At 67.9% G+C, this 114,995-nt stretch carries 101 protein-coding genes and 1 pseudogene (2 of these 102 running past the window's edge); 47 read left to right on the top strand and 55 right to left on the bottom strand.

Going from position 1 to position 114,995, the window contains the following annotated elements; translation table 11 throughout:
* Together ABD848_RS04635 and acs are read right to left on the bottom strand one after the other, a co-directional pair.
* Positions 1–386, bottom strand: the 5' portion of a protein-coding gene (locus tag ABD848_RS04635) for a phage holin family protein (protein WP_344967651.1). It extends 55 nt beyond the left edge of the window; the window shows 386 of its 441 coding nt (coding positions 1–386); the start codon lies at positions 384–386; the stop codon falls past the left edge of the window.
* Positions 387–546: 160 nt separating this feature from the next.
* Complete coding sequence (gene acs, locus ABD848_RS04630) at positions 547–2,523, bottom strand: acetate--CoA ligase (protein WP_344967649.1); 1,977 nt, start codon at positions 2,521–2,523, stop codon at positions 547–549.
* A gap of 143 nt (positions 2,524–2,666) precedes the next feature.
* On the opposite strand from acs, the gene ABD848_RS04625 reads away from it, so the two are divergent.
* The 7 genes from ABD848_RS04625 (at position 2,667) to ABD848_RS04595 (ending at position 11,817) form a co-directional block, all read left to right on the top strand.
* Positions 2,667–3,482: a Fic family protein gene (locus tag ABD848_RS04625; RefSeq protein ID WP_344967647.1), complete on the top strand. Its 816-nt coding sequence runs from the start codon at positions 2,667–2,669 to the stop codon at positions 3,480–3,482.
* Positions 3,483–5,045: 1,563 nt separating this feature from the next.
* Positions 5,046–6,179, top strand: coding sequence for a septum site-determining protein Ssd (gene ssd / locus ABD848_RS04620; RefSeq protein ID WP_344967645.1), 1,134 nt, complete (start codon positions 5,046–5,048; stop codon positions 6,177–6,179).
* A 456-nt stretch (positions 6,180–6,635) separates the two neighbouring features.
* On the top strand, positions 6,636–7,880 hold the full coding sequence (locus ABD848_RS04615) for a TadA family conjugal transfer-associated ATPase (protein WP_344967643.1): 1,245 nt from the start codon (positions 6,636–6,638) through the stop codon (positions 7,878–7,880).
* The gene (locus tag ABD848_RS04610; protein ID WP_344967641.1) at positions 7,877–8,698 is read left to right on the top strand and encodes a type II secretion system F family protein; all 822 of its coding nucleotides are present in this window, start codon (positions 7,877–7,879) and stop codon (positions 8,696–8,698) included. The genes ABD848_RS04615 and ABD848_RS04610 overlap by 4 nt, the downstream gene beginning before the upstream one ends.
* Positions 8,699–8,769: 71 nt before the next feature.
* Complete coding sequence (locus ABD848_RS04605; protein WP_344967639.1) at positions 8,770–9,534, top strand: type II secretion system F family protein; 765 nt, start codon at positions 8,770–8,772, stop codon at positions 9,532–9,534.
* Positions 9,535–9,963: 429 nt separating this feature from the next.
* Positions 9,964–10,728 carry a GAF and ANTAR domain-containing protein gene (locus ABD848_RS04600; RefSeq protein ID WP_344967637.1) on the top strand — a complete coding sequence of 255 codons (765 nt, stop codon included), beginning with the start codon at positions 9,964–9,966 and terminating at the stop codon, positions 10,726–10,728.
* A gap of 234 nt (positions 10,729–10,962) precedes the next feature.
* Positions 10,963–11,817, top strand: a complete 855-nt coding sequence (locus ABD848_RS04595; RefSeq protein WP_344967635.1) for an RNA polymerase sigma factor SigF — start codon at positions 10,963–10,965, stop codon at positions 11,815–11,817.
* A gap of 12 nt (positions 11,818–11,829) precedes the next feature.
* Here ABD848_RS04595 and ABD848_RS04590 read toward each other — a convergent pair whose 3' ends face one another.
* Positions 11,830–12,060, bottom strand: coding sequence for a hypothetical protein (locus ABD848_RS04590; RefSeq protein ID WP_344967633.1), 231 nt, complete (start codon positions 12,058–12,060; stop codon positions 11,830–11,832).
* Between the two features lie 216 nt (positions 12,061–12,276).
* Here ABD848_RS04590 and ABD848_RS04585 point away from each other — a divergent pair, with 216 nt between their 5' ends.
* Entirely contained in the window at positions 12,277–12,483 is a 207-nt protein-coding gene (locus ABD848_RS04585; protein WP_344967631.1) for a hypothetical protein, read from the top strand.
* Positions 12,484–12,833: 350 nt separating this feature from the next.
* Here the strand turns inward: ABD848_RS04585 and ABD848_RS04580 are convergent, their stop codons facing one another.
* Positions 12,834–13,472 carry a TetR/AcrR family transcriptional regulator gene (locus tag ABD848_RS04580; RefSeq protein ID WP_344967629.1) on the bottom strand — a complete coding sequence of 213 codons (639 nt, stop codon included), beginning with the start codon at positions 13,470–13,472 and terminating at the stop codon, positions 12,834–12,836.
* Between the two features lie 136 nt (positions 13,473–13,608).
* On the opposite strand from ABD848_RS04580, the gene ABD848_RS04575 reads away from it, so the two are divergent.
* Entirely contained in the window at positions 13,609–14,199 is a 591-nt protein-coding gene (locus ABD848_RS04575) for a TIGR03086 family metal-binding protein (protein WP_344967627.1), read from the top strand.
* A 328-nt stretch (positions 14,200–14,527) separates the two neighbouring features.
* A complete protein-coding gene (locus tag ABD848_RS24980; protein ID WP_425567429.1) occupies positions 14,528–14,701 on the top strand; it encodes a DarT ssDNA thymidine ADP-ribosyltransferase family protein in 174 nt (57 codons plus the stop codon).
* A 231-nt stretch (positions 14,702–14,932) separates the two neighbouring features.
* Here the strand turns inward: ABD848_RS24980 and purL are convergent, their stop codons facing one another.
* The 5 genes from purL to purS all read right to left on the bottom strand — a co-directional run bounded on the left by purL (position 14,933) and on the right by purS (position 19,583).
* Complete coding sequence (gene purL / locus ABD848_RS04570; protein ID WP_344967625.1) at positions 14,933–17,233, bottom strand: phosphoribosylformylglycinamidine synthase subunit PurL; 2,301 nt, start codon at positions 17,231–17,233, stop codon at positions 14,933–14,935.
* Between the two features lie 50 nt (positions 17,234–17,283).
* The gene (locus ABD848_RS04565) at positions 17,284–17,796 is read right to left on the bottom strand and encodes a hypothetical protein (RefSeq protein WP_344967623.1); all 513 of its coding nucleotides are present in this window, start codon (positions 17,794–17,796) and stop codon (positions 17,284–17,286) included.
* Positions 17,797–17,841: 45 nt separating this feature from the next.
* Positions 17,842–18,552 (bottom strand): phosphoribosylformylglycinamidine synthase subunit PurQ, encoded by a 711-nt coding sequence (purQ, locus tag ABD848_RS04560; RefSeq protein ID WP_344967621.1) that lies wholly within the window; start codon positions 18,550–18,552, stop codon positions 17,842–17,844.
* A 133-nt stretch (positions 18,553–18,685) separates the two neighbouring features.
* The gene (locus tag ABD848_RS04555; RefSeq protein ID WP_344967619.1) at positions 18,686–19,132 is read right to left on the bottom strand and encodes an ATP-binding protein; all 447 of its coding nucleotides are present in this window, start codon (positions 19,130–19,132) and stop codon (positions 18,686–18,688) included.
* 208 nt (positions 19,133–19,340) lie between these two features.
* Complete coding sequence (gene purS, locus ABD848_RS04550) at positions 19,341–19,583, bottom strand: phosphoribosylformylglycinamidine synthase subunit PurS (protein WP_344967617.1); 243 nt, start codon at positions 19,581–19,583, stop codon at positions 19,341–19,343.
* A gap of 463 nt (positions 19,584–20,046) precedes the next feature.
* On the opposite strand from purS, the gene ABD848_RS04545 reads away from it, so the two are divergent.
* From ABD848_RS04545 to ABD848_RS04525, 5 genes are all read left to right on the top strand, one after another.
* Entirely contained in the window at positions 20,047–20,655 is a 609-nt protein-coding gene (locus tag ABD848_RS04545; protein WP_344967615.1) for a sigma-70 family RNA polymerase sigma factor, read from the top strand.
* Positions 20,656–21,058: 403 nt separating this feature from the next.
* Complete coding sequence (gene pdhA / locus ABD848_RS04540) at positions 21,059–22,168, top strand: pyruvate dehydrogenase (acetyl-transferring) E1 component subunit alpha (RefSeq protein ID WP_344967613.1); 1,110 nt, start codon at positions 21,059–21,061, stop codon at positions 22,166–22,168.
* A gap of 2 nt (positions 22,169–22,170) precedes the next feature.
* Complete coding sequence (locus tag ABD848_RS04535; RefSeq protein ID WP_344967611.1) at positions 22,171–23,154, top strand: alpha-ketoacid dehydrogenase subunit beta; 984 nt, start codon at positions 22,171–22,173, stop codon at positions 23,152–23,154.
* Positions 23,155–23,178: 24 nt separating this feature from the next.
* The gene (locus tag ABD848_RS04530; RefSeq protein ID WP_344967609.1) at positions 23,179–24,540 is read left to right on the top strand and encodes a dihydrolipoamide acetyltransferase family protein; all 1,362 of its coding nucleotides are present in this window, start codon (positions 23,179–23,181) and stop codon (positions 24,538–24,540) included.
* A gap of 233 nt (positions 24,541–24,773) precedes the next feature.
* On the top strand, positions 24,774–26,666 hold the full coding sequence (locus ABD848_RS04525; protein ID WP_344967607.1) for an OmpA family protein: 1,893 nt from the start codon (positions 24,774–24,776) through the stop codon (positions 26,664–26,666).
* A 502-nt stretch (positions 26,667–27,168) separates the two neighbouring features.
* On the opposite strand, the gene ABD848_RS04520 is transcribed toward ABD848_RS04525, so the two are convergent.
* Entirely contained in the window at positions 27,169–27,522 is a 354-nt protein-coding gene (locus ABD848_RS04520; RefSeq protein WP_344967605.1) for a hypothetical protein, read from the bottom strand.
* Positions 27,523–28,157: 635 nt separating this feature from the next.
* Here ABD848_RS04520 and ABD848_RS04515 point away from each other — a divergent pair.
* Together ABD848_RS04515 and ABD848_RS04510 are read left to right on the top strand one after the other, a co-directional pair.
* Positions 28,158–28,802: a GntR family transcriptional regulator gene (locus ABD848_RS04515; RefSeq protein ID WP_344967603.1), complete on the top strand. Its 645-nt coding sequence runs from the start codon at positions 28,158–28,160 to the stop codon at positions 28,800–28,802.
* A complete protein-coding gene (locus tag ABD848_RS04510) occupies positions 28,799–30,094 on the top strand; it encodes an MFS transporter (RefSeq protein ID WP_344967601.1) in 1,296 nt (431 codons plus the stop codon). The genes ABD848_RS04515 and ABD848_RS04510 overlap by 4 nt, the downstream gene beginning before the upstream one ends.
* Positions 30,095–30,326: 232 nt before the next feature.
* Here the strand turns inward: ABD848_RS04510 and ABD848_RS04505 are convergent, their stop codons facing one another.
* Complete coding sequence (locus tag ABD848_RS04505; protein WP_344967599.1) at positions 30,327–30,539, bottom strand: DUF6458 family protein; 213 nt, start codon at positions 30,537–30,539, stop codon at positions 30,327–30,329.
* Positions 30,540–30,762: 223 nt separating this feature from the next.
* Positions 30,763–32,586, bottom strand: coding sequence for an acyl-CoA dehydrogenase (locus tag ABD848_RS04500; RefSeq protein WP_344967597.1), 1,824 nt, complete (start codon positions 32,584–32,586; stop codon positions 30,763–30,765).
* A 372-nt stretch (positions 32,587–32,958) separates the two neighbouring features.
* On the opposite strand from ABD848_RS04500, the gene ABD848_RS04495 reads away from it, so the two are divergent.
* Positions 32,959–33,426, top strand: coding sequence for an RDD family protein (locus tag ABD848_RS04495; RefSeq protein WP_344967595.1), 468 nt, complete (start codon positions 32,959–32,961; stop codon positions 33,424–33,426).
* 82 nt (positions 33,427–33,508) lie between these two features.
* Here ABD848_RS04495 and clpB read toward each other — a convergent pair whose 3' ends face one another.
* The 5 genes from clpB to dnaK form a co-directional block, all read right to left on the bottom strand.
* Positions 33,509–36,127 (bottom strand): ATP-dependent chaperone ClpB, encoded by a 2,619-nt coding sequence (clpB, locus tag ABD848_RS04490; protein ID WP_344967593.1) that lies wholly within the window; start codon positions 36,125–36,127, stop codon positions 33,509–33,511.
* Positions 36,128–36,226: 99 nt separating this feature from the next.
* Positions 36,227–36,640 (bottom strand): heat shock protein transcriptional repressor HspR, encoded by a 414-nt coding sequence (locus ABD848_RS04485; protein ID WP_344967591.1) that lies wholly within the window; start codon positions 36,638–36,640, stop codon positions 36,227–36,229.
* 5 nt (positions 36,641–36,645) lie between these two features.
* Positions 36,646–37,797 (bottom strand): molecular chaperone DnaJ, encoded by a 1,152-nt coding sequence (dnaJ, locus tag ABD848_RS04480; RefSeq protein WP_344967589.1) that lies wholly within the window; start codon positions 37,795–37,797, stop codon positions 36,646–36,648.
* 107 nt (positions 37,798–37,904) lie between these two features.
* The gene (gene grpE / locus ABD848_RS04475) at positions 37,905–38,642 is read right to left on the bottom strand and encodes a nucleotide exchange factor GrpE (protein ID WP_344967587.1); all 738 of its coding nucleotides are present in this window, start codon (positions 38,640–38,642) and stop codon (positions 37,905–37,907) included.
* A gap of 32 nt (positions 38,643–38,674) precedes the next feature.
* Positions 38,675–40,519, bottom strand: coding sequence for a molecular chaperone DnaK (gene dnaK / locus ABD848_RS04470; protein WP_344967585.1), 1,845 nt, complete (start codon positions 40,517–40,519; stop codon positions 38,675–38,677).
* A gap of 539 nt (positions 40,520–41,058) precedes the next feature.
* On the opposite strand from dnaK, the gene ABD848_RS04465 reads away from it, so the two are divergent.
* A complete protein-coding gene (locus ABD848_RS04465; protein WP_344967583.1) occupies positions 41,059–43,230 on the top strand; it encodes a (Fe-S)-binding protein in 2,172 nt (723 codons plus the stop codon).
* A 108-nt stretch (positions 43,231–43,338) separates the two neighbouring features.
* On the opposite strand, the gene ABD848_RS04460 is transcribed toward ABD848_RS04465, so the two are convergent.
* Both ABD848_RS04460 and ABD848_RS04455 read right to left on the bottom strand, forming a co-directional pair.
* The gene (locus ABD848_RS04460; RefSeq protein WP_344967581.1) at positions 43,339–43,575 is read right to left on the bottom strand and encodes a hypothetical protein; all 237 of its coding nucleotides are present in this window, start codon (positions 43,573–43,575) and stop codon (positions 43,339–43,341) included.
* A gap of 337 nt (positions 43,576–43,912) precedes the next feature.
* Positions 43,913–44,449, bottom strand: a complete 537-nt coding sequence (locus tag ABD848_RS04455) for a gamma carbonic anhydrase family protein (protein ID WP_344967579.1) — start codon at positions 44,447–44,449, stop codon at positions 43,913–43,915.
* Positions 44,450–44,804: 355 nt separating this feature from the next.
* Between ABD848_RS04455 and ABD848_RS04450 the strand changes: the two genes are divergently transcribed.
* The 3 genes from ABD848_RS04450 to ABD848_RS04440 all read left to right on the top strand — a co-directional run bounded on the left by ABD848_RS04450 (position 44,805) and on the right by ABD848_RS04440 (position 47,507).
* Complete coding sequence (locus ABD848_RS04450; RefSeq protein WP_344967577.1) at positions 44,805–46,100, top strand: hypothetical protein; 1,296 nt, start codon at positions 44,805–44,807, stop codon at positions 46,098–46,100.
* Between the two features lie 166 nt (positions 46,101–46,266).
* Positions 46,267–46,716, top strand: a complete 450-nt coding sequence (locus tag ABD848_RS04445) for a GNAT family N-acetyltransferase (RefSeq protein ID WP_344967575.1) — start codon at positions 46,267–46,269, stop codon at positions 46,714–46,716.
* A gap of 308 nt (positions 46,717–47,024) precedes the next feature.
* Positions 47,025–47,507 (top strand): C40 family peptidase, encoded by a 483-nt coding sequence (locus tag ABD848_RS04440; RefSeq protein WP_344967573.1) that lies wholly within the window; start codon positions 47,025–47,027, stop codon positions 47,505–47,507.
* Between the two features lie 184 nt (positions 47,508–47,691).
* Here the strand turns inward: ABD848_RS04440 and ABD848_RS04435 are convergent, their stop codons facing one another.
* A complete protein-coding gene (locus ABD848_RS04435) occupies positions 47,692–48,159 on the bottom strand; it encodes a peptidase inhibitor family I36 protein (protein WP_344967571.1) in 468 nt (155 codons plus the stop codon).
* A gap of 78 nt (positions 48,160–48,237) precedes the next feature.
* Entirely contained in the window at positions 48,238–48,951 is a 714-nt protein-coding gene (locus ABD848_RS04430; RefSeq protein ID WP_344967569.1) for a hypothetical protein, read from the bottom strand.
* A 904-nt stretch (positions 48,952–49,855) separates the two neighbouring features.
* Here ABD848_RS04430 and ABD848_RS04425 point away from each other — a divergent pair.
* Positions 49,856–50,452, top strand: a complete 597-nt coding sequence (locus ABD848_RS04425; RefSeq protein ID WP_344967567.1) for a bifunctional 4-hydroxy-2-oxoglutarate aldolase/2-dehydro-3-deoxy-phosphogluconate aldolase — start codon at positions 49,856–49,858, stop codon at positions 50,450–50,452.
* Here the strand turns inward: ABD848_RS04425 and ABD848_RS04420 are convergent.
* Positions 50,449–50,661, bottom strand: a complete 213-nt coding sequence (locus ABD848_RS04420; protein ID WP_344967566.1) for a hypothetical protein — start codon at positions 50,659–50,661, stop codon at positions 50,449–50,451. The genes ABD848_RS04425 and ABD848_RS04420 overlap by 4 nt on opposite strands.
* A gap of 238 nt (positions 50,662–50,899) precedes the next feature.
* Here ABD848_RS04420 and hemC (ABD848_RS04415) point away from each other — a divergent pair, with 238 nt between their 5' ends.
* The gene (hemC, locus tag ABD848_RS04415; RefSeq protein WP_344967564.1) at positions 50,900–51,862 is read left to right on the top strand and encodes a hydroxymethylbilane synthase; all 963 of its coding nucleotides are present in this window, start codon (positions 50,900–50,902) and stop codon (positions 51,860–51,862) included.
* A gap of 121 nt (positions 51,863–51,983) precedes the next feature.
* Here the strand turns inward: hemC (ABD848_RS04415) and ABD848_RS04410 are convergent, their stop codons facing one another.
* The 6 genes from ABD848_RS04410 to ABD848_RS04385 all read right to left on the bottom strand — a co-directional run bounded on the left by ABD848_RS04410 (position 51,984) and on the right by ABD848_RS04385 (position 60,274).
* A complete protein-coding gene (locus ABD848_RS04410) occupies positions 51,984–52,700 on the bottom strand; it encodes a superoxide dismutase family protein (RefSeq protein ID WP_344967562.1) in 717 nt (238 codons plus the stop codon).
* 280 nt (positions 52,701–52,980) lie between these two features.
* Entirely contained in the window at positions 52,981–53,670 is a 690-nt protein-coding gene (locus ABD848_RS04405) for a hypothetical protein (protein WP_344967561.1), read from the bottom strand.
* A 754-nt stretch (positions 53,671–54,424) separates the two neighbouring features.
* Complete coding sequence (locus ABD848_RS04400; RefSeq protein WP_344967559.1) at positions 54,425–54,796, bottom strand: STAS domain-containing protein; 372 nt, start codon at positions 54,794–54,796, stop codon at positions 54,425–54,427.
* A gap of 306 nt (positions 54,797–55,102) precedes the next feature.
* Positions 55,103–56,149: a methylmalonyl Co-A mutase-associated GTPase MeaB gene (gene meaB / locus ABD848_RS04395; RefSeq protein ID WP_344967557.1), complete on the bottom strand. Its 1,047-nt coding sequence runs from the start codon at positions 56,147–56,149 to the stop codon at positions 55,103–55,105.
* A gap of 28 nt (positions 56,150–56,177) precedes the next feature.
* On the bottom strand, positions 56,178–58,382 hold the full coding sequence (gene scpA, locus ABD848_RS04390; protein WP_344967555.1) for a methylmalonyl-CoA mutase: 2,205 nt from the start codon (positions 58,380–58,382) through the stop codon (positions 56,178–56,180).
* Positions 58,382–60,274, bottom strand: a complete 1,893-nt coding sequence (locus ABD848_RS04385) for a methylmalonyl-CoA mutase family protein (protein ID WP_344967553.1) — start codon at positions 60,272–60,274, stop codon at positions 58,382–58,384. Before ABD848_RS04385 ends, scpA begins: the two co-directional genes overlap by 1 nt.
* Positions 60,275–60,788: 514 nt before the next feature.
* On the opposite strand from ABD848_RS04385, the gene ABD848_RS04380 reads away from it, so the two are divergent.
* The 4 genes from ABD848_RS04380 to ABD848_RS04365 all read left to right on the top strand — a co-directional run bounded on the left by ABD848_RS04380 (position 60,789) and on the right by ABD848_RS04365 (position 63,519).
* Entirely contained in the window at positions 60,789–61,304 is a 516-nt protein-coding gene (locus tag ABD848_RS04380; protein ID WP_344967551.1) for a hypothetical protein, read from the top strand.
* A 158-nt stretch (positions 61,305–61,462) separates the two neighbouring features.
* A complete protein-coding gene (locus tag ABD848_RS04375) occupies positions 61,463–62,086 on the top strand; it encodes a hypothetical protein (protein ID WP_344967549.1) in 624 nt (207 codons plus the stop codon).
* Between the two features lie 422 nt (positions 62,087–62,508).
* A complete protein-coding gene (locus ABD848_RS04370) occupies positions 62,509–62,835 on the top strand; it encodes a hypothetical protein (protein ID WP_344967547.1) in 327 nt (108 codons plus the stop codon).
* 42 nt (positions 62,836–62,877) lie between these two features.
* Positions 62,878–63,519, top strand: a complete 642-nt coding sequence (locus tag ABD848_RS04365) for a hypothetical protein (RefSeq protein ID WP_344967545.1) — start codon at positions 62,878–62,880, stop codon at positions 63,517–63,519.
* A gap of 260 nt (positions 63,520–63,779) precedes the next feature.
* Here ABD848_RS04365 and ABD848_RS04360 read toward each other — a convergent pair whose 3' ends face one another.
* The 4 genes from ABD848_RS04360 to ABD848_RS04345 all read right to left on the bottom strand — a co-directional run bounded on the left by ABD848_RS04360 (position 63,780) and on the right by ABD848_RS04345 (position 74,347).
* Positions 63,780–68,174: an FtsK/SpoIIIE domain-containing protein gene (locus ABD848_RS04360; RefSeq protein ID WP_344967543.1), complete on the bottom strand. Its 4,395-nt coding sequence runs from the start codon at positions 68,172–68,174 to the stop codon at positions 63,780–63,782.
* A gap of 86 nt (positions 68,175–68,260) precedes the next feature.
* The gene (locus ABD848_RS04355; RefSeq protein ID WP_344967541.1) at positions 68,261–68,557 is read right to left on the bottom strand and encodes a WXG100 family type VII secretion target; all 297 of its coding nucleotides are present in this window, start codon (positions 68,555–68,557) and stop codon (positions 68,261–68,263) included.
* 346 nt (positions 68,558–68,903) lie between these two features.
* Complete coding sequence (locus ABD848_RS04350) at positions 68,904–69,335, bottom strand: hypothetical protein (protein WP_344967539.1); 432 nt, start codon at positions 69,333–69,335, stop codon at positions 68,904–68,906.
* Positions 69,332–74,347 carry a hypothetical protein gene (locus tag ABD848_RS04345; protein ID WP_344967537.1) on the bottom strand — a complete coding sequence of 1,672 codons (5,016 nt, stop codon included), beginning with the start codon at positions 74,345–74,347 and terminating at the stop codon, positions 69,332–69,334. Before ABD848_RS04345 ends, ABD848_RS04350 begins: the two co-directional genes overlap by 4 nt.
* 247 nt (positions 74,348–74,594) lie before the next feature.
* Here ABD848_RS04345 and ABD848_RS04340 point away from each other — a divergent pair, with 247 nt between their 5' ends.
* Positions 74,595–76,073 carry a hypothetical protein gene (locus ABD848_RS04340; protein ID WP_344967535.1) on the top strand — a complete coding sequence of 493 codons (1,479 nt, stop codon included), beginning with the start codon at positions 74,595–74,597 and terminating at the stop codon, positions 76,071–76,073.
* A 204-nt stretch (positions 76,074–76,277) separates the two neighbouring features.
* Here ABD848_RS04340 and ABD848_RS04335 read toward each other — a convergent pair whose 3' ends face one another.
* The 3 genes from ABD848_RS04335 to ABD848_RS04325 all read right to left on the bottom strand — a co-directional run bounded on the left by ABD848_RS04335 (position 76,278) and on the right by ABD848_RS04325 (position 78,695).
* The gene (locus tag ABD848_RS04335) at positions 76,278–76,472 is read right to left on the bottom strand and encodes a sigma factor-like helix-turn-helix DNA-binding protein (protein WP_344967533.1); all 195 of its coding nucleotides are present in this window, start codon (positions 76,470–76,472) and stop codon (positions 76,278–76,280) included.
* Between the two features lie 8 nt (positions 76,473–76,480).
* Positions 76,481–76,867 carry a sigma-70 family RNA polymerase sigma factor gene (locus tag ABD848_RS04330; RefSeq protein WP_344967532.1) on the bottom strand — a complete coding sequence of 129 codons (387 nt, stop codon included), beginning with the start codon at positions 76,865–76,867 and terminating at the stop codon, positions 76,481–76,483.
* Between the two features lie 286 nt (positions 76,868–77,153).
* A complete protein-coding gene (locus ABD848_RS04325) occupies positions 77,154–78,695 on the bottom strand; it encodes a hypothetical protein (RefSeq protein WP_344967530.1) in 1,542 nt (513 codons plus the stop codon).
* 403 nt (positions 78,696–79,098) lie between these two features.
* Here ABD848_RS04325 and ABD848_RS04320 point away from each other — a divergent pair, with 403 nt between their 5' ends.
* Both ABD848_RS04320 and ABD848_RS04315 read left to right on the top strand, forming a co-directional pair.
* A complete protein-coding gene (locus tag ABD848_RS04320) occupies positions 79,099–80,061 on the top strand; it encodes a M48 family metallopeptidase (RefSeq protein ID WP_344967528.1) in 963 nt (320 codons plus the stop codon).
* Positions 80,062–80,208: 147 nt separating this feature from the next.
* A complete protein-coding gene (locus ABD848_RS04315) occupies positions 80,209–81,372 on the top strand; it encodes an FAD-dependent oxidoreductase (protein WP_344967526.1) in 1,164 nt (387 codons plus the stop codon).
* A gap of 296 nt (positions 81,373–81,668) precedes the next feature.
* Here the strand turns inward: ABD848_RS04315 and ABD848_RS04310 are convergent, their stop codons facing one another.
* Positions 81,669–82,289 carry a TetR/AcrR family transcriptional regulator gene (locus tag ABD848_RS04310; RefSeq protein WP_344967524.1) on the bottom strand — a complete coding sequence of 207 codons (621 nt, stop codon included), beginning with the start codon at positions 82,287–82,289 and terminating at the stop codon, positions 81,669–81,671.
* Between the two features lie 410 nt (positions 82,290–82,699).
* Here ABD848_RS04310 and ABD848_RS04305 point away from each other — a divergent pair, with 410 nt between their 5' ends.
* Positions 82,700–82,963, top strand: coding sequence for a DUF6504 family protein (locus ABD848_RS04305; RefSeq protein ID WP_344967522.1), 264 nt, complete (start codon positions 82,700–82,702; stop codon positions 82,961–82,963).
* A 106-nt stretch (positions 82,964–83,069) separates the two neighbouring features.
* Here the strand turns inward: ABD848_RS04305 and ABD848_RS04300 are convergent, their stop codons facing one another.
* The gene (locus tag ABD848_RS04300) at positions 83,070–83,537 is read right to left on the bottom strand and encodes an NUDIX hydrolase (RefSeq protein ID WP_344967520.1); all 468 of its coding nucleotides are present in this window, start codon (positions 83,535–83,537) and stop codon (positions 83,070–83,072) included.
* Positions 83,538–83,645: 108 nt separating this feature from the next.
* Between ABD848_RS04300 and ABD848_RS04295 the strand changes: the two genes are divergently transcribed.
* Positions 83,646–84,287: a YigZ family protein gene (locus ABD848_RS04295; RefSeq protein ID WP_344967518.1), complete on the top strand. Its 642-nt coding sequence runs from the start codon at positions 83,646–83,648 to the stop codon at positions 84,285–84,287.
* Between the two features lie 96 nt (positions 84,288–84,383).
* On the opposite strand, the gene ABD848_RS04290 is transcribed toward ABD848_RS04295, so the two are convergent.
* The gene (locus tag ABD848_RS04290) at positions 84,384–85,241 is read right to left on the bottom strand and encodes an N-acetylmuramoyl-L-alanine amidase (RefSeq protein WP_344967516.1); all 858 of its coding nucleotides are present in this window, start codon (positions 85,239–85,241) and stop codon (positions 84,384–84,386) included.
* Positions 85,242–85,500: 259 nt separating this feature from the next.
* On the opposite strand from ABD848_RS04290, the gene ABD848_RS04285 reads away from it, so the two are divergent.
* On the top strand, positions 85,501–85,863 hold the full coding sequence (locus ABD848_RS04285) for a YkvA family protein (RefSeq protein WP_344967514.1): 363 nt from the start codon (positions 85,501–85,503) through the stop codon (positions 85,861–85,863).
* A 349-nt stretch (positions 85,864–86,212) separates the two neighbouring features.
* On the opposite strand, the gene bldC is transcribed toward ABD848_RS04285, so the two are convergent.
* Together bldC and ABD848_RS04275 are read right to left on the bottom strand one after the other, a co-directional pair.
* The gene (gene bldC, locus ABD848_RS04280) at positions 86,213–86,416 is read right to left on the bottom strand and encodes a developmental transcriptional regulator BldC (RefSeq protein ID WP_017593211.1); all 204 of its coding nucleotides are present in this window, start codon (positions 86,414–86,416) and stop codon (positions 86,213–86,215) included.
* Between the two features lie 735 nt (positions 86,417–87,151).
* Complete coding sequence (locus tag ABD848_RS04275; RefSeq protein WP_344967512.1) at positions 87,152–88,129, bottom strand: hypothetical protein; 978 nt, start codon at positions 88,127–88,129, stop codon at positions 87,152–87,154.
* Positions 88,130–88,484: 355 nt separating this feature from the next.
* Between ABD848_RS04275 and ABD848_RS04270 the strand changes: the two genes are divergently transcribed.
* Positions 88,485–88,742, top strand: coding sequence for a DUF3073 domain-containing protein (locus tag ABD848_RS04270; protein WP_344967510.1), 258 nt, complete (start codon positions 88,485–88,487; stop codon positions 88,740–88,742).
* Positions 88,743–88,918: 176 nt separating this feature from the next.
* Here ABD848_RS04270 and purM read toward each other — a convergent pair whose 3' ends face one another.
* The 3 genes from purM to ABD848_RS04255 all read right to left on the bottom strand — a co-directional run bounded on the left by purM (position 88,919) and on the right by ABD848_RS04255 (position 92,152).
* Positions 88,919–89,998: a phosphoribosylformylglycinamidine cyclo-ligase gene (purM, locus tag ABD848_RS04265; RefSeq protein ID WP_425567428.1), complete on the bottom strand. Its 1,080-nt coding sequence runs from the start codon at positions 89,996–89,998 to the stop codon at positions 88,919–88,921.
* 108 nt (positions 89,999–90,106) lie between these two features.
* The gene (gene purF, locus ABD848_RS04260; RefSeq protein ID WP_344967507.1) at positions 90,107–91,582 is read right to left on the bottom strand and encodes an amidophosphoribosyltransferase; all 1,476 of its coding nucleotides are present in this window, start codon (positions 91,580–91,582) and stop codon (positions 90,107–90,109) included.
* Between the two features lie 90 nt (positions 91,583–91,672).
* Positions 91,673–92,152, bottom strand: coding sequence for a sterol carrier family protein (locus tag ABD848_RS04255; RefSeq protein ID WP_344967505.1), 480 nt, complete (start codon positions 92,150–92,152; stop codon positions 91,673–91,675).
* A 630-nt stretch (positions 92,153–92,782) separates the two neighbouring features.
* On the opposite strand from ABD848_RS04255, the gene ABD848_RS04250 reads away from it, so the two are divergent.
* Positions 92,783–93,400: a DUF47 domain-containing protein gene (locus tag ABD848_RS04250; RefSeq protein WP_344967503.1), complete on the top strand. Its 618-nt coding sequence runs from the start codon at positions 92,783–92,785 to the stop codon at positions 93,398–93,400.
* Between the two features lie 7 nt (positions 93,401–93,407).
* Positions 93,408–94,406, top strand: a complete 999-nt coding sequence (locus ABD848_RS04245; RefSeq protein ID WP_344967501.1) for an inorganic phosphate transporter — start codon at positions 93,408–93,410, stop codon at positions 94,404–94,406.
* A 666-nt stretch (positions 94,407–95,072) separates the two neighbouring features.
* Here the strand turns inward: ABD848_RS04245 and pstB are convergent.
* From pstB to ABD848_RS04210, 7 genes are all read right to left on the bottom strand, one after another.
* Complete coding sequence (gene pstB / locus ABD848_RS04240) at positions 95,073–95,852, bottom strand: phosphate ABC transporter ATP-binding protein PstB (RefSeq protein ID WP_344967499.1); 780 nt, start codon at positions 95,850–95,852, stop codon at positions 95,073–95,075.
* A 52-nt stretch (positions 95,853–95,904) separates the two neighbouring features.
* The gene (gene pstA, locus ABD848_RS04235; protein WP_344967497.1) at positions 95,905–96,990 is read right to left on the bottom strand and encodes a phosphate ABC transporter permease PstA; all 1,086 of its coding nucleotides are present in this window, start codon (positions 96,988–96,990) and stop codon (positions 95,905–95,907) included.
* Positions 96,991–97,956, bottom strand: coding sequence for a phosphate ABC transporter permease subunit PstC (gene pstC / locus ABD848_RS04230; RefSeq protein ID WP_344967495.1), 966 nt, complete (start codon positions 97,954–97,956; stop codon positions 96,991–96,993). It lies immediately after the preceding gene.
* Between the two features lie 397 nt (positions 97,957–98,353).
* On the bottom strand, positions 98,354–99,475 hold the full coding sequence (gene pstS / locus ABD848_RS04225) for a phosphate ABC transporter substrate-binding protein PstS (protein WP_344967493.1): 1,122 nt from the start codon (positions 99,473–99,475) through the stop codon (positions 98,354–98,356).
* 286 nt (positions 99,476–99,761) lie between these two features.
* Complete coding sequence (gene mshD / locus ABD848_RS04220) at positions 99,762–100,733, bottom strand: mycothiol synthase (RefSeq protein ID WP_344967491.1); 972 nt, start codon at positions 100,731–100,733, stop codon at positions 99,762–99,764.
* Positions 100,734–100,835: 102 nt separating this feature from the next.
* Complete coding sequence (locus ABD848_RS04215) at positions 100,836–102,311, bottom strand: MSCRAMM family adhesin (protein WP_344967489.1); 1,476 nt, start codon at positions 102,309–102,311, stop codon at positions 100,836–100,838.
* 265 nt (positions 102,312–102,576) lie between these two features.
* On the bottom strand, positions 102,577–103,353 hold the full coding sequence (locus ABD848_RS04210; protein WP_344967488.1) for a winged helix-turn-helix transcriptional regulator: 777 nt from the start codon (positions 103,351–103,353) through the stop codon (positions 102,577–102,579).
* Positions 103,354–103,458: 105 nt separating this feature from the next.
* Between ABD848_RS04210 and ABD848_RS04205 the strand changes: the two genes are divergently transcribed.
* From ABD848_RS04205 to ABD848_RS04170, 8 genes are all read left to right on the top strand, one after another.
* Entirely contained in the window at positions 103,459–103,719 is a 261-nt protein-coding gene (locus tag ABD848_RS04205) for a MoaD/ThiS family protein (RefSeq protein ID WP_344967487.1), read from the top strand.
* 111 nt (positions 103,720–103,830) lie between these two features.
* A complete protein-coding gene (locus ABD848_RS04200; protein ID WP_344967486.1) occupies positions 103,831–104,085 on the top strand; it encodes a glutaredoxin family protein in 255 nt (84 codons plus the stop codon).
* A gap of 291 nt (positions 104,086–104,376) precedes the next feature.
* Positions 104,377–105,117, top strand: a complete 741-nt coding sequence (locus ABD848_RS04195) for a redox-sensing transcriptional repressor Rex (RefSeq protein WP_344967485.1) — start codon at positions 104,377–104,379, stop codon at positions 105,115–105,117.
* Positions 105,118–105,164: 47 nt separating this feature from the next.
* Complete coding sequence (locus ABD848_RS04190) at positions 105,165–106,664, top strand: glutamyl-tRNA reductase (protein ID WP_344967483.1); 1,500 nt, start codon at positions 105,165–105,167, stop codon at positions 106,662–106,664.
* A 2-nt stretch (positions 106,665–106,666) separates the two neighbouring features.
* Entirely contained in the window at positions 106,667–107,611 is a 945-nt protein-coding gene (gene hemC / locus ABD848_RS04185) for a hydroxymethylbilane synthase (RefSeq protein ID WP_344967481.1), read from the top strand.
* Positions 107,612–107,698: 87 nt separating this feature from the next.
* Complete coding sequence (locus ABD848_RS04180) at positions 107,699–109,387, top strand: bifunctional uroporphyrinogen-III C-methyltransferase/uroporphyrinogen-III synthase (protein ID WP_344967479.1); 1,689 nt, start codon at positions 107,699–107,701, stop codon at positions 109,385–109,387.
* 116 nt (positions 109,388–109,503) lie between these two features.
* Positions 109,504–110,487, top strand: a complete 984-nt coding sequence (gene hemB / locus ABD848_RS04175; protein ID WP_344967477.1) for a porphobilinogen synthase — start codon at positions 109,504–109,506, stop codon at positions 110,485–110,487.
* 107 nt (positions 110,488–110,594) lie between these two features.
* Positions 110,595–111,260 (top strand): bifunctional DNA primase/polymerase, encoded by a 666-nt coding sequence (locus tag ABD848_RS04170; RefSeq protein WP_344967475.1) that lies wholly within the window; start codon positions 110,595–110,597, stop codon positions 111,258–111,260.
* 298 nt (positions 111,261–111,558) lie between these two features.
* Here the strand turns inward: ABD848_RS04170 and ABD848_RS04165 are convergent, their stop codons facing one another.
* From ABD848_RS04165 to ABD848_RS04150, 4 genes are all read right to left on the bottom strand, one after another.
* A complete protein-coding gene (locus ABD848_RS04165; protein ID WP_344967473.1) occupies positions 111,559–111,909 on the bottom strand; it encodes a hypothetical protein in 351 nt (116 codons plus the stop codon).
* Entirely contained in the window at positions 111,906–112,058 is a 153-nt protein-coding gene (locus tag ABD848_RS04160; RefSeq protein ID WP_344967471.1) for a hypothetical protein, read from the bottom strand. Before ABD848_RS04160 ends, ABD848_RS04165 begins: the two co-directional genes overlap by 4 nt.
* 152 nt (positions 112,059–112,210) lie before the next feature.
* Complete coding sequence (locus ABD848_RS04155; RefSeq protein ID WP_344967469.1) at positions 112,211–112,642, bottom strand: hypothetical protein; 432 nt, start codon at positions 112,640–112,642, stop codon at positions 112,211–112,213.
* Complete coding sequence (locus ABD848_RS04150; RefSeq protein WP_344967467.1) at positions 112,639–113,004, bottom strand: hypothetical protein; 366 nt, start codon at positions 113,002–113,004, stop codon at positions 112,639–112,641. Before ABD848_RS04150 ends, ABD848_RS04155 begins: the two co-directional genes overlap by 4 nt.
* A 224-nt stretch (positions 113,005–113,228) precedes the next feature.
* On the opposite strand from ABD848_RS04150, the gene ABD848_RS04145 reads away from it, so the two are divergent.
* Both ABD848_RS04145 and ABD848_RS04140 read left to right on the top strand, forming a co-directional pair.
* The gene (locus tag ABD848_RS04145) at positions 113,229–114,083 is read left to right on the top strand and encodes a helix-turn-helix domain-containing protein (RefSeq protein ID WP_344967465.1); all 855 of its coding nucleotides are present in this window, start codon (positions 113,229–113,231) and stop codon (positions 114,081–114,083) included.
* A 10-nt stretch (positions 114,084–114,093) separates the two neighbouring features.
* Positions 114,094–114,291 (top strand): DUF397 domain-containing protein, encoded by a 198-nt coding sequence (locus ABD848_RS04140; RefSeq protein WP_344967463.1) that lies wholly within the window; start codon positions 114,094–114,096, stop codon positions 114,289–114,291.
* Positions 114,292–114,756: 465 nt separating this feature from the next.
* Here ABD848_RS04140 and tgmC read toward each other — a convergent pair.
* A pseudogene (gene tgmC, locus ABD848_RS04135) lies at positions 114,757–114,995 on the bottom strand (ATP-grasp peptide maturase system methyltransferase); its annotated part runs 904 nt beyond the window's last position; the annotation flags it as partial.

Here is a 114,995-nt window from a genome sequence, read left to right as displayed (position 1 = left end):
ATCGTGGCACTGGTTCGGGGCAGCCCCTGGAGGCGTTTGAGGTGACGGATTCCGATGAAGCTGAGCAGTCCCGCCACGAACAGGTAGAAAACGGTCACAATCAGGAAAGCCAGCCATGGCGCGAGTCCAACCGCCCACAAGCTCAGGCCGATGGTGATCGAGAGGAGGATGATGAACAGATGACCAAGCACCGCCGCGACCGCGAACATTCCAAGACTCTTGGCGACTTTCCGGGCGTCCTGGGCGATCTCCAGCTTGGCCAGCTCGATCTCCAGCCGCACGAGGCGAGAGATGTTCCCGCTCGTTTCGGAGACCAACTCACCCAGCGAGTGCTCGGCCGCGTTGAAGTCCCCCGCCGCTTGACCACCCGATCGGGTCTCGGGCATCAAGGTGGCTCCCTTCGTTCGGACTAACGTCTCCCGCATCCTCGCATATATCGCGTCTCGTGGCCCCGCGCCGGGCCGTGTCGACAGCGGGCGCCCCCACTCCGTCGCAGGGACGCCCGCCTATTGCGGTAAGGCCCTGAACAATAGCGGGCCATGACCGTTACTCGTCGCTGGCGGCGCTGGGAAGCTTTTCCGCGATGATGTCCATGACCGAGGAGTCGGTCAGTGTCGACACGTCGCCCAACTGGCGGTTCTCGGCCACGTCGCGCAGCAGCCGCCGCATGATCTTGCCCGACCGGGTCTTGGGCAACTCGGGCACGATCATGATCTGGCGCGGCTTGGCGATGGGCCCCAGCGACGCCGCCACATGGTCGCGTAGTTCCTTGACCAGGGCATCTCCGCCTTCACCGGCCTCGCCGCGCAAGATCACGAACGCTACGATCCCCTGGCCGGTCACCGGGTCGCTGGCACCGGTCACCGCCGCCTCGGCGACGTTGGAGTGCGACACCAGCGCCGACTCGACCTCCGTCGTGGAGATGTTGTGCCCTGAGACCAGCATGACGTCGTCGACCCGGCCCAGCAGCCAGATGTCGCCGTCCTCGTCGCGTTTGGCCCCGTCTCCCGGGAAGTACAGGCCTTCGAAGCGCGACCAGTAGGTCTTCTTGTAGCGCTCGGGGTCGCCCCAGATGCCGCGCAGCATCGACGGCCACGGCTCACGGACGACGATGAACCCACCGCCTCCGTTGGGCACCGAAACACCCTCTTCGTCGACCACGTCGGCGGCGATCCCCGGCAGCGGGCGCATGGCCGCCCCCGGCTTGCCCTCGGTGACCCCCGGCAGCGGCGAAACCATGATCGCCCCCGTCTCCGTCTGCCACCACGTGTCAACGATCGGGGTGCGGTCGCCACCGATGTTCTTGCGGTACCACGTGTAGGCCTCCGGATTGATGGGTTCACCCACCGATCCCAGGACTCGCAGGCTGGATAGGTCGAACTGGGCCGGGATATCCTCGCCCCACTTCATAAACGTGCGGATCGCCGTGGGGGCCATGTAGGCGATCGTCACGCCGTACTTCTGCACGATCTCCCAGAACCGGCCCTTGTGCGGCGTGTCGGGTGTGCCCTCGTACATGACCGATGTGGCGCCGTTGGCCAGCGGACCATAGACGATGTAGGAGTGTCCGGTGACCCAGCCGATGTCGGCGGCGGTCCAGAACACGTCCGTCTCGGGCTTGAGGTCGAAGACCGCCCAGTGCGTGTAGGCCACCTGGGTGAGGTAGCCGCCCGTGGTGTGCAGGATGCCCTTGGGCTTGGCCGTCGTACCGCTGGTGTACATGATGTACAGCGGGTGCTCGGCGTCGTGGGCCTCGGCGGTGTGCTCGGTGCTCTGCCGGTCGACGACGTCGTGCCACCAGACGTCACGACCCTCGGTCCAGTCGACCTCTTGGCCGGTGCGCCGCACCGTCAACACATGCTCCACGAAGGAGCGGTTGCGCACCGCCTCGTCCACCGCCGGCTTGAGGCTGCTCGGATTGCCTCGACGGTAGCCGCCATCAGCGGTCACCACCGCCTTAGCTTGACAGTCGTCCAGTCGGCTGCCCAACGCGTCAGCCGAGAACCCCCCGAAGACCACCATGTGCGGCGCGCCGATACGGGCACAGGCCAGCATGGTGATCACCGTTTCCGGGATCATCGGCATGTAGACGGCGACCCGGTCGCCCTTGCCCACGCCCAACTCCAGCAGCGCGTTCGCCGTCTGGCACACCATGTCCTTCAAGTCGGCATAGGTGATGGTTCGGGAGTCACCGGGCTCGCCCTCCCAGTAGTAGGCGACCCGGTCGCCGAGCCCCGCCGCCACGTGCCGGTCGACGCAGTTGACCGCAGCGTTGAGCGTGCCACCCGTGAACCACTGCGCGAAGGGCGGATTCCAGTCGAGTACGTTGTCCCATCCGCGCTCCCACTGGAGCCGGCGGGCCTTGTCCTCCCAGAACCCGAGCCGGTCGGCGGCAGCGGTGTCGTAGGCGTCGGCCTTGACATTGGCGTCGGCAGCGAGCTCCGGCGGCGGTGAGAACTTTCGGGATTCCTGTAGCAGATTGGACAGTGTTTCTTGCCCCTGATCTTGGGGGGTGTCAGCCACTGTTGCGCTCCTTACCTCTCGCAATGCCACCCACGGCCCGTGTGGTCAAAGCCACTTCATCAGGCTAGTGCTGGTCATCACAAGTAGGACAACTGTGCCCCCGCGTCGTGACAACGGGGGTTCCATGCGTAGGGTTCGTAGGCGTGAATGCCGCATCTTCCGCACCCGCCGACCCGCTCCAGCGGATCGCGGAGCTGCCCGGCGTGGGCGCGGCCGTCGAGGACACGCGCGCCATCGTCGACCGGCTGCTCGGCCACCGCGTGCTGCGCCGGCGCAGCACCGACGTGTCGATGGAGGCCCTGGTCCGCGGCGCGCGGGCCTCCGCCGTGCTGGAGGGGGCCGATGTCACGCTCCAGGACGTGCGCTCTGGTGACTGCGAGGACCCTCGTGTCAAAGGCGCCCTGCGCGTCTCGGGTGAGCTGGGGACTCTGGTGGAGACCTGGCCCAAGGCGCCGCGTCAGGTCCTGGCCCGGCTGCACGCCCTAGCAGCGGCCGACGCCATCGCTGAAGACGCCCTCGGCCGCCCCCGCGACGGCGCGTCCGGAGCCGCGGCCGAGGACCCGCTGGGCATCGGACCGCCCCCCGCCGCCGACCACGTGGTGGAGCGCATCGAGGGGCTGGACGCCTTGCTGGCCGTCCGCACCTCTGTGCCCGCCTTGGTGGTCAGCGCGATCGTGCACGCCGAACTGCTCGCTGTGCGCCCGTTCGACTGGGGAAACGGCCTGGTGGCTCGTGCCGCGGAGCGGCTCACCCTGATTGAGCGCGGCCTTGACCCCAAAGCCCTCGTTCCCGCTGAGGTGGGCCACGCTGAGCTGCGCGAGGAGTACGGGCCCGCGCTGCGCGGCTATCTGACCGGGCAGCCCGACGGGGTGGGCGCTTGGGTGCGCTACTGCGCCCGAGCCGTCGCCGCCGGCGCCCGTGACTCGCTGGCGACCTGCGAAGCTCTCAAACGGGGCTAAAGCCACTGGTACACGTCGAGCCGGTACGCGAAATGCCAGAAATGCGAAGGATATTCACTGGGCACTGTCGGTGAAGATTTGTGACGTCTGGTGCCTCAAGGGAAAAAGTCCTACACCAGACAAAGTCGACAGCAGTCGGGAAGTGGCCGGGAAGTCCTGTCACAGTTCAATGACAGATCTGGGAACTCCGCCGGAGCTCACGCGACAGTAAACGGCGCCTCGTGCGGCGATGAGCTGTGCACGAGGCGCCGCCTCAAGTGCGTCGAACCGGGCTATCAGGCGTGCATCCTATCTTGTCCGACCAGGGGAAACCTGGCCTGGACGAGCCGCTCGCGGCTTTGGCGAGGCGTGGGTACCCGGCCGCCGCACCCTGTGAGCTTCCCCACTAGGTACTTCCCTTTGTACGCCTGACCACTGCACTTGAAAAGAGTCTCAGGCGAAGCATTTTCTTCCGAACCGACAAATCAACGTGGTAACGTTAAGTATTAGCCTTATTACGTGGTCGTGACCGCGCTTATACGGTTGGAGGAAACCATTCCTAAGGCTCTTGCCGGGAATCGGCCCCCTGCCTTACCAGGTGCGGCCACCTCCGCCGGACGTCAGCCGACGCTCCGGCCAGTAGGTATGAGTGACGCCATACCCGCTGTGCCGGCGTAGGCGACTTCTTCCCCCACAGACCTCATATGGAAACGGAGCCGGCTCTACCCCCCCGGAGCCGGACCGTTGGACGGCCCCCGCTCTCCCCCCGGCGGGGGCCGTCGCCTTTTACCAACTTTTTTCCAGTTCATAGGCGTGTCTTCGTCCTCGCGTGACGCAGCGCGACGGAGGGCAAAACTCCCGCTACGGCCATGGCAGTGAGGCCGAGCAGGGGAGGGAAAACCACCCGAGCCGTTTCGACGAGCGGTGCCCCGGCCGCGACGAACGGCCGGCCAGCGGTCGCCCGCCGGTCAACGAGGAGCCCCGAAAAGTCCCGGGAGCAGGGCTGCCCCCTCCGTCGCTCTCCCCTCGTGACCTCGCGCCAATGACCGCCGGTTTCGTCCTACACGGGTCACGGCCCGGTTCCGGCACAGTGCTGACTCCGTGCCTGACAGGCGAGGATTCCCGGCCGCCCCGCGGGACCGACGGGTTCCCGCTGCGCGGCGGACGGCCACGTCGCCTTGCCCACCACCCGCCCCACGTGCCAGCGGCACCGCGCTCTGCGGCCCCAGGCGGGACAGAGGCGGAGCCGAGACCGCACCACCATCTCCCCCCTTCACCGGCAACGCCGAACCTAACGACCACCTACAACATCACCGACACAAGCGATCCCCCGCCCGGAAGAGCGGAACACTCTCGCTGAAACCTCGGTAGCGGAACAGGCAGGGACAGGGCAGCGCCGAGGCGGTTCCAGAGGATGGCTGCGTGCGGTGGGCGCCGTGTGCGTGAGTGGGGAGAACCTGGTCTCCCCCGGCGGGGAGGTTATCCACAGCCGGTGAATCGGGCTTTCCCGTCGGGAGCGGCGTCACCGAATGTGGACGGTAGCCGCTTGCGCACGATCCGTCCGCGCCTTTCAGGGAGGCTGCCGTGGTCACCGACACCGCCGTACCCTTGCCGCGTCCGCTGCTCGTCACCGACGATCCCGAGTTGCTCGACGATCTTCTCCGATTGGCCGCAGCGGCCGACGTCGAGGTCACCGTGGCCCACACCGCCGCACACGCCGCCCGGGAGTGGAGGCGGGTACCGCTCGTGGTCGTCGGCACCGACCTCGTCGCCCCCGTGGCCACGCTGGAGCCCGAGCGTCACCCCAACGTCGTGGTCGTCGCGCGTGCCCCCGCCGTCGAGATGGCGCCCCCCACCCTTGCCGATGCCGATAACAGCGACCGCGCGTGGCGGGCCGTGCTAGGGGTGGGCGCTCGCGAACTGCTGTCGCTGCCTCACGAGGAATCGCGGCTAGTCGACCTCCTCGCCGAGACCACCGCCGCCGGAGAGGCCCGCGCCCCGCTCATAGCCGTGGTCGGCGGGCGGGGTGGGGCGGGGGCGAGCCTGCTGGCGGTAGCGCTCGCCCTCGCCGGTGTGCGCGCGAAGCTGCGTACCGTCCTGGTCGACGCCGACCCCCTCGGAGGCGGACTCGATCTCCTCATCGGCGACGAGCATGTGACAGGCGCGCGCTGGCACGAATTCAGCCAGCGGCGAGGGCGGATCAACTGGGAATCGTTGCGTGAAACGCTGCCGACCACACGCGGAGTGACCCTGCTGACCTGGCCTCGCGAGGCGTCCGCCGCGTCCCCGAGCGTCCCGCCCGAAGCCATGCGGGCGGTGCTGGCCTCCGCCGTGGTGGGAACCGACATGGTCATCACCGATCTCCCGCGGGCTATCGACCCCGCCGCCGAGGAGGTGCTGCGGCGCACCGGCACGGTGCTGCTCGTGGTGCCGGCCGAGGTCCACGCCGTCATCGCCGCCAGCCGCATCGTGCCCGCTCTGCGGGAACGGGTGGCCGACCTGCGCGCTGTCGTGCGTGGCGGCTGCCCTGAAGGGGTGTCCGCCGAGGCGGTCACCCTCACGCTCGGGGTGCCCCTGGCAGGCGAACTCGTCGACGAGCCGGACCTGTCCGACACGTTGGAGAAGGGACACACCCCCGCCACCGGTTCACGTTCGCCCTTGGCACGTTTCTGCGACTCCTTCCTCGCGCGTATGACCGTGCACGGACCGGCGCCGTAGCCCTCGGCTGTTCCTGCTTAGCTTCCTCGCTACGCCGCTGTGGTTCGCTGCGGCAGCACCGGCGGCACGGTGATCGGCACGGTTTCCCACGCGCGAAGGCAGTATGCAGCCCCGGTCGCGCTGCACCACCTCCTCGTCACGCTGCCCGCGCGGTCACCCCACAGTCGGGACCGAGCCCAGGCGCACCCCCAGCGGGGCAGCCGAGCGAGCAGGCTTCGCCGGCCATGTCACTCAGCCCGATCGCCTCTCCGGGGCCATCGCACCGGAGGGCAAGGAACCGCTCCTGTCTCTTCGCCACGAGGAAACGGTCCCGATTACATCTTCCGCTCCTACCGGGGGTGCGGCTTCGGCGACGTAGCGCACCCCCGACACCGAGCCTTCAGCCAATCGGCAGTCGCCCTTTCTGGGGCCACCACCCCGTCTACTCCGATTACTTCGATCATGAGGAGACCGAATATGGCCGCCGCCGTGCCCGCATCCGCCCCGATCCCAGCCACTCCCGGGGAGCCCGACCTGCTCAGCGCCGTACGCGCCCACCTGATCCGGGAGGGCGCCGAACCCACCCCCGCCCGTGTCGCAGCCGCGCTGCGCGCCGAGGGGGGTGTGCTTGGCGACGCCGAAGTGCTCGCGATCGTGCGGCAACTGCGCGCCGACCTCACCGGAGCGGGCCCACTCGACCCGCTGCTAACCGACCCCGACATCACCGACATCCTCGTCAACGGCCCCAGCGATATCTGGGTCGATGACGGAGCCGGACCACGCCGCGCCGCCGGCGTTCGCTTCCCCGACGACGATGCCGTGCGCCGGTTGGCCCAGCGGCTGGCCGCACAGGCGGGGCGGCGACTCGACGCCGCAGCGCCGTGGATCGACGCGCGGCTGCCCTCCGGGGCACGGCTGCACGCGGTGCTCGCCCCCGTCGCCCCCGACGGCACCTGCCTGTCGCTGCGGCTGCCCCGACCAACCGCGTTCTCGCTCGCCGAACTGGTTGCCGCCGGCAGCCTGACCGAAGCCGGCGCCCGCTTTCTGCGGACGCTCGTGCGAGCCCGGTTGCCCTTCCTCATCTGCGGCGGTACCGGCACCGGTAAGACCACGCTGCTGTCGGGGCTGCTGTCCCTCGTCTGCGAAGGGGAACGACTGCTTCTCGTGGAGGACTCCGCCGAACTGCGGCCCGACCACCACCACGTGGTCCGGTTACAGGCGCGCCCTCCTAACATCGAGGGCACCGGCGGGGTCGATCTGCACCAGCTCGTGCGGCAGGCGCTACGGATGCGCCCCGACCGGCTCGTGGTGGGCGAGGTTAGAAGCTCAGAGGTGGTTGATCTCCTGATCGCGCTTAACACCGGCCACGAGGGCGGCTGCGGCACCATCCACGCCAATACCGCTGCCGACGTGCCCGCCCGCATCGAGGCGCTGGGCTGTGCGGCAGGACTGAGCCGCGAGGCCGTGCACAGCCAACTCGCCGCAACCCGCGCCGTTATCGTGCATCTGGTGCGCGACCCCGGCGGGCTGCGCAGGCTCGCCGAGGTGTGTGTGCTGCGCCGCGACTCTTCCGGGCTGGTGCGGGCTGTCCCCGCGCTGTCGTTCCCCCGCGGGGAAGGAGACGGAAACGGTGGCCTTATCGAACACGAGGGGCTGGCCGACCTGCTAGCCCGCATGGGCCAAGAGTGGCGCCACCCCGAAGGATCGGAGGTCTCCCGGTGATCCTCGCGTTCCCGCCGGCCGGCCGCTCCGCGTTCGCCCACCTGCCGTGGCTGTTCTGGCCACCCCCTGAGGTCTGGCTGTGGTTGTTCGCCGTTGCGGCAGCCTCGTTCGTGGCCGTGCACGCGCTGCCATCCCCGCCGCGGGTCCGCCTCACGGCGCTCACCCGAGCCTCGAGGGCCGGCCGGGCGCGCCGCGCGGTCCACGCTGGCCACCTGGTGTGGCGCGCGCTTCGACGCCGCGCCGACCACTCCCTGGGGCGCGGCTCCGCCCAGTGGCAGCGGGCAACGGTCGACCTGTGCCGGGGCATGGCCACCGAACTGCGCGGCGGGCGCCCGCCGCCCACGGCACTGGCCGCTGCCGTCGCGGAGCTACCGCCAGAGGTGGCCAGCCGGTTGGCCCCGGTTGTCGCGGCGGCCAACACAGGCCACGACCCCACCACGGCGTTGCGCTCGGCCGCACGCCGCCCCGGCGCGGCCGGACTGAGCTACCTGGCCGCCTGCTGGCAGGTGGCCGCGGGCACCGGTGGCGGCCTGGCCCCCGTGGTTGAGCACCTCGCCGACGGACTTGCCGAGGCCGCCGCCCGCCGGGCTGAGCTCAACGCTCAGCTTGCCGGGCCACGTACGACCGCGCTGCTGCTGGCCGGCTTGCCCCTTGTGGGGCTGGCCATGGCAGCGGCCATGGGAGCCTCCCCTGTGGTGTTCCTGCTCACCACCCCGGTCGGTCTTGGGTGCCTCACCGCCGGCATCGTTTTAGAGCTGCTCGGGTTCTGGTGGGTCCAGCGCCTCGTCCGCCGCACCCTGGCCACACTCGACCCCTAACGCGCGCGTGCCCTGGTTGCCGGGCCCGGTACGGCTGCCGCCGCCGGGGCCGGCCACGAACTGGAGGACCTATGGCGCCGGTGACCATGGCTTTTCCCCTCGCGCTGCTGCTGGTCGCGGCCAGTGTCTGGCTCGCGCTAGGCGACGGCCGGTCGGGTGCCGAGCATCGGCTGGCCGCCCTCCTCCCGCCCGCCGGCGGCGCGCAGCGGCCACGGCGGCGCGACGAGTGGCGGCCGGGCGGCCTTGTCCGGCTGGCATTGGCCGGCCTGCCGGTTTTCACGCTGAGCCTGCTGCTCGGTCTCCCCGTGGGGCCGATGGTGGGGGTGGCAGCCGGCGCGGTCGTGTGGCGTCGGCTGGGTGGCGCGGCACGGCGGCGTGTCCGGGAGCGGCAGCACCACATGACGGCCGCTCTGCCGGTCGCCGTCGACCTGCTCGTGGCCTGCCTGCGCTCCGGTGGAACCGTGCCAGCATCCCTCGAGGCCGTAGCGCGCGCGGTCGGCGGGCCGCTGGGCGGTGAACTCGGCGAGGTCGCCCAACAGTTGCGCCTGGGCGCCGAGCCCGCCGTGGCGTGGCGCGCCGCCACCGGACCGCCCGAACTCCACGCGCTGGCCCGGACCCTCACCCGCGCCAGCGCCACCGGCGCGCCAGCGGCTGACCTGCTGCAACGCCACGCCACCGACTGTCGCCGTTCGGCGCGAGCGCGGGCGCTCGCCCTCTCACAACGGCTCGGTGTCCTCGTCGTCGCACCGTTGGGCCTGTGCTTTTTGCCAGCGTTCGTCCTTATCGGCGTGGTTCCGCTCGCGGTGGGGCTGCTCCCAGAGCTGCGTCTGTCTTGAGGGCGTGGGGACCGTCGCCAAGGGCATGAACTGTGCCATCGCGCTGGTGGCCAACCGCCGCTCTTGGAGCGATAATCGGGTTTCCCGCGACAATTCACCAGCTCATCGAGGGTTTTTGGTCAAGATTTGAGAGGTGGGGTGGGGAGCGGCCACCTCTCCTGCCGTGTGACTCGCGCCGCCGCGGCGGTGGTGTTCCCAAACCGCGCTGTGGAAGGGAAAACCGTTGAACGCCCGCCGCCGCCCTCCGGCTTTGAGGAGGGCGTGGCGTGCCGGCGTTGGGTGTCCTCACCGCAGGTAGCGGGCTTTGTCGGCGCCTCGGGCAGCGTCCGAGGGGATATACGTGATCTATCCTCAAAAAGGTGGGGTAATCCCCCCACCCTCCGTTGCGCCCGACCCTGCTGTCGTGGCGCTTCAGCCCAGGAGCCTTATGTGGCGGAGATCGAAATCCAACCAGTAACTCCCGCATCCGCGCATGACCGCTACGGTGACATCATCACTGCTCTCAGTGAACTCACCCAGGTCTTGGCTATCGAGGAATCGATGGAGGAGAGCCTGCAACGCATCCTCGTGCTGGCCATGCGGTTGATCCCCGGCTGTCACGCGGCCAGTATCACTGTGCTCGACGACAGCGGCATGCCTAAGACCATCGTGGCCACCGACGACGACACGTTCCGACTCGACCAAGGCCAGTATCAGCTTGACGACGGGCCGTGCCTGGACGCGGCGCGTCGGCACACCATCAACCGCTGCGATGTGGAAGCGGCCGAACAGGTGTGGCCGAGGTTTACCGAGATCGCCAAGTCCATGGGGCTGCGCAGCTATCTCTCGGCAGGGTTGGTCGTCGAAGGCCATCCCTTGGGAGCGCTTAACCTTTCCAGCCGCGAACCGGCCGGTTTCGACGCTCTCGACGAGGCATTCATTTCGATGTTCAGCACCCCGGTCGCCTCGGCCATCGCCGGGCGCGACCGTTACCAGCGCACCTCTGAACTCGCGGTGAACCTGGAGCGGGCGATGGACTCGCGCGCCGTCATCGACCGTGCCATCGGCATCGTCATGGCCCAGGCTCGCTGCGACGCCGACGTGGCCTTCGAGCGGCTGCGCACCGCGTCGAATAACCAGAACATCAAGCTGCGCGAGATCGCGGCGCGCGTCGTCGAACAGGTTCCGCACAACGGGAACGGAAGCCGGCGGTAGCAATGCCCTGGTGCCGCAGTGGGCGGCACAGCCACCCAAAGAATCACTTAATTCTGGCAAATCAGACGTAGCACGCTAGGTGTGTTTTACCGGCCGTGGACTAAACTCGCATTAGCACCGGGGTCTAGAAGCGGGCCCTCGGGCGCGGGGCGCCCCATCCTTCCGGCGCCCTCACACAATGCGCCCCACACCGGCAATTCGGTGCTTAGCTGGTCTCTTCATCAGGAGTCAGCAATGTCCGTCACCGATGTCAGCGCCGCACCAACGAACCGCCGGTCTGAACCGGCGCCAGAACATAGCGCACCCGAACAGACATCACCGTCACAGCGCAAGCGCGACGCAGAGGTCGCTGACCTCTTTCGGCGACTCAACCAGTTGCCCGACGACGATCCCGGCTGCGCCGAGATACGTGGGCGGATCGTCGAGCACTACATCGGGCTCGCTCGCCACATCGCATCGCGCTACGCCAACCGCGGCGAACCGACCGAGGACCTCGAACAGGCGGCCCTCCTCGGTTTGGTCAAGGCTGTCAACGGTTTCGATACCGAGCGCGGTCATGACTTCATCGCCTACGCCGTGCCCATGATGACAGGAGAGGTTAAGCGGCACTTCCGCGACAAAACGTGGGCTGTGCGCGTCCCGCGACGCCATCAGGAGAAGCGCAGCGAACTGAACCGCACCATCCACAGCCTCACCCAGCGACTGGGCCGCTCGCCTCGGATGGGCGAACTCGCCCACGAGATGGAGATGTCGGTGGACGACCTGTCGGAGTTGATGGAGGCATCTACCGCCTACAGCGCTCTCTCGCTGGACTCTCCCGCCAACGACGATGAGGGCAACGGCCTCAACCTCGGCGACACGATCGGCGGCCTCGACGGAACGCTCGAAGGAGTCGTGGAGCGCGAGGCCCTGCCCTCGCTGCTGCGCTCGCTGCCCGAGCGGGAACGCCGGATCGTGCTGCTGCGGTTCTTCGGAAACAAAACTCAAAGCGAGATCGCCGCCGACATCGGTATCTCGCAGATGCACGTGTCCCGTCTGCTCTCCAACGCTCTCGCCCGCATGCGCCGTGGCATGCTCGAAGACGGCTGAGGCGGTGGGCTCTCAGCGTTCGTGGCGGATGCGTTGCCGAACCCAGTACACGTTGAGTCCCGCCGCCAGGCACCCGGCCCCAAGGACGACAGTCAACGGGGTCGAGTGTGCCCACACGGCGGCGAGGACCGCACCGGCGAAGAGCACCACGGTGCCGAACAATGCCAGGAACAACCGGGAGCGCAGGGCACTGGCCGGCCGGTCGATACTGCCAAACGGTCCACGTATCCGACCCGCGCGCATCCCCTGGCCAGCCTCTCCCTCACAGTTCGTCCCGTTCCATCCTAGAGCGTGACGGATCGACACCTAGCGGGTCGGCGACCGACCTCCAACCGTGGGGTTCGCGTTTCGCGAACGGCGGTGACCTGCGAAGACACCGGCGTTTCGCTGCTCGGTGCAGGGGTACTGCGCCGAGCCAGAACACGCCTTGGCTCTCCGGGGAGGAAAGGACACGAAACCATGGAGCGTGGCAGCGACAAGCACGGCCCCAAGCTCGACGACGAGATGGAGAGTGAGATTCAGGGGGTCCTCAAGGGGAAGCAGCCTACGCGCGCCGACGAGGCGCGGGAGCCCGAGCCCACCGTCACCGAGGAGGGCGAGTCGGCCATCGCCGATCCTGAAGCGGTGGACGAAGAGGCCGAAACTCCCGACCGGCCGACCGAGTAGCCCGAGCCCGCACACCGTTCAGGCCCCTCGGGGTGTACTCGCCGCCGTGCGTCGTCCCATCGGCGTCACAGTGAGTGGAGCTACATCGGCCGGTGCGGCTGGGCACCTGGCCGCGGCAGCTCCTCCTGGCTGCCGCGGCCAGGTGCCCAGCCGTTTCCCCCACCGCTTGCAAGAGCGGGAGCCGGACCACCGCCAGTCTCGCGTGCCGCTCAAGAGCCGCCCTGACGCAGGGGCTGCGGCACCCCATGCACATGGGCGGGACAGTCCCCATCGCACCCATGGCCACCGCGGTGAACACCACTGCTCCCGACCCCGGTCACACCCGCCCGTGCGGCGCGGGGAACCGCCGGTTACCGCAGGCCGTGGTCGATCATGTCCAGCAGGCGACCGGACAGGTCGTCGGTCTTGGGGGGTGCGAGGCCGCGCAGGGGGCCATCGACCAGTAGCGTGGCCAGCCCGTGTACCGCCGACCAGGCGAGGAACTCGGCGCCGGGGCGACGCTCAGCGGTGAGAACCCCCGCCTCGACGAGTCCGTCCAGAGCTTGGCTCAGTAGTTGCAGCGGGGTTAGCCCGGTGTTTCCCGCTCGCTCGGGGCTGGTGGCGCTTTCCTGGTCGCTGGGCACGGCGAACGCCGTGCGGAACAGTTCCGGCTCGGTTTGGGCGAAGCGCAGGTAGCCGGTGCCCACGGCGCGCAGCAGCGCCCGCGCGACAGCGGAGGGATCACCCTCGCGGACCACCGTGTCCTGCTCCTCTTCGATCACCACTGCCAGTCTCGACTGGGCTGCCGAGCACACCGCCCTGAGCAAGGCGTCGCGGTCGGCGAAGTGCCGGTAGGCCGCGTTGGGGGCCACTCCCACCCGGCGGGTGGCCTCGCGCAACACCACCGCCTCTGGCCCGCCCTCGCGGGCCAGTTCGGTTCCGGCGGCCAGGAGTGCGTTGCGCAGATCGCCGTGGCGATAGGTGCTGCGTTTGGGCGGGTTAGCCGGCATTGTTCACCCCTAATGTGGATGGCGTCCACAATGTGTGCCATTGTAGACACCGTATACAAGATCCGTCCTCCGAGCATGGCCGTGCTGCACCGCCCGTCGTACGACGGGCGGTGCAGCACGGCACAAAGGAACCCACATGATGACCGTGATCGACCTCGAACCATCGGCGCGCCGGCTCACCGACTTGCTGGGGACGTTGGCCGACTCCCAGCTTTGGGCCCCTACCCCCTGCGAGGGCTACCGGGTGCGCGATCTCCTCGCTCACCTCCTCGACGTCACCTCCGCCTTCCGCGACGCCGCCACCAAGGTTGAAGGGGCCGCCGCCGCTCCCAGCGACGCCACCGCGGCCGAACTCGACCCGCACTGGCGCGAAACGCTGCCGCGGAGCATCGAAGCGATGGTGTTCGCCTGGCGCGACCCCGCCGCATGGGAGGGCACCGCGCGAGCGGGGGGACGCCTGCTGCCCGCCCCGATCGTGGGTAGGATCGCCGCCGGCGAGCTACTGCTGCACGGTTGGGACCTCGCTCGCGCCACCGAGCAGCCTTTCTCCTGCGACTCCCGGACGGCCGAAGCCTCCCTGCACGTCATGAGCCTTTCAGCCAACGACAGCGACCAGCGGGAACGGCAGGGGCTGTTCGGCCCGCCCGTCGAGGTCTCTGCCGACGCTTCTCTACTCGACCGCACCATAGCCATGAGCGGCCGAAACCCCCAATGGGCCCCCATCTGACCTCCGTCGCCCACCATCGGCGTTGCCACCATCATGCTGGAGTTCGTCGGGGCGGCCGTCTGCCGATAATCATGCCCCTCCAGACCGATCGCTCGATCATCTCTGTTGGTTTCATTTTCCTCGGATAGCCAGCACACTCTTTGACAGGGCGCGGCGTATGGGCACGGTGCATGGTTCGATATTTGTTTAGCCTGCGCTCGGCGGAGTGGCCGCTCCGCTCGGTTGCCTCGGGCTCCTGTGAGCCCGGCAGACTCTTCGGTTGGCTTCCTTTGTAGCTAGGAGCCTCCGTCGATGGCGGACACCCTGAACCCCAGCCTGTCGGTGGAATGTGCCAACCGGGGATCAAACAGGGGCGCCGTGGACTTGCGGTCCCCTGGGGCCCAACGGGATCGTTGCGTACTGCGTCGCCTTCTATTTCGCTTCGCACTCACCAATGCTGTACCGCATTCACGGTGGTCAGGTGCGTGGCTACGAGCAAGGCCAGCGCCTCTTGTGTATCTGATGACCCGAGTCTCCCGTGTGATCGACCCCAGCGTGCACCACCTCGCTACCTGCGTTAACGATGCCGCCGACGCCGAAATGGTGGCGCGACACCTGGCGGACTGGAGCTCACGCAAACGGGCGCTGTTTCGCCTCTTTGACGTTGCCGCGGCACTAGATGGCTTGAAGCGGACAGAACTACTGACCGGGGCCTGAGAACACGCGCCGCGGCGGTTGCCGTCAGCGCGCGAGGTCAGACCGCGTCCAAGGCTGCGGGCAGCGCAGCCTCGTAGGTGGCGCGCAGTTCCGGGAGGGGAAGGTCGACGCTCCCCGCGGGGTGGGTGATGCGCACGGCCGTGCCACCGACTGTGCCGATCGCTGTCGCGGGGACACCGTGGCGATCGCACAGCTCGGTGAGCGCCGCCTCGGAACCGGGGTGCACGACCACGAGCGCTCGCGCAGCCGACTCGCTGAACAGTGCCGTGACCGCGTCGCCGGCCACCTGCACCGCACAGCCGACCCCGCCGCGCAGCGCCGACTCCGCCAGCGCCACGGCCAGCCCGCCGTCGGAAAGGTCGTGGGCAGCGGCGGCCAGCCCCGTGGCCGCGGCCTCGCCGAGCACCCGCGCCAGCGCGGCCTCAGCGGCCAGGTCCACCCGCGGCGGCTGGCCACCCAGGTGGTCGTGGATGACACTGGCCCACGCCGAGCCGCCCAGCTCCTCGCGGGTCTCACCCAGCAGTACGATGCTCGCCCCCTCGGTCGCTGCTGGAAAGGCCGAGGTCAGTCGGGTGTTGACGTCGTCGATGACCCCCAGCACGCCGATCACCGGCGTGGGGTGGATCGCGGTGGCCCCCGTCTGGTTGTAGAAGCTCACGTTGCCGCCCGTGACCGGCGTTCCCAGCTCCTGGCAGGCGTCGGCCAGACCGCGCGTGGCCTCGGCGAACTGCCACATGACCCCCGGATCTTCCGGAGAGCCGAAGTTGAGACAGTTGGTCACCGCCAGCGGACGGGCCCCCGTGGCCGCCACGTTGCGGTACGCCTCGGCGTAGGCGAGCTGCGTGCCCGCATAGGGGTCGAGCCGGGTATAGCGTCCGTTGCCGTCGGTGGCCAACGCGACCCCGCGGTCACCGGTGTCGGCGACCCGAATCACGCCGCTGTCGTGCGGGGTAGCCAGTACCGTATTGCCCAGCACGTAGCGGTCGTACTGCTCGGTGACCCACCCGGCGTCGCAGATCCCGGGCGAGCCCACTACCGTCAGTACCTGTTCCCGCAGTTCGGCGTCGCTCACCGGCCGCGCCAGCCGCGCCGGCGTATCGGTTTGGAGCGCGTCCTGATCGGCGGGTTTGTGGTAGGGCCGCTCGTAGACGGGGCCCTCGTCGGAGGCGGTGCGCGGCGGCAGGTCGACGACGGTCTCGCCGTGCCAAGTCATGACCAGACGCCCACCCCGCTGGTCCTCCTCCCCGGTGACCTCGGTGACCTCACCGATCACGGTGGCCAGGATGTCCCACTTGGCGCACGTGTCCAGGAACGCTTCGAGCTTGCCGGGCTCGACGACGGCCATCATGCGTTCTTGCGACTCGCTCATGAGGATCTCCTCAGGCGTGAGCCGCGGGTCCCGCAGCGGCACCCGATCGAGGGCGATACGCATCCCGCCAGTGCCGCCGGCGGCCAGTTCGGTCGTGGCACACGACACCCCCGCCGCGCCGAGGTCCTGGATGCCCACCACCAGATCCCGCTCGAACAGTTCCAGGCTGCACTCGATGAGCAGCTTCTCCAGGAACGGGTCGCCCACCTGCACGCTGGGCCGTTTGGCGTGACTCTCAGCATCGAAATTGGCGCTGGCCAACACTGACGCGCCGCCGATGCCGTCGGGGCCGGTCGTCGCGCCGAACAGCACCACCTTGTTACCCGGCCCCGGAGCCTGGGCCAGCTTGATGCCGTCGTGGCGCATCACCCCCACGCACAGCGCGTTGACCAACGGGTTGGCCGAATAGCCGGGGTCGAAACCGAGCTCGCCGCCGATGTTGGGCAGGCCGAGACAATTGCCGTAGAAGGAGATGCCCGAGACCACACCCGGCAGCACCCGGTGGGTGTCGGCGGCCTCGGCCGGGCCGAAGCGCAGCGCGTCCATGACCGCCACGGGCCGCGCGCCCATGGTGAGAATGTCGCGGACAATGCCACCCACGCCGGTGGCCGCGCCCTGGTGCGGCTCGACGTAGGAGGGGTGGTTGTGCGACTCGATCTTGAAGGTGACGGCGTAGCCGTCGCCCACGTCGACCACACCGGCGTTTTCCCCCATACCGACCAGCAGCGCGTCACTGTGCGGCGCCTTTGCCCCGAACTGGCGCAGGTGGGTCTTGGAGCTCTTGTAAGAGCAGTGCTCGCTCCACATCACCGAGTAGATGGCCAGCTCAGCGGAGGTAGGGCGACGCCCAAGGATGGTGCGTACGCGCGCGTACTCGTCGTCCTTCATCCCCAGTTCGGCGAAGGGCTGCGGGGTGTCCGGGCTGGTTTCGGCGCGAGAGACGGTGTCGAGCTGTGATGTTTCGGTCATGCGGCGCGGGTTTCCGTTCGATGGTGATGCGACAGCGGGTGGCTGGTGCGTCAGGATGTGGGAGCGGTACTGGGCACGTCGATCTGGGCGTGCACGATGACGAGACCGGCCGTGGAGTCCTCGGTGAAGGGTTCGGTGTTACCCCGCACCACGAAGGAGCCGTTCGTCATCGCGGAGTCGGCCAGCGCGACCTGGTCGGGGTCGGTCTCCCCCTGTGGCAGCATCCGTCCCCACCCCTGAGAGAGGAGGTGGTTGTAGACGGTTTCGATGGTCTGTTCGCCGTCGAACTCGTCGCTGCTCAACGCCACAGCCCGGTAGCATTCGGCCGCTGAGCAGCGCTCACCGAGGTCGGTGTAGCTGACGCCATCGGGTTCGTTGCCGAGGACCGACAGTTCCGGCGCGGGCGGCAGCGACTCCGAGGTCGCCGCCGGCGGGGTGGCAGAAGGCGCGGTGAGCGCGTTGATCAGCCCAAACCCCGCCGTGGTCACCAAGCCGGCCGTGGCGAGCGCGACCAGGATGTACCCGGCTTTGCGTGAGCGCAGCAGCTCCATCATGGCCATCATGAGCCGCGATCCCCCGGACGTGGTGTGGACAGTGCGGGCACGATGTCAGCGGGCGACCGCACCGGCCGCTACCGGCCGTTCGCCGGTCAGGTGGGCCAGCACCGAGGTGAAGAACCCCAGCCCGTCCACGGAGGGGCCGGTGAGCGCCGAAATGGCGTGCTCGGGGTGGGGCATGAGCCCCACGACGTTGCGGTGCTCGTTGGTGACGCCGGCGATGTCGCGCCGCGAGCCGTTGGGCGTCTGCCCGGCGTAGCGCAGCACCACACGGCCTTCGGCTTCGAGCTTGTCCAGCGTGGCGGTGTCGGCCGTGTAGTTGCCCTCGTTGCTCTTCAGCGGGATCAACAGTTCCTGCTCCGCACGGTAGGCCCCGGTCCAGGCTGTGTCCGTCGCCGTCATGCGGATGGGCTGATCGCGGCAGATGAACCGCTGCCCGGCATTGCGGGTGAGCGCACCCGGCAGCAGGTGACTTTCGCACAGCACCTGGAAACCGTTGCAGATACCCAGCACCGGCAGGTCTCCCGACTGTGCGGCGGGCACGATCTCGCTCATGATCGGCGCGAAGCGCGCGATGGCGCCACAGCGTAGGTAGTCGCCGTAGGAGAAGCCGCCGGGCAGGACCACGGCGTCAACCCCCTTAAGGTCGGCGTCGCCGTGCCACAGGGACACGGGCTCGCCGCCGGCGGTGCGCACGGCGCGAGCGGCGTCCCGGTCGTCGAGAGAACCGGGAAACGTGACGACGCCCACACGAGCAGCCATGAGGACTCTCCGTATGTCGTGAAGGTGCAACAGTGGGGGCGACGCGCGAGCGCGGCCGTCCCCGAACAGCTCATCCGCCCCCGAGGTTACCCGCTGGCTCGTCGCGCGGTGTCGTCCGGCGGTGCGGTCCTGCTCAGCACGGCACCGCGGTCCATGCGCGCTGCTGGGGTACGCGCGACAGCGGGGCGCACCGCAGGTGCTTGTCCAGGTGTACGGCCGTGCCTCCGCCGGGCAGTTGGGTGAAGGTGACCCGGTCCATGAGTTCCCGCATCAAGAGAATTCCCCTGCCCGCCTCCGATTCGGGGCCGGGGAGGGGGACCTCATCGGCGTTGAAACCGGTACCGGTATTGATCACACGAAGGGTACAAAATTCACTTCGAATTCGTGTTGATACTTCATAGTGGGGGGCAGGGGCACCGTGGTCGATGACATTCGCACACGCCTCGGAACAGGCCAGCAAAATATCGGTAAGGCAATCAGCGCATACCCCGTGAGTACGAAGTGCTCCGCCGATGAATTCGCGGGTCACGGGAACCGTGTACGCTTCCCGAGGCAGCGCGATTGAGAATCTCACGTCCATCGGTCGCCCCCACAGCCATCGATACAATACAGAGGGTTCCCCTCGCGCATTGTCCGAAACCGGGTTGAATAGCGTAACCACATGTGGCCATGTCTCGCGGCGCGTTTTTCCCGGTATCACAGGGCTTAGCGTGTCCGATGTCTCGTCGGCAGTTCTGACTCTGGCGAGAGGCCGGTGTCCCTGGGGGTGTGGAACCGAGGACCGGGGGTTATTCCACGTGCACTTCAAAGTCCTCGATGACCGGGTTGGCCAGCAGGGTCTCGGCTAGGCGGCGTACGTCAGCCAGCTTGGCGTCGTCGACTTCGCCCTCGACATCCACCTCGAACCGTTTGCCCTGTCGGACATGGGAGACCCCCGAGAAGCCCAGCCGCTGGCAGGCGCCCACGATCGCCTGCCCCTGGGGGTCCAGGATTTCGGGTTTGAGCATGACGTCCACGATGACGCGGGCCACGGGTTCCTCCACTGGTGTCGCTGGTGCGCTGCGCATCCGTGCTTGGCCGCACTGACCGGTAAGCGGGTGTGCTCCCCACGCGGGAAAGCAGCAAGAACCCTACGGCACCGCTGGGTGCCGCCGCGACGCTGGATGTGCTCGATGCGCTCGCGTGCCGCCTGGTTCATCCTCGCACCGGTGCCTTGTGGAAGCGGCTAGGCCCCTACGGCGGTTGTTGCGTATCGTTACCCATGGCGGCGGGCGGGAAAGAATGGATCGCGGCGTAGTGGGCAGCGGCACAGTGAGGTGGTCACAGGGCCGCACGAGGCACGGGAAGCCCGCTCTCGCCCGAGTTGTGGCGCTGGCTACCGGCGAGGAGAGGCAGCCAGTGACACGTGTCACTCCTGCCCCTGTCATCATGGGATGCCCTTTTCTGCGTCTATCCATATGGTAGCGATCCCACGGTCGTCCTTAGGGGGAAATTTTGACGACCATCGAACTTGACCGAGCCTCTGAGCCTGGAGAGGAGACCGGGAACACGGACTTCGTCACGGCTGTCACACCCTACGCCGACCAGCTCTACCCCATGGCGCTGCGGATGACCCGCAATTCCGCCGACGCCGAAGACCTGGTGCAGGAGACCTTCGCGAAGGCCTTCGCGAGTTTCCACCAATTCCGTGCCGGTACCAACCTGCGGGCCTGGCTTTACCGAATCCTTACCAACACCTTCATCAACGGGTACCGTAAGAAGCAGCGCGAGCCGCGCCAGGAGATGACCGACGAGATCAAGGACTGGCAGCTTGCCGCGGCCGACACCCACGCCTCTACAGGCTCCCGCTCCGCCGAGGCAGAGGTCATGGACCGGCTCCCCGACATGGCCATCCGGCGCGCCCTTGCCCGGATTCCAGAGGAGTTCCGGCTGGTCGTCTACTTGATCGACATCGAGGGGTACTCCTACAAGGAGGCCGCCTCGCTTATGGAAACCCCGCTGGGGACGGTTATGTCCCGGCTCCATCGGGCCCGTCGGCAACTACGTGAGCTGCTGGCCGACTACGCGCGTCGCCCCAGCCGCACCTCTGCCGCAGAGGTCTAGAGCGTTGCTCCGGTCCCCGTAGCGGACCGTTCCTCGTCACGTTTGGTAACCGTTGCCGAGCGTCTCATCTCGCTTCTTCGACTGGCTATGCCACCACGTTGACACCATCGGCTCCGACGACCCGCACTGCCGCGCGCCGCTGCCGTCTTCCTTGGTCGACCAACTTTTTCGTTGGATGTCCTTGTAAAAGATAGGAAGACCTGTTACTTGCGCTTTCGTTTTTCTTGGGGATGATGAAGCCAGCGGCGAATAAGGGGAGTGGGGTCTTGCGCTGCCTATGGTGAGGTCTGTCACGATGGCGCAAAGGGGCGCCCACTCAGACCCGTTACCCCGGGTGAGCGGGCGGATAGCCGCCGACCAACGACACCCCGTTACGTCGGCCCTAAAACCCGAGGAGCGACACGTGTCCGTCACTCATGAGGAACCGGAGCTTATTCAGCTTCTGACCCCGACAGGTGAGCTACGCGAGCATCCCGACTATCCGCTCGACATCGGCGATGAGGAGATGCGCGGGCTCTACCGAGACCTCGTACTGGTACGGCGCCTCGACACCGAAGCGGTTGCCCTTCAGCGCCACGGTGAATTGGGCCTATGGGCCTCGCTGTTGGGTCAGGAAGCCGCTCAGATCGGCTCCAGCCGTGCCATGCGCCCCAACGACATGGCCTTCCCCTCTTATCGGGAACACGGCGTGGCCTGGTGCCGGGGGATCGAGCCCCGCAACATACTCGCCCTGTTCCGGGGAGTGACCAACGGCGGCTGGGACCCCCACGAGCACAACTTCCACCTCTACACGATCGTCATTGGTAGCCAGACGCTGCACGCCACCGGCTATGCCATGGGCATCCAGCGTGACGGTGAACTCGGTGAGGACGGCAGCGCGGTCATCGTCTACTTCGGCGATGGCGCCACCAGCCAAGGCGACACCAATGAGGCGTTCAACTACGCGGCCATCACCAACGCCCCCGTCGTGTTCTTCTGCCAGAACAACCAGTGGGCCATCTCCGAACCCTCCGAACGCCAGACCCGCGTCCCCCTCTACCAGCGTGCCGCGGGGTTCGGTTTCCCCGGGCTGCGCATCGACGGCAACGACGTTTTCGCCTCGCTGGCCGTCACGCGAGCAGTGCTCCAGCAAGCGCGCGAGGGGCAGGGACCGACTCTGGTCGAGGCCTTCACCTACCGCATGGGTGCCCACACCACCTCCGATGACCCCACTCGTTACCGGGTCACCGCCGAGCTGGAGGAGTGGAAGCGCAAAGACCCCATCCTGCGGCTGCGCACGTTCCTGACCAACAACGGCATCGCTGACGACACGTTTTTCGCCACGGTCGACGACGAGGCCGAGAAACTGGGAGAGACGGTGCGCGCCGACTGTCACTCCCTGCCCGAGCCCAGCCCGCTGGACATCTTCCGCGATGTCTACGCCGAACCCAACATCCACATCGACCGTCAGCGAGCCGAGTTCGCCGACTATCTCGCCTCCTTCGAGGGCGCCGACGCGGAAGGGGGACAGTAAGCATGACGGGCACGCAACTGACCATCGGTAAGGCTGTCAACGAGGGGTTGCGGCGCGCCATGGAGGCCGACCCCAAGGTCCTCGTCATGGGTGAGGACATCGGCAAACTGGGCGGGGTGTTCCGGGTCACCGACGGGCTCTACAAGGACTTCGGTGCCGATCGCGTCATCGACACCCCCCTCGCCGAGTCGAGCATCCTCGGCACCGCTATCGGCTTGGCGATGCGCGGCTACCGACCGGTGTGCGAGATCCAGTTCGACGGGTTCTTCTTCCCCGCCACCAACCAGACCTTCACGCAACTCGCCAAGATGCACTACCGTTCCGCCGGCCGGTTGCCCATGCCGGTCGTGCTGCGCATCCCCTATGGCGGTGGCATCGGCGCCGTCGAGCACCACAGCGAGTCGCCCGAGGCCTACTTCGTCCACACCGCCGGGCTGCGCGTGGTATCCGTGGCCACGCCCCAAGACGCCTACTGGATGATCCAGCAGGCCATCACCTGTGAAGATCCGGTCGTCTTCTTTGAACCCAAGCGCCGCTACTGGGACAAGGCCGAGGTCGCCACCGACGCCGACCCCGGCAGTGCCACACCCATGGGTGCGGCGCGGGTGGCCCGTCCGGGCGAGGACGTCACACTCGTGGCCTACGGTGCTATGGTCACCACCGCCCTACAGGCCGCCGAGGCCGACGACGAGCGCTCCATCGAGGTCATCGACGTGCGTTCGCTGTCGCCGGTAGATTACGACACCGTTTTCGCTTCGGTGCGGCGTACCGGTCGCCTGGTGGTCGCCCACGAGGCGCCGTTGAGCAACGGCATCGGCGCAGAGATCGCGGCGCGCGTCACCGAAGCCTGCTTCTACCACCTGGAGGCCCCCGTCATCCGGATCAGCGGGTTCGACACGCCCTACCCGCCTTCCCGGCTGGAGGAGCACTACCTGCCTGATCTTGACCGTGTTCTCGACGGCGTCGACCGCGCGTGGGCGTACTAGCTTAGAGCCAGGTGATCGCGACAGATGACTCGAAACGGTGTGCACCAGTTCCGACTCCCCGACGTGGGGGAGGGGCTGACCGAAGCCGAAGTGCTTTCCTGGAACGTCCAGCCCGGTGACGAGATCGCCGTCAACCAGATCGTGTGCGAGATCGAGACCGCCAAAGCGGCCGTGGAGCTGCCCAGCCCCTACGCGGGCACAGTGACCGAGCTGCTCGTCGAGGCCGGCACCACGGTCGCCGTGGGAACCCCCCTCTTGCAGATCGACACCGGCGGCGAGACCGCCGGCACCGACACCGAGGCCGCGCAACCGGCTGAATCCGGCGCTCCCCCCTCCCAAGACAGCCCAGCGGAGAGCGACAGCAGGCAGCCCGTTCTGGTCGGCTACGGTGTCAAGGCGGGAGCCACCCGCCGCAGGGCGCGCAAGAGACCAGCTCCGGCCACGTCCGCGCCCCCGCCTCCGGTCAACGGCGGTCGCGAGCCGGTGGCGGCCAAGCCGCCCGTGCGCAAACTCGCCAAAGACCTCGGGGTCGACCTGCACAGCGTGTCGCCCACAGGAGCGGGTGGCACCGTCACCCGTGACGATGTGCGCCGCGCCAGCCGGCAGGAGGCCGTCCCCCAAGCGGAACCGGCACCGTCCGCTCCCCCCGAAGCCGAGCAGGCGCCGCCGGCGGCCGCCCCGCCGTTGGAGGAGCGCATCCCGATCAAGGGAGTGCGCAAACACACGGCCACGGCCGTGGCCGGCAGCGCGTTCACCGCGCCGCACGTGACCGAGTTCTTGCAAGTCGACGTCACCAACACGGTCCATGCCGTGGCCAAGCTCCGCGAGCGCCCCGAGTTCGCCGAGGTCCGCGTGTCCCCCTTGCTGTTGGTGGCGCGCGCCCTGCTGATGGCGGTGCGCCGCCATCCCGAGATCAACGCCTCCTGGGACGAGGAAGCTCAGGAGATCGTGGTCAAGCGCTACGTCAATCTCGGGGTTGCGGCGGCCACCCACCGCGGTCTCGTCGTTCCCAACATCAAAGACGCCGACCGCAAGCCGCTGCCGGAGTTGGCCGGGCGACTCAACGAGCTCACCGAAACCGCTCGCGCGGGCAAGACCACCCCCGCCGACATGACCGGTGGCACCATCACCATCACCAATGTCGGGGTGTTCGGCGTCGACGCCGGCACTCCCATCCTCAACCCCGGCGAGGCGGCGATCCTGGCTTTCGGGCAGATCCGCGACATGCCTTGGGTCCACGAGGGGGAGTTGGCTGTGCGCAAGGTCACCACGCTGTCGCTGTCGTTCGACCACCGCATGGTCGACGGCGAGTTGGGCTCCGCTGTGCTGCGGGACGTGGGCACGGTGCTGGCCGACCCGGAGACGGTCGCGCTGGCGTGGGGGTGAACCGCCCGAGCCGGGGCTTGGCGGGGCACCAGTGACAGTGCGGCACGGTACGCTCTCGATGAACCGACCGTGTCGGTGGGCGGGGAAGCACAACGCTCTCCCGCCCACCCCCGGCCGCCCCGTGCTCGGTTGCGCGCCCGCGGGAACCGATGTCGTGGGGCGTGCGTCGAATACAGGGCACCGGCTCCGGGCTTTCGGGGCCGGTTTCCGACCCCTGTGGAGCCAGAAACCCCATGCGATTGCGCGAGACCACCCTCACGTTCACGACGTGGATGACGGTCCTCGCCACATCGGCGTGCATTCCCGCCTCGGGCTCCCCCGGCACCTCTAAAGGGGGAGAGTCCACCGAGGAGCCCGTCGTGGCACAGGCCCTCTCCAACGACGGTACGCCCATGCCTGAGGGGCCTTTTGTCCGTGAGGGCTACACCGGCCGGCTTGGCCAGGACCTGCATGCGCGCGTGGAGGTCGAGGCGGTGGAGCGCCATCCTGAGCGCACCCTGGTGCGGCTGCTGGTCACCAGCTTGGAGGATGAGCCGCAGGTGGGCACGAACCTGTTCGCCGGGGGCGGCCCCGCCGACGGCACCCTGAGCGGGTTTCAGCTCATCGACACGGTGGGGCAGCGCCGCTACGACGTCGTCCACGCCGAGGGTCGGACCTCTCTCGACAGTCACCGCGGCTCGCAGTTTCCCGCCGGCTTCTCATGGCAGCCCGGCGTCACCTACGAGCTCGCGGTCTACTTCCCGGCGCTTCCGGCCGATGCCGAGCGCATCACCGTGCACGTTCCGGGGAGTTTCGGCGCATACAGCGGGGTCCCCGTCACAGACGTCGCCGAGCCCGCCACCCCGCCCACAGCCGTCCCCGATCCCAGCCCCACGGCGGGCGAACAGGTCACGCTGCCGGTGCGGGCCGAACCCTTCGACGTCAGCGATGCCCCTGGCGTGGACCTTTACGGCGTCACCGAGGATGTTGTCCAGGACCGCGATGCCACGAGCCGGCGGGAGGCGGTGACGCTGCGCGCCGATGTGTTGTTCGAGGGCGGTGAGGTCGTGCTGAGCGAGCGGGCCGCCGAACTGCTCGACGACGTCGTGGCCCGGATCGCCGACCGTGCCGCTACCGGCCAGGGCCCGATCCGTATCACCGGCCACACCGACGGCACGGGACAGGACGCCCAAGAGCGGCGCCAGCTTGCCGCCGCCCGAGCCGGGGCGGTGCGTGCCCTGCTCGCCCGCGAACTCGCCGCCGACCACACCTACACCGTCGAAGGGGTCGGCTCGGCCCAGCCCGCCGTTGTCGAAAGCGAGCAGGCCACGGCCGCTGCCGACACCGACGAGGGCGACGAGAGCGACAGTCAGGAAGGTCGGCAGGAGGAGCAGGACGAACAGAGTGGCGACGGGGAGACAACGGCCGAGGCCCCGCTGCCGCGCGGGGAACAGACAGTGGCGTGGGCGCGAGCGCAGAACCGCCGGGTGGAGATTTCCTATCCGGTCGCGGCCCCTGACCGGCACGACAGTGGTGAGGACGCCACTGAGGCCACCGGGGAGGATGACGCCGGGACGGCCACCGAGGGCGCCGACGACGCGCAGCCGGCAGGGCCGCAGGAGGACGAGGACGGCACCGAGATCCAGCAACACATCGCCCGTACCGAGGCCGACGAGGCCGGTGCGGCCGGGCTGTTCCGCACCTACGGCCAGGACCCGGTCTACTCGGCCAGCACCGACGACACGCCCGACGCGCGCCCCTGGACCATCGATATCTTCCCGTTCTACCGCGACGGGGCCTACATCGTCGCGAACTTCCGGCTGACCAACAACGGCGCGGATTTCGGCGCCACCCCCGAGAGCTTCTTCGGCAACCGCTGGGGTGGTTTCGCTGACTTCAGCGCCATCGACCCCGGCAACGGCACCATCTACCGTGAGGTGCGGCCGGGCCACGACGAGGTTGTGGCCAACGTCGGTACCCACCCCTTCCCCACGGCGCTCGCCGCCGAGACGCCGATGTATGGCTACTTCTACCTCCCGGCACCACCGGAGGAGGTCACCTCGTTGACCTTCGACGCCGGTCCCTTCGGCCAGTTCCCTGGCGTGCCCATCGCCGTGCGGGCTCCTGAGGTTCGCCGGGTCAGGTGAGCGGCAGCGCCGTCGGGGCCGCGTTCCTCCGGCTTTGGCTGTGATTCGGGTGAACGCCTCGCGGCGCGTCGCAGGACGCGGGTTCGGATGTGGCGGCCTCGAGTTCCTCAGAGTCCGATATTGGCAGAATCCGGCCATCTGGGGTGGGCATGCAACCACGAGCCGCACGATTCCGTCGTATCTGGTGTCCGGCTCAGAACGTGACGCAGCGGATGGCCACGGGATCAATGGCGATCCCGACCCCGGCGGCGTCGTTCACCGCTGTCCTACGGCGGAGGGACGGCTAAGGAGGAGCGGCGCCGCCGCTTCACTCACGGTGCTGGGCAGCCATCGCTGTCCGCGGCCGGCGGAAGGGGGAAAGCACCGCGCTGCGCCGCAACAGGCACTGGCCGTTGCGCGTGGCGGTGCTGGAAAGGCCCGCAGTGCGCCGTTGCGGCGCCTGGTGGGGGAGAGAAACCCGTTTTCTCAGGGGGAGAGGGTAGGTGCTGCGTCAGGGGCGGTCTCAGGCGGCTGAGAGGCTGAACGCGGGCATCTGGGGGGAGGAGAAGGGGCGTAGCAGCGCCGCTGCTCCAGCGGGGTCGTTGGCGGGGTGGGTGAACGTGGAGCCGAGGAGATCGCTCCAGATGAACTTGCCGTCGCGACACCACACGTTGATCCCGTCGTGGATCGAGATCACGGCCATGTCGGAGCTTCCTGCCCGGTACATCGGTAGCGCGGTGACCGCCATCAGCTCTTTCCACAGCGCGGTGATCGCTTGATCGGCGCGGAAGGCGTGGCGGGGCGGGCGTTTGACGTGGGCCGCCGCCGCGATCTTGGCCCGCAGTGATCGGGGGTTGTTCAAGCGCGGATGACTCAAGAACGTCTCCTCATGTGGTTCGGGTCCCGCGGGGACGGCCAAGAGCGGCAACTCGGCCACGCCGGGCCGGCAGCGAGCCCATCGTGTTCCAGCGGCCAGGTGACCGCCGGATACCGGTGGTCACCTGCCAGATGGCGGTGAGCCACAAGAACTCCACAAAGATGAGAAAGATGAGAGGCAACGGGCGTCCTGTTACCTCATGTTTATGGTTGCGAATCCGGATAGTAGCAGGATTCGCCCCGTAAGGGGCGAGGGGAAAAAATGTCGGCCATCTCACAGGGGGGCGGCGGCGTTCTGTCGTGATCTGGTAGCGCGGCAGTATTTTCCCTGGTCATTCCCGTATTTCCGTGAGCGCGTCGTGTAATCGAGGTGGAGTGTCACCTTCCCCTGGCACACTCCGGCCATCAGGGGAAGCCCTGAGTGCCGCGCTGTCCCGCCCCATATAGCAGGGGTTTCCCGGGGGTGAACGCCACCCGTCGGATCTGAGACGGCTCGCTTGCCGCTCCGACAGCGTGACGAATACCACACTAGCTCTTTATCTGGGAAATAAGGCCGCGGCCACCGACAGGGCCACCCCGACAGACTGTCCAGCCCATCCGGGAGCAAAGCGGCTTGACCGCTAGCATAGATACAAGATGGATGTAACACGGTCCGCCGCGGAGCGCGTTTACCAGCACGCCAAAAACGCGATCCTCACCGGCCGCTACCCCGCCGGTGACCTGATCAGTGAGGGCGACATCGCCGCCGACGTCGGATTCTCCCGCACTCCCGTGCGCGAGGCTCTCCTGCGGTTGGAGACGGACGGACTCGTCCGGCTCTATCCCAAGCGTGGGGCGCTCATCGTGCCCGTGTCGCAACAAGAGATCGACGACGTCGTCGAGACCCGCCGCCTCATCGAGGGCTTCACCGCGCGCCGCGCCGCCGAGGCAGTCCCCGAAACCCGCCGCGAACTCGCCGAACGGCTCGATCACCACCTGACCACGATGCGCCGCGAAGCCGGCAGCGACCGCAGCGCATTCGTACTGGCCGATCGGGAGTTCCACCGGGCGGTCGTCACCGCGACCGGCAACCGCATCCTCAGCCAGCTCTACGAGTCGCTGCGTGACCGTCAACTCCGGATGATGCAGGAGAACGCCCGTACCGTGGCACGGCTACAGCACTACATCACCGAACACGCCGCGATCCTCGACGCTGTGCGCGCCGGTGCCCCCGACGCCGCCGACGCGGCCGTAAACGCTCACCTCGACACTGCCGCGGCGGCGATCGGGGCGCGCAGATGAGCGTCGACACCCCCTCGCCGGCCCCCGACGCCCAGCATCCCACTCGGCCGGCCGCGCGCAAAGCCGGCGGCGGCCTTCGTCCGTGGCTGGTCTGGGGTGTCGGCGTCGGCGCCTACTTCATGGCCATGCTGCACCGCAACAGCCTAGGGGTGGCGGCGCTGGCCGCTCAGGAGCGCTTCGACGTGGGGCCGGCCCTGCTGTCCACGCTGCCCATGCTCCAGCTCCTCGTCTACGTCGCGCTTCAGGTGCCCAGCGGGGTGCTGGCCGACCGGCTCGGGCCGCGCCGAACGCTGCTCATCGGGCTGGTGTCCATGACCGTGGGCGTGGGCATGTTCGCCTTGGCACCCACCATCCATGTGGCGCTGCTCGGCCGGCTGTGCATCGGCCTTGGCGACGCCCTCACCTTCCTCAATGTCATCCGGTTGGTCGCGCTGTGGTTTCCGCGTTCCCAGTACGCGCTCGTCAGCGCTCTCACCGGCGTCATGGGAGGGCTCGGCCAGCTTGCCAGCGTCGCGCCGCTGTCGGCCGCGCTGCGCGCCATGGGGTGGGCCCCGGCGTTCCTCGCCGCCGGGGGTGTTACCGCCCTCATGATCGGCCTCGTCGCGCTGGTCGTGCGCGACCGTCCCGCCGGGTCCGCCCCGCCGCCCGCCGAGGCGTCGCTGTCGGTGCTGGCGAGCATCCGCGAGGCGCTGCGCGCTCCGGGGCCGCGCGCCGGAATGGCCCACCACGCCGCCGCTATGGGGCCGTACACGATGCTCACAGTGCTGTGGGGCTACCCGTTCCTCGTCGAGGGGATGGGGATGTCCCCCGACACCGCCACTTTGTTGCTCACGGGATTGGGCTTGGCCACCTTGTGGATCTCGCCTGCGTTGGGAGCCGTCGTGGGGCGTTACCCGGGGGTCCGGCGGCCGTTCGCCACGGTGTTCGTCACCGTGTTCAGCCTTGGCTGGCTCGCCCTGGTGGCCTGGCCCGGCGGCCCGCCGGTCCCCTTCGTCGTCGCTGTGCTCGTCGCCAGCGCCACCGGCGGGGTCATCACTCCGGCCCTGTCGCTGGACTTCGCCCGTGACGGTATCCCGGCCCACCGCACCGGTGTGGCCTCGGCTCTGGTCAACGTGGCCGGCTTCACCACCACCGTCTTCGCCACGGTCAGTGCCGGCGTCATCTTGGAACTGCTGCCCGAACCCCATGGCGGCGCGGACTTCCAACTCGCCTTCGTGCCGTTAGCGGTCATGACCGCCTTTGCCGCGGTCACCCTGCTCGTGGTCTTGCGCCGCTACCCGTCGCGGCGCTGAGCTATGGCGGGCAGTCCGGCCTCGCAATTATCGTGACGGCCGCCGCAGTGGCGGTGACAGTCAGGCCCCGCTGTGCGATGCTGCTGAGCTTGCGAAGCAATGCACAGTAGGGGCGGGAGCGCAGGTAAGCCGGGTACCCGTGCCCGCACAGCGCGGTGCCGCAGCACCCCCGAAGCGACCCACGCGGCTTGTGTGGAAGCAGACGGGCCCCGGGATCTTTAGCCCCGGGAAGTCACAGGTGGGGGTCGTCGCGGTGTACAGGGTCCTCGCCACGTCGGCTGGGGCGGGACAGCATCATGAGCAGCGTCAACACGATGACGGCGCCGCCGGCGAGCATGAGGATGATGCCGATGGCGCCCATGTCGAGCCCCGATACCTCGGTGGTGATCCCGAATTTCAATATGGCACCGATGACGACGAGAAAGATGCCGAGCCCGATGCCCATTGCTACCTCCGCGACACGCTTGGGGGGACAGGTTCGATGACGTTTCTCTTACCCGCTGTACCCGTGCTCTACGAGTACATTTACCTTGCCGTGAGTCGGCAACGGCTTGGGGACGAACCTCCAACAGCCTAGTGTCCGCGGCTGCCGCCCGTCGCGCGAGGGACGGCGCGGCGGGCGGCCCCCAGGCGAGGGGGCGCCGCCGCGCCGCTGTGTCGGCTGACGTTTAGAACGCCGACTCTGGCAGGTCCATGAGGTCGAGGCTGGTGCGCTCGGCGATCGTCCGCTCCGTGGCGATTCGCGGGAGGACCTGGTCGGCGAAGAACCGGGCCGCCGCGACCTTGCCGGTGTAGAAGTCCCGGTCGGCTTCGTCGGCATCGTCGAGGCGGTTGAGTGCGACCTCGGCCTGCCGCAGCAACAGCCAGCCGAGGACAACGTCGCCCAACGCCAGCAGCAGCCGGGTGGTGTTGAGACCCACCCGGTAGAGTTCGCGCGGCTCCTCGGTCGACTTCATCGCGTGGCCCACCAGCAGCTCCACGATGGCCTTCGCCTCGCCGGCGGCCTCGCCCAGCAGGGCGCGCTCGTTCTTGAGCTGCCCGTTGCCCGCCTCGCTGGTGGCAAACGTCTCGATCTCGGCCATCAGCGTTGCGAACGCCTGACCGTTGTTCTTCACGATCTTGCGGAAGAACAGGTCCTGAGCCTGGATGGCCGTGGTGCCCTCGTAGAGCGTGTCGATCTTGGCGTCGCGGATGTACTGCTCGATCGGGTAGTCCTGTAGGTAGCCCGAGCCGCCCAAGGTCTGCAACGACTCGGCCAGCAGCGCGTAGGAGCGCTCTGAGCCCACCCCCTTGACGAGGGGCAGCAGCAGATCGTTCAGCGCATCGGTTTCGCTGTAGTCCTCGCCGTTGTGCTTGGCGATCTGGACGCTGTCCTGATGGGTTGCGGTGTAGATGACCAGGGCCCGCAGCGCCTCGGCGTAGGCCTTCTGCGTCATCAGGCTGCGCCGGACGTCGGGGTGGTGGGTGATCGTCACCCGGGGTGCGGTCTTGTCGCTCTGTTGGGTGAGGTCGGCGCCTTGCACGCGCTCCTTGGCGTACTCCAGCGCGTTGAGGTAACCGGTGGACAGCGTCGCGATGGCCTTGGTGCCCACCATCATCCGGGCGAACTCGATGATGAGGAACATCTGCCGGATGCCGTCGTGCTTGTCACCCACGAGGTAGCCCACAGCCGGGTGCTCGGCGCCGAAGGTCAACTCGCAGGTGGTCGAGGCCTTCAAGCCCATTTTGTGCTCAACGTTGGTCGCATAGACACCGTTGCGCTCGCCCAGCGACCCGTCGTCGTTGACGAGGTATTTCGGCACCAGGAACAGCGAGAGGCCCTTCGTCCCGGGGCGGGCTCCCTCGGGGCGGGCCAGTACCAGGTGGAAGATGTTCTCGGTCATGTCCTGCTCGGCCGAGGTGATGAAACGCTTCACCCCTTCGAGGTGCCAGGTGCCGTCGGGCTGCTCGACCGCCTTGGTGCGGCCGGCGCCGACGTCGGAGCCGGCGTCGGGCTCGGTAAGCACCATCGTGGCGCCCCAGTTGCGCTCGATGGCCATCCGGGCGAACTCGCGCTGCTGCTCGTTGCCCTCCTCCCAGAGGATGGCGGCGAAGCCGGGACCCCCGGAGTACATGTGTACGGCCGGGTTGGAGCCCAGGATTAGTTCGGCGGCAGCCCACACCAGCGATCGGGGAGCACCGATGCCACCCAGTTCCGGCGGGAGGTCGAGGTTGTACCAGCCGGCGTCCATGTAGGCATGGAACGAGCGCTTCAGGCTCTCCGGGATGGTCACGGACTTGGTTTGGGGGTCATAGACCGGGGGGTTGCGGTCGGCGTCCTCGAACGACTCGGCCACGACTCCTGTGGCGAGCCGGTTCACCTCGTCGAGAATCGTATGGGCCGTGTCCTCGTCCAGCTCTCCGAACGGGCCGCTTCCCAGCACGTTCTGGCGCTCGAATACCTCGAAGAGGTTGAACTTGAGGTCACGGAGGTTGCTCTTGTAATGCGTCATGGCGCGCTCCGCTTGGTCCTGGCCGCTGTGTGGTGCACACGCGATCTACTCTTTAGTAACCACCTTCATGTTACTACCCAGTAGGAGTCGCTCGCCAGTGGCACATCACACGCTCGTCCCGGCGTGTGGCGCGGTTGCGAACCGGGGGCGGTGCATGGGGATGGCCATCCAGGAGTGGCCATCGCGGCGAATCTACTTTTACATAATGTTTCTTTTTCGTGACTTAACGTAGTCACATGGGGGTGTGTCGCGCGACCCGCCACGGCGCCGCCGGGGCTCGACTGTGCCCCGGCACGGCCGCCCCATCGGAACCTAGTATGGAATTACCTGCTCAGGAAGCGTCCGAAGGCGAACCGAGGGGGTGTGTTGACCGTGTCCGACGCCCCTGCCGGTCCCGCGCTGCGCCCACCTTCCACCCAGGCGAGCGCCGTCGTCGGCCGCCGCCTGACCCAGGGGTTCCTCGATCTGCTGCTGTCGGCACTGCTGCCGTTGCTCATCCTGGCGATCGTGCCCACACTGCCCCTCGACGCCCCCTTCGTCACCGAAGGGCTGTTCATCACGCTGCTGCTGACCGCCCTGGCGCTGATGGTGCTCGCTCATGCGTGGTACTGGGTGGCGGCCCCCTCGCGCTGGGCACGGGGACAGACCACCGGCATGCGGCTGCTGGGCGTTCGGGTGGTCGCTACGGACGGCGGGCCGGTCACCGTCGGCCAACTCGCCCTACGCTGGCTGCTCCTCCCCGCTGACCTGCCCTTCGTGGGGTTGGTGAGCATGCTGGCGAGCACTCGACACCAGCGGCTGGGCGACCGCGTGGCCGGCACGCTCGTGATCCGCGACTGACCCTCCAGCCCCATGCCCTACCGGGGCCACCCGGTACGACGGGTAGCCCCAGCAATGTCGGACACCGCAGCGGTGAGCGGGATCAGCCGGCCGGGAGCGCGGCTCGGTCGCTCGCCGGGCGCACCGTCAATTGGTCCTTGGCCTCGTCGAGGTCGACCACGACCGTGTCCCCCTCCTGCAACTCGCCCGCCAGCAGCTTCTTGGCGAGCGGGTCGCCGATGGCCGCCTGCACCAGCCGGCGCAGCGGCCGGGCACCGTAGACCGGGTCGTAGCCCGTCAACGCCAGCCACTCCCGAGCCGCCGGGGTGACCTCCAGGCTCAGTTGGCGGTCGCCCAGCCGCCGCGTCAACTTCTCGACTTGCAGGTCGACGATTCGGGTCAGTTCGGTCGTCGACAGGGCGTCGAACATGATCACGTCGTCCAACCGGTTGAGGAACTCCGGCTTGAACGTGTTGCGTACGATCTGCATCACCTGGTCCTGGCGAGCAGTGTCGTCCAGTGACGGGTCCACCAGGAACTGCGAGCCCATGTTCGAGGTCAGGATCAGCAGCGTGTTGCGGAAGTCCACGTGACGCCCCTGCCCGTCGGTGAGCCGACCGTCGTCGAGCACTTGCAGCAGTGTGTCGAACACCTCGATGTGGGCCTTCTCCACCTCGTCGAGCAGCACCACCGTGTAGGGGCGGCGCCGCACCGCCTCGGTGAGCTGACCCCCCTCCTCGTAGCCGACATAACCGGGAGGCGCCCCGACCAGCCGGGCCACCGAGTGCTTCTCGGAGTACTCGCTCATGTCGATGCGCACGATGGCGCGCTCGTCGTCGAACAGGAACTCCGCCAGCGCCTTGGCCAGCTCGGTCTTACCCACGCCCGTGGGTCCCAGGAACATGAACGACCCGGTGGGCCGGTCGGGGTCGGAGATGCCGGTCCGGGCACGGCGCACCGCGTCCGACACGGCCCGCACCGCCTTCTCCTGGCCCACGAGCCGCTTGCCCAGCTCTTCTTCCATGCGCAGCAGCTTGGCGGTCTCGCCCTCCAGCATCCGCCCCACGGGGATACCTGTCCAGGAGGAGACCACATCGGCCACGTCGTCGGCGCCGACCTCCTCCTTGACCATGGTCTCCGTGTCCTGCTGGGGGGTGTCGCGCTCGGCAGCGGCCACCTCGGCCAACTGCTTCTCCAACTGCGGGATCTCGCCGTACATCAACCGCGAGGCCGCCTCGAAGTCCCCCTCGCGCTGGGCGCGCTCGGCCTGGGTGCGCAGCTCGTCGAGACGTTCCTTGAGCTCACCGACCCGGTTGAGGCCGGCCTTCTCCTGTTCCCAGCGCGCGATAAGCCCGTTGAGCTGCTCTTGACGGTCGGCGAGGTCGGCGCGGAGGCGTTCCCGCCGCTGCACACTGGCAGGGTCGGACTCCTTCTCCAGCGCCATCTCCTCCATCTTGAGCCGGTCGACGACGCGTTGCAGCTCGTCGATCTCCATCGGCCGGGAGTCGATCTCCATCCGCAGCCGCGACGCGGCCTCGTCGATGAGGTCGATCGCCTTGTCGGGCAGGAACCGCGCGGTGATGTAGCGATCCGACAGCGTCGCCGCGGCCACCAGCGCCTGGTCGGAGATCTGCACTTTGTGGTGGGCCTCGTAGCGGCTCTTGAGCCCGCGCAGGATCGCGATGGTGTCGGCCGCCGACGGTTCACCCACGTTGACCTGCTGGAATCGGCGCTCCAGCGCGGGGTCCTTCTCGATGCGCTCTCGGTACTCGTCGAGCGTGGTGGCGCCCACCATGCGCAGCTCGCCTCGGGCCAGCATCGGCTTGAGCATGTTCCCGGCGTCCATCGCGCCCTCGGCCGCGCCGGCGCCCACGACGGTGTGCAGCTCGTCGATGAAGGTGATGATCTGGCCGTCGCTCTCCTTGATCTCGTTGAGTACGGCCTTGAGGCGCTCCTCGAACTCCCCTCGGTACTTGGCGCCGGCCACCATGCCGGCCAGATCCAGGGCGATGAGTCGCTTGTCGCGCAGCGACTCGGGGACATCACCGGCGACGATGCGCTGGGCCAGCCCCTCCACGACGGCGGTCTTGCCCACGCCCGGCTCGCCGATGAGGACCGGGTTGTTCTTGGTGCGCCGCGACAGTACCTGCACGACCCGCCGGATCTCGGAGTCGCGCCCGATCACCGGGTCGAGCTGGCCCGAGCGGGCGTGTGCGGTGAGGTCGACCCCGTACTTCTCCAGGGCCTGGTAGGTGTCTTCGGGGTTTTCCGAAGTGACTTTGCTGTGGCCGCGCACCTGGGCGAACGCCTCCAGTAGGTTCTCGGGTGTGGCCCCGGCCTCGCGCAGCACGCGCCGCGCCTCGCCGCCGTCAGTGGCCAGCCCCACCAGCAGGTGCTCGGTCGAGACGTACTCGTCCTCCAACTGTTGGGCGCGCTGGCCCGCGGTGTTGAGGGAGACGATGAGTTGGCGGGAGCTGGCCGGCGCGTTGACTGTGCTGCCGGCCGCCTTGGGCAGGCCCTCGATAACCTCTTCGACAGCGCGGTTGAGGTCCTCGGGGTTGACCCCGACCTCCTTCAGCAGAGGGCGGGTGACCCCTTCGCTCTGTCCAAGCAGCGCGCTGAGCAGGTGGACCGGCTCGACCTGCGGGCTACCGTCGACGGTCGCCCGCCGCATCGCCGCCGACATCGCTTCCTGGCTCTTCTTCGTGAATTTGTAGTCCATGCTTGTCCGCCCCCTTGCTTACGCTATGTCGTTGTGGGTTCGTGGCCATGACGTCCCACCCCCAGTGCCTCGCACTGGGCTGCCATACCCCCACGAGGGCTACTCCTCTGGTGGCCGGGGCGTGAAGACGGTGACCCGCGTGTGCCGCAGCGGTAGCAGTTCGCTGCCGCTGGAGCTGCCCGGGTTGCGGCGCATGACCACGTTGCGCGCCGCCTCTAGTTCGTTGTGCAGGTGGAACAGGTGCTCTCGCAGCTCAGCCACCTCGCGTTGTAGCTCCAGTATCTGTTTGATGCCGGCCAGGTTGATGCCCTCTTCTTGGGACAGCCGCTGTACCTCGCGCAGCATCTGGATGTCGCGCATCGAGTAGCGCCGTCCCCGCCCGGGGGCCCTGCCGGGCGAGACCAGGCCGAGCCTGTCGTACTGCCGCAGCGTCTGTGGGTGCAGTCCGGAAAGCTCGGCAGCGACCGAGATAACATAGACCGGCGTGTTGTCGCCGAGGGCGGGGTTGTCCATCGCTACTACGCCCCTTTCGCCCGCGCCTCAAGGCCGCTCCGCGGGTTGTCGTCCGCGGTAGCGGCGCGGAACTTCTCCAGGGCCTCGCGCGCCTCGCTATTGAGGTTGCGGGGCACGGCGACCTCAACGGTCACCAGCAGGTCGCCGAAGGTGCCGTCGCGTCGCTGGGCGCCTTTGCCCCGCACGCGGAACGTGCGTCCGTTGGGGGTGCCGGGGGGAACCTTGACGGTGACCGGAAACCCGTTCAGCGTCGGGACCCGCACTTCGGCTCCCATCACGGCTTCGGGGAAGGTCACCGGAACGGTGATCGTGAGATTGTCGCCGGATCGGCCGAACAGGGCGTGCGAGGCCACGTGCACCACCACGAACAGATCGCCTGCGGGGCCACCGTGCTCGCCTGGAGCCCCCTTGCCTTTGAGTCGGATTCGCTGGCCGTCGCTCACGCCCGCGGGGATGCGCGCCTGAATGGTGCGGGTGCTCTTCCCGCGACCGCTTCCGTAGCACACAGGGCAGGGGTCGTCGACCACAAGGCCGCGCCCCTTGCACTCGCTGCACGGCTCCGACAGTGAGAAGCCACCCAGGTTGGTGCTCTCATGGCCGGTCCCGGAGCACTTCGGGCACACGCGCGGCGTCGTACCGGCCTTGGCGCCGGTGCCCTTACAGGTGCCGCAGGCCGACTCGCCCGTCAACTGGAACGATCGGGTTACACCTTCGACAGCTTCGGTGAATGTCAGATTGATTTCGGTCTCGATGTCGGCGCCCCGTCGCGCCTGCGACGTTGCACGCCCGCCACGCCCGAACAACCCTCCGAACAGGTCGCTGAGCCGCTCGCCGCCAGTACCACCGCCGGGCTGACCGAACAGGTCGCCCAGGTTGAAGTCGCCCGCGCCGCCGCCACCGCCGCCAGGCCGGTAGGTGCCGCCGAACAGGGAGCGCGCCTCGTCGTACTCCTTGCGGCGCGTCTCGTCGGAGAGAACGTTGTAGGCCTCTGAGATCTCTTTGAACTTCTTCTCGGCCTCGTCGTCGCCCTTGTTGGCGTCGGGGTGGTACTTGCGAGCGAGCTGGCGATAGGACTGCTTGATCTCGTCCTGCGTGGCCGTCTTCGAGACACCGAGGACCTTGTAGTAGTCCTTCTCCAGGTAGTCCTTTGTGCTCATCGACGTTTTGCCTTCTCCCGCTCTCGCGCGCGTGTGGTGAGTGTGGCGCCGGCCCCCGGCGGTGGGCGCCCCGAGCGCCCCATGGCGCTCGGGGCGGTCGTGAATCGCTACTTCTGCTGCTCGTCAGTGTCGGTACCGGTCGCACCGCTGTCGGCGTGGCCGGGCTCGGAGGCTTCGTCGGTGACGTCGGCGTCCACCGTCTCCACCTCGCTCGCGATCTCGGCTTCCTCCTCCGCGGGCCCTGCCACGACCACCCGGGCCGGGCGCAGAACGCGCTCACCGATGAGGTACCCCGGTTGGAACACCTCCACGACGGTCGGAACACTCACATCCGCGGACGGGATCATCGTCAGCGCCTCGTGTACGTTCGGGTCGAACTCGTCGCCTTGCTCGCCGTACTTCTTCATGCCGAGCTTGGTGACGAGCGACTCCAGCGCCTCGCCCACCGACTTGAATCCGCCGGTCAGTTCGTTGTGCTCACGAGCCCGTCCGATGTCGTCGATGATCGGCAGGAGCTCGCCCACGACCTGGGCGAGCGCCTGCTCCCGAGTGGCCGCGCGGTCGCGCTCTACCCGCTTGCGGTAGTTGGCGTACTCCGCCTGTAGCCGTTTCAGGTCAGCGGTGCGTTCCTCAAGCTGAGTGCGCAGCGTCGCGACCTCTGCATGGTCGGCCGCGGTGTCGGCGGTGTCCACCCCCTCTGCCGGCTCCGGCTCGGGAAACCCCGTGTCGGCCGCTTCGGGCTCCTCCGGTACACGCAGCTCGCCGGTCTCGGGATCGATGCGCCGTTTGTCGCGAATCACTGGTCCCTGTGCCTCATGGCCGTTTTCGTTGTCCGGCAGCGCCATTGGCTGCGCCTCCTCTTTCAGCCTCGCGTGACTCAGGCGTTGCCGTCGCGCTTGTCCTCGTCGACGATCTCGGCGTCGACGACATCGTCGTCACTGGTCTGCGAGCTGTCCGCTCCCTGCGCGGAGGCGTCGGCGCCTTCCTGGCCCTGGCTGTAGATCGCGGAGCCGATCTTCTGGCTGGCCAGCGCCACCTTCTCGCTTGCCGAGCGGATGGCGTCGGTGTCGGTGCCTTCCAGCGCGGCCTTGAGTTCGCCGATGGCCTCCTCGGTCTCGGACTTCGCGTCCGCCGGGATCTTGTCCTCGTTGTCCTTGATGACCTTCTCCGTCTGGTACACGAGGGACTCGGCGTTGTTGCGGACCTCGGCCTCCTCGCGGCGCTTGCGGTCCTCCTCGGCGTACTCCTCGGCTTCGCGGACCATCTTGTCGATGTCCTCCTTGGGCAGTGCCGAGCCGCCCGAGATGGTCACCGACTGCTCCTTGCCCGTACCCAGGTCCTTCGCGGTCACACTGACGATGCCGTTGGCGTCGATGTCGAAGGTGACCTCGATCTGGGGAACGCCGCGCGGGGCCGGGGGAAGACCGCTGAGGTCGAACACACCCAGCTTCTTGTTGTCCTGCACCATCTGGCGCTCGCCCTGGTAGACCTGGATCTGCACCGAGGGCTGGTTGTCGTCGGCGGTGGTGAAGATCTCCGAGCGCTTGGTCGGGATCGTCGTGTTGCGCTCGATGAGCTTGCTGAACACACCACCCTTGGTCTCGATGCCCAGCGACAGCGGGGTGACGTCGAGCAGCAGGACGTCCTTGACCTCGCCCTTGAGCACGCCGGCTTGCAGTGCGGCACCAATGGCCACGACCTCGTCGGGGTTGACGCCCTTGTTGGGCTCCTTGCCGCCGGTGAGTTCCTTGACCAGGTCGACCACGGCGGGCATCCGGGTGGAGCCGCCGACCAGCACCACGTGGTTGATCTTGTCGATCGTGATGTTGGCGTCCTTCATCACCTGGTGGAACGGCGCCTTGGTGCGGTCTAGCAGGTCGGAGGTGAGTCGCTGGAACTCCGCGCGGGTCAGCTTCTCGTCCAGGTGGAGCGGCCCCTCGGAGGAAGCCGTGATGTAGGGCAGGTTGATGGCCGACTCGCTGGAGCTGGACAGCTCGATCTTGGCCTTCTCCGCTGCCTCGCGCAGCCGTTGCAGCGCCATCTTGTCCTTGGACAGGTCGACGCCGTTGCTGTTCTTGAAGCGCTCGACGAGCCAGTCCACGATGGCCTGGTCCCAGTCGTCACCACCGAGGTGGTTGTCACCGTTGGTAGCCCGGACTTCCACGACACCGTCGCCGACTTCGAGCAGCGAGACGTCGAAGGTACCGCCGCCGAGGTCGTAGACCAGAATGGTGGCCTCGTCCTCCTTCTCCAGGTGGTAGGCCAGCGCGGCGGAGGTGGGCTCGTTGATGATGCGCAGGACGTTAAGGCCCGCGATCTGTCCGGCCTCCTTGGTGGCCTGGCGCTGGGAGTCGCTGAAGTAGGCCGGGACCGTGATGACGGCGTCAGTGACCTCCTCACCGAGGTATGCCTCGGCGTCACGCTTCAGCTTCTGTAGCACGAACGCGCTGATCTGCTGCGGGTTGAAGGTCTTGTCGTCGATCTCGGTCTTCCAGTCGGTGCCCATGTGGCGCTTGACCGACCGGATTGTCCGGTCGACGTTGGTGACCGCCTGTCGTTTGGCCACCTCGCCGACGAGCACTTCACCGTTCTTCGCGAAGGCGACGACGGACGGGGTGGTCCGGGCGCCTTCCGCGTTGGCGATAACCGTGGGCTCGCCGCCCTCCAGGACCGAGACGACCGAGTTCGTCGTTCCCAGGTCGATACCGACCGCACGTGCCATGAGTACGTCCTCCGTAGATTGAGTCTTACGGACTCAATATTGCTTCAGGTCTTCTTCGCTGTCAAATCACTTGAGTCGAGAGTACTCAAGGTCTCTCGTCCCTAGGGCCAACACTGTCACGGCGGTGCTTGTTCCCTGCTCGTGCGTGTCGCAGTGCATGGTTTCGCGAAGCCGGGGAGGAGTCCGGGTGATCCCTGGCATCCCGGTGGGGCTGTCTCGGGGGCGAGGGTCGGCGGCGCGCTCCTGCTCGGCGGGGTGGCCGGTGGGGTGGGGGAGCGGTGATACAAACCGTCCAGTCGGTATCCTGGTGGAATGGAGGGGTGGGGCAGGCGCGTGTCCGTGCGCGGCGCTGGGGTCATCCCCGTGTGTTGCCTGGTGGGCGGCGCTGATTAATGTGGGGCCACCGTTGCGGGAGAGTGCGGTGGTGCCGGGCCGAGGTGCTCCACCCGTCGACTATTACTCACTAGTAACATGGCGTTGTCTCTGGTGTGTGGCGCACCAGGGGCCAACGACATCAGCAGGATGGGAGGCCACGGGCGATGCTCCACATGGTTTTGGGGCTCTTCACGATCGCCTTCTCCGTCGTCGGGGTGGTGATGTTCGCCTTCGGCATTCGCCAGATGGTGCGAACGATCCGCCTCGGCCGTTCGGCGGGGGAGCGCAAAGGGCCCTTCGGTCAGCGACTGACGAACATGCTGATCGAGGTAATCGGGCATACGCGGATGCTGAAGTGGCGGTGGATCGGCATCGCCCACTGGTTCGTCATGGTCTCATTCGCGTCACTGGTATTCACGCTGATCGAGGCCTACGGCGAAGTATGGGACCCCCACTTCGAGATCCCGATCATCGGCGGCTGGGCCCCCTACGGGCTCCTCATGGAGGCCATCGCCGCCCTCAGCGGCGTGGCCATCCTCGGGCTGGCCACCTACCGCCAGGTCAAAAACCCCAAGCGCCTGGGCCGCGCCTCGCGCTTCGACAACTCCGTGCACTGGCAGGCCTACTACGTCGAGGCCTACATCTTCGGCATCATCGCCTGTATCTTCCTGATCCGCGGCTTCAAGGTCGCGGGCGGGCACTTCGAGTACCCGCTGTGGGCCACACCGATCTCCCACGCGCTCGGTACGGTGCTCCCGGCCTCCGACCCCGCCATCACCGTCACTGCGACCGTCAAGATCGTCATCTCCTGGCTGTTCTTCATGGTCATCGCCAGGATCATGACCATGGGGATCGGCTGGCACCGCTTCACGGCCTTCTTCAACATCTACTTCAAGCGCAACGCCGACGGCAGCCCCGCTCTGGGAGCCGCCCAGCCGATGGTCAACAAGGACGGCCAACCGCTGGACTTTGAAGAGGCCGACCCCGACGAGGACCCCTTCGGCGCCGGCAAACTGGAGGATTTCACCTGGAAGGGGCTGCTCGACTTCACCACCTGCACCGAGTGCGGACGCTGCCAGTCCCAATGCCCGGCCTGGAACACCGGAAAGCCGCTTTCGCCCAAGAAGCTCGTCATGGACCTGCGCGAGCACACCTACGCCAAGGCGCCCTACCTCATGGACGGGATCACCGCCGAGTCGGAGAACGTGCCCGACGACGTCCTCTCCCTGCTGGAGAAGCCCCTGGTGGGCACCGAGGAGGAGGGCGGCGTCATCCACCCCGACGTGCTGTGGTCGTGCACCAACTGCGGCGCCTGCGTCGAGCAGTGCCCGGTTGACATCGAGCACATCGACCACATCATGGACATGCGCCGTTACCAGGTCATGATCGAGTCGAACTTCCCCTCCGAGGCCAACACCCTGCTGAAGAACCTTGAGAACAAGGGCAACCCCTGGGGCATGAGCGAGATGCGGCGCCTCGACTGGGTCGAGGAGCTGGCCAACGCCGACGAGCCCATCGAGGTTCCCGTCGTCGAGGACACGCTGCCCGAGGGCACCGAGTACCTGTTCTGGGTCGGCTGCGCCGGCGCCCTGGAGGACCGCGCCAAGAAGACCACCAAGGCCATCGCCGAGCTGCTGCACACCGCCGGCGTCAAGTTCGCCGTCCTCGGCGGGATGGAGGCGTGCACGGGCGACCCGGCGCGCAGGCTGGGCATGGAATTCATCTTCCAGATGCTGGCCCAGCAAAACGTCGAGACTCTCAACGACGCCGGCGTGACCAAGATCGTGGCCAGTTGCCCGCACTGCTTCAACACCCTCGGCAACGAGTATCCGCAGTTGGGCGGCGACTACGAGGTCATCCACCACAGTCAGTTGCTGGCCAAGCTCGTCGACGAGGGTCGGCTGACGCCGGTGCAGCCGGTGGAGGAGAAGATCACCTACCACGACCCGTGCTTCCTCGGTCGCCATAACAAGGTCTACACGCCGCCGCGCGACATCATGGCCCAAGTGCCCGGAGTGAGCACCCAAGAGATGCACCGCCACAAGGAACGGGGCTTTTGCTGTGGCGCCGGTGGCGCCCGGATGTGGATGGAGGAGCGCATCGGCAAGCGCATCAACACCGAGCGCGTGGACGAGGCACTGGGCACCGATCCCGACACCGTCTCCACCGCCTGTCCGTTCTGCCAGGTGATGCTGGGCGACGCCATCAACGAGAAGAAGTCCGCGGGCCAGGCCAAGGAGAGCCTTGAAGTCGTGGACGTCTCGCAGTTGTTGCTGCGCTCGGTCAAGGAAGAGCGGGGCGAGGGGCAGGCCGCGGTGACCACGCAACAGGAATAGCAGAGCACCTTCTAGAAGCTGCCGGTGTTGGGGGCGCCGCCGCGACGGCGTCCCCAACGGTCGTCTGCCACGCGGGAGAGGCGGACCGCCGGCGCGCCAAGCCGCGCCTTAGCGGCGAGAGCGGCGCGCGCCGCGACGACGGCGCCGGTGGGTTCCGCCGGTGCGCGCCGCCACAGGGGGATCGGCGTCGAGGGGGCGCTGGGGCAGCACGCCGAGAACCTCGTCGATCTCCTCTACCGTCAGTTGGCCGTCGGTGGCAGCCACAGCGACGAGTAGCTCGGTGTACAGCTCGATCTCTGCGAGTGCCACATGGTCGTGGAGGCGTGCATCGAGATCGGAGTCCACCGCACTCACCTCCAACGAACAGTCTGGTGCGGCACTATGGCCCGGCACTCCCAGGCGTTCCGAAATGACCTGCCGACGGTCCCTGTGACGCTAGGCTACGCTGCGGTAGCCTCGCCTCGCATGACCCAGAGGAACCATTCTCTGGCCATCCACCGATGTAGTTCCGTAGTGGCATGCCTTCGTGGCATTTCGGACGCCAAAGTAACTAGGGCGATTGAATCGATGGCTTTCCGTCGGTGCCAGGGCAAGGAAACCTGACCGAAATGCGACCTTCAACCCCACCCATTCCCCTGGTTAGGGATACCCCTCCCCTAGTCCAACGGAGTGGGGAGCGCTGTCACCGTTGCGGGCGCCAGCGGACCTCGCGGTGCCAGGTGGAGTAGCGCAGATACTTCTCGGGGGTCTCGGCGAAACCGGCGCGGTCCTCCTCAGTCAACTCCCGGACGACTTTCCCGGGGACACCGGCCCATAGCGTGCCGGGCGGGACCACCTTGCCGGGGGGCACGAGCGCCCCCGCCGCCACCAGCGCGCCCGCCCCCACCCGGGCGCCGCCGAGCACGGTGGCGCTGATCCCGATGAGCGCGTCCTCCTCGATGATGGCGCCGTGGACCATGGCCTTGTGCCCCATGCTGACCCGGTTGGCCAAGACGGCGGGCTCACCTGGGTCGGAGTGCATCCCGCACTGGTCCTGGATGTTGCAGCGTTCGCCCACGACGATGTCTTCGGTGTCGGCGCGGAGCACTGAGCCGTACCACACACTGCTCTCCGTGCCCACGCGCACCCGGCCCACGAGCACGGCTCCGGGAGCTATCCAGGCGTCGGGATGGATGTCGGGCTCGCCGAATCCGGCGTCACCCACCAGAGGACCGTTCACGTCGTAGCCTCCTCACCAGCGGCGAGCGCGGGGATAACGGAATGGCCGATAGGGTCCCGCGCGTGCAGAATCGCGCATACCTTAGTAGGTACGCGATCTCGGTGCTCACCAGGGGGATACCCGCCGGTCGCACGAGTTAGCTATCCAGCGCGGTGGTGGGGATCATTACTGTGAACGCGCTCGGTGTGTTCGCACCGTCACCCTTCGCGCGCACCGTTACCCTCTGGCCTATAGGTCCGTTACGATCCAAGACTTCTGAAAAGAGTGTCACCCACGTGTTCTCGGGTCGTTATGGGGATGATGGGCAGAGGGCTGGACACCCTCCCGACTTGCAGCCGACCTGGTTGATGAGGACATGAACGAGCACAGCACAGAGATACTGCCCAACCTGCTTCGAGAAGACGCTTTTCCCACCGTCCGCAAGGGCGGCTACGACAAGCGTCAGGTCGACGACTTCGTCGTCCGCAACCACAACCAGATCCGCGAGCTTCAGGAGCGGCTGGCCCGGGCCCACGACGAGCTGGAGCAGATGCGTCGTGAGCTTGCGGAGGCTAAGGAGAAAGCCGCGACCAAGCCTGAGCACGAAGAGGTCAGCGAACGCATCGGCAACATGCTCCGCATCGCTGAAGAAGAGGCCGCGGACAAGCGCAACAGGGTCGCTGAAGAGGTCGACCGCATCCGCGAGGAGGCCAAGGAGCAGGCCGAGAGCCAGATCAAAGACGCCAAGGACCAGGCTGAGCGCGTGCTCGGCACGGCTCGAGAGCAATCCCAGGAGCTCGTCACCTCGGCCAAGCAAGAGGCCGAACAGTTGCGCTCGCAGGCCAACCAGGAGGCCGAGCGCCTGCTCTCCGACGCCGAGACCCGCTCCAAGAAGATCCACGAGGCCGCCGATCGCCGACTGGCCACGCTCACCGCGACGCACAGCGAGGCGGTGCGCCGACTGACCGACATGCGCGACACGCTGGGCGAGCTGCTTCGCGCCGAGCACTCAGCCGGCTCGTTGGAAGCTGAGCTCAAGCGCTCCGACGGTGCCGCCGCGGCCAAGGACAACGGGCAGCAGGCAGCTCCGTCCGGGCAGTCCGCACTGAAGCCTGAAGCTGCGAAGCCGCAGGGCAACGGTGCGTCGCAGGAGTCCAAGGCCGCCGCTGCGCCCGCCGCGGCACGGGCCGACTCCGCCGGCCAACAGCAGGCCGCGAGCCAGCCGGATTCCGGGCAGCAGCACAGCGCCAAGCAGCCCGGAGCCCAGCAAAGCGCGGGCCAGGAGCACAGCGCCAAGGATTCACCCGGTCAGGGGCAGCCGACCAAGCCCGCTGCCGAGCAGCCCACCGGCTCTGGGCAGCAGGCCAAGGCGGCCGACAAGCCCGCTACGGCGGGCACGGGCAACGACAGCGCCAGTGCCGAGGACGATGACGCCACGGTCAAACTCACGCCCAGCAGCGAGAACGAGGACGCTTCCGGGCACCGGCAGGTTCGCTCTCACCCAGCCAAGCCGCAGGGTTTTCGTTACGCGGGGCCCGCGCCTGAGGAGGGCGGGGCCGCGGCGTCCTCCAGCGAGGAACCGGCCAACACCGGTATCTACCAGCGCCCTGAGCAGAGCGGCGAGTCGGCGCAGGACGACAGCACCGAAGGAGTACGCATTATCCGTCCCTGACTCGTTGGGAGCCGTCGCACGGATTCGGCTATGGCGCGGGAGAGCAGCTCTCCCACCACCAAGGCACCCCGGATGCCGCCGTTTGGCGGCTCCGTGGTGCCTTTTGTTGCTTGATGTTGTGCGACGTCTGTCTTGTGACCTGCTGTCGGCTACTATGCCGAAAGCCATGATTATCCGTGCGGCCATCCGGTCTGATCTGGGCGCGATCCTGCGCCTCCTACGCGATGTCGGCGCCGGCCCACACGCGCGGCCCAGCACCGTCCGCATGTCGTCTGCGGCTGTTCGCGCGTGGACACGGATCGAGACCGACCCCGACCGCACCGTCTTGGTCGCCGAACGCCGCGGCCAGATCATCGGCACCCTTGACCTCATCGTCATCGCCAATCTCACCCATGACGCCCAGTCCTGGGCCGTGGTCGGCAACATCGTCGTCGACGCCGCCTGCCGGCTCCAGGGAGTGGGCCGTGCCTTGCTGGAGGACGCTGTTGACCGCGCCACCCGCGCGGGGTGCTACAAGATCCAGTTGATGCCGCAGGAGGACAGCGTCGACACTCGCGGCTTCTACCACGCTCTGGGCTTTGCCGGCGCGACCTCGGGGTTCTGCCGGTACCTCTGAGGTGCGTCACCCCCACCACCCCTCTTGCCGCCCCTCCTGTGGTGGGTGCACGCCGAAACAGGCGCTCACAAACGGTTTTGTTTGGCCTGCTGTTCCACAACACAGGTCATCCAACATCCCATTTATCCCCCGACACGCCGATAACAGAGTGATAACACACACGGGTCTTGAAATGTGGTTCGCTGAATGTCGGTAGTCGGCTTCGCACGTTTTCGTTGCCGTACGCCGTATTACGGGGGATCTTTATGTTCTTGTGCAATGATTCCAGCCCGCGTTCTACGAAAAAGAGCCCGTGTTATCTACGTCGAATGGCCGCGACCCTATCCGCGATCGCAGCCACGGCGACGATCGGGCTCCTCGCACCCGGCCCCGCCATCGCGGGATCGGCCGTGATGGCTCCGCCGAGTAGCTCGGAGGTGATGGCCCCGCCGAGCAGCGTCGCCTCCGAAGCCATCGCGCACGCCAAATCCCGGTTGGGCACGCCCTACGTCTACGGGGCCGAAGGGCCGCGCGCCTTCGACTGCTCTGGGCTCGTACAGTGGGCCTATCGCAAGGCGGGGGTGTCGCTGTCGCGCACCACCTACACCCAGTACCGGGAGGGGAACGCGGTCTCTACATCAGATCTGCGCCCCGGCGACCTCGTTTTCTTCTACTACGGGCCGCGGCACGTGGGTATGTACCTCGGTGGACAGCAGATGATCCACGCTCCCAAAGCCGGCGGGCACGTGGAGATCGTGCGCATGTCCGGCCACTATGACCGCAACTTCGCCGGCGCCCGCCGCATCGCCTGAACTGCTCCGGCTCGCCGGCCCCGCCCTCTATTCCAACTCGGGGAGGCCGTGGGGCGCGGCCGTGAGCGCGACGCGCGGGTGACCAATGGCCGTGACCGCCTGGGGGCGGCCACGGCCCAACGGCGGTCCCGCACGAGGGGGACCGGCCCGGTCACCGGTTTCGGGCCGACGTGTCGACTTCTCGCTAGCAGGATGCGACCCATTTGTGCGAGGAGACGTTGTCATCGGTCGATTCGCCGGCGCCCGGCCCGTTGTCGGGGTAGTGCAAACTCTGGATGTCGTTGCTGTACCAGCCTCGCGGGATGCACACGGAAGCGCCGTAGTAGTCGAGTCCCCAGTACATCCGGACATCCTCGTAGGTGTGGGCGTAGCTGTCATTGTGGATGGCCGACGCCTTGTTGCGCACATTGCCGCCGGGCTCGCACGTGGACCAGTCGCTGTCGTTGCCGGCCCAGCGACAGTAGGCGCCCCGGTAGTTGACGTGCTCCCACGCCCGGAAATAGCCGGAGGCCATCGTGGCGGAGTCGGGGGCCCTACCGGCGGAGGAGGCCTGCTCGGTAGCCGCTTGCGCCGGTGCCAGTGCGGTCAGAAGGGACACTCCCGTCAGCGCCACGACGCTCACGACCGTCCTGCCCTTGCTGTGGTGGGTCATGCTTTTCCTCTCCCTTGTTGGTCTCGCGGGTCCCGCCGCGGGGCGGCGAGTCTTGGCCGTGGCCGGTGGCGACAGCCCTCACCCGGCCGCCACGATCGATCGGGCGCGCGGTAGCGCCGCGCGCTGGAGCCGGAGCTTGGTCGTGACCGCCGAGCCGTACTCTTCGCGCAGCCGCGCAGCCTGTTTTCGGTCGAGCTGGTGAATCGTTTCAGTTAAGCCGCTGCTGGCGGCGCAGCGCGCTTCGGTCACCGCGACCCCGATCTCCACCTCTCGGGAGTGCTCGGCGTCGGGGGCCAGGAATTCGGCCCGGCTCTGCCATGGGGTGGCGTAGTCGTGACCGTGCCTGCGCATGCACCGTGCCCAGGCCCGCACCGCCTCCTTGAAGGCATCGGCGTCTCGCACCCGTGTCCGGCGTAGATCGGTGAGGTTGTCGCTGACCGCCGTTGCTCGCGACCAGGTCGCCAGGTCGCCGTAGAGCCTGGCCTGGGCGTCGGCGTCGCAGCCGTTGTCGTTTCTACTGAGGGTCATGCCGTTGGGCAGCGTGACCGTAATCGGCGAGGTGGGGGTGCCATTGAGGGCGGTGAGGGCGGCCTCCCGGCGGCGCGGCGACAGCTCGTCCAGGTAGCGCTGGTTGCGGCTGTCCTCTCGCAGGCGCGCGATGCGCGCGTGGAGATCGCTGCCGTAGCCGTGTTCGCTGGCCCAGGCGACGTCGTCGATTACGTATGGGAAGTCCCGGTCCGCGATGACGGGATCGGCGGGGACCGGCCAGGTGGTAAACCCCTGCCGCTCCATACAGTCGCGTATCAGGAGCTGATGCGCCCTGTGCAGGAGCGTCCGCTCCCGCTTGGCCAGCTTCTGCGGCTCGTCTGGGAGCGCGGTAGACGGGCGGCACCCGGTAGCGCCCCACGTTCCCGCAGCGGCCAACGACAGCGACAGCGTGAAAGCGATGATTCGAGGCCACGTTCTCCGCTTTCCGACTGCCCTCCCACGGTGCGGCATCGGCATCCTCCAGGGCGGCGGTTGTTCTCACCTGTTTTCGGTCAGGAAACGGGGAGGTGCTCGGCTCCACCGCAGGCACGAAGCTTGCGGTGGCCGCTACCGATAGGCCAGATCCTCGCCGTCGCCCCATTCCAGGCATGGAATGGGGCGACGGCGATACAGCATGAAGTGCCGGCATGGCGCATTGGTCGCGGTGCCGCGAGCCATTCTACTTCGAGATTTGTCTCGCGGAGAATTTTTGGTGGAAAGTGAAATCGATCTTCTTGGGGTTTTTGTAAAAATTAATTCTGGCGGCAAGAAAATCTGCTTGTTTATGGTTTTTGGGGTGATGTCGGGGTGAGCGGCGTCGTCGGGGCGGCCCGGGAGCCAACATCGGGGCGTGCTCTCAACCACACCCCCGCCCGATCGGAGCGAACGGGAGCGTGAGATCGTCTTAGGCCGGCGTGCCTGCACGCCGTGCCTGCGGCCTGCTCGCGCCTCCCACGCCTCGTCGTGGGGCATTTTGGCGGGCTGGACGGAGCCCCTCGAAACTCAAAGATGAACCCGCTGCTCCCGGAGGTCGCCGTGGCGAGAGGTGGGAAGGCGAGGCGTTCGCCCCCTGACTGGGGAGGCGTTGCGCCATGCGCACGGACCCCAAGGGATAACCGGTGGAAACACTGGCGACACCGCGCGAGATCGAACAGGAGGGGAGCCGGTCATGGGATTTGAGGAACTCTTCGCGCGGCAGCGCATCATGGCCATCCTGCGTGGCCTGCCCACACGCGAGACGGTCGAGCTGGCCGAACGCGCCTGGGAGCTCGGGATCGAGCTCGTCGAAGTCACGGTGCAGACCGCCGACGCGATGCCGTCGCTGCGCGCGGCCATCGCCGCAGGGGCCGAACGCGGGCGAACGGTGGGAGCGGGCACCGTGACCACCGTGGAGCAGGTCACCGCCGTGGCCGAAGCCGGCGCCGGCTTCACCGTCGCGCCGGGGCTCGACCTCACTGTCCTCGACGCCTCCACCGAGGCGGGGCTCCCCCACCTTCCCGGCGTGGCAACCCCCAGCGAGATCCAGCTCGCGCTGGGCCACGGGGTCGAGTGGCTGAAGGCGTTTCCCGCAACTGTCCTGGGGACTGCCTGGTTCCAGGCCATGGTCGGACCCTTCTCGCAGGTCAAGCTCGTGGCCACCGGAGGTCTGGACACCCGCAGCGCCCCCGAGTATCTCGCGGCCGGGGCCCGCGCCGTCGCCCTCGGCTCGGCTCTGTCCGACCCCGAACAGGTTGATCACCTCGCGGCGCTAGCCGGCGGACGCTAGGCAGGAGAGCCGTTATGGGAGCGAGCTGCGCCGAGCGCGCCATAGGAACGCGGGGGACCGGCGTCCCCGGCGTGGTCGCGCTCGTCCACGAGCTCCGGGGAAGCTGCGGCGGCACCGTCCTGCGGCTCCTCGGTGACGCGCTCCCCTTCGTCGACTGCTCCGGCGATGGCGGCGGACATGGTGGCGAGGTGCGTAGAACGGATTGGCACGAGGCCCCCTCAATGGCGTGGTGCGGTCTCTTTCCGCAGTTGTATACCGCTGGTGACACTTCGCCAGAAGGAGATAACTCGGTGTGTCGAGTGCTGGGGCAATCGCCGGGACCACACGGGCCACACGCCGTAGCTGGCTGAACTTCATTGTCACGACAGCGATTGATTCGTCTTTTTAAAAGGTTATAAAAATGCGAAACAGCCCCATTATGGGGCCATGCGTTCTAGGGTCGAAACTATGCATTTCAACTACCCTGGGTTACTTTCAGGTGTGCGCATCGGGACCCGTGTCTCCCCGGCAGCGCTCGCGCGCGCCCAGCGTGTGGAACAGTTGATCGCTAGCCACGCGCCGGGCCTCAATACCGAGATCGTGAGGGTGGAAACCGTCGGTGATCGCCGCCGTGGCTCCCGTCCGCTGCTGAGCGGCCCCGGCACGTTCGCGCGGGAGGTCCACCGGGCGCTGCTGCGCGATCAGGTCGATGTGGCCGTCCACGCCATGAAGGAGATTCCAGGCGATCTCCCGCTCCCCGAGGGCACGACGTTTGGCGCCTATCTCCCCCGCACCGATGTCCGCGACGTCGCGGTCTTCCCGGTCGACTCTCCCTACCGGTCGCTCGCCGAGGCGCCCGAGGGCGCCAGAGTGGGAGTCACCTCCTTACGGCGCGCGGCCCAACTGCTGCACCACTGGCCTCACCTGCGCGTCGAAGGGATACGTGAAGAGACCACGGGTGCCCTCACGCTGCTCGACTCCGGTGACCGTTACACGGCACTCGTGCTGGCCCGCTCCCGCGTCGAACGGCTGGACCGCAAGGACCGCGTCACCGAGTCTCTGCCCGCCGACACGGTGTGTCCAGCACCGGGCACGGGCGTCATTGGCCTACAGTGCCGTGTCGACGACGACCCCATGGGCGAACTCCTGCATCGCCTCGACGACCCCGAAACCCGCACCCACGTCACGGCCGAACGCACCCTGCTACGAGGGTTGCGCGGCCACGACGCTAGCCCGATCGCCGCCTACTGCCACACCCTGCCCGACGGGCGCCTCCATCTGCGCGGCAGAGTCTTCACCCGCGACGGCAGTTGCGTAGTCGAGGCGTTCGGCTGCGACGCCCCCGAACGACCGGCCCGGCTGGGCACCCAGGTCGCCGCCGATCTGCTCCGACAGGGCGCACGGGCCCTGATCGCCCCTGGCGGCAGATGATTCCCGCCATCGGTATGGCCGGCGCGCGCTACGCGGCACGTACCGGCGTTACCGGCGCAGCGGCTCCCCCACCGGCGCACCCTCCGCGCCGGTCAGGCGGCCCGTCCTCGACTCACCTCCGCTAGAGCGCGACGTTGACACAGCCCAGGCGCTGCCCGGCGTCGCCGGCGTGGCCCGCCGCCGTGGGCGTGGGGTTAGCGTGAATCACGATCGAGTTGGCTTCCCCTTCGCGGGGAACCCACTCGACCGTGGTCATCGCGGAGCCGTCCCCGTCGCTGTCGGTCGTGAAGTCGAGCCACGCCTCGTTGCGCGGGTTGGTATAGGTGGGGTCGTTTTCCACCCCTTCGGGGGCTTCGACGTTCTGGTAGTGCGGACCGGCGTCGCCCGGGTGGGGCCCGCACGGCCGCGTGTGTAGGTGGGCCCCGTAGTCCTCGTTCGCCGGGAGCCCGGTGAGAGCAAACGTGAAGCTCGTGCTCACAATCCCGGGGGTCGCCCCGCTGTCCTCAGCGGGTGTGCCGCTGTCGGTGCTGGGCTTTTCCGCGGTTTCGTTCTTCGTTCGCGGGGCCGCCGGAGTGCTCGTGCGCGCCAACAGCATCACTCGCGCGCCCGTGGGGATCTCCTCAGGAACGTAGGTGATGGCGCGCGCATCGTCGGTGTAGGGCTGGAAGGCGCCCGTCACCATTGACGGTGATCCCACCGGCTGCGTATCTCGCTTGGCGGCCACAGGAGAGCCGCTGGCGGCTTTGGGGCCGGCCACGGCGTCATGCTGCTCGCCGCATCCCGCCAGAGTCAGGCAGGCGCAGGTCAAGCCCAGAATGGTTCGCGCTACTGTCCGCACGGTGAGAGCTTCCCTTCTCCGGATGAGTGGTCCGGTCCCGCAATCGAGATCGTACTACGCAAAGCTATCGATTGATCACTCTTAGGATGTTTTGGGACACGCCCACAACCGTGGCGCGGTTCGCCCTGGAGGGCGGGGCACGCCTTAGCCGCCTGCCGCAGGGAGTCCGGCGGGCCGAGGCGGCTCCGCCCGCCGTGTGGCAGGCAGAGAGCTGCTCTGGCCGGGATTGGTTGGAATAAGCGGGACCGGCTGAATGGACACACCTGGTGGATAGGCCCCCTTAACAGTCTCTGGCAGGGGGCGCGGCAACCCCGGGTAGGAGTTGGGGCCAGTGGTGAACCCCCACCCAGTCGAGTTGCCCTTCGAGGCTTTCGTCGTCCCACCGCAGCCGGTCTCTACCGGTGAAGACGAACAGGGTAGCGGGCATTAGCCACGCCATGCGTTGGATAAGTCGTTCCAGTTCGTGATCCGGACGGTTACTGACGTCCTCGAAAGTGTCGAGCAGCACCACCAGTTGGGCTCGACGCTTGTGCGGAAGCTGTTCCAGATCCCACGCCAACAGGTGGGGATAATAGCTGAGCGCGTCGAGGTCTGGCGTGGCTTCCAGGAGGTCGGGTAGCCGGTTGCAGCCAGCGAGCGCCCGGGCTTTGCTGTGGCGTTCTCGCAGCATTGTCACCAGGGCACGTATTCCCGACGTTGCCAGCCCCCCCAACAGCCCTGGCAATGTCAGTGTCTGCGCGGCCTCCTGAACCGCCGACTCCATCTGTGCGCGCAACTCCTCGTTGGATGAGTAGCGGGAGAGCAGGGTGTGCCGCCGTAGATACTCATCCAGGGGCTCCCCCGGATGGTTATCCTCCCAGTAGCGCAGGAACGCCAGGTCGAAGGCGGGCATGCGCGGAGCGAGAGCAGCCACCGCAAGGCGCACCGCCAACAGGACCGTTTCTAAGTTCGCCCCGTTCTTTGTGGACATATCTACCTGAACAGGGAGGAACTTTCCCGCTTTCGAAGGCGGAGCTTCCCACTGCCCCGGCGCTGACTCGGGGCGGGACAGCGAATTCTTGATCCGTTGTGACAGGGTTGATTTGCCGATTCCGCCAACACCGTAGAAAACGAGTACATTGCGACGTGCCTTCTGCACGTCCTGGACGTCGATCTCTCCCGATCTGATCCGTTCCGCCAGACGATCAAGGCTGAGGCGCACGGACTGCCACTCGCTTTGTCGATTGGTGAAGATGTCCTCGGAAACGAGGTCGGTTTCGTTAGTGGCGAACAGGGCACGCAGGTCTCGGGGAGACAAGGACGCTACCTCCACAGGTTCGGAGGAAGACACTGCTTACGGTAGCCAATCCGAACCCGGCCAGGACGATTATGAGGACTCACCACGACAGTAACTGCCGCGAGTGGCCGTCACCGCAGTCTCTGAACGGCAATACTTCACGCTCTTACTGGTGAAACGTCAATTTCTGTGATGTGAGGATAGTGGTGACCGGTATCGGTCAACATCCACCTACAGCCGCTTTTGTGCGCACAGTGCTCCACTTCTCACCTAGGCGGCCCCAGGCGAGTTCTCTACCAGCTTTTCGTGTTCGAAGTGGGTGAGCACGAGACGTCCGGTGGCTATCGCGCCCCGGAAAACGCACTCGCCTGGGACATCCCACTCCCATGGGGTGCCCCAGGCGAGAATCGACACTGCGAAGCGGCAGCAAAAGCCGTAGACCAGGTGGCTAGCCGGCCTGTTTCTTGGCTTCCAACGCTTCCATGGAGATGACGGCCGCTCCCACTGTGCGATGGACCGGCACCTGGCGGTGCAGGCCGACGAGGCGGATCACCTTGGTCACGCGCTCGTTCGGTGCGGCCAGCGCCAGGCTTCCGCCGCGCTCGGTGACGGCGCGGTAGGCGTTGATGGCCGCGTTCAGGCCACTGGAGTCCATGAAGTCCAACTTGGACAGATCGAGGATCAACCACGGCCCGTGCGTGTCGATGGCGGTTAGGACATGATCTTGGAGGTCGGTAGCGGTCGCGATGTCGAGTTCACCTTCGACAGCCACGATTACGCTGTGGTTCTCGACCCGGGTGCTCAGCCCAAGCCTCTGCACGTTCACTCCTCCCAGCCCCACGTGAGTTTGAGGGGTCCCCTAGTAACCATAGGGCAGCAGTGGCAACCGGTACATATCGCCGACGGTGAAGGGACGCCGGCGAGGACTTCTGGGGTTATGTGGCGGTGCCACGAGCTCCCGTAAGGCTTTGAACACATACGGTATTAGTGCACCGCCTGCCGGGGGAATGCATCACGAGAGATATTTTTCGCCGTGAAGCTCTTTCGCAGCTATGTCCTCACATGATCCCGCGCGAGAGGGATAACGGATAGCCCGAACCCCGATTTTTTAGCTGTCCAATATCCGCTATTGCCCTCCGCTGGACATATCACTCTCCGTCGCTTTTGTGACCCGCGTCTCCTGCTGAGACTGACCGGTGAAGGCGGTGAGGAGCCGTTCGGCCGCCAGCGTCGGCGTGAGCTCACCGGCGTCCACCAAGGACTCCAGTTCCGGAACGAGCTTGCTGACCTCCGAATCCTGCTGCATCCGCAGCATGAGGCGATCGCGGACGTGGGCCCACATCCACTCGACCCGCTGCCGCCGGCGCTTGGCCGCCAACTCGCCGCTCTCGGTCAGCGCGGCGCGGTGCGCGTTGACCGCATCCCACACCTCGCCCAACCCGGAACCGGTGAGGCCGCTACACGTGAGCACCTTCGGGCGCCACACGCCGCCGGCCGGCTGTAGCATGCGCAGCGCCCGCGACAGGTCGCCCGCGGCCTTACGGGCTTCGTCGGCGTGGGGGCCGTCGGCCTTGTTGACCGCGACCACGTCGACCAGCTCCAGCACCCCTCGCTTGATCCCCTGCAACTGGTCGCCCGTGCGGGCCAGGGTGAGTAGCAGAAAACAGTCGACCATGCCGGCCACAGCCGTCTCGGACTGGCCTACCCCCACCGTCTCGACGAGCACGGCGTCGAAGCCGGCGGCCTCCATGAGGATCATCGTCTCGCGGGTCGCGCGCGCCACCCCGCCGAGGGTGCCCGCCGTCGGCGAGGGGCGCACGAAAGCGTTGGGGTCTACCGACAGCCGTTCCATGCGGGTCTTGTCGCCCAGGATGCTGCCGCCGCTGCGTGCCGAAGAGGGGTCCACCGCGAGCACGGCCACCCGGCGGCCGTGCTCGGTGAGGTGTGTCCCCAGGGCGTCGATGAACGTCGACTTGCCCACCCCCGGCACGCCCGTGATGCCCACCCGGTGGGCGCCGCCACTGTGCGGGAGCAGCTTCACCAACAACTCCTGGGCCAGCTCGGCGTGATCGGGGCGCCGCGACTCGACCAGCGTGATGGCACGGGCCAGCGTTGGGCGGTGGCCGGCCAGGACACCCTCGGCGTAGCTGTCGATATCGATAGTGTGTCTCATCCCAGTCCAGTCGGGCGCGGAAGCGGACTCACCCGTCAGTGTGCCCGAGCCGTTCGGCAAGAGTCTCGACGAGCTGGGTAGCCGCATGCGGGATGCTCGTGCCGGGGCCGAAGATCGCACTCGCGCCGGCCTCGCGCAGCGCCTCGTAATCCCCCGGCGGGATAACGCCACCGGCGACGATGAGGATGTCGTCGCGGCCCAGCGCGGCCAACTCGTCGCGCAACTGCGGCACCAGCGTGAGGTGCCCGGCCGCCAGCGAGGACACTCCCAGGATGTGGACGTCGTTGTCGGCGGCTTGACCGGCGGCCTCGGCCGGCGTCTGGAAGAGCGGGCCGACGTCGACATCGAAACCCAGATCGGCGAAGGCGGTGGCGATGACCTTCTGGCCACGGTCGTGGCCGTCCTGGCCCATCTTGGCGATGAGAATCCGCGGCGGACGCCCCTCGGCCTCGGTGAAGGCCCGCACCCGCTCGGTGGCGGTGTCGAGGTCGGTGGTGGCCTGACTGTTGCGTGCCTCGTCGCGATAGACGCCGGTGAGCGTGTTCACCGACCCCGTATGGCGGCCGAATACCTCTTCCATAGCCTGTGATATCTCCCCGACGGTGGCATGGGCGCGGGCGGCCTCGACAGCGGCGGCGAGCAGGTTCTCCTGCCCGGCAGCGGCGGCGGTTAGGCGCCGCAGCGCCTCCCGGGTCGCCTCCTCGTCGCGTTCGGCCCGCAGCCGTGCCAGTTTGGCCAACTGCTCCTCACGCACCCGGCTGTTGTCGACCTTGCGCACCTCGACCTCGTCCGCGGTGTCGGGCACGTACTTGTTGACTCCGATGAGCGGCTGGTTCCCCGAGTCGAGCCGGGCCTGGGTGCGCGCCGCGGCCTCCTCGATGCGGGATTTGGGGATACCGGCGTCGATGGCGCGGGCCATGCCGCCGGCGGTCTCGATCTCGGCGAGGTGGGTGCGGGCACGCTCGGCGAGGTCGTGGGTGAGGCGCTCCACGTAGTGCGACCCGCCCCACGGGTCGATGACCCGGGTCGTGCCCGTCTCGTGCTGGAGCAGCAGTTGGGTGTTGCGGGCGATCCGCGCGGAGAAGTCCGTGGGCAGCGCCAGCGCCTCGTCCAGCGCGTTGGTGTGCAACGACTGGGTGTGGCCCTGGGTGGCCGCCATCGCCTCGATACCGGTGCGGGCCACGTTGGTGAACACGTCTTGGGCTGCCAGCGACCACCCCGAGGTCTGGCAGTGGGTGCGCAGGCTCAGCGACTTCGGGTTGCGTGCCCCGAAACCGGCCACCAGCTCGGCCCACAGCAGCCGTGCCGCCCGCAGTTTGGCCACCTCCATGAAGAAGTTCATGCCGATGCCCCAGAAGAACGACAGCCGCGGCGCGAAGGTGTCGATGTCCAGCCCGGCGTCCACGCCCGCGCGCAGGTAGTCCACCCCGTCGGCGAGCGTGTAGGCCAACTCCAGGTCGGCCGTGGCTCCGGCCTCCTGCATGTGGTAGCCCGAGATCGAGATCGAGTTGAACTTGGGCATGCGCTGGGCGGTGTAGGAGAAGATGTCGGAGATGATCCGCATCGAGGGCTGGGGCGGGTAGATGTAGGTGTTGCGGACCATGAACTCCTTGAGGATGTCGTTTTGGATCGTGCCCGCCAGTTGCTCCGGCGCCACCCCCTGCTCTTCGGCGGCCACGATGAACAGCGCCAACACCGGCAGCACCGCGCCGTTCATCGTCATCGACACGCTCATCCGCTCCAGCGGGATGCCGTCGAACAGTTCGCGCATATCCAAGATGGAGTCGATCGCCACCCCGGCCATGCCCACATCGCCGCTCACCCGCTCGTGGTCGGAGTCGTAGCCGCGGTGGGTGGCCAGATCGAAGGCCACCGACAGCCCTTTCTGCCCAGCGGCCAGGTTGCGCCGGTAGAAAGCGTTCGACTCGCTGGCTGTGGAAAACCCCGCGTACTGACGGATCGTCCACGGCTGGGTCGCATACATCGCTGCGTAGGGGCCGCGCACGTAGGGCACCAGACCGGGGAACCCGGAGACGAAGTCCAGCCCTGCCCGGTCCTCGGCGGTGTACAACGGCCGCACTCCGACCCCTTCGGGGGTCTCCCACACCCACGCATCGGGCTCCTTGCCCGTGGCCTCGGCCACTGCGGCGCTCCACCGCTCGGCGTCGCCCGCCGAGCCCGCCGGCACGCCCGGGTCGACCGTGGCGAAGTTGGGAACCGACACCGACGTCATCACGCCACCCCCAGGCAGTCGTTTAGCTCTTCCAGCAAACTACGCGCGTCGCAACCGGTGAAGACATAGCCGTCCACAGCCGCCGTCTCGTCGCCTTCGGCAGCGCCGTCCCCGGCCGGTGGCTTACCCGCCAGCAGCACCCGCCGTGCTCCCGCGGCGCGCAGCGCAGCCACCGTCGGCCCGGCCTGCTCCACATAGACCTTGTCGCTGGAGCACAGGCACGCCACCCGCGCGCCGCTGTCGCGAAACAGCGCCGCGACCTCCTCCGGCTTTGCCGTGGCACCCGCGCTCACCGGTTCGATCCCGCCAGCTTGGAACAGGTTCGCCGCGAACGTCGCGCGGGCCGTGTGTGCCGCCACCGGCCCCAGCGTCGCCAGGAACACTTTGGGACGGTGCCCGGTTTCGGCCAGGTGTGCGTCCGAACGGTCCCGTAGCGTTTCGAAATCCTCGGCGTAGCGGTGCCGAGGCAGCGCCACCGCCGAGCGGGGCCGGGCCGGTGCCGGCGCCGGCCAGCGCTCCAGCGTGGGCTCGGATAGGTCGGGGTACTCGCTCACCCCCGTCAGCGGGTCCAGCCGGTGCGCGATCCGGTCGCGGCGCCGCTGCCACACCGCGTCGACCCGCTCGGCCACCAGTCCCGACGCCAGCGCCTCGGCCATGCCGCCGGCGCCCTCGATCTCCTGGAAGAACGCCCATCCGGCAGCGTAGAGCTCGCGGGTCAGCTCCTCCACGTAGAAGGAGCCGCCCGCCGGGTCGATCACCTGCCCCAGGTGCGACTCCTCCAGCAGCAGCGACTGCGTGTTGCGCGCGATGCGCCGCGCGAACCCATCGGGCAGCCCCACTGCCTCGTCGAAGGGCAGCGCCGTTACCGCATCGGCCCCGCCCACGCCGGCCGCGAAGCACGCCACCGTCACGCGCGGCATATTCACGTAGGGGTCGCGCCGCGTCATCATCGCCGGGGAGGTCACCACGTGCTGCACCATGGCGCGCTCGCTCGCGGCCAGCCCGCACACCTCAAGCACCCGCGCCCACATGGCCCGTGCGGCCCGCAGCTTGGCGATGGTGGCGAACTGGTCGGCGTTGGCCGCGTACCGAAACTCCAGTTTCCGCGCCGCTTCGGACAGGCCCAGCCCGGCGTCGGTGAGCGCGCGCAGGTAGGCCACACCGGAGGCCATCGAGGCCCCCAACTCTTGAGCGTCGGAGCCCCCGGCCTCGTGGTAGGGGGTCGCGTCGGCCACCATCAGCCGCATGCCCGCAAGCCGGCCGGCGTAGCCCACCGCGTCGCGCGCCGCGCTGTCCACCGCCGCGGGCTCGCCGCTGCGCGCCGCCACGCTCAGCGGGTCAAACCCCACGTTGCCGGACACCGTGGTGGTGGGGGTCTCGCTGGCGGAGTGCGCGCGCAGCAGCTCCTCGACTGCCGCCGGGGTCTGATCGCCCGCGTCGAGCACGACAGGAGCCAGGTCCATGCTTACGTCGGCGAGTACGTCGCCGATGCTGTTCACAGGGACCCCGGTGTCGCCCGCGCTCAGCCAGATAGAGGTGACGCCGTTGTTAAGGTCAGCGGCGATCGCGTCCCGGGTGGCCTCGGGGTCCGGGTCGGTGTGGCGCTGGCGCACGTCCCAGCCGCTGTCGGTCGCGCCGTGGGGCCGGCCGCCCCGCAGGAACGGCGCCACCCCCGGGAAACCGGGATCGGCGGTCTCGTCCTCGGCAGTGTAGAGGGGACGGATGGTGATTCCGTCATAGGTGGTCGACGACAGTCGCTCCTCGGGAGCCGGATCGTCGTGGGGGACCTCGATCCCGCTTTTGCGCAGTACATCAGCTATCAGGCCGCGCCACTGCTCTCGCTGGGCCGGCGCGCCGCTCTCAACTGCGGTTTCCCTGTCCGGTGGCCTCATAATCTATGAGGATAAATGTAACTCTTAAACTGTTCTTGGGTTGGGGGGATGTTGGGGGCTCGGTGCAGGTCAGTGCACCCGGTGTAGCCGCACGCGCACTCGTTGGGGTGCTGGTGATCTCTCTTGAGCCACCGTCCGACGCGGTTCGGGGCCGGGCCTTTCCGCCACGAGGCGGCGGCATCGAGACACTCCTAGTCGGTTCGGCCGAGCGTGACCACGGGGTGGGGTGGTTTCCGGCTGGCCGGGGCCGCCCGGCACAAACGTCCTAGCCAAAGCCGGCTGCTCCCCACAGAGTGCCGACGAGCGGCGATATGGCCGAAACCAGACAAACGCCCACGACCGTTCCGCCCCCGCGGTTACAGTTGTCTCTGCCGCGTTCTATATTCAACGCGGCGGAAACGCTTTCCCCGCCCAGGTTGCGTGTGGCTCGGGAAACCACCGCTGCCCCGCGGCGTTGTGGTCTGGCTGCGTTTTTCGCCTGATGGAACGGCTCCCCCACGTCTCAGGTGCTGTCTTGCGATCCATTCCTCAACCCCTTGTCGGCGCCACGGCCCTGATTGTGGGCTGCACCTGCTTTGCCGCCTCTCCCGCCGGCGCCGAGCCCACCCCTAGCCCCAGTAGCCCTAGCCCCTCTCCTTCGGTCGCCTCGCCGTCGGCTCCGGCGCCGTTCGAATACGAGACCAGCGGTGGGGGCGTCACCCTCTCTGGAGCGTTGGAACGCGGGGCTGACAAGACCTCCATCGACGGTACGCTGCGATCCCCGGCGACAACGGTGTGGGTGGATGTCGTCAAGTCGACCAGGAGCGCAGACGGCCGGATTCTCGATGTGGTCCAACTCTCCGGTGGTTCGACCGGGGGAGCCGAGGTCTACGACTACGGCCCGCTGACCACCTCACGCCCCACCGCCGCGGGCACCTACGCCACCTACCGCATCATCGTCACCTCGCAGGACTTCGAGCCCCTGCTCGTCGTCAACTGCGGTGACAGCGAATGCGCAGCGGGCTCCACCTCGCCGCTGACCGGGGGATGATCCGCTCGCCCCTCACACCTTCTGGGGCCGCCCCGCATTCGAGAGCGTCGATCGGCTCGCCGTCCTTGTGCGCGACCGTCTCCGGGCGCGGCCCCTCTGCGGCGTCGCCGTTTCGGACTGCGAAAACGCTTGGAGGGAGCGAGGATAGGGTCGCGGCCATGTACATCTTCGATGACGCCGTCGACGAGGCCGGCGAGATCGGTTTTGACTTCCGGGTTCCCGAAGGCTGGAGCGAGTTCGACCTGTCGTCCGACGGCCTCGCCGCCCGTCGCGAAGAGACGCTGCGTCACCTCGCCGACGATCCCGACCGCCAGCAGGCGGCCAGCGAGGTGTTCACCACCGCCGGCCACACCCTCGACCGCGCCACGTCCGCCGGGCTGATCGCGGCTGCCGGGGTGTGCGACCGCTACGAGGACGGCTACTTCATGGCCAACGTGACCGTATTCTCTTGCGCCGTGCCCCCTGGCCGGCACCTTGATCCCCTGGACATGGTGGGCCACCTGCACCCGCCCGAGCACCAGACCCCGGGACAGACGTGGCTGCGCACGATGCTCGCCGAGCTTCCCGAGATCGGACCGTGTGGGCGCGTCATCGGTGTCGCTGAGCACCGGGAGACCGACGACGTAGCGCTGCGCGCCGTCGTCACCCACACCGCCGTACCGGTGCCCAACAGCGGCAAGCGGCTGCTCGTCAGTTGCACGAGTCCCAACATCGAGCAGGTCGACGCCGTGCTCGACCTCTTCGACGCGATCACGGCGACCGTGCGCTTCCGGCGCCGCTGAACGAGCCGGCGCTCACTCCAGCGGCCGGCAGCGTGGCACCCACGGCCCCGACTGTCCAGATTCGTACCGTTCGTCGGCCCCGTCGCGTATCCGGCTGGTAAAATCACTGCGGGTCGCTTCCGCCCGCCGCCTCGTGCGGAGCGGCACAGCATCCCCTGTTCCCGGAGCCTCCCGCGACCCGACGCGCATGCACCCTTCCCTGACCCCGCCGGAAAGCCGGTCATGCGTCTCTGCGGGGGAGCTGATCCTCGACGCCAGCGCTGTCTCGGTCGCCGCCGATTCTCGCCGCTGCTCCTCGTCGGCCGCGACGAGAGCACGGGCGAGGCGGTCTTGGCGGCCTGCCCCGTCGATCTCGCTGCCCGAGACCATCAACCCCAGCGCCGCCACCGGCCGCCCGAGCCCCACGAGCCAGGAGGAGCGCCGTGAAAATCACGATCCCCGCCGACGAACTCGCCTCGCTGAAGTCGGAACTCAACGAGATCCACGACATTCTCGACGAGGTCGACGACTACCCGGACTCCCCGGCGGCGTGCACCGTCGGCCCTCCCAGATTCCAGGAGGCCGCCGAGGAGTTCGACGACGCCTGGGGCGATGGCCAGGACCAGCTTCAGCGCAATATCGAGGCCGTGCGCGACGGCATCACCACCATCCTTGACTCCTTCGAGAAGCTCGAAGACGATCTCGCCTCCCAACTGCAAGGAGACGGCTCGCAGGGCGGCTCGGGTGGACGTCCCGGCCAGGCCGGCTAAACCCAGTCACGCCACTCCCGCAACCAGCGAAAGCGAGGCGATATGCCGCCGGGCTCCTACCAGTTCGAGGAGGACGTTGCCGCGCCGCTGGTCGAGGTCGGCTTCAACATGCTCATCCCCGAAGGGTGGACGAGCTTCGACCTCACCGGCGACACGCTCGCCCAACGCCGCGCCGAACTCAACGACTCCTTCGACGGCAGCCCCGAGGCGCGCGCGGCAATGAACGACCTCCTCGTCCAGACGCGCCAGTTCGTCACCGACGCCGCCCGGTCGGGGCTGATCTCGGCCTCGGGGGTGTGCGAGGAGTACGAGGACGGCCTGTTCCTGGCCAGCGTCGCCGTGTTCGCCTTCCACCCGCCGCAGGGCGAGGACGCCGACCCGCTGCGGATGGTCGACCACATCCACCCCAAGGAACAGCAGCGCTCCGAGAACCTGTGGCTGCGCACGCTCACCGTCGAGATCCCCAGCGCCGGGGTGTGCGGGCGCGTCCAGGGCATCGCCGAACACGACCTCACCGAGGACGCCTCGGTCCAGATGGTGGTCATGCACACCGCCGTCAACGTGCCGGGCAGCCGCGTCAAGCTGCTCGTGAGCTGCTCCAGCCCCAACCTGCCCGAGGTCGACGGTCTCCTTGACCTGTTCGACGCGATCACCGCCACCCTGCGGTTCTGGGAGGACGTCTAGGTTCTGTTTTTCGGACGGCTGGAGTGCGAGGGTGTTCTTCGTCGGCTCGTGTCTCGATCGCTGCGCGATCTCGTCAGCCCGCGGGGGCGCCCACCCGCGTGCGCCCGCCCTCGCCGCCCTTGCCGAAAAACAGAACCTGACCGCCGTCCACCGGCTGCCCATGAGCGGCGGCGAGGAGCGGGGTGCGCGGGGCACGGTCGCCGCGGGGATCACCGCTGGGCGATCCCCGCGGCGAGTCCCCCGATCCGCCGGCGCAGCGGTCAAGGCATTGGGATCTTGACCTGGCGCAACTGCCCGTCGGCGAGGTGCAGGTAGCCCTTGCCCATGACCAGCCGGCTGCTGGCCACCCCCTTGGGCAGGCGCAGCCCCAACAGCTCACCGTCAGCGGAGCTTTGCGGCGACAGCAGCACCCCCATCCGGTTGCGTTTGAGGTTGACGTGCCAGCCGGAGAAGCCACCCTGCAGCGCATCGGTGGTGCCCGCGGCCATGATGGCCCACCCTTCCCCGACCAGCCCCTTGGCGACGCGGGAGAACTCGTTGCCGAGGTCGCTGTTGAGCAGCAGTTCCGCGTCGTCGACCACGATCACCCCCGTGTCGGCGTCAAGCTTGGTGACCGCGTCGCGGAAATCGCTCAGCAGCGGGTTCGCGCTCTCGATGACGGCGCCCACGCCCGGGTCGTCCTTCAGCTCCGCCAGCGTCGAGGAGCGCGGCATGATCAGCACCAGTTGGCTGCCGCCGGCGATCAGCGACCTCGACATGTTCAACAGCAGGCTGGAACGTCCCGACCGCGGCGGCCCGCCGATGAGGAACGTCGGCGTGCGCGCCAGGTCGGCACCGAAGGCGGTCAGCTCGTTGCCGCCCACACCCACCAGCGCCCACAGGGGGCGCTGCGGTCCGCTGCGGTAGGAGTCGGCCTGCTCGTAGTTGAGCTGGTCGGGCAGCACGTCCACGCGGAACGGCCGCTGCTGCGGCGCGGGGGCCGGCTGGCGGCTGAGGAACTCGGCGATGCGCCCCAACTCGCCGGCTTGCGCGGCCCCGCTGGTGGCGCTGCTGAGCAGCGCGAGCTGGAGTTCCGCGGCGTCGCTGGTGCGGAAGGCGCGGCCCTCAGGGATGTCCTCGGGCAGCTTGCGTCCGGTCAGCCCCACCTGGCTGTAGTCGCCACGGTCGTTGAAGCGCAATGCCAGCCGGTCCTCGGTGGTCATGGCGTAGCGGCTGCGCGCCAGCGTGCGGTCACCGGACATGAACATGTGAATCCCCGCTCCGGCGCCGTCGCGCAGCAGCGTCACCACGTCCTCGATGAGCGCCCCGTGGTTGTAGCTCTGGAAGACCTGCTCGAAGGCTTCCCACCGGTCAAGCAGGACGACGATGTGGGACGGGCGCTGCTCGCCGGGCAGTGCGTCACGCAGCTCCCCGATGTCGGCACAGCCGTGGTCGGCCAGCAGGCGCTGGCGCTTCTCCAGCTCGTCGCTGAGCAGCGCCAGCAGCCGGATCACCCGCTCCTCTTGCATGCGGGTCACGACCGCGCCGCAGTGCGGCAGGTCGGCCACCGGCAGCAGTGCCCCGTTACCGCAGTCGATCCCGTACATGTGCAGGTCGGCGGCGGTGTGGCCCAGCGCTAGCGAACCGGCGACGGTCCGCAGTGCCTGCGAGCGCCCGCTGCGCGCCGAACCGATGATGTGCAGGTGCCCCATGGTGGACACGTCGATGTGGAATGGCCGCTGCGCCTGTAGTTCAGGCTGGTCGAGCAGGCCGATCGGTACCGGTTGCAGCGTGCCTTGGGTGGGCTGGTTCAGCGGGGAGCCGCGGAACAGGTCGGCGATCGTGATCGCGGTGGGCAGCGCGGGCAGCCACGGGCTGGGCTGGCGCCGCACCTCCAGTTGGTCCGCGGCCTGCTGCACGGCTTCCACGAGGACGGTCAGGTCGGTGACCTCCACGTCCCCGCTGGCCTCGCTGTCCTCCTCTTGGCGCACCGGCAGCGGGGCCGCGAAGTCGCTCCAGCGCAGCGGGTGCGCCACCGGGTCGGTGGCCGTGGTCGACATGACCACCCGACGCCCACCGACCCGGCCCGACTGGAACGGCAGCAGCGAGGCGTGGCCCAGCCGCGCGTAGGCCCGCCCGGGCGTGTCGATACTGATCTGGGCGGACTCGGCGGAGTCGATGACGTCGCGGCTTTCTGACTGGTCGGTCATGCGCAGCGCGATCCGCAGGTTGGTGTTGGCGCGGATGTCGTTCGTGACCACCCCGGCCGGCCGCTGCGTCGCCAACACCAGGTGGATTCCCAGCGAGCGTCCCCGCTGGGCGATGTTGACCAGACCCGTGATGAAGTCGGGCAGCTCGCGCGCCATAGAGGCGAACTCGTCGATCACCAGCAGCAGCCGCGGCATCGGCGGCAGGTTCGGGTCGCGCTCCAGGTAGTCGATGTAGTCGTCGATGTCCTTGGCGCCGGCGTCGGCCAGCAGGTGCTCACGGCGCCGCAGCTCTGCCCCCAGGGAGGTCAGGGCGCGGCTCACCAGGTGGGTGTCGAGGTCGGTCACCATCCCCACCGTGTGGGGGAGCCGCACACAGTCTTTGAACGCGCTGCCGCCTTTGTAGTCGACCAGGACGAACGACATCGCCTCTGGCCGGTTCACCGCCGCCAGCGAGGCCACCAAGGTCTGCAACAGTTCGGATTTTCCCGACCCGGTCGTGCCCGCGATCAGTGCGTGCGGGCCGTCGCGGCGGAGGTCCACCGAGAACGGGCCGTCCACCCCCGCGCCGAGCGTGGCCAGGGTGCTCCGCCCGTTGGCCGCCCAGTGCGCCGCGACCACCTCGGAGTCGGGCGGCTCCAGCCCGATCACGTCCAGCAGCCGGGCGCTGCGCGGCAGCGACCCCTCCTCCTCGGCGGTGCCGCTGTCACGGATCGGCGCGAGCGTGCGACTCACCCGTTCAGCCCAGCTCAACGGCGGCGCGTCGATACGTACATCCTCCACCCGGTCGAACTTGGTGCGGTGCAGCCGTAACCCCTCCTCGCTGGAGACCGACACCACGGCCTGGCATTCCTCCGGCAGCAGCCGCTCCTCGGTGTCCAGACACAGCACGTGCACCCCGGCCGCGGGGCCCTCGCGCAGCAACTGCACCACACCCGGCAGGGAGCGCAGCCGCCGCGCGCCGTCGAGCACCACCACGATGTCGCTGTCCGGCTCCGCCCCCGCCGCTTGCGGGCCGCTCCGCGCCGTCACGATCGACAGCAGTTCGGCGATACGGCGCGCGCAGCTATCGGCGTCGACCCCGACGCGGCTCAGCGACACGTTCGGCGTCCGGCTGCGCAGATGGGGCAGCCACCGCGCCCATGCCCACTGCGCCTCGTCGCGGCCCAACGACAGCAGGTAGATCTCCAGTTCGGTGGGGCTGTGCATGATGGCGAGCTGGCCCACCAGCCACCGGTTGAGGGCGTCGGTGAGGTCACCGCGCCCGGCCACGCCCACAACCCCGGTCTCCCGCAGCGACACGGTCACGGGCACGTCGCGCAGGTGCCACGTGACCTCCTTGCGGTGGTCGTCTTTGGTGGGATCGTTGAGGACGACCTTGGAGGGCACCGCGCCGGTGCCCACCCGCAGCAGCGTGAAGTCCTCATCGGTGCGGCGCCGCTCCCACAGCCGGGCCCGCGGCCCCGTCGCCAACAGCAGCGCCGTGGCCGGGTCGGGGCAGCTCTCCCGTCGAGCGCGCTGCTCAGCGGCGAGCGCGTCCTTGGCGTCGGCGGTGATCCGTTCGACTTTCTCGTTGTACTCCTTCAGCTCCCGCTCATAGCGCGCTTTGCTCGTGCGGCGCTGCATGAGCTGCATGCCCAGCACTGAGATCGGCGCGAGCAAACCGATGAGCAGGTAGTGCATCCGTTGCAAGACGAGCGCGCTGCCGATGGCCATCAGCAGCGGGAGCATGATCATCACCAGCAACTGCACCAGCGGCCGGTCAGGCGGCTGCGGCGGCGCGGGCAGCCGGAAGTTCGTGCGGGTGGGGGCGGGGTGCAGTCGCGGCGGGCGGTTGTAGTCCAGGCCGGTGCCGTCGGGGGAGTTGAGCACGGCCGCGTCGGGGCGGCTCGTGGGGTGGGCCTCCAGCAGGCTGTCGGCTAGCGAGAGCTGCTGCCCAGGCTCCCACGCCGTTCCCGCTTCGGCCGGTTCGGCCTCCACCGTGATGTCGTCCCCGTCGACGCCGAGGAACGTGACGTTACCGGTTACGTCGACCCGTACCCGTACTGACATCCCCGACGACGGCACGGGCACCTTCGCTGCCACCACATCACCGATGGTGTAGTCGCCAGGGTCGAGCCGGTGCACGAAACCGCACGAGGGTCCTGAGACCACCCGGATCTCCGCGGCGGCCGTAGGCTCGCCCAGCCGCGTCGGCTCAAGGGTCCCAACGCTGACGATCGACCCGTCGCGCAACCCCGCCTCGGTGAGTGACTTGTTGCCGTTGATCTGGCGGTCGCCCACGTACAGCCGCGGTGCCCAGCCGTCAAAGGTGGGAGGCAGCCCCAGGCTGGGAGCGATCGCCATCGCGAGCTGCTTGACCGAGGCGCTGGGGTCGGCTTCGACGAGCAGATCGGTGGTTGGCCCCGGCAGCGGCTCGGCGGCGCCGGGCACGGGCTGCGGGGCGGTTGCGGTGAAGATGAGACGCACGGCCTGATGCTTCCGGTAGACGAGACAACATGAGGCTGCCCCGGATCACGACCGGGACAGCCTGTCGGCGAATGTGGGCGGGCCGCTCAGCCGCTCAGGCCCTTACCGAGTTCCTCGTCGGTGCTCTGGAACGAGTCACCGACCTGCTTGACGTACTTGCCGATGCCTTCCAGGCCGTTGTTGACGTCCTTGAAACCCTGGTGGAACTGCTCGAAGAACGGCTTGAAGTCCTTCTCGGCCCCCGGCGTGTTGTAGCCGTCCTCAAGCAGACCGTCGACCTTGCTCTTGATGCCTTCCAGCCGCTCCTGGAACTCCTCGAACTCGGAGATGAGGGAGCTGGAGGTTTCGGCGGTCCGGTCAGAGTCGACCGAGTAGCTCGGCATGTCCTAAACCCCTTTGGTCAGTACCGGCCACGAGAGAGCCCCGTGGTCTGTGGACTTGGGTGCGGGCGCGCTCGCCCCGCCGGGGCGAAGGCGCCGTCATACTCCTGTACGGAGTTGGGACGCTGCGGGTTCAATCTTTTTCGCTGTGCTGCTGGGGCGGAAGGCAGAGCAGGAGAGGAAGTGGGAAAGGGGCAGAGCAGCGGTGGGGCGGAGGGGATGTGAGGGTGACCACTTCGTTCGGCACGCCATCACAAGCCGGTAGCGCTCGGTGCTCCTGGGCGCCCATTGTCGCGACAGGCTGTTGCGGGGGTCTATTCGGTTTCGGTGTCCCAGTTGATGATGTCGTTTACCTGGTCGCGGATTTTGTAGATGTTGTCGCGGGTGTGGAGGATGGCGTGGCGGGCGGCGTTGGCGCGGTTGAGTGCTTGTTCGTCTGCGGTTTGGATGCTGTAGAGGTTGTCCCAGGAGCTTTCGTATTGGTAGATGTCTTTTTTAGTTCTTTGAGTTGTTTTTGTAGTTTTTGTTGTGTTTCTGGGTCGTCGGTGGTTTCGAGTGTTTCGTTGATTTGTTGTTTGAGTGCTGGTGCTTCTTGTCTGAGCTCTTCGACAACGGGTTTCGTTGCGGCTTCAACCTCTGTTGGGTTGGGGAATTTTCCTTGTTCGGGGTGTGGTCTGGAGATTAATTTTATTAAAATAAAAACTGCGGGTGCGACGAGGAGCCAGAGGTATTCGGTGAGTTCTTCGGCGTCGTGGCCGAATATTATTTCGAAGGGAGTCATTGTTGTTTTTCTGGTTGTAGTCCTTCTTCTATGTCTTCTAAGTCCTCTTGGTGTTCTTCGTGGGCGTCCCAGGAGGTTTCCCAGTCGGTGGTGGTGTGGACCTTTGCCGTCTCGGCGGCGAACTTCCATCCTATTTCTGTGAATATGCTGTCTTCGCCCATAAGAGGTGTGTTGGCGTAACGGGCCTGGGCTATCCCCTTGGGTATGCTGTAGAGCCAGTTCGTTATGGCTTCCTCTGGGGACTTGAAATTCAACAGGCCGGGAAGGTTTCCCGCGTCATTGCGGAGTTCGTTCAGAGCCTCTCTCTTCATCCTTCCGTACTCGTCTTGGTTCATGCCCCCCCATACGATGGGGCGCCCCGGATCGGAACCGTCCTCCGCAAGCCTGTAGAGCTTCTCCGGTTTCCGGAACTCGCCGCCGGCGAGGTAGTTCTCCCACAGGCCGCTGGTCTCCTTGAGCTCGCCGTTGGGGCGCAGCCGTACCGGATTGGTGTTGGGGCTGCGCTGGTCGACGCTCGTGGCTTGGCCGCGGTTGTCGATGCCCACACCCCAACTCGTCGCGCGGCCGTCGGGATCGGTGCCGCGGATGCGCGATTCCGCGTTACCGTGCCTGTCCATCCGCGTGAGGCTGTGTTCCCGGCCACTTGGGGAGGGACGGTGGTCGATCTCGATCTCGCCCTTGCGGAGTTGCCGGACTGTCGTGGTGGGCTCGGCGTCGGGGATGGCGTGCTGAGTGGTCGTCGGCCTTCCGGTGGGGGAGAGGTCCACGTGGGTGGTGGAGTCGCTCCGTGAATACGAGGTACTCCCGTCGCCGTTGAACCTGATCGTGGTCGAGGGGTCGCCATCGCGGGTGAGGGTCACCGATCCGTCGCCGTCGCGGGTCACGTGGTAGCCGGGGTGGTCCGGTGTGGCGTCCACCCCGTCTCCGGTGATGTCCTCGCCCCGGGAGTTGCGCATGCTGCCGTCGGGGTCGCGTCGCAGTACGGGGGTGCCGTCGCCGTCGCGCACGGTCGTCGTGGCGCCGCCGTCTCCCTGCTCCCACTCCACCCTTGGGGTGTCGCGGTCACCGGCGGTGACGCTGATCATGTCGTCGGCCGAACGGTGCACCGAGACGTCGCCCGCTTCCACCGTGGAGGAGCCGTCGGGGTTGTGCCGGGCCACCGGCGCGTCCGGCGCGGGCTGGACCTCGGTACCCACGGGGGTGTCGGGGCCGTCGGGCCGCGTCTGGCTCATTCGGAACCCGTCGTGTTCCACCGTCGTGGTGTCGCTTTCGGGGTTGCGCCGCATCGTCGGCCCCTCGGAGACCGTGTCGGAGGAGCGGTGGTGGTGGCCGGTCTCCACCGTCGTGGTGCCCTCGGAGTCTCGGGTGGCGCTGGGCGCACCGGGCCGCCCGTCGTCGTAGCTCTGCTGGACGGTTCCTTCGGTGTCGTAGCGGCTCGTCGCCCCGTCGCGTTCCACCGTGACCAGCGACTCCGGGGCGTCGGGGGCCGTGCCGGTTCGAGAGTGGTGGCTGACGGTGGAGTCGGGGGAGAAGCGCTGTTGCGTGTCGATCGTGGTGCCGCCGTCGCCGCCGCGCACGTGGGAGTTGGCGCCGTGGGCGTCGAATCCCTCCGCCGTGGCCGCCACCGACCCGCGTGCGTCTGTGACCCGTACCGTGCCGTTGCCGTCGATCGTCGGTTGTCCCGGCTCGCCCTCGTTGATCCGCACCTGCTGGTTGCCGGCGGCGTCCTGGTCGACGTGGTGGGCGCCGCCATCGGGTGAGGTGACCGTGGAGCCCTCCGGCCCCACATCGACGGCGGGACGGCCCGGCCCGGCGTCGACGTGGGCCGCCGATCCGGTGGTGGGCTGGGTGACGGTGAGCCCGTTGCCGTCGTTGACGGTGAGCTCGCCATCGGAGGCGCGGGTGACCTGAGTGTCGCCGTTGCCGAAGGTGACGTCGCCCTCGCGCGAGGCGGTGACGTCGGTCCCCGAGCCGGTGGTGCCGCCGATGTCGCCGTCGGCGTCGGAGCGCACCTGCCACGCGGGGGCTCCCGTGCCGTCATGGCCGCCGCTGAGGGAAGCCCCGCCCTGGGTGTCGAGGTCGATCCTGCCGCCGGGGTGGGTGACCTCGGCGCCGGCGCCGGTGACGTTGGCTCGCCAGTCGCCCGACTGCACGCCCGCTTCACCCGCGCCGTGGGAGAGGGCGCCGGCCCCCTCCGGCGTGGTCGCGGCCGTGGACCCGTTGCCGGTGTCGAGGGCGTAACCGCCGCCTTCGGCGCGCAGCCCGCCGTCGGCGCCGTGGGTGAGGCTGAGCCGGTCGCCGCCCGCGTCACGCGGGCCGGTGACCGTGATGTCGGCGTTGCCCGAGGGGTCGCCGCCGCGGGCCGCCGACACCGACCACCCGTCGGAGGTGGTGACCCGGGGGCCGTTGGCGTCGAGGGAGACCGTGGTGCCGTCCTGGGCGGTGAAGGTCGGCGCGCCCGTATCGGGGTCGGTGCCTAGCGTGGGCGGGGCGGCGTCGGGGGCGCTGGTCGATAGCGGGTTGCCGTGGGTGTCGAAGCTCCAGGTGTTGCCGTCGCCGTCGCGGATGGTGAGCGTGCCGTCGCGGTCGACGCTGAAGTCGGGGTGCTGCACGGTGCCGTCCGGCTGTGTTCGGGCGTTGCCGAACGTGACCTCGCCCGAGGCCGACCGGTGGCCCGCGGGCGCTCCGGCGGGGCCTGCCGTGCTGTAGCTGGCGGTGCCGCTGGAGCTCCAGTGTGCGGCGGCGCCCGCGGCTGTCGCGCTGCCCGCGCCGCCGGCGCTTTGGGCGAGGGTGGTGTCGCCGGACTGGCTGGCGACCAGCACGTCGCCGTGGTGGTTGGCGGCGCTGATCGAGTCGCCGGTGTGGGCCTCGACCGTTCCCTCGCCGGCGCGGTGCTGGATGGAGTCGGGGCCGCCGGAGCCGCCCGGGCGGATGTCGGTGGGAACGGCGGCGGAGTCGGAGGTGGTGACCGTGGTCCCGTCAGGGCCTTCGAGGGCGGCCCCGTGGCCGGTGTGGGTCGCGCTCGCGTCGGCGTTGCCGCCGGTGGGGACGCTGATCCGCTGGTCGCCGCTGTGGTAGCTCGGTGCCGGCGCCCCGTCGGTGCCGCCCACCGACGTCGCCGTGGCGCCGTCAGGGGTGGTGGTGACCTCGACGCTGGTGTCGGGGGTCGTCACGTTCAACGCTTCGGGGGTGGTGTCGACGCTCACCTGGGGGCCGTCGCCGGTGTGGGCGGGGGTGCTGACCTCGGCGCTGCCGGTGCCGGGGAAGTCGGCCTGGAAGTCCGGAGCCTCCGGGGTGGGCGAGGCGGGGTCGGAGTAGTCGTAGTGGGCGGTGGGGGCCTGGTCGGGGGCGGCGCCGGAACGGTCGAAAGAGAAGGTGCCGAAGTCGCCGCTGCTGGTGACGCCGGAGCTGTCGGCGGTGGTGGCCGTGGGCGACCCGGTGTCGCCGCCGATGGTGTCGGGTGCCGGCGTGGTGACCGTGGTTTCGGGAGAGCCGCCGGAGAGGTCGTGGCTGACGGAGTAGCCTTCGCCGCTGCCCGGGTTCCCGGTGGAGACCTGCGAGGTCGACAGGTCGCCCGCGCTGTCGTAGCCGGAGGTGGCGGTCAGCCCGTCGGGAGTGGTGGTCTGCACGTTCGGGGCGCCGCCGGTGTCGGTGGAGATGTTGGTCTGCACTCCTTCCGGCGTGGTGACCTCCCCGCTGCCGCCGGAGAAGTCGGAGGTGACACCGTCGAAGTTGCCTTCCGTGACCGGGCTTGGCGACATGTCGGGCGACATGTCGTTAACCCCCATGGAGGTGGGCAGGACGTCGCCGTTGTGCTTGGCCGAGATGTTGAACCCGTCGACGCGGTTGAAGCTGATGTCGTAGTGCTGGAACCCGCTGCCCACGGCCGAGCCCGGCAGCGTGGTGGCCGCCGTCTCCAGGAGCAACTGTCCGGTGTCGATCTTCTCGCCCATGGCTTTTTTGACGACGTAGTTGGCGCCCAGCCCCATCGCGAAGTCCTGCGTGCCGCTGATCCCGAACTGGGTGGCAATGCTCACCTTGGGGCCGCGCCAGGCGCCGGCCTTGACCGAGGAGTACCAGGCGCGGGAGTTGGTGATGCCGCGTCCGACTGCGGTGGCACCGACACCGCTGCGCACCGACTGGGCCATGGAGGTGATCCCCCGCCCGATGGTGCCGCTGCGGGTCACGCCGGCCCGCCCCAGGGCGGCGCCGCCGCGCATGATCCCGGCGCCGACGCGGGCGACGGCGCCGCCGGGCACGCAGCCCAGCAGCCCCAGCCCGAGGGTGATGAAGGTCTTCCTATTCCAGCCGAACTCGTCGGCTCTGATCAACTGGGCGATGTCGATGGCCAGCACCAGCCCGCCGAGCACGGCGGCGATGGCGAATCCGACCCAACTGAGCGGGCAGAGCATGACGACGATGCCGGCCACCACGCCGATGGCGACCTGAAGCCAGGGGTTGTCGGAGAAGAAGTCGGCGACCTGCTCCAGGAAGTCCCGCGGCGGGATCGCGTCCTGGGCCGCCGTCTCCAGGTCGCTGGCGGCGCTGGCCATGTCGATGATGAACTCGTTGATGGCCGCCTGGGCCATGTCGACGTAGTCCCGCCACTCCTGCTCGGCCTGCTCGTCGTCGGGGTTGGCCTTGTGCTTCTCGTAGGCCGCCTCGCCGTTGAGGATCGCTTTGCGGGTCTCCTCCTGGCCGGTCTTCAGGGCGGTGTAGTAGCTCTCGTAGGCGTCGGCCGCCAGGCTGTAGGAGCTTTTGGCCTTCTCCAGCATGCCGGGCAGTTCGTCCATGACCTCGCGCAGTGCGGTCATGGCCTCGCCTTCGCCGTCGGCGATGGCGCTGCCGTCTTTGACCCGCTCCCACGCGCGGGTCGTCACCGAGGCCAGGTCACGGTAGTAATTCTTGATCCGCTCGACCTGCTCCACGTCCCCCGGTGTGGGGTCCTCGCTTTTGTTGATGACCTCCCACCGCAGCATCCGTCCCCCGGGATCGTTCATCCTCACCGGCATGCGGCATCCTCTCCGGTCGACCGGCTCTGTGTCGCTCCTCGGCTACACAGGGATGTACGGAAGCGGGACCGGGTGGGTTCAGTCCAATATTTCCGCCGGAGTTGGTGAACCTTTCCCCTGTCTGTTCCGTGAGTCCAACCGAAGGCACGATGGGCGGTCAAAGCCGGTGGCGTGTCGGCGGGCGCCTGGGGCGCGCCCGCCGCGTTCTGGCTGCGCAGCCCCTCCAGAGAGTGGAGAGACGACAACGATGCGCGTGGGGACTCGGCACCTGGCGATGGTCGGGGCGGTGCTCGCTGTGAGTGGCGCGCCGATGCTCGCCGTGGCGGGGATCACATCCGCCGCGCAGGCCGAGAGCCTGTCGCTGGAGGACGCCATCGCGCTGTGCCCGACCGTGAAGGTCTACACGGTCGAGGAGGGCTCCTCGGGCCTGTTCGAGATCTCGGCTCGCTACCTCGGTGACTCGCTGCGCGCCCAGGAGATCTACCAGCTCAACCAGGGAAAGGAGCAGGCCGACGGCGCCAGCCTGGGCACCGACCGCCAACTGCGCGCCGGATGGAAGCTCATCCTGCCCGACGACGCCAACGGCGCCGGTGTCACCGAGGCCAAGGACCCTTACTGCGTAGTGCGGGCGCGTAACGCCGCGGCCGAGAGCGGCCCGAGCCCCTCCTCGTCGGTCAGCCCGTCGTCCTCGCCCTCCCCGTCGGCTTCGGCGTCGGCAGCCGCCGGGACCGACCACGGCGAGGAGTCCCCGCTCGATCCGCGGCTGCTGGGCGCTGGCGCGGGTGCGCTCGTCGTGCTGACGATCCTCGCCCTGTGGTGGCGCCCCATCTTCAAGGCCCTCTGGTGGCCGTTCAAGCGCCTGGCCGCCGTCAACTGGCCCCGCCCCCGCCTGCCCGATGTGGCCCGTGCGTGGCTGGCGCGCCGCAGTCGGCGCGAGGCCACGGAGGTGATGCGTGCCGACAAGGGGGCGCGGACCCGGGCGGGCGTGGCGATCATCGAGTTGACCAGCGCTCCGGCGGCCGTGCCGGCCCGCCCCATGGCGGCGCTGGTCGACGGCGAGGACATCCGGGTGATCGTTCCCGGTGACGCGACCCTGCCGGTCGCCTCGTGGCGCGCTGAGGAGGACACGGTGTGGCGGCGTGTCCCCCAGAGGTCGGCCACCACCTCCGCCGCGCCGTTCGCGACGATGTCGCAGGTGCTGATCCGGCCGGCTCAGGCCATGCTGGTGGGGCTGGGGACGGCGGATGGAGCGCAGGTTTTCGTCGACTTCTCCCGCCTCGCCGGTCCGTTGGCGATCGGGGGCTACCGCCCGATCGCACGGGAGGCCGTCCGCGTGATCGCGCAGGCATTCCGTGCCCAACACGGGCGTGAGGTCACCGTGCTGGAGCAGGGGCAGTCACTGGAGCCGCTGCTGCCTGAGCGCGCCGAGACCGAGGCGGGGTGGGGGCACGTGGCCACGGACGCGCTGTGGGGCCCCGCGGAGCCCACTGAAGGCCGCCGTGTCATCGCCGTGCCGCGCCCTCTCACCGTCCACGAGGAGGACGCCTTGGCCGACACTCCGCCTGGGGTGGTCGTCGTGGTGGTCGGCGAGTCCAGCTACGCGCACTGGCAGTGGCGCGTCACCGAGCGGGGGGTGCTCGATACGGGGCCGCTGGGGCTGTCGGTGCTGTTGCGGTTGCCCGAGGAGGACGACCAGGATCAGGGAGGCCCACGTGAGCCTCGATAGCTCGCCTCGGCCGGCTGCCATGACAGCCACGACAGGCCATGGGGCGCGGTGCGCTCGCTATGGCGGTGTGACCGTCGCGGGGGACGACCGCCGTCAAACGCTGGGTGCCGAGCAGAGCCCGCTCTCCCGCTCCGGGATCGGACACGCTATCTGGGGACAGCCGCGGGATCGGGCGCGGCGATCCCGGCGGCGGTCGGGCGCCGATCAGCCTCCCGAGGCGCCCCGGCCCAGCTTGCCGCGGAGCAGCCGCAACCCGTAGTGCAGCCGTGACTTCACCGTGCCCACGGGGATGCCCAGGATACGCGCCGTCGTCTCGGTCGCGTAGTCCTTGAGGTAGACGTACTCGATGACCGTGCGGTGCTGCATCGACAGGGTCGCCAACGCCTGATGCACCGCCATCGTGTGCACTAGCGCGTTCGCGGGGTCGCTCGTGGCCAGCTCTTCGAGGGCGCACCCGAGACTTCCCGGGGGCGTGCTTGGCGGGTGCGCTCAGCGTCGATGACGAGCCGCCGCGCCACCGTGTAGAGCCAAGGGCGGATCTGCGCCACGTCGCCGTGGAGGCCGTCCAGGGAGCGCCACGCCTTGAGCAGTGTCTCCTGGGTGATGTCCTCGGCCTGGGGACGACGGCCGCCGTTGATACGCAGCACGAATTTCAACACCGCCTCGTGGTGGGCGTCGAACACCTCCCGGAAGCGGAAGTACTCGTCTTCGGTACTGGGGCGCACGTCGATGTGTTCATGGGCGGGGGCGCGCTGCGGAGGAGGAACGTCTTCGTTACCGGGGGTGTCGGGCATAGCTGCTCCGGCTCTGCTGAGAGGAGGGGAGGGGAGCGCCTCTTCAGGGGGCAGGCTGAGAGAAAGCGGTCGCTAACCGAATTTGTGTCGTTACAACTTCTGTTTTAGGGCTTTCGTCCCGAAGTGGAAGTCTCGTTCGGCCTGTCGTCATCAAGTTGTGATGCGACGTTCTGTGACTGGTGCGACTGGTTGTGACTCCGGACTGCTAAAGAAGCGCCACCGCCAGGGACGTCGGCACGCGGATGCTACGGGGCGGGCTCCGCCGGCCTGCCCAGGCGGGGCGCCGCTAGCCGCTGCTGTCGGGATCGGCGGCGAAAACGAACCGTTGCCGGTTCTGCACCACCAGGGCGTGCCCGTCGTCGGTCACGGCCTCCACATAGCCGGCCAGGTCGTCGGAGACCACATCCTTGGTGTCGGCATCGAGCACCACTTGGAAGTTACTGTCGTCGGCGCCGCGGGAGTCGCCGTAGAAGTAACCGTTCAGCGCGAAGGCCGGCGAGATCGCGCGCTCGGCGTCGCTCTCGAAGCGCCACAGAATCTCCCCGGAAGCCACGTCGACGGCGATGAACGGTGTCTCGCCGCTGCGCTGCGGCAGCAGCAGCGTGCCGCTCGCCGCGTCGTAAATGGTGCCGGCCACGGGCGTGACGGAGAACTCCCGATCGATCGGGTTGTAGCCGGGCTCGGCCACCGACCACAGCAGCGCGCCGCTCGCCAACTCCGACATCGACAGATAGGACTCGCTCTCGCTGTAACTCCAGCGCAGCAACACCCCGCGCCGCGGGTCGGGCGCACTGGCGGGCGATGGGCTCGTGCTCGCCGACGTCGACGCCGACGGTGACGGTGACGGTGAGGGGGACGCCGCCGAAGCAGCAGGGCTAGTCTGGGGTTCCTCCTGCTCCGGAAGGTCGAAGATGCCGACGATCTGGGGCTCCGGGCGCTCGAACGAGGCCCCGCCGGGAGCGGTCTCCCCCGCGGAGTCCCCGAGCCGCCACAGTGCCTCGCCCTCTGCACTGAGGTTGCGCGCCTGGATCGTCCCGGCCCCGTCACGTAGCAGCAAGATGTCGCCGCCGGCGCCCACCGGTACCCCCGTACGTTCGGGGTCGATGTCCTCTGGGGCCGGTGAGCCGTTGGCTCCGGAAACCGTCACGGTGGGGGAGGGGCGGGGGCTCGCGCTCGTCTCGTCGGCCGTGGGAGTGCCCGACTCCTCGGGCTCGGCCCGCTGGGTGTGCTCCTCGGTGAACTCGTAGGCCCACACCTCGTCGCCGTCGAGATCGTGGATGGCGAACGCACCGTAGGGGGCGTCAGGGCTCCACCCCTCCGGGCGACGCACCACCCAGCCGTTGACGTAGTCCTCCCGGGACAGCGCGGAGGTCCAGACCGTGTTCCCCGCGGCGTCCACAGCCGCGGTGGTGCCCCCCTCGTCGCCCGATCCGGGGGCCACCACGAACACATCCTCACCGGCACGGTCGGTGGTGAAGCGGTCGATGCGCCGGCTGCCTTCCCACAGTGTCGCCCCGTCAGCCGCGCGCTGGAGTATGTGGCGCTGTTCACTGCTGGAGCTGATCAAGAAAGCGTCCCCCACCGGCTGAACCCGCACACCCAAGGGGTCGTCGAGCACCCCGGAACCGGTGGTCTCGGCGCCGCGTAGGTACCGGATCGGCTCATCGGCCAGCCCTGGCGGGGACGCGCCACTGTAGGTCGTGGGGACGGTGCTGGGCGAGGGCGAGGGGCTCGGCTGCGGGGCGGGCTCGTCGGTACAGGCCCCCGTCCCGAGCAGCAGCCCGAGCCCAGTGGCTACCGCCAGCCCGGTCCGCCCCCAGGTGCGCATGACCGTTCACTCCCTTGCCGACAAACGTGTATGGGGAATCCTAGAACGCCGCGCGCCCGAGGACACGTTGGCCATCCCGGGGGTTTCACCTGCGGGTGTTGGGCGACGGCGCGCGCCCCGACGTCAGCGCCGGCGGCGACGCCGGCCCCGCCGCACGGGCAGGTTCCGGATACGTTCATACCGCTATTCTGCCCGGTCACATTGCGGGTGCCGCCGTGGTGGTGACCGCAGTCCTACCTTCCGCCTGCGTGGATCGCTGCCGCGACGGCGCAGCGATCGGCAACCGATCGACGCACTATGCGGCCGAATCCCTCTCTTGTGTTCCTACTGAAAGTAAAGTTAAGTTACATGGGGTAACAGATCTGTCTCCGGTACGCACCCTGGCCGTCGGGAGGAGCTCCCCATGACCCAGATCGGAGTATCCGAGGGCGAGGCGGACCCCGCCCGGTTCCCCTACGGGGCGCCGGGCACGCCGGCGCGATTTCCGCGCGGGCACCCGCCCGGAGCCTTCTACCAGCCCACGTTCGCGCCGTGGTGCGACGATGCTGCGGCGTACGGTGTCGAGGCCCACTCCGCCCTCGCACAGTCGCCCCACGGGCATCGGCACCCCTGGGAGGTGCCGTTGCTCGCCCTGTCCCTATCCGCTCTTGCCGGCCTGGCCGCGCTCGCCGTACACGGCCTATGGCTGGCCACCGCGTCTCCCGCCGTGACGGTCCTCGTTCCCTTGGGCATCCCAGTACTCTCCTGGACGCTCCGCGGCATGACCAGTGCCGGGCAGCGGGCCCGCGGCATCAAAGTCTCCCCCACCCAATTCCCCGTCACCCACCGCATGGTGAGCGAACTCGCCGCTCAGATGGGCCTGCGTCGCACTCCCGACGCTTATGTTCTCCTGGGCGCGGGCACGGCCGGTCCCACCGGCTGCGGCTACGGTCCCCAAGGCTGCGTCGTCATCGACAGCGGCCTGTTCGAGGTGGGCGACCGGTTGCGCGACCCCGATGCCCTCCGCTTCCTCGTCGCCCACGAACTCGGCCATATCGCCGCCGGGCACACCTCGTTCTGGCGCCACCTGTGCCGCCGCCTCGCGCTGGCCATTCCAGCACTGGGCACCACGCTGGCGCGCGCCATGGAGTACACCGCCGACAACCACGCTTACGCCCACTGTCCCGAGGGTGCGCACGCGGTTCGTGTGGCTGCCGGCGGGAAATACCTCTACCCTGAGGTCAACTTCGGAGAGATGGCCGATCGGGCCCGCACCGAACGCGGGATGTTCCGCTTCCTTTACAACCTCTTGTCGCCCCGACCGCTCAACGTCATGCGTATGGCTGCGATACGCGACCGTTCCCGCCCTGGAAGGCTGTTCTTCTGAGGCCCCCACGGGCGACGGCGAACGGTCCCCGCGCTCACCGGGACCGCGTGCGGCCCCGCGTACTGGGCAGATCGGCCATAACGGCCGCCGGCATGCCCGTACCAGGCACGCCACCCGATTGCCGACCCAGCCCCGGAGGTCGAGGCTATGCGTGTTCTCATCGTTGGCGCCGGTCTCGCCGGCATGAGCCTCTACCGGCTGCTGCGCCAAGACGGCCACGAGGTGCGGCTGGCCGATCGCGCACCGCGGTTCGACCGGCGCGGCTACGGGATCGTGCTGTGGAGCAACGCTTGGCAGGTTCTCGAACGTGCTGGGGCCGCGGAGAGCGCCGCCGCCGCAGGGGTCGCGGTCCACCACTGGGAGGTGCGTGACGCGGACGGGCGACGGCTCCGCAGCTTCTCCCCGCAGCGCACCTGGGCAGACCCCAGTGTGGGCTCTGCCGCGCGCCGGCCCTTCACCGTCATCCACCGCGCCGATCTCCACGAGGCACTGCGCGAAGGCGTCCCCGCCGAGGCGGTCCGGCTGGACACCACCCTGCGCGACGTCCGACAGGACGCCACCGGGGTCACCGTCACCTGGTCCGATGGCGAGAAGGAACGCGCCGATGTGCTCGTGGGCGCCGACGGGGTGCACTCCCAGGTGCGCGAGATCGTCTTCGGGCGCTCCTCGCGCGATCTGGGCACCGCGGCCTGGGCATTCTGGGTGCCCACCACCGTCGACATGACCGACGGCTTCACCGAGCTTTGGGGCAAGGACGGCAAGGCAGTGCTCATCGGTGGCATCACCGGCCACCGCATGGCCACAGTGGCGGCTCCGTCACCGCCGGGGCTTATCCCCGACAACCCTCTCGGACATCTGCGAGAGATCACCAACGAGTGGGGCCTGTCCGACATCCTGCGCGCCGTCGCGGCCGAAGGCGGCGACGTGTTCTTCGACCGCAATCGCGAAGTGCGGCTCTCGGGCTTCGACGCCGGCAGAGTGGTCCTCGTCGGCGACGCCGCCCACGCGCTCCACCCCATCGTCGGCATGGGCGCCTCGCTGGCCTTGGAGGACGCCTGGGTGCTGGCCGACCAGCTCCGCGGCGGCCTCACCCCCGACGCCTCCCACAGTGAACTCGCCGGTTTCACGCGGCGGCGCCGTGCCCCGATCCGCAGGTTCATGCGCGAGGCCGCGCTCATGCAACGGCTGATCCTCACCGGTAACCCGCTCGTGGGTGCGCTGCGCAACGCGCTCGTGCGCACCCCCATCCTCGAACGGTTCTTCGCCCAGCAAAACGCCACCCTCTCCCGCGATCTCGCCGAGCGGCTGTGAGCCCCGAGGCGCAACGGCCGCGCAGGTCTCGGCGCACGGCCCGCGGGCGGGGCACGACCGGGCGGGGCACGTGCCTGCCGGTGCCATGCGGCACCGCAACCGGCCCTTCCCAAGCGGTGCGCCTCAGGGCGGGCCAGCGTGGACCCGCCCCATGCGCGGCCCTAATGGTGCTGTTTTTCGGGCGGCTGGGTGGGGGTCTTCGTCGACTCGTGCCTCGATCGCTATGTGATCTCGCCAGCCCGCGGGGTGCCCGCTCGCGCCCACCGCCCGCCCTCGCCGCCCCCCGAAAACAGCACCTAATCGGGGCGCAGGCTCGTCATCAGCATCTCGGCGAAATAGCCGCCGATATCGGCGTTGCTCAGCTCGCCGTCGGCGTGGTACCAGGTGCTCAGGTGGTGTACCGCACCGAAGTACTGGTTGACGATGATGTCGGGGGGTATGTCAGTGCGGAAGATTCCCTCGCTCTGTCCCTCTTCGATCATCGCGCGGAAGCGTTCGTGGTAGCGGCGGCGCTCCTTGCGTATGGACGCCTGCCGGTCGGCGGAGAGCATGTGCAGCGAGCGGAAGAAGATCGCCGCGTCGTCGAGGTTCTCCAGCGTGGTTTTGACGACGTCGGCCGCGGCTCCGCGCAGTCGTTCCTGTAGCGTGCCCGGGCCGTCAGCGAACTCGTGGAGCCGGCGGGTCTGCATCGACAGCACCCGCTCGTAGATCGCGAAGAGAAGATCGTCCTTAGACGCATAGTAGTGATACATTGCGCCCTTGGTGACGCCGGCCCGCTCCACCAGTTCTTGGACGGAGGTACGCTCGAAGCCGCGCTCGGCGAACAGTTGTGTCGCCGCCGATAGCAGGCGCCCAGGAACGGAGTTGGCGGAGTGGTCCGCCGTTGGGGACGTGCGTCGTTCTGACGAAACCGCCATATGTCCCTCCCAGAAGTCCGGACGACGGCCCCGTGGCTGGCCGTCGTGACCACCGGGTCCGGGGGGCGAGGGGTGTGCCCCCACGGGCGTCCGTCAGCCCGGACGTCTCCCTGTGCACCCGGCGGCGCGCGGTTGCGCGTTCTCCAGGGTATTCCACATGTCATACCACCTAGTCGGTTAACGGTGTGGTGCCACTTTCACCGCTGGGAGAGGTGGGACCTGTCGCGACACGCCCGAGATGAGGGTCGGTTACTCCTTCTTGTGTGGCGTTGTTCGAGGTCAGGTGAGGTGGCTCGCTTTGTGTGGCCGGGGATGGCGCCAGTGCTCGCCGCCGCGCGCCCTAGGGTGGGGGAACGGTTCGTGCGGCCAATTCCCCGCCTTTTCGAACGGACGTTCGATATACTGGTGTCGTGAGTCTCTACAACGAACGGATCGACGTCAGATCGACCACTGCCGGCCAGCCCGCCCTTTTCGCGTGGCGAGGGCACATGTACCGGGTGCGACGGGTCATCGGCAGGTGGAACTCGCAGTCCGAGGGGGGAGACAACACACCGGATCGCCCGGACTTTTGCCTGGTACGTGTGGCCGCGGAGTCCGATGGCGGACAGGCCAACATCGCCGACCTCACGCTGGACACCGCCACCAACCACTGGATCGTTCGCCGGTTCTGGTGAGTGCCCCGCGCAGGGGCGCCCAACCGTAGGCGCGGCGCGGCGGGCACCGTCGCGCCGCGCGCTCGCCACCCGGCATCGGCTCGTCTCGCGAGGCCGGCAGGTCGGCTCACCCGCTGAACCAGGCCGGCCCCTCCTGCCGGGCGTGCCGAATCCGGCGCATGACGCGCTCGTTCATCGCGGGAAGCTCGTCTGGCTTGAACCAGGCCACCTCCAGTGACTCGTCACTGCCCGGGGTCACCTCGCCGCCGATCGGGCGACACCGGAACGCGATATCGAGAAACTGCACTTCGTCTTGGTTGGCGTAGGTGAAGGGCGGTTCGGTCACCACACTGGCCACCCGCTCGGCGACTACGTGTACGCCGGTCTCCTCGTAAACCTCGCGCACCAGTGCCGCGGCGGGCTGCTCTCCCGGTTCCACGATGCCGCCCGGGGGTGCCCAGTGGCCGTCGTCGGCCCTGCGGTGGAGCAGGATGCGGCTGTCGCCGTCGATGACGACAGCGGTCACTCCGGTCAGCCACAGCAGTTGATGCCCGATGTGTTCGCGCAATCGGAGGATGAACTCTGGGGTGGGCATGCCCCAACCGTAGTCTCCCGCCCCTGGCAGGCCCCTCTCGGAACCGCCGGTTGTGTTCGGTAGCGGTCTCGAAGTACAACGTTGACTCCGGGCCGTCATGGCGGTCCCATGCCCATCCGAGGGGGAGCCACGAGAACGATCCAGCGCGACGGCGAACACGAACTCGACATCAAAAAGTCCCGGTTCATCTGCGCGCTCGCGCGAGTGGAGACCGAGGAGCAGGCCCGCGCGTTCATCGCCGAGCGGCGCAGACGGCACTGGAACGCCACCCATAACTGCACCGCCTACGTCATCGGAGCTGAAGGGCAGATCCAGCGTTCCAGCGACGACGGCGAACCCTCGGGGACGGCCGGTGTCCCCATGCTGGAGGTTCTGCGCCAGCGGGAGCTGACCGACACCGTGGCCGTTGTCACCCGCTACTTCGGCGGCGTGAAACTCGGCGCCGGCGGGCTGATCCGGGCCTACGGCAACGCGGTCTCGGCCGGGATCGGGGCGGTGGGAACGTTGCTGCGGCGCAACCTGCTGGTGGTGTCCGTACTCGTCGACTACACCCACGCCGGGCGGCTGGAGAGCGACCTGCGCGACTCCGGTTACCGGGTGCTGGAGGTGGATTACGGCGCCGACGTGCGCGTCGACCTCGCTCTTGCCGAGACCGAGCTCTCCGACTTCCGGGCGCGGCTGGCCGAGTGGACCGGTGGGGCGGCCCTGTGCGAGGTGAACGGCACGACGACGGTGGAAGTCGAGCCGTAAGGAGCACATCGCTGCGGACGAGCCGCATCCGCCTCCGGCCGCCTTCCTCCGCCGGGCTCTGGCGGTCGCCGCACGAGTAGCCGGCGGCGGGGCGATTCAGTCGCGTTGGCGGTGCAGGTAGTCGATGAGCCCTTTGGCCACCGCGCCAGCGGCTTGGGACTGCCACTTTGGCTCGGTGAGCTTGGCGGCATCCTCCGGGTTTCCCAGGTTGCCGGCTTCCAAGAACACCTTGGGGACGTCGGAGAGGTTCAGCCCGCCCAGATCGGTGCGGACGTCGATGCCCTCCTCCCCGATGTAGTCGGCGTAGGGCTGGTTCGCGTGTTCGTGGAAGCGGTCACGCAGGTCCGTGGCGAGTTGGCGGGAGGGCTCGACGATGTCGTCGGTGTAGCCGTCGAGGTGTCCGGGGGCGATGATGTGGAAGCCGCGCACGTCGGCGGGGGCGCCGTCTGCGTGGATGGAGATCGCGGCATCGGCCGCCGCCCGGTTGCCGATGGCGGCCCGCTCGTTAATGCATGGGCCGACCCCCTCGTTATCGTCGCGCGTCATCACGACCTCGATCCCCCGCTCCTCCAGACGTTCGCGCAGGAGCAGGGAGAACTCCCAGGTGAACCGGTGCTCGGCGTAGCCGTCGGCGCTCTCGGCGCCCACGGTGTCACAGGACTTCTCGCCGGGACCGGACGGGACCTGCCGGCTGATCTCCTCAGCGGCCTCGGCATTGCCACCGTTGTGTCCCGGGTCGATGACCACTGTCATCCCGGACCATGGGGAGGCGCGCTGGTTTCTGCGGGCGGGGCCGGCGTTGTCGGCGGGAGGTCGCGCGCCCGCCGACGCGCCCTCGTCGCCTGTCGGCCCCGGAAGCGAAATCGTCGCCGTAACCCCGGGTTTCGGCGTGGCGTTCTCACTGGCGCAACCATAGGCTCCGAACAGCGGCACGGCGATAACGACCGCGGTCACCCCAAGAACCCGATACGCCCGGCGCGGGGTGTTGTGGTTTTTCTGGATATTTCCCCCAGAATGTGTCGAGCGTATTACTGCCGCCCCATAACCTACGACACATCGGACTCCGGAAGGTGCGGGACGCGCGTGAGCGCAGGGGGTGTCGAGCTCCACCGCGGTGCGGTGCATACCGGCCTTGATCGAGGGAACATCACGAGCGAGCGACACGTCATATCGTGAAACCCCCCGTACCGATCCCCATCGAGGTGAGTAGACAGTGCGTAAGTCCAACCGCGCCGCCGCCGGCGCAGCGGCTTGGCGGGTGGTCCACGAGGGGACCGCTCCGGGAAAGCCCTCTTTGGGGGCGCGCATCGCCGCTATGCCGCGTATGTTCGGTGCTCGACTGCGTGGCCGCTACACGCGACTCTCCACGAGCCGGCTGGTGTTGTTCCTGCTGGCCCTCGCCTACATCATTTCCCCGTTCGACATGATTCCGGAGTTGGTGTTCCTCTTCCCCGGTCTGGTCGACGATGTCGGGATCGCCGTCTGGCTCACCGCGAGCCTGATCGGCGAGACGGAGCGTTACCTCGAATGGGAACAGCGCGGAACGCACTACGTGGAGGGCAACGTGGTCGACTGAGCCGGGCGGTGTCGGCAGCGCTCCCGCACCCGGCACCGGGGCGGTGCGGGCCCAAGCCCACCCCGCGCTGCGATCGGCTGTTGACGACCGCGCGTCCCGCTCGGGCTCGGAGGTGCGGTCGTCCCGTGGTCGTCGGGGGTTGGGGGTTTCCCCACCGGTGCGGCCGGCTCAGGCTCGCGCTGTCCGTGGCCGTGCGGCAGGCTCGCCCCGCTCGCGCCAGCGCACGTGCCTTACGAGGTGGTGCGGCTGAGCCCCGTGGACACAGGAAGGGGGCGGTCCGCCCGCGCGGTCCGCCCCTGACACGTAAGAAAGTTTCCGCTTATCCCCCCGGATGCGGCACGGGGGGAGATCACTCTGAGCGCTGGCTGGGGATACCCGAAAGCAGCGCTCGAACTTCGGTTTCGCGGTAGCGGCGATGACCACCCAATGTACGGATTGAGGTCAGCTTGCCAGCCTTCGCCCAGCGGGTGACGGTCTTGGGGTCTACCCGGAACATGGTGGCGACCTCAGCAGGGGTCAACAGGGGCTCCGCCTCGGGCGTGCGAGTTGACATTTGTACGGCCTCTCCTCCCGGATCTGTGTGCCGATCCTGAGCCTTATCCTGGCACCTAGCCCGGATGTCCAATATTGCCCTCTAGGTCTATATTGGCATCACCCGAGGTGATTACGCGACCACTTAACGCGACTTTGTTGGATGGGGTGCCAAAGTCACCATGCAGTGCATCACGCTGAGTGATTCTAGCGACACGTTTAGTGGCATGTGGCGTATTCGGTCAAAACTTCGTCCTCCGGCCCTGTTTTTCTCGATCCGGCGAACCGAAAGCGCGCCGTAAGGGCTGGCTGAAAGTGGGGCGACCTCCACTGGAGGGGCAGCTATAGCTGCCTTTCACCAGCCCTTTCGCGAATCCTCGGCGATCTTTCCCCCGTGCTTCATCCGCTGGGCGGATGCCCCTCACGCACGGTGGTGATCCCTATGTGCCAGTGGTTTTCGATTACTGAGCGTGCAGTCGGTGTCGACTTAATGCTCAGTCTATATTGATCTCTATCGACTGTTATGCCCATTTTCAGCAAAGATGACGCCAACTGTGTAGCTCGTCCGGAGCTATACCATCTCTACCCAAAATGGATTGGGTGACACTGCGAAGAAACCTGGTAGTCCAGCTAACGAGACCTGCGTGTAACACTCCAATGCAATGATGCTTCGGATTCCGTGAGATCTGGGCGATATCACGCGCCGCGGTCGTGTCGGATGGCGTGTATCTTGCGACCTTACGCTGCGAGGCGCCGACTAGTTGGCGTGTTCCAGCTCTTGGACGGCTTTCCACCGAGCGTTGAGCCGCCGATACATCGCCAGCGTCACCTCGCGCTCCCCCGATTCCAGCCCGGACACAGCGGCCTTGACCTCCGCCACCGACTGGTCCTCGCGCAGTTCATCGTTACTGAGCAGGTGCACCAGGCCGCCATAGTCCAGTTCGAGCAGCCCGCGCGGGTGAGCCCCCACGCCTGCCAGCCAGTCGTCAAGCCGTTCCGTGGCCACCAGCGCCGCGCTCTCATCCATCGTCGCGCGCAGCACCGAGATCGTGCGCTCCAGGCGCTCTCTGGCCCGCTCCACCTCGGTCACGTAGAGCAGCGCGCGCTTGGGGATCGGGGTGGCGTCCGGATGCCGGCCAAGATCCACCAACTCGGGCTCTCCGGGGGTCGACTGGGTGGACGAGACGGCCTCCTCCCAGTTGACCGTCTCCGTGGTGGTGTTGAGTACCAGGCAGCGTTCTTCGGCGTCGAACGCCGCGAACCACGGCAGCGGAACGGTCCACGAGCTTGTCAGGATCTGCGGCTGCATAGGTTCGCCCCGCTCGCGCCTGCGCTCCAGGGCCTCCTCGGTCGACTCGGCCACCGACTCAGGCATGAACGCCGTCCGCAGCTTGGCGGCGGTGGACACGTAAAAGTCCTCAAACGCCAGGAGTGAGCGCAGTCGCGTCTGCCAGGGGCAGATGAACAGCTCTGTGCCCACGCGCCGGACGTAGGCATCGCCGCTCTCATACTCCGGAGCCACGATCGGTGGGCTGGCCACGAGCCGCCGCAGGCTCTCGGCGTGCTCGGCTGCCACCGCCCCGGCTCTGCGGGGGCGGCGGGAGGATTCGACATAATCTCGCCAGTAGGCCTGATCCGGACCGGAGAAGGCGCTGATGGGCTGGTAGACACGAAGATAGGCGGTGTAGGGCAGCACGATCGCATCGTGGCATATATCGTTAGCGGCGACACTCATCGATTGAAGATCCGGGCCGAGGGAACAGTGTGCTCATGAGAGTCGCTCTTTCGGCTCCGTCGGCACGGCTGTCGCACCCACGGCCGTGAAGCCAGACCCCGGAAGGGGGCGAGCGTGGATGTTATGAGTGTTGACGAGCCGGGGCGGTACGTCCCACCACATGCTGCCCGCGGTCGAGATACGGCGCGCGTTCGTGCGCGGGCGGCGTAGGCAGGCGAGTTCTAAACCGGGTACGGTTGTATCCGTACGTAAGCTGGCGCCTGTCGTCAGTGCGGTGACGGCCGTCAGCCCGGCATTGCGGTTTTGCTAGTGATTCGGGGTTCAGGGAAACCCAATCGTTGAGGGGGTCGAGCCAATGGGGCGCGGCCGAGCCAAGGCCAAGCAGCAGAAGGTCGCACGGCGGTTGAAGTACAACACCGGTGGGACCGATCTGGACCAACTGCGGGCAGAGCTGGGTGTCGCTGAGGACAGTGGGTCGGATTCGGATCGATCCGACACCTATGAAGACCCTTACGACGACCTGGTCGACCGTTATGCGGACCTGGCCGATCAGCACACGGTCGGCGATGATTCGACGGAGGCAGAGTCCGAGCGTTCGGATCAGCGCCGTTAGATCGCTCACCCGAACCGTCGGTCCAGCACACTCTCCGCATAACCGGGCCCGCTGAGCACAGGCGAATATGGCCGGTCCGCTCCATGAGCATGGAGCGAACCGGCCGGTCTGTGTCCGCATGCGGACACAGCCGGCAGTACCGCCTACCACGCTGCACCGGCAGCGACCACACGTGGCTACGGGTGGTCGCCATCGAGCTGCACCTGTCCCGTTCCCGGCGTGAGGCGCCCCATGACCCACGCCGGCACGCCGCGTTCCTCCAGGAGCCGCACAGCCCGGTCAGCGGCTTCCGGGGCCACCACCGCCGCCATACCCACGCCCATGTTGAACGTGGCGGCCATATCCGCGGCTGCAATACCGCCCTGTTCGGCCAGGTAGCCAAACACCGCAGGCGGGGACCACGTCGTCCGGTCGATGACCGCGTCCACCTCTGCCGGCAGGCAGCGCCGCAGGTTCGCTGCCAGACCGCCGCCTGTGATGTGGGCGAAGGCGTGCACCTCCACCTCGGCCGCCAGGGCGAGGCAGTCCAGCGCGTAGATACGTGTCGGTGTGAGCAGGACCTCACCGAGCACGGCATCCCCTAGCTCGGGAACCTGGTCCGTCAGGTCCAGCCCGGCCTGATCGATCACACGGCGGATCAGGGAGTAGCCGTTGGAGTGCGGCCCCGACGAGGCCATAGCGATCACGGTGTCGCCGACCCCTACCCGATCGGGCCCCAGGACCGCGTCGGCCTCCACAATGCCGGTTCCCGCGCCCGCGAGATCGTAGTCATCCGGGGCCATGGCTCCCGGATGCTCGGCCGTCTCGCCGCCGATCAGCGCACAGTTGGCCTGCCGGCACCCCGCGGCGATGCCCGCGACGATCTCGGCGATGCGTTCGGGGATCACCGAGCCGCAGGCGATGTAGTCGGTCAGGTACAGCGGCTCGGCCCCGCAGACCACGAGGTCGTCGACGACCATCCCGACCAGGTCGATGCCGATCGTGTCATGACGGCCCATGCGCTGGGCCAGCATGATCTTGGTGCCCACCCCGTCGGTGGACGTGGCCAGTACCGGAGCCCGGTATTTGGCGGTATCGAGCCGGAACAGCCCGGCGAAACCGCTGGCCTCGGTAACCAGTTCCGGCCTTCCCGTACTGGCCACGTGCCGCTTCATCAGGTCGACGGCCCGGTCGCCCGCGGCCGTGTCGACACCGGCGGCGGCATACGCCGAACTGCTGTTGGACCCTTCTGCCACCCAAAACCTCTCATGTGTCATTGGCCCCGCGGCAGCGGCGGAAACGCGAGCGTGCCTAGGCAGCCTCGCCTGCGGCGCGACAGCCCGCCTTCCAAACGCGGGGACGGCCACCCGCGCGGGGCCGCAGGCCTACCGTCCCGACGAGGCCAACGGCTGCTCGGTGGGGGTTCCGCAGGATTTCTCCAGCAGGTACTTGCCGCGCGAGTCCTCCTCGACCTCGATCGGGTACACCCCGTCGAAGCACGCCCGGCACAGCCGGTTCTTGGGGACCTCAGTGGCCGAGATGAGTTCGTCGAGACTGATGTAGCCAAGCGAGTCGGCGCCGATGGAGGCGCGGATCTCTTCCCGGGAGGAGGTGCCGCCGATGAGCTCGCTCTTGGTCGCGAAGTCAACCCCGTAGTAGCAGGGCCACCGCACCGGCGGACTGGAGATGCGTACGTGCACCTCGGTCGCTCCGGCCTCGCGCAGCATGCCGACGAGCGCTCGCTGGGTGTTGCCCCGCACGATGGAGTCGTCGACCACGACCAGACGCTTGCCGGCGATCACCTCGCGCAGCGGGTTCAGCTTGAGCCGGATGCCGAGCTGACGCAGGGTCTGGCTGGGCTCGATGAACGTGCGGCCCACGTAGGAGTTCTTGACCAGCCCCTGGGCGAACGGGATACCACTGCCCTCGGCATAGCCCACGGCGGCCGGGGTGCCCGATTCCGGAACCGGGATGACGAGGTCGGCCTCGGCGGGATGTTCGTGGGCCAGCCGGCGCCCCACCTCGACTCGGCTGGCGTTGACGTTGCTGCCGGCGATCGTGGTGTCGGGTCGGGCCAGGTACACGTATTCGAACAGGCAGCCTTTGGGGGCGGCCTGGGCGAACCGTCGCGATCGCAGGCCGCTGTCGTCGATCGTGAGTAGCTCGCCGGGCTCGATCTCGCGCACCACGGTCGCGCCGACGATGTCGAGAGCGGCGGTCTCACTCGCCACGACCCACCCCGACTCCAGTTGCCCCAGCACCAACGGCCGGATGCCTTGCGGATCGCGGGCGGCGTAAAGGGTCCGCTCGTCCATGAAGACCAGCGAGAACGCGCCCTTGACCCTTGGCAGCACGTCGAGAGTGGCATCCACGAGGCTGCGCTGCGGATCGGCCGCCAGCAGGCCGGTGAGTACCTCGCTGTCGGTGGTGGCGTTGAGTCGGTTCTCGGGCAGCATCGCCATTAGCTCTGGCGTGTTGATCAGATTGCCGTTGTGCCCCAGCGCGAGCCCGCCTGCGCGCGCCGTGTAGAACGTGGGCTGGGCGTTCTCCCACACCGGTGACCCGGTGGTGGAGTACCGGCAGTGCCCGATGGCCAAGTGACCGTTGAGCGAGTCCAGCGTCGCTTCGTCGAAGACCTGGGACACCAGTCCCATGTCCTTGTAAACGACGATGCGCTCGCCGTCGCTCAACGCGATGCCGGCCGATTCCTGGCCCCGGTGCTGTAAAGCGTAGAGGCCGAAATAGGTAAGCTTGCTGACTTCTTCGCCTGGGGCCCAGACACCGAATACCCCACAGGCGTCCTGTGGTGCGCGTTCAAGAGGATCGATGTCGGTGCTGAGCCGGCCGTCGGAATGCGCCACGCCCCTCAGCTTAATGGCACTCCACCAACTCCGGGGTAACCGGGGAGCTCACAGCGGCTCTCACCCGCCTTCACCCCGCAGGCCACCTGCTCACGTCGCGTCGTGGACCGGCTGCCATAACGGAAGCAGTGCGCCCAGATCGGCCCGGACACCACTGGCGTTCACGTCGTGATCGGCCACGGCTGCCTCCCACGAGCGTTCGCCTAGAGCGAGCGCCAACCACATGCGCGGGGTGGTCTCCACCACCCCTGGCGGGGTGCCGCGCGTGTGCCGCGGCCCGGCCATGCACTGCACGGCGCCCACGGGCGGCACGCGGACTTCGAGGGCGTGACCGGGAGCCCGCTCGGCGAGCTCGGCCAGGGTGCCGCGTACCGCCGCCCGTAGTGCGGCCTTGGTCGGCTGCCGGCCTTGCTCGTAAGCGCGCAGGACCGCGCCGGCACACGCGGTCAGGACCGGCGAGGGCCGATCCACGCCGCTGTAGGGCGGTTCGTCCAAGGCCGCTCGCTGCTCGTCGAGTGCAGCGCGCAGGGTCGCGTGGCGACGCTGCGCCGCGGTGGATTTGGCTGCCACGCCTCTCAGCCTAGAGCGTCATCTGATTCGGACATCCGAGAAGCTTTTTGTGTTTGAACCGTAACAAAATGTAGTGCTGTGGTGAGGTCGCATTTAACGCGATTTCGGTCACGATCGGGAAACGAGGCGGGTCTGTGGCGGCTCGGTCGACCAAGGTGGCCTTGCGAGCGGAGATACCGGAAGCGTCTCGTTTCCTCCGGATTCGCTTGCTCTGGAATCTGAATCAGCTAAAACTGGCAATGACAAGAACGTGCGTTAAATGATCGGTGAATGCGGTGTGTCACATCGGTGGTGATGCATGATGAACGGGGTAGGGGCCGCGACGGGCCATGTGTTCTACTGGCCTTCGTGTCGCGTTCGTCTCCTCGTAGGTGAGGTGACCTGCGGCTGAACGTGGCGCCTAGCGGTGTGCCCCCCGTGTGTGGCCGCGACTGACCGACTGTGTGCCCCTCCTACCCCTGCCTCCGGCTTTGGGCGGGCCGAGCAACAAGAAGTGAATAGGCAACGATCCCCCGCGCTTGGGGCGGGGGAGGACGTCCGGCTGTGCCCATCAGTCGGACGGTGACCGTTATGCCCGATTGGTGCCCCTAACATCCTGCATGGACGACTACCGCACTTCGGGAGATGGATGTGCGCCTGCGCCTGACTCCGCGCGACGACAGCTACTACGAAATGTTCGCTGACTCGGCTAACAACCTGGTCATAGCGGCCCGGCTGCTGGTGGAACTGATCAGTGACGGCGCTGACCGCGACGCCATCACCGAGAAGATGCGCGCATGCGAGCACGCCGGGGATGAGCGTACGCACGCGATCCTGCGCCGCCTGAACGAAAGCTTCGTTACTCCCTTCGACCGCGACGACATCTACAGACTGGCCTCCTGTCTCGACGACGTGATGGACGCTATGGACGCCGCCGTCGACCTCATCGGGCTCTACGAGATCGATCGCCTCCCCAAAGGCATCATCGACCAGGTTGAGGTGCTGGAGCGCGCCGCCGAACTCACCGCTGAGGCTATGCCTCGCTTGCGCTCGCTCAAGGACCTGACCAGCTACTGGATTGAGATCAACCAACTGGAGAACCGGGCCGACCAAATCTACCGCCGGCTGCTGGCACACCTCTTCAGTGGCGCCTACGAGGCGCTGACCGTGATGAAACTCAAAGACGTCATCGAGGAGCTGGAGAAGGCGGCTGACGCCTTCGAGAGCGTAGCCAACACCGTGGAGAGCATCGCGGTCAAGGAATCCTGAAACTTCAGTGTCTCCCGATACTTCATTTCTCGTCGTTGTCGTTGTACTCGCACTGGCGTTCGCCTACACCAACGGGTTCCACGACGCTCCCACCTCCATCGCTACCGCAATCTCGACCCGCGCGCTCACGCCCCGCGTGGCTGTGGTCATGGCCGCCAGCATGAACGTCATCGGCGCCTTCCTCGGAGAGGGGGTGGCCCGCACCATCGGCCGCCACATCATCAGCGCACCCCAGGGCAACCAGGGACTGGCCGTGCTCGCCGCCGCGCTCGTCGGCGCCGTGGCCTGGAACGTGCTCACCTGGTACAAGGGCATGCCCTCCTCCGCCTCACACGCCCTGGTGGGGGGAATGCTGGGGGCCGCCTTGGCCTCGGCCACGACCGTGGATTGGCCCGGGGTCGCCCGCACCTTCGCGCTGCCGATGCTGCTCGCGCCGGTTGTGGGCTATGTCCTGGGATTCCTGCTGATGTTGTCAATGCTGTGGGCGTTTCGCAACCGCGGTCCCCAGGTGCTCAGCCGCAAGTTCAAGGTCGCCCAATGCGTCTCCGCATCCGCGATGGCCCTGGGCAACGGCTTGCAGGACGCGCAGAAGACGATGGGCGTCATCGTGTTGGCGCTCATCGCCACGGGCAGCCAGGACAACTACGACGTTCCCACGTGGGCGGTGATCCTGGCGGCCATCGCCATGTCGCTGGGGACCGCCTCGGGCGGCTGGCGCATCATGCGCACGCTCGGTCGCAGGGTCATCCAGATGGGCCCGTCACGTGGCTTCGCCGCGGAGGCCACCGTCGCCGCGATCACCTACGCCACGTCGTTCATATGGAACGTACCGATGTCGAGTACCCACACCGTCACCTCGGCCATCGTCGGTGTCGGCGCGGCGGAGCGGCTGCGTGCGGTCAGGTGGGGCATGGCCGGCAACATCGTCGTGGTGTGGCTGTTCACACTGCCCGGAGCCGCCATGGTGGCCGCCATCTCATACTGGATGCTGTGGCCGCTGCTGTGAGCGGCTTCTAGCGGCACAGCCCTCCCCGCTTCAGCCGTAGTGAGGCGGTCGAGCGTCCTGTGTCCCGGTGGAAGGGGGGTCTGTGGGTTTGTCACGTTGGGGGTGGGTTGGTGGGTGCCTGGGGCGGGAGTGTTCTCCGTTGGCTCGTGCCTCGATCGCTGCGCGATCTCGGCAGCCTTGAAAGGGGGCGCTGTGTCTTTGACACAGCGCTGTTGTGCCGGGGCCGCTGGTGCGGGGGATATGCCGGTGGGGCGGTGGCTGAGAACACGCCGGAAGCCGCCGAGCCACCCCGCCCCCGTCGACCCCGTCACGGTGTTGGTCCCGTTCCCGTTTGCCCTGTTGCGGTATCGGTCCCGCTCCCGTCTGTCCGGTCGCGGTGGTGGCTCCACGCCGGCCCCAAGCCCCCCGTCGTAGTCCCCGTTCTCCCTCAGGCACAGCCCGCCCTGGGCTGCTGAGATCGCGCAGCGATCGAGGCACGAGCGAGGGGAAACCCCGCACACTCTCCGCAGACCGAAGCCACACCCCACCGCACCCCCGGGGCGGCCCTGCCCGTCGTTGCCCGCGGTAGAGGTTCTCGGCGGCGGGAGCGGTCAGAGCGCCTCCTCTCGGTCTCCCGCCGCCCTTCCCTGCCCCGTCGTCAAAAGGAGCCGGGAGCAACAGTCGGGGCTAGCCGAACCTGCCGGTGATGTAGCGCTCGGTCTCGGCTTGTTCGGGCTTGGTGAAGATCTTGTTGGTCTCACCCACCTCGATCAGCCGCCCTGGCTCGCCGGTACCGGCGACGTTGAAGAATGCCGTCGTGTCGCTCACCCGCGCGGCCTGCTGCATGTTGTGGGTCACGATCACGATGGTGTAGTTCTCCTTCAACTGGGCGATGAGGTCCTCGATCGCCAGCGTGGAGATAGGGTCCAGCGCCGAGCACGGCTCGTCCATAAGCAGCACCGCCGGCTCGACCGCGATCGCGCGGGCGATGCACAGCCGCTGCTGCTGCCCACCCGACAGGCTCGACCCCGGCTTGTTGAGACGTTCCTTGACCTCTTCCCACAGGTTCGCCCCGCGCAGCGCGCGCTCGACGATGTCGTCGGCTTCGCTTTTGCGCATGCGCTTGTTGTTCAGCTTGGAACCGGCGATGACATTGTCGTAGATCGACATCGTCGGGAAGGGGTTGGGCTGCTGGAAGACCATGCCGATCTCGCGGCGCACCGCCACCGGATCGACATCGCTTTGGTAGATGTCGAGGTCGTCAAGCATGACCTTGCCCTCGACGCGCGCGCCGGGGGCAACCTCGTGCAGTCGGTTGAGGGTGCGCAGGAAGGTCGACTTGCCGCAGCCCGACGAGCCGATGAAGGCGGTCACCGACCGCGGTTCGACGGTCATCGACACGTCCTCGACGGCGAGAAAATCGCCGTAGTACACGTGGAGTCCGGAGACATCAATGCGCTTGGCCACTGTGGTTCCTCAAAGTTCGAGCTAGGAAGCTGGTGATGTCGGCGTCGGGCGGTCAGCGCCTCGTCGACGGCGCGAAGAACCGCGAGATCATGCGGGCGGTCAGGAACAGCAGCATGACGACTAGGATCAGCGTGAGCGCCGCTGCCCACGCGCGCTCGTAGTTGACCGCACCGCCCATGCGGACCTGGGAGTAGATGAACACCGGAAGGCTCATCATCTGTCCGTTGAACAGGTTCCAATTGATGGCCACCGCCGACGATCCGGCGGTGAGGATCAGCGGAGCGGTCTCCCCGATGACGCGGGCGATAGCGATGATGATGCCGGTGGTGATACCCGCGATGGCCGTGGGCAGCACGACCTTCACGATCGTCAGCCACTTCGGCACGCCCAGTGCATAGGACGCCTCACGGAGTTCGTTGGGCACCAGCCGCAGCATCTCCTCACACGAACGGACCACGACCGGAATCATCAGCACCGACAGCGCGATCGCGCCGGCGGCACCGTTGGTCTCCCCGGGGCCGAACACCACGAGCCACAGCGCGACCACGAACAGGCCGGCCACGATGGAGGGGATACCGGTCATGACATCGTTGAAGAACACGATAACCGCCTTGATGCGGCCCCGGCCGTACTCCACAAGGTAGATCGCTGTCATCAACCCGATAGGGATCGATATCAGCGCGGCAAACACAGTGATGGCGAGCGTGCCCACGATCGCGTGGTAGACGCCGCCGGCGTCCATGGTGGGCAGCACGCCTTGCATCGACACGCTCAGAAAGTAGCCGTCGAACCGGCCGATGCCTTCGACTACCACCGTCCCCAACAGGGCCACCAGCGGCACCATGGCCAGCACGAAACAAGCGTAGACGATGGAGGTCACAAACCGGTCCATCGCCCGGCGCCGGTTCTCTACCAACGCCGACGTCACGGTGATCGCGATTGTGAAGACGACGAAGGTGGTTGCAGCCCACACGGGGAGGCTGAGCATCCCCAGCGGGGCGAGCGCTGCGGCCACGACGATGGCCAACCCCACCAGCAGGACCGGCGCCAGGTAGCTCGGCAGGGTTCCGGTAAGCAACTGCGAACTGCTCGGAGGGCCACCGGCGGCCCCGGCGGTGTCTTTGGTGACTGTGGTCATTTATGCGAACTCCTTGCCACGCGAAACGACGAAACGCGCGCCCATGTTGACGACCAGCGTGATCGCGAACAGCACGAGGCCGGCGGCGATCAGCGCCGACACTCCGTAGCCGGTGGCCTCCGGGTACTCCAGCGCAATGTGCGCGGCGATGGTCTGGTTGCCGCTTTGCAGCAGGAAGAAGGACATGACCAGCGACGGCGACAGGATCATGGCCACGGCCATCGTCTCGCCGAGCGCACGGCCCATGCCGAGCATGGCGCCACCGATGATGCCGGGGCGCCCCAAGGGGAACACCGCCATGCGGATCATCTCCCAGCGAGTGGCGCCCAGTGCTTGCGCCGCCTCGCGGTGCTGCTTGGGGACCTGGGCGAATACGTCGCGGGTCATGGCGGTGATGATCGGCAGGATCATCACCGCGAGCACGATGCCCGCCGTGAGCATGGTCCGGCCGGTCGTGGAGACCGGCCCCTGGAACAGTGGGATGAACCCGAAGTAGCGGGCGAGCCAGTCGTAGAACGGCCCGAGCTGCTGGACTAGCCACCCGATGCCCCACAGGCCGTAGACGACGCTGGGGATCGCCGCGAGCAGGTCCACCAGATAGCCCAGCACCGCTGAGATGTGGCGTGGTGCGTAGTAGACGATGAACAGGGCGATGCCGATAGCGATGGGCGTGGCGATGATCAGCGCGATCGCCGCGGCGAGCACGGTGCCGAATATCAGCGCCAAAACACCGAACTCGGGGTCTTCGCGCGTATTGGGGCTCCACTCGGAGCTGAGCAGGAAGTTCGCCGTGTTGGCGGCGAGCGCGTCCCAGGATCGGATGACAAGGAACACCGCGACCCCGACGAGGATGACCAGGATCAGGTATGCCGATCCCCGCGCGGCGTTCGCGAAGACGGCATCACCTATCCGGCGCCTGGCTCGGGGAGCCTCCGCGTCCTTAGGCGGCTCTTCTGTGACGGTCATGTGAAACTCCGGTCGAGATGGTTCACGATTCGCCCCAAATGCGACAGACCGCGACTCGGGTTCTCGAATCGTCGATGCTGGTTACGGCAAAGCCGCCCATGCTCGTTAGGCCTGGTACATACTGGGGCGTACCCGGGGTGGTTCGTGGGACGGCTCCGGGCCGCCGATGGCGGGACCGGCGTGTTGCGAATGAAGGATCGGGCGTGCCACGGGGGCGGCGCTGCCGAGTAGCGGGCCCGATCCGTGCGGTGTCCTTGCCGGTGGGCGCGGCGGCCACCGCGCCCACCGGGCCCGTCGATCGGCGTGACGACGACGGGCCACCAAACGCCGCTAAGGGTAGGGCTCCCACCGGTGCGTGTGAGCCCTACCCTCATCGACACTGTGGTCGTACTAATTGTTAGGCAGCCGAGATCGCGTCGAGCGTTTCCTGGATGTTGGTCCGGGTCTCGTCGGAGATCGGCGCGGAGCCGGCCTCGTCAGCGGAGACCTGCTGGCCCTCCTCGCTGATGACGTAGCCCAGGAAGCTCTTGACCAGGTCGACGGTCTTCTGGTCCTCGTACTCCATGCAGGCGATGTGGTAGCTGATCAGCACGATCGGGTAGGAGTCGCTCTCCTCGGTGGTGTAGTCGAGGTCCACCGCGTGGTCGTTCTCGGTGTTGCTCGCACGCTCCGGGGAGGCGTCCACGATCGCCGCGGCAGCCTCGGGGCTGTACTCGACGAACTCCTCACCGACGCCCACCGCGACGGTGCCCAGGTCGCCCACGTGGGAGGCGTCCACGTAGCCGATGGTGCCCTCGCCGCCCTCGACGGCCTGGACGACGCCGGAGGAGCCCTGACCGGCCTCGACCGGCTCGATGGGCCAGTCACCGCTGATCTCGTGGGGCCAGGCGTCGCCGGCGGCGGCCGACAGGTAGGCCACGAAGTTCTCGGTGGTGCCGGACTCGTCGGAGCGGTTCACCGGAACGATCTTCTGGTCGGGCAGGTCGGCGTCGGGGTTGTCAGCCGCGATCGCCTCGTCATTCCAGTTGGTGATCTCCTGGTTGAAGATGTCGGCAATCACCTCAGGCTTGAGGTTGAGCGTGTCGACACCCTCCAGGTTGGTGATGATGGCGATCGGGCTGATGTAGGCCGGCAGGTTGACGACCTCGGAACCGCAGCGCTCAGTGGCCTGCTCGGTCTCGGTCTCGTCCAGGGCCGCGTCGGAGCCGGCGAAGTCCGTGGCTCCTTCGATGAACTGCGAGCGGCCGGCACCGGAGCCGACCGAGTCGTAGTTGACCGTGGTGTCGGGGCAGGCTTCGGTGTAAGCCGCGCGCCACCCGGCCATAGCGTTTTCCTGCGAGCTGGCGCCGGCGCCGGCCAGGGTGCCGCCGCCCTCGACGCAGTTGGCGTTGTCGGCAGCGCTGGCGCCGCTCTGCTCTGGGTCAACGGCCTGGTCGCTACCGCACGCGGTCAGCGCGAGAGTGCCGGCGAGTGCGGCGCCGGCGAACCGGCCGTAAGTGCCATACCTGGAGAGCTTCACAGCCCCGGTGTCCTTCCTCTGGGCTTCGTCACCTTTGAGCGGATCCATCGAATCGAGTGGACCGCGCCAAATGAGAAGGTAGGGAGGCCAGGTGACCAGAGCTACCAGCGAGAGTGAATGGAGTATGAACGGAAAAGCGCAATACAACGAAAAAAACGCGGCTCAACGGTGACTATCACGTGAACCGCGTTCCTTATTTACCAATTGTCGGTTTTGGAAGTAAATTTGTTACGCTACGATGACCGGTTGGTCGCCCTTTGTGGTATCCTGATGATCCTTTTTTGTCCTATTTGTCGGGCATGGCGTACATGACGTCTGCGTCCCAAAGTGTGAACCCCAGCGACTCGTAGAGACGTACCGCCGCCCGGTTCTCCTCGTCGACGTAGAGCAGCACCCACGGCAACCCGCGCTCGGCCAGGTAGCGCACACCGGTGACGGTGAGTGTCCGACCTAGCCCGGTGCCGCGCCACTCGGGGGCGACCCCGACCACGTAGACCTCGCCCACCGGTTCGCCCTCGGTCAGCCCGGCGCCGTCGGCGTGCACCTTCGTCCAGTGGAACCCCGCGATCCGGCCGCTCTCGCGCTCCACCGCCACGAAGAACCCCGCGGGGTCGAACCAGTCCTCCTCCTCGCGTTGGCGCAGATCCGCCAACGTGAGCGAGCCCTGCTCCGGATGGTCGGCGAACGCGCGGGCGTTGACCGCCAGCCACTCCTCCTCATCGGCGCCGACCTCGAATGTACGGATATGCAGGCGCGAAGCGAGCTCGTTGCTCAGATGCGGTTCGGGCAAGGTCGGGGCGGAAGCCTCCTCGGTGCTCCGCAGCCGTAGCCGCATCTTCCACAGTCCGCGTACCTGTTCCCAGCCGGCTGAGCGTGCCAGGGCAACCGCCTGCGGTGTCCGCCCGTGGGCCCACACCCGCAGTCCCCGCTCCGAAGCGTCTCCGGCCAGCGACGCCAGCAGCCGGGTGCCGTGTCCCGCGCCGCGTTGTTCTGGGGTGACGACGAGTTCGGCGAAGTCCGGTTCCTCGGGCATGCGTTCGACGAAACCGAAGCCGCTCAATTCCGCGTCGTCCCCCTCCCCTCCGGTGAAAAGCAGGTGGAAGTGGACTTCGCTTCCCTGGGCACCGTGCCGGACGCGCAGCAGTGTCTGCTCCGAGAGCGCAGCCACACCGTCGTGCTGCCGCGCGGCGTCGGCGATCCCAGCAACCGCTGTCGCCTCAGTGGGCGAAAGCTCTGCGGTGACGCGCACATGGCTCATAGGGCCGAGACTAGAGGCGGTCGCCAGCCCGCTTGTTCCAGGGGTCGAGCCGATGCCGAATCGAAGCCAAATCCCTGCCGGCTCGTGGCCGGTCGGTTCCGCTTAGTTCTTGCGGCGGCGACCGCGGTAGCCACCGTTGGCACGCACCCGACGGGCCGGCGCAAGCGGTGTCGACAGCAGCAGCAACAGCAGCAGGAACAGCAACAGGACGCTGGGGGCGATGGTTCCGCCCACGGTGGCCGCCGCATTGGTCGCTGTTGTAGCGCTGGCGTTGTCGCCATTGCTGTTGTCCTCAGGGGTGACCTCGGGCAGCTCCACCTGACCGTCTGAGGAGTCTGCGGAGCTTCCGGTGAGGAAGGGCAGGTCGAGAGCGCCGGTGGGCAGGTTGGCACGGTTGCCTCCGCCGAACTCTCCCAGGCCGGGCGGGGTCGTGGTCACCGGGCTGTGGGTGTGGGGAGCTGAGCGGGAAGGGCTGTCGCCGCTTGGACCGTCCCCCTCGGTCTCGTCGTCCCGGCTGTTCCCGTCGCCGTCGTTGTCCTGTTCGCCGTTCTCTTCCTCGGCGCTGCCAGTGGTCTCCTCGTCGTCGGAGGGCTCGGTCGTGGCGTCCCCCTCCTTGTCGTCCTCGTTTCCTTCCTCGTCCTTCTCTTCCTCCTCAGCCGCGTCGACCACGAACGTCGTTACGCCGGGAACCGAACCCCACGTCGTGACCGGCGCGCACTCCTGTGCCGACTCGGAGTCGACTCCGTGGCTCGCCGGCCGCACCGTATCCGCCGTGGGGTCGCCGCTGCTTTCGCCCTCGTTCGAGGGCTCCGGGGAGCTCGGGCTGGGTGAGGGATCGGGGAGAGTGCTTTTACTCGGCGATGCCGATGCCGAGGGGTCGAGGGAATCGCTTGCGCTGGGGGTGGGCGAGGGGGTTTCGGTGGGAGTGTCGCTGGGATCGGGTGAGGGGGTTTCGGTGGGAGTGTCGCTGGGATCGGGTGAGGGAGTTTCGCTGGGGGAAAGCGAGGGAGTTTCGGTGGGAGTGTCGCTGGGATCGGGTGAGGGGGTTTCGGTGGGAGTGTCGCTGGGATCGGATGAGGGAGTTTCGCTGGGGGTGGGCGAGGGGCTCTCTGAGGGGGAGCCGCACTGGCCGGGCACGGTGTAGGTGTAGCGCACCGTCACCGTGAGCAGGTACTTCCCCTCCTGCTGTGGGGCGGTCACCTGTCCTTCGGCCTCGCTGGTGACCGTCGGCTCCACCACAGGGGGTTCAAAGGACAACTCCGAGATCTTGGCCTCGACACTCTCACCCTGACTCGTGACGCTCACGTGACTACCGGTGATCTCGATGTCGGAGTCGGAAAGTCCGTTCGCCGCCTCGACCTCGACGTCGAACCGTTGTCCCGGGCGCACCGTTACCGCGGCGAGGTCGTCATCGGCATCGTCGGCGGCAAGCCCCACATCGACGCTGAGCCCCTCGGGAGAGGCCTCGGCGGGCAGCATGGGGATCATGGTGCAGCCGATGAAGACCGCCCCCAACGGAACACCCGCCAGGACTCGCAGGGGGAACCGTGAGGGCAGACCCCGCTCGCCGCTCGCCATAGGCACGTCCTCCTCACCCTGCGTAACTCGAGTAGTCGAGCCGGGACCATGACCGTCCGCCCAGAGAAGACGGTCATGGTGTCCCGGTGGTTGACGGAATGTGGACGTTTCATTTACGTCACGACCACATAACGCCACTCACGCAGCATCCTAAGCTTTTCGCGTCCATTGCCACGAATGGGCTGAGGAAGACATTTTACGAACTTTGCGCTAAAACGGAAGATCTTTCATCTTCCTGGCCGGGTATAGCCGGGGTGCCCTCGCGTCATGTCGTCAGCGGCAAGCCGGGGATGCCACTGTCGGAGTCCGCGGCCTCGGCGTGCTGCACCGCCTCTTCGCTGGCAGCCTTCGAGGCGGGATCGGGCACGAAACGGTACCCCACGTTGCGTACCGTGCCGATCAGGGATTCGTGTTCCGCGCCGAGCTTGGCGCGCAGCCGGCGCACGTGCACATCGATTGTGCGCGTGCCGCCGAAGTAGTCGTACCCCCAGACCTCCTGGAGCAACTGAGCCCGAGTAAACACTCGCCCCGGATGCTGGGCGAGGAACTTCAGCAGCTCGAACTCCTTGAAGGTCAGGTCCAGGACCCGTCCCCGCAGGCGGGCCGTGTAGGTCGCCTCGTCGATCGTGAGGTCGCCGCGGCGGATTTCGCCGGGATCTTCGGCGGCAGCATCGGGTTGGCCCACCGCCATCCGCAACCGCGCTTCGACCTCAGCCGGGCCCGACGTGGTCAGCAGGAAGTCGTCCACCTGCCAGTCGGGGGTCATCGCCGCGAGGCCGCCCTCTGTCAACACCGGGATCAACGGGCAGTCCAGTCCCGTAGTGTTCAGGAGCCGGCACAGGTTGCGGACGCCGACAAGATCGGTGCGGGCGTCGACCAAAATGGCGTCTACCGGTGCACCGGACGTACGGTCGGCACCATGGGTGAGCAGCGCAGTCGCTTCCGCGGGCACCACTCGCACCGAGTGCAGCAGCAGGCCGAGAGCGGGCAGTACGTGGTCGGACGGCTCGTTGGAATTCGTGAGTAGCAGCAAATGGCTCATGCGTCTCTTCCCGTCACCCCGCGCGACGCGGCATCGAAGGCTCCGTTGCCCCCGTAAGGATCGGTCATGTAGTTCGCCTCCGAAGAACACAAGGATAATCAATCGATGGTGAGCGGAACCATGAGGTACTGGGCTGCGGCCAAGGACGCCGCAGGAACGGCCGAAGAACCGTATGCTGCGGCGACTCTGGCCGATGCGCTGCGTGACGTCAGGGCACGCCACGCCGGCAACGAGCGGCTGCTGCTGGTGCTCAGCCGTTCCTCCTTCCTCGTCGACGAACAGCCGGTCGGTACGCGCCGCCACGAGGACGTGCCCTTGAGTCAGGGCGGTGTGGTCGAGGTGCTCCCGCCCTTCGCCGGCGGTTGAGCCGGCCGACGTCGGGACGCCGAAACTCCTGGTCGGCAGTTGTCGCCCGGGCGACCGGTTCCGGCCGCAACCCGACGCCACCAGGGAATCTGCCGAAAATCAGGGAGAAATATGAGCGACGAGCCGACCCACCGCATTACGATGCTCGGCAAGCCGGGCTGCCACCTGTGCGACGAGGCGCTGCGCGTCATTGAGCAGGTCGCCGCAGAGTTCAACGTCACATATGACGTATCCGACATTACAGTGGCCGACGCCGCCACGAAGGAAGAGTACTGGGACAAAATCCCAGTGATCTTCGTCGACGGCGCCCAGCACGACTTCTGGCGCGCCAGTGAGAAGCGACTGCGCGCGGCTCTGTCGTCCTGAGCGTTCAGACTCGCCTCCCGACAGTCTCGCCCTACCCGCCACACGTGGCCTCCGACCGGGTGCGGCCACGGGCCCCAGAGCGGACGGAAGTCCCGCTGTGGCAGCGGTTCCAAAATTGCTCAGTTCTCCGTACCCTCTTTGTGCCTATATTCACAAGGGCGTAATCTAGGGGCCAAAATATTTTCCGGCCGTGGTCTTGACAGGTGTGGTGTGTGCCTCTAGGCAGCGCATCGGCCTGTGTCGGCCCTCGCGGAATCCGTACTGCCGACCGCTGACCAGGAGCGTACGCCTGTGACCAGCCGTACACCGCGCCCCCGAGACAGAGGAATCCCGGAGGCGACGGTCGCGAGACTGCCGGTGTACCTGCGTGCGCTGCAATCCCTCAGTGAACGTGGGATTCCCACAATCTCCTCTGAGGCACTCGCCACGACCGCCGGAGTCAACTCCGCGAAGCTACGCAAGGATCTGTCCCACCTAGGCTCCTATGGCACCCGCGGCGTCGGTTACGACGTTGAGTACCTCGTCTACCAGGTGTCTCGTGAGCTTGGTCTCACCCAGGACTGGTCAGTGGCCATCGTGGGCGCAGGAAACCTCGGCCGTGCCCTGGCCAACTACGGCGGGTTCGGCAGCCGTGGCTTCCGCATCGCCGCTTTGCTCGACGCCGACCCCAATGTGGTCGGTGACAAGGTGGCGGGGCTCTCAGTGCGGCATATCGACACCCTGGAGAACGTTGTGGAAGCCGAGGACATCTCCATCGGTGTCATCGCGACCCCTGCCGCCGCGGCCCAGCGCGTATGCGATCGCTTCGTGGAGGCAGGGGTGACCAGTGTGTTGAACTTCGCGCCGGTGGTACTCAATGTGCCCGACGACGTCGATGTGCGTAAGGTCGATCTATCCATCGAGCTTCAGATCTTGGCTTTCCACGAGCAGCGGAAGGCCGACGGCGATGTGGGGCCGGAGTGGATCGAGGCATTGGAGGCGTCGGCGGACGACCCTCCACGGGGCATGCCGCCGACACCGAGGAACATATGAGAGAGCCGTATGGACCGTCGCATGAGTGCCTGTTTTTGGAGTGACAAATGAGTGTCCTCGCCGTTGGGCTGAGTCACCGTAGCTCTCCCGTGGCGTTGCTGGAGCGCGTCTCCCTGAGTGACGAGACGCGACTGAAGGTCATGGCCGAGATGGCCGCAACGCCGGCCATTAACGAAGCCATGATCGTCGCCACATGCAACCGTGTTGAGGTCTACGCCGACATCGACAAGTTCCACCCCGGTCTGAGCGCCATCTCCGAATTGCTCTCCTGGCACACCGGAGTCTCCCTCAACGAGCTCACCGGCCACCTCTACGTCCACTACGAGGATCGCGCCGTCCAGCACTTATTCTCTGTGGCCTGCGGGCTGGACTCCATGGTGGTGGGCGAAGGCCAGATCCTCGGCCAGGTACGCGACGCCCTCAAAGACGCCCAGCGCGTCGGAACCACCGGACGGGTCCTCAACGACCTCGGGCAGCGGGCCCTGCGCGTGGGCAAACGCGCCCACACCGAAACCCACCTCGACCACGCCGGCGCCGACATGGTCGGTTTCGGCCTGCGCGTGGCCGGCAACCACCTCCCCGGCGCCGTAGCGAACGTAGAGAACACCGCCGCCGAGTCTGCCGTGACCGCCGATCCCGACCTCCTCGGCGACGCCGACTCCGTGACCGCCGCCCTGCCGGAGCCCCAGACACTCACCGGCATGCGCGTGCTCATCCTCGGCGCCGGCTCCATGAGCGCCCTCGCGGCCAACACCGTGTCTCGCCAAGGCGCCAGCACCGTCATCGTCGCCAACCGCACCTTCGAGCGCGCCGTCCGGCTCGCCGAATGCCTGACCGAGGCCTACGAACCCCTCCAGGGCCTGGCCATGGCTTTCGACGAAGCGGTCGACGCACTGCCCGATGTCGACCTCGTGGTCTCCTGCACGGGAGCCCAGGAACTCGTCCTCTCCTATGACACCGTGGCCACCGCCACGGCCGGCCGTGACCCCGCTCGCCCTCTCGTCTTCCTCGACCTCGCTCTGCCCCGCGACATCGATGACGCCGTGGGTGCGCTCCCCGGTGTCGAGCTCGTCGACATCGAACGTCTCAGCCAGGTGGCCAGCGGCGACACCATCGAGGACGCCGCACGGGCCGGAGCGGTCTCCGTCGTGCGCGGCATCGTCGAAGAAGAGGTCCTCGAATACCAGTCGGTGCGCCGCGCCGAACTCGTCGCCCCCACCGTCGTCGCCTTGCGCAGCAAGGCCAAGACCGTCGTCGACACCGAGCTGTCGCGGCTGCACGGCCGGCTGCCCGACCTCGACGACAAGGAACGCGGCGAGATCGACCAGGCCGTGCGCCGTGTCGTCGACAAACTGCTGCACCAGCCCACGGTGCGCGTCAAGCAGCTCGCCGCCAGCCCCGAAGGCGACTCCTACGAGGCCGCCCTGCGCGAACTGTTCGACCTCGACCCCCAAAAGCCCGACGCGGTCACCAAAATCGACCCTGCCATCGGCTCGTCCGGCTCCGCCGGCGAGACCGAGTCCCCCACCAGCGGCCAGGAGGGGTGACCATGTCCGTCGCCGCTCGCCTCGGCACGCGCCGCAGCACCATGGCCACCGCACAGTCCCAGCTCGTGGCCGACACCGTCACCGAACGCACCGGCACCCCTGTGGAACTGGTGGGCATCACCAGCTTCGGCGATGTCACCAAGGCCCACCTCACCCAGCTCGGCGGGACCGGTGTCTTCGTCAACGCCCTGCGTGACGAGCTGCTGGCCGGCACGGTCGACTTCGCCGTCCACTCCCTCAAAGATCTCCCCACCGCCCAGCCCGAAGGGCTGACCCTCGCCGCCATCACCCAGCGCGACGACCCACGCGACGCCCTGTGCGCTCGCGACGGTCTCAAGTTCGCCGATCTGCCCGCTGCGGCCACCATCGGCACCGGCTCGCCGCGCCGGGCCGCACAGCTCGCGGCGCTCCGCCCCGAGCTGCGCTTCGTGCCCATCCGCGGTAACGCCGAGACACGCCTTGGCAAGGTCGCCTCCGGCGAGGTCGACGCCGTCGTCCTGGCCTACGCGGGGCTGGGGCGCATAGGTCGGATGGATGACGTCACGGAGGTGTTCGATCCCGAACATATACTGCCCGCCCCTGGACAGGGGGCACTCGCCCTTGAGTGCTCCACTGACAGGGCCGCCGCGGACCTGAGCTACCTGAGCGCCGTTGACCACGCCGCCACCCGCATGGCGGTCACCGCTGAGCGCACCGTCCTGGCCGAGCTTGAGGCCGGGTGTGCCGCCCCGGTCGGCGCCTACGCGCAATGCCATGAAGGCCAACTGCTGCTGCGCGCCGCGGTCGTGGCCACCGACGGCTCCCAGGCGGTCCGCGGGGAGCGCACGGTGGAGATCCCCACGGGCGGCGACGCTTCCGGCGTCGGCGTCCGGCTGGGGCGCGACCTGGCCCGAGAGATCATCGGGCGAGGAGCCGACCGGATCGTGGCCGACGCCGCAGCACGGTGAAGAACCAGCCAGGGCGCCCCTCCCCGCGGAGAGGATCGAGACGCACGATCGGGCGCCGGCTGGCAAGAATGAGGAGCGAGCTGCCAAGTGAACCCGCACAGTGACAACCACGAGCCGCAGCCCGAGGCACCGAACACGCCCGCCCCAGGTCACGTTGCCCTTGTCGGCGCCGGACCCGGCGACGCCGAGCTGCTGACGCTGCGGGGGGCCGCGTTGCTCGCCCGAGCCGACGTTGTGTGCACCCTGGTCGAGCCGGGTCCCGAGCTGGCCCACTACCGCCGCGGCCTGCTCCGCCATTGCCGCGACGACGTGCAGGTCATCGAGCCCGCAGAGTGTGGCGGCGACGCCGACGCCCTGGTCATGGGCCACGCGCGCGAAGGCCGCAGAGTCGTACGGCTCTACAGCGGCGACCCGCTCTTGGGATGCCGCGGCGCCACCCTGGCCGCCGCCTGCCACGAGGCCGGCATCGACTTCGAGATCGTGCCCGGTCTGCCCTCAGCCTCAGCGGTGCCCGCCTACGCCGGCGTGCAACTCATGCCCGAGGGGGTCAACGAGGTGCGCGTCGTCAACGCGAAGAACACCACCCCCGACTACGCTTCCCTGGCCGCGGGTGAGGCCACCCTGGTCATCATGTTCCCCGACGCGCCCAGCGGCGAGGCCGCCGCGCATGGCGGCGGCCCCGGATTCGACCGCATCTGCAAGGGACTCATCGCCGGCGGTCGGCCCGAGTCCACCCCGGTGGCCGTCACCCGTATGGGCAGTACCGCCCAGCAGAGCACCGTCGTCTCCACGCTCGCCAAGCTCACCGCCGACCTCAAGGCCGCCGACGCCAAGGGCAACAACGTCACTACCCCGGCCCTGCTCGTCGTCGGCGCGGGCGTCAGCGAGCAGCGCGACCTCTCCTGGTTCGAGACCCGGCCGCTGTTCGGGTGGCGCGTCCTCGTGCCTCGAACCAAGGAGCAGGCCAAGAGCCTCTCACAACAGCTCGGCGGCTACGGGGCGGTGCCCGAAGAGGTGCCCACGATCTCCGTCGAACCCCCGCGCACCCCGCAGCAGATGGAGCGTGCCGTGCGCGGCCTGGTCAACGGTCGCTACCAGTGGGTAGCGTTCACCTCGGTTAACGCGGTCAAGGCCATCCGGGAACGCTTCGAGGAGTACGGTCTGGACGCCCGCGCGTTCGCCGGGGTGAAGGTCGCCGCCGTCGGCGAGCAGACCGCCGCGGCCCTGCGCGCCTTCGGCGTCCACCCCGACCTCACTCCGCCGCCGGAACAGCAGTCCGGAGCCGGACTCGTCGAGGTGTGGCCCAACTATGACGCCGAACTCGACCCCATCGAGCGGGTGCTGCTGCCGCGCGCCGACATCGCCACTGAGACCCTCTCAGCAGGATTGGCCGACCTGGGGTGGGAGGTCGACGACGTCACCGCCTACCGGACCGTGCGGGCCGCCCCGCCGCCCGCGCCCATCCGTGAGGCGATCAAGGGCGGCGGCTTCGACGCCGTCCTGTTCACCTCCTCCTCGACGGTGCGCAACCTCGTGGGGATCGCTGGCAAGCCCCACAACACGACGGTCATCGCCGTCATCGGCCCGGAAACCGCCAAGACCGCCGAGGAGTTCGGGCTGCGCGTGGACGTGATCGCACCGAAAACCTCGGTTTCGGCCCTAGCGGCGGCTCTAGCGGAGTACGGTGCGGCGCAACGGGCCGAAGCGATCGAAGCCGGGAAACCGGTGCTGCGGCCCAGCCAGAAGCGGCGCGGCCGTCGTCGGAAGACGGTGTAGGTAGCCCCAACCGGACGCGACACCCTCACCGGCGCGGGCGCCACCGGCAGGAGCGTCGTCGCCGGTAGTGGCGTTGGCGGTTGCAGTGTTCGCAGCTATAGGGAGAGTAGCCAGTCATGTCAGCCCGATTTCCCGCAGCCCGCCCGCGCCGGCTGCGCGCTAGGCCCGCCCTGCGGCGCCTCGTCGCCGAAACCAGGGTGCGCCCCGCGGATCTGATCCTGCCGATGTTCGTCAAAGAGGGCGTCGACGCACCGGTCCCGGTGGAGTCGATGCCCGGGGTCGTGCAGCACACCCGCGACAGCCTGCGCAAGGCCGCCCACGAGGCCGTCGCGGCCGGTGTCGGGGGACTGATGGTGTTCGGCGTCCCCGAGGTCAAAGACGAGCGGGGCTCCGCCGCCGACGACCCCGCCGGCATCGTGCAGCAGACGCTGCGCGACCTCTCGGCCGACCTGGGCGACGACATCGTCATCATGGCCGACCTGTGCTTGGACGAGTACACCTCACACGGCCACTGCGGGCTGCTCACCCCCGCCGGTCAGGTCGACAACGACGCGACCCTGGAACGCTACGGGGCCATCGCCGTCGCCCAGGCGGCGGCGGGAGCCCACGTGGTGGCGCCCAGCGGCATGATGGACGGCCAGGTCGCCGCCATCCGCGCGGCGCTGGACACCGCCGGTTACACCGACATCCCGATCCTGGCCTACGCGGCGAAGTACGCTTCAGCGTTCTACGGTCCGTTCCGTGACGCCGCCGAGTGCGCCCCGCAGTTCGGCGACCGTTCCAGCTACCAGCAGGACCCGGCGAACGCGGTGGAGGCCCTGCGCGAGGTCGAGCTCGACCTCGCCGAAGGTGCCGACATGATCATGATCAAGCCGGGGCTCGCCTATCTCGACGTGGTGGCTAAGGTGGCCGAGACGGTGCGCGTCCCGGTCTCGGCCTACCAAGTCAGCGGGGAGTACGCCATGGTCGAGGCCGCGGCTGCCAACCAGTGGCTGGACCGCGAGCGGGTGATCCTGGAGACGCTCACCGCCTACCAGCGCGCCGGGGCCAGCCAGATCCTGACCTATTGGGCCACCGAGGCAGCGCGACTGCTGCGCTAGATCCCCGCGCCACCGTTGCCCGACCGGCTGCGTCGCCGACCGCCGGGCGGGGAATGGTGGCAGGGCGATCGGCGTTGGTTGACGCACACGAATTGTGAGGGGGTTTCATGGCCGATGTCCTGGGCCGGCGAAAACGGCGCAGGCAAGCCGCGGAGGGCACGCTCGGCACGGTACTGGATTACGCTTCCCTGGGGTGGCCGGTGTGCCGTGGGGCCGCGCCGGCGTCGCGGGGCTCTCGGGCGTGTGAGTGCGACCGCATCGGCTGTCCCGCTCCCGGCGCCCATCCCGTGTCACCTACGTGGGCGATGGAGGCGACCACCGACGCCGACACCATCACCCGGTGGTGGACCGACACGCCGCAGGCCAACGTGATCCTGCCTACGGGCCGGGTCTTCGACGTCTTCGACGTTCCAGCCGGAGCCGGGGTCATGGCGCTGGCTCGGATGGGCCGGGCCGCCGTTCCCGCCGGGCCGGTGGCCGCCGTCGACGCGCAGCGTTACTTGTTCTTCGTCGCCACGCGTGGCGCGCCCGCCGACGAGGACGAGTGGTGGCCCTGCCGCCTTGACTGCGTCCCTGAGACCATCGACGAGACGCCCGGGCTGCGCTGGCACTGCCGTGACAGCTACGTCCTCGCCCCGCCGTCCCCGCTGCCGTCGGGCAACCAGGTCGCCTGGATTCGCCCGCCACGCGACGGCTCCGGTCCCCTTGAGCTTCCCGAGCCGATCGCGGCGCTCGACATCCTCTCCGACGCCTGCGAGGAGTTCATGCCTTAGGTTGTGTTTTTGAAAAGGGCAGGGCGGTGGGCGCAGGCGGGTGAGCGCGTCCGCTGTCGCCCCCGTGGGCTGCCGAGATCGCGCAGCGATCGAGGCACGAGCGGACGACGAACCCCCCATAGCCCCACACCCCAGTTGTCCGAAAAACAACAACCTAGCCCTGCCCGGAAGATGAGTGGGCGGTCTGGCCGCGCCCCTCTCTCGCGGCCAGACCGCCCTGGGCGGGTCGCCCGCCGTGTCCGGCGTGTCGTGCTTAGGGTGTGGCGAGGACGGCGGGCGGGCCCGGTCTAGTGGGCGGTTAGTCGGCGTCGTCGGTGTCGGGTGGGCCGGTGTAGGTCCACTGGCCCAGGATGGGGCGGTAGCAGCCGCGGGCGGTCTCGGTTTGGAAGACGATCCCGGCTGCTCCCGGCGGTAGCAGGGCGGCGAGGTCGGCCTCGACGGTGATGTGGGCGCCGTCGAGGGGGCCGCCGTGCAGGGTGATCGTGGTGGTTGTGGTCATGTGCATCACCGACATGTGGTCGTGGTGGGCGGCATAGACCCGGCCGTGGACGTTGTCGCAGGCGAGTTCGACGAAGGTGTCCATGGCGCGTGCCCAGCAGACGAGTTCGTCGAAGGTGTCCACGGTGCGCACCTGGTGGGGCGGGGTCATCGACCCACCCCCGATGCGCGGCGCGGGTGGGGGCGGTGGAGGTGCCCCCACACCAGCAGCCGCAGCCCCTCAAAACTGGTGCGGATGTGCAGGCCGTGGGTGTCCATGAGGTAGTAGCAGCCGCTGGCCTCGCCGTACCACACGATCACCTGTGGGCACTGGGCTTGTACCTGTGCTACGGCGGCGTGGGCGTCCAGATGCTGCGGCGAACGGCCCCAACGCTGGGCTGGGTGTTGGGCCGAGTTTCCGTGCGTGCTTGGTTGGCGGGCTTGGCCCCGATGTAGGGGTGTGAGGGTGGGGCTCACCGGTGGCCCCCCTTCGTCGCGGCGGGCGCGCCCCCTGTGAGAGGCCCCGTGGTGGGGCCGGGTGGGGTGAGGATGTCGCTGGCCACCGCCCCGGCGGCGGCGATGCGGACGGCGACCTCGGCACCGCCGGTGCCCTCAAGCACCACACGGACCGGCCCGAGGTGGAGCTGCACCTCGCTGGGGGCATCATCGGCATAGCGGCTGGTAGTGACCCGCACCGCGCCGGGCGCGGCTAGGGCCGCGGCGTCGAGGAGACGCGGCGGGGCCTCCTCACCGGGCTCGGTCTGGCCCTCATGAACCTCCACCAACCGAGCCACCACCGCCGCAGCCGCCCCCAGCGAGCGCACACCCGCCGAGCGGTAGCCGTGCCGGTCGAGGACGTCGCGGATGGCGAGTACGAGGTCAGTGGAAACCGGACGCGCATTCACCGCGCCACCCCCTCGGCGAACTCCGCCACGGCCATGGCCACGGGTGTGGACGCGGAAGGGGAGGCGGGGAAGAGAGCACGCCCCTGGGCGCGGGCCTTCAGGTGCGGCCGGTCCACATAGGGCCGTGGGCGGCGCGGCGCGGGCTCGCCGCTCTCATAGCGCGCGGGCAACAGCGCCAGCAGCTCGACGGGCGCACGGTCACGCACACACACGGGGACACGACGCGCCTGCCGCGCCACCACACGGCGACGGCCGTGGGTGTGTGGCGGGTAGGCGCGCGGTGTGGGCGCCGGCGGTATCAGCGCAGACAGCAGCAGCACGCACAGTACCGCGAGCATGCCCAGCGCAGACAGCAATCGCATAGGTCACCCTCTCGGGTTGGCCGGGATGGGACGTCCCGGCGGGAGCTTGTGGTGATCCCATAATTACCGAACGCGCTTAAAAACGCAAGATGCGTTTTTAAAAGAATGCGACACTTTCAATAGTCAGTGATGAACCACGGCGAGGGATGCGCTGAATGTCTGGAAAATCGTCACGGAGCGTAGGATCGACTGGCCAGAGTCGCCGTACAGCGAGGAACGCTCAGTTGGCCGCCAGCCCGACCCTGCGTCGCCGTCGTCTCGCTCGGGAGTTGCTGCGCATGCGCGAAGAGGCTGGCCTTACAGCCAAGCAGGCCGCCACCCGCGCGAAAGACCTCAGCCCAGACCGTCCATGGTTCGAAGCCAAGATCACCAGGATTGAAAACCGGAAGATCTTGAGGATTCGCGATGTGGACATACAGACGCTGCTTGATGTGTACGGCGTTGAGGACCGCCTTCAGCGAGAGGGCTATCGCAAGCTGGCACGAGAGGCGTCACAGTCCGGCTGGTGGGTGGGCTACAAGGACGTGGTCGGAGCTGGCACGTACGTCGACTTGGAGACGGAAGTGACCAGAATTCGCACCTACGAGGTGCTCCATTTGCCCGGACTGCTCCAGACTGAGGACTACGCCCGGGCGGTCATCCGCGCCGGCGGTGTCACCTCTGAGGAAGAGGTAGATCGCCGCGTCGAAGTCCGCATGATGCGCCAACACATTCTTCATCGCGCTGACGCGCCGCGACTATGGGCAGTCATCGACGAAAGCGCGTTTCGCAAGATCCCCGCTGATGTTGCGACTGGCCAGCTCCGGCACCTGATCGACGTTCAGCGGCAATCCCTGCGCATCCAGGTCCTACCCGACTCAGTGGGGCCGCACATGGCGATGGACGGCAGCTTCGTGATCCTCGACTTCCCGGCAGATCCGTCGATCGTCTACCTCGACCAATCCGGATCATCGCTCTTCTATGAGGAAGGACGTGACTTGGAGCATTACGAGACGGTGTACGACCATGTTCACGCATCCGCGCTGTCGGTAGAGGAGTCTCAAGCGTGGATGCGCCGTCGCCTAGAGACTCTTGAATAGGACCTGAACGATGCGTGCCACGACATCCCACCTGACATTCCGCAAATCCGGCTACAGCTCTGCCAAAGGCGAGAACTGCGTAGAGGTCGCCGAGCTGCCCACCGGCGCCGCTCTGCGCGACTCGAAGAACCCGGAGCTCGGGCACCTGACGTTCGCGGCCGACGAGTGGCGCGCGTTCCTCGATGAACTCAAGGCCAACCGGCTGTAGCGGTATCTACGAAGAAGGCCCCGGCGGACGAACCACCGGGGCCTTCAACGTGCTTTACCACAAGCATCCCGCACAAATCGTACCGCGCCACAGCGACCACCCGCGAGACCGCAAGCGCCTCCCCGCAGGCGATCTCGCGCCGTGATGCCTGGCCAGACACGGCCGTCTGCGTACCTGTCTCTGGAGTGCTGGGAGAGATCGATCACTCTGGTCGAAGTACCTGGTTCGGTATGTCGACTCATAGCATCGGCTGGGCCTGGTAGCCGGCGGGTAGCTGCGTGACACCGTGGTTTCGTTGCTTGTCCTAGGTTCTGTTTTTCGGACGGCTGGGGTGTGGGGTGGGGAGCTTCGTTCGCTCGTGCCTCGATCGCTTCGCGATCTCGGCAGCCTGGGGGCGACAGCGGACGCGCTCACTCATTCCGTCCGTACCGACCTTCCAAAAAACAGAACCTAGACCAGAGGTGGTCAACCTCGGTGGCTTGGTGTCACTGTCAGTGTCGGCATGTCTGGATGCTCCAGGTACTGTCCCGTGCTGGTGACGCGCAGGTGAAATGCTGTCTGATCCGGCTGCCCGGCGGAGTCGTAGGCGTCTAGTATGTTTTCGACGCGATCCCACAACGCGACTGATCCGGCTTGGCGCACCCGCCATCCCCCGGCATCGGGCTCGACCAGGGCAACAGAGCCGTTCACTGTGTCGACGAGGT

This window comes from Salinactinospora qingdaonensis (assembly GCF_039539445.1).
GTDB classification, from domain to species: Bacteria; Actinomycetota; Actinomycetes; order Streptosporangiales; family Streptosporangiaceae; genus Salinactinospora; species Salinactinospora qingdaonensis.
Note: the sequence above shows the minus strand (reverse complement) of the source record. Positions and strands in the feature narration are given on the sequence as shown.

What these genes read in the sequence shown, in the direction of transcription:
- ABD848_RS04170 (WP_344967475.1), top strand. Translation starts at nt 110,595, where the DNA reads ATGGCCGATGTCCTGGGCCGGCGAAAACGGCGCAGGCAAGCCGCGGAG.
- ABD848_RS04215 (WP_344967489.1), bottom strand. Translation starts at nt 102,311, where the DNA reads ATGGCGAGCGGCGAGCGGGGTCTGCCCTCACGGTTCCCCCTGCGAGTC.
- pstA (WP_344967497.1), bottom strand. Translation starts at nt 96,990, where the DNA reads ATGACCACAGTCACCAAAGACACCGCCGGGGCCGCCGGTGGCCCTCCG.
- bldC (WP_017593211.1), bottom strand. Translation starts at nt 86,416, where the DNA reads ATGTCAACTCGCACGCCCGAGGCGGAGCCCCTGTTGACCCCTGCTGAG.
- purM (WP_425567428.1), bottom strand. Translation starts at nt 89,998, where the DNA reads ATGACACATGAGAGGTTTTGGGTGGCAGAAGGGTCCAACAGCAGTTCG.
- clpB (WP_344967593.1), bottom strand. Translation starts at nt 36,127, where the DNA reads ATGGACTACAAATTCACGAAGAAGAGCCAGGAAGCGATGTCGGCGGCG.
- ABD848_RS04505 (WP_344967599.1), bottom strand. Translation starts at nt 30,539, where the DNA reads ATGGGCATCGGGCTCGGCATCTTTCTCGTCGTCATCGGTGCCATATTG.
- grpE (WP_344967587.1), bottom strand. Translation starts at nt 38,642, where the DNA reads ATGGCGCTGCCGGACAACGAAAACGGCCATGAGGCACAGGGACCAGTG.
- ABD848_RS04440 (WP_344967573.1), top strand. Translation starts at nt 47,025, where the DNA reads ATGGCCGCGACCCTATCCGCGATCGCAGCCACGGCGACGATCGGGCTC.
- ABD848_RS04555 (WP_344967619.1), bottom strand. Translation starts at nt 19,132, where the DNA reads ATGGACGTGAGATTCTCAATCGCGCTGCCTCGGGAAGCGTACACGGTT.
- ABD848_RS04465 (WP_344967583.1), top strand. Translation starts at nt 41,059, where the DNA reads ATGCTCCACATGGTTTTGGGGCTCTTCACGATCGCCTTCTCCGTCGTC.
- ABD848_RS04575 (WP_344967627.1), top strand. Translation starts at nt 13,609, where the DNA reads ATGATGACCGTGATCGACCTCGAACCATCGGCGCGCCGGCTCACCGAC.
- ABD848_RS04200 (WP_344967486.1), top strand. Translation starts at nt 103,831, where the DNA reads ATGAGCGACGAGCCGACCCACCGCATTACGATGCTCGGCAAGCCGGGC.
- ABD848_RS04590 (WP_344967633.1), bottom strand. Translation starts at nt 12,060, where the DNA reads ATGCGCGCGGGTCGGATACGTGGACCGTTTGGCAGTATCGACCGGCCG.
- ABD848_RS04190 (WP_344967483.1), top strand. Translation starts at nt 105,165, where the DNA reads ATGAGTGTCCTCGCCGTTGGGCTGAGTCACCGTAGCTCTCCCGTGGCG.
- ABD848_RS04510 (WP_344967601.1), top strand. Translation starts at nt 28,799, where the DNA reads ATGAGCGTCGACACCCCCTCGCCGGCCCCCGACGCCCAGCATCCCACT.
- dnaK (WP_344967585.1), bottom strand. Translation starts at nt 40,519, where the DNA reads ATGGCACGTGCGGTCGGTATCGACCTGGGAACGACGAACTCGGTCGTC.
- ABD848_RS04300 (WP_344967520.1), bottom strand. Translation starts at nt 83,537, where the DNA reads ATGCCCACCCCAGAGTTCATCCTCCGATTGCGCGAACACATCGGGCAT.
- ABD848_RS04140 (WP_344967463.1), top strand. Translation starts at nt 114,094, where the DNA reads ATGCGTGCCACGACATCCCACCTGACATTCCGCAAATCCGGCTACAGC.
- ABD848_RS04315 (WP_344967526.1), top strand. Translation starts at nt 80,209, where the DNA reads ATGCGTGTTCTCATCGTTGGCGCCGGTCTCGCCGGCATGAGCCTCTAC.
- ABD848_RS04425 (WP_344967567.1), top strand. Translation starts at nt 49,856, where the DNA reads ATGGGATTTGAGGAACTCTTCGCGCGGCAGCGCATCATGGCCATCCTG.
- ABD848_RS04365 (WP_344967545.1), top strand. Translation starts at nt 62,878, where the DNA reads ATGCCGCCGGGCTCCTACCAGTTCGAGGAGGACGTTGCCGCGCCGCTG.
- meaB (WP_344967557.1), bottom strand. Translation starts at nt 56,149, where the DNA reads ATGAGACACACTATCGATATCGACAGCTACGCCGAGGGTGTCCTGGCC.
- ABD848_RS04450 (WP_344967577.1), top strand. Translation starts at nt 44,805, where the DNA reads ATGAACGAGCACAGCACAGAGATACTGCCCAACCTGCTTCGAGAAGAC.
- ABD848_RS04530 (WP_344967609.1), top strand. Translation starts at nt 23,179, where the DNA reads ATGACTCGAAACGGTGTGCACCAGTTCCGACTCCCCGACGTGGGGGAG.
- ABD848_RS04535 (WP_344967611.1), top strand. Translation starts at nt 22,171, where the DNA reads ATGACGGGCACGCAACTGACCATCGGTAAGGCTGTCAACGAGGGGTTG.
- ABD848_RS04340 (WP_344967535.1), top strand. Translation starts at nt 74,595, where the DNA reads ATGCGCGTGGGGACTCGGCACCTGGCGATGGTCGGGGCGGTGCTCGCT.
- ABD848_RS04605 (WP_344967639.1), top strand. Translation starts at nt 8,770, where the DNA reads ATGGCGCCGGTGACCATGGCTTTTCCCCTCGCGCTGCTGCTGGTCGCG.
- hemB (WP_344967477.1), top strand. Translation starts at nt 109,504, where the DNA reads ATGTCAGCCCGATTTCCCGCAGCCCGCCCGCGCCGGCTGCGCGCTAGG.
- ABD848_RS04355 (WP_344967541.1), bottom strand. Translation starts at nt 68,557, where the DNA reads ATGCCGAGCTACTCGGTCGACTCTGACCGGACCGCCGAAACCTCCAGC.
- ABD848_RS04515 (WP_344967603.1), top strand. Translation starts at nt 28,158, where the DNA reads ATGGATGTAACACGGTCCGCCGCGGAGCGCGTTTACCAGCACGCCAAA.
- ABD848_RS04565 (WP_344967623.1), bottom strand. Translation starts at nt 17,796, where the DNA reads ATGATGGCCATGATGGAGCTGCTGCGCTCACGCAAAGCCGGGTACATC.
- ABD848_RS04330 (WP_344967532.1), bottom strand. Translation starts at nt 76,867, where the DNA reads ATGCCCGACACCCCCGGTAACGAAGACGTTCCTCCTCCGCAGCGCGCC.
- ABD848_RS04430 (WP_344967569.1), bottom strand. Translation starts at nt 48,951, where the DNA reads ATGGAGCGGCAGGGGTTTACCACCTGGCCGGTCCCCGCCGATCCCGTC.
- dnaJ (WP_344967589.1), bottom strand. Translation starts at nt 37,797, where the DNA reads ATGAGCACAAAGGACTACCTGGAGAAGGACTACTACAAGGTCCTCGGT.
- ABD848_RS04580 (WP_344967629.1), bottom strand. Translation starts at nt 13,472, where the DNA reads ATGCCGGCTAACCCGCCCAAACGCAGCACCTATCGCCACGGCGATCTG.
- ABD848_RS04320 (WP_344967528.1), top strand. Translation starts at nt 79,099, where the DNA reads ATGACCCAGATCGGAGTATCCGAGGGCGAGGCGGACCCCGCCCGGTTC.
- hemC (WP_344967481.1), top strand. Translation starts at nt 106,667, where the DNA reads ATGTCCGTCGCCGCTCGCCTCGGCACGCGCCGCAGCACCATGGCCACC.
- ABD848_RS04485 (WP_344967591.1), bottom strand. Translation starts at nt 36,640, where the DNA reads ATGGACAACCCCGCCCTCGGCGACAACACGCCGGTCTATGTTATCTCG.
- purQ (WP_344967621.1), bottom strand. Translation starts at nt 18,552, where the DNA reads ATGGCTGCTCGTGTGGGCGTCGTCACGTTTCCCGGTTCTCTCGACGAC.
- ABD848_RS04275 (WP_344967512.1), bottom strand. Translation starts at nt 88,129, where the DNA reads ATGAGTGTCGCCGCTAACGATATATGCCACGATGCGATCGTGCTGCCC.
- ABD848_RS04350 (WP_344967539.1), bottom strand. Translation starts at nt 69,335, where the DNA reads ATGACTCCCTTCGAAATAATATTCGGCCACGACGCCGAAGAACTCACC.
- ABD848_RS04385 (WP_344967553.1), bottom strand. Translation starts at nt 60,274, where the DNA reads ATGAGGCCACCGGACAGGGAAACCGCAGTTGAGAGCGGCGCGCCGGCC.
- ABD848_RS04445 (WP_344967575.1), top strand. Translation starts at nt 46,267, where the DNA reads ATGATTATCCGTGCGGCCATCCGGTCTGATCTGGGCGCGATCCTGCGC.
- ABD848_RS04205 (WP_344967487.1), top strand. Translation starts at nt 103,459, where the DNA reads ATGGTGAGCGGAACCATGAGGTACTGGGCTGCGGCCAAGGACGCCGCA.
- ABD848_RS04335 (WP_344967533.1), bottom strand. Translation starts at nt 76,472, where the DNA reads ATGGCGGTGCATCAGGCGTTGGCGACCCTGTCGATGCAGCACCGCACG.
- ABD848_RS04435 (WP_344967571.1), bottom strand. Translation starts at nt 48,159, where the DNA reads ATGACCCACCACAGCAAGGGCAGGACGGTCGTGAGCGTCGTGGCGCTG.
- ABD848_RS04210 (WP_344967488.1), bottom strand. Translation starts at nt 103,353, where the DNA reads ATGAGCCATTTGCTGCTACTCACGAATTCCAACGAGCCGTCCGACCAC.
- ABD848_RS04295 (WP_344967518.1), top strand. Translation starts at nt 83,646, where the DNA reads ATGCCCATCCGAGGGGGAGCCACGAGAACGATCCAGCGCGACGGCGAA.
- mshD (WP_344967491.1), bottom strand. Translation starts at nt 100,733, where the DNA reads ATGAGCCATGTGCGCGTCACCGCAGAGCTTTCGCCCACTGAGGCGACA.
- hemC (WP_344967564.1), top strand. Translation starts at nt 50,900, where the DNA reads ATGCATTTCAACTACCCTGGGTTACTTTCAGGTGTGCGCATCGGGACC.
- ABD848_RS04615 (WP_344967643.1), top strand. Translation starts at nt 6,636, where the DNA reads ATGGCCGCCGCCGTGCCCGCATCCGCCCCGATCCCAGCCACTCCCGGG.
- ABD848_RS04405 (WP_344967561.1), bottom strand. Translation starts at nt 53,670, where the DNA reads ATGTCCACAAAGAACGGGGCGAACTTAGAAACGGTCCTGTTGGCGGTG.
- ABD848_RS04165 (WP_344967473.1), bottom strand. Translation starts at nt 111,909, where the DNA reads ATGACCCCGCCCCACCAGGTGCGCACCGTGGACACCTTCGACGAACTC.
- ABD848_RS04375 (WP_344967549.1), top strand. Translation starts at nt 61,463, where the DNA reads ATGTACATCTTCGATGACGCCGTCGACGAGGCCGGCGAGATCGGTTTT.
- pstC (WP_344967495.1), bottom strand. Translation starts at nt 97,956, where the DNA reads ATGACCGTCACAGAAGAGCCGCCTAAGGACGCGGAGGCTCCCCGAGCC.
- ABD848_RS04325 (WP_344967530.1), bottom strand. Translation starts at nt 78,695, where the DNA reads ATGCGCACCTGGGGGCGGACCGGGCTGGCGGTAGCCACTGGGCTCGGG.
- ABD848_RS04270 (WP_344967510.1), top strand. Translation starts at nt 88,485, where the DNA reads ATGGGGCGCGGCCGAGCCAAGGCCAAGCAGCAGAAGGTCGCACGGCGG.
- ABD848_RS04525 (WP_344967607.1), top strand. Translation starts at nt 24,774, where the DNA reads ATGCGATTGCGCGAGACCACCCTCACGTTCACGACGTGGATGACGGTC.
- ABD848_RS04500 (WP_344967597.1), bottom strand. Translation starts at nt 32,586, where the DNA reads ATGACGCATTACAAGAGCAACCTCCGTGACCTCAAGTTCAACCTCTTC.
- scpA (WP_344967555.1), bottom strand. Translation starts at nt 58,382, where the DNA reads ATGACGTCGGTGTCGGTTCCCAACTTCGCCACGGTCGACCCGGGCGTG.
- ABD848_RS04595 (WP_344967635.1), top strand. Translation starts at nt 10,963, where the DNA reads ATGTCCGTCACCGATGTCAGCGCCGCACCAACGAACCGCCGGTCTGAA.
- ABD848_RS04585 (WP_344967631.1), top strand. Translation starts at nt 12,277, where the DNA reads ATGGAGCGTGGCAGCGACAAGCACGGCCCCAAGCTCGACGACGAGATG.
- ABD848_RS04150 (WP_344967467.1), bottom strand. Translation starts at nt 113,004, where the DNA reads ATGCGATTGCTGTCTGCGCTGGGCATGCTCGCGGTACTGTGCGTGCTG.
- ABD848_RS04310 (WP_344967524.1), bottom strand. Translation starts at nt 82,289, where the DNA reads ATGGCGGTTTCGTCAGAACGACGCACGTCCCCAACGGCGGACCACTCC.
- purL (WP_344967625.1), bottom strand. Translation starts at nt 17,233, where the DNA reads ATGACCGAAACATCACAGCTCGACACCGTCTCTCGCGCCGAAACCAGC.
- ABD848_RS04345 (WP_344967537.1), bottom strand. Translation starts at nt 74,347, where the DNA reads ATGCCGGTGAGGATGAACGATCCCGGGGGACGGATGCTGCGGTGGGAG.